The sequence below is a fragment of the Polyangium sorediatum genome, from assembly GCF_029946465.1.
GTDB classification, from domain to species: domain Bacteria; phylum Myxococcota_A; class Polyangia; order Polyangiales; family Polyangiaceae; genus Polyangium; species Polyangium fumosum.
Window position 1 is genome coordinate 56,366 of record NZ_JARZHI010000026.1, and the last position, 83,537, is coordinate 139,902.

The following is an 83,537-nucleotide window of genomic DNA, read 5'->3' on the forward strand; positions in this document are numbered from 1 at the left end:
GATGAAGGCGTTCTTCATCGCGATCATCCGCAAGATCGTTGGTGGTGAAACCTTCTTCGTGAACCACTTCTCTGGCCCGCAAGGCGGCTGGGTGTGGCTCGCGCCCTCGCTCTCGGGCGGCATCAAGCCGATCCAGCTCGCCGGCAACTCCATGATCTTCAGCGCCGGCGCGTTCCTCGCGAGCGCGGGCGACATCGACCTGAAGATGCGCTGGGGCGGCCTGCGCGCGTTGCTCGCGAAGGAAGGCGCGTTCTTCATCGAGGCCTCCGGCAACGGCCAGGTCTTCGTGACGAGTTACGGGGCGATCGACGAGATCGACTGCAACGGCAGCTACATCGTCGACAACGGCCACATCGTGGGCTTCGACTCGTCGTTGAACTTCAAGATCCGCAGCGGCGGCGGCGGCCTCCTCGGCTTCATGGCCTCGGGCGAGGGCATCGTTTGCGAGTTCCAGGGCCAGGGCAAAATCCTCATCCAGTCGCGCAACACGAGCGCGCTCGTCGACTGGCTCACGCCGATGCTGCCGCCGTGAGGCGAGGGGCTTCCGGAGATAAGGACGAACAGCGATGCAAGTGAACCTTCTTTACCGCCCGTCGCAGTCGCTCGCGCAGTGCTGGCTGCAGAACGGCGAGTCCGTCGTCGCCGAGAGCGGCGCGATGGTCGGCATGTCGACCAACGTCCAGATGCAGACGCAGTCCGGCGGCTTCATGAAGGGCCTCAAGCGGCTCTTCGGCGGCGAGTCGTTCTTCCGCAACACCTTCACCGCGCAAGGCGGCCAGGGCGAGGTCCTCTTCGCCACGCCGCTCTGCGGGGACATGGCGGTGCTCGAAGCCGGCCACAAGCAGTGGTGCATCCAGAACAGCGCCTACGTTGCTTCGAGCCCCTCGGTCGACGTGAAGACGAGGACCGGCGGCTTCAAGGGCATGTTCTCGGGCGCGGGCCTCTTCCTGCTCGAAACGTCGGGGATGGGCCAGGTCGTCATCGGCACGTTCGGCGCGCTCGAACAGGTGCAGGTCGACGGGAGCATGGTGATCGACACGGGGCACCTCGCCGCGTGGGAGTCGACGCTCACGTACAAGGTCGGCAAGAGCGGATCCGGCTGGATCGCCTCGTTCCTCTCGGGCGAGGGCCTCGTTTGCCACTTCGAGGGGCAGGGCACCGTGTACCTGCAGTCCCGCAACGCCGCCGAGTACGGTGCGACGATCGGCGCTCTCTTGCCAGCGCGCGAGCAGTGAAGAGGTCTTAACCGTGCGACACGAGATCCGTCACAACCCCGACTTCGGCCTGGTCCAGGTCCACTTCGACCAACCCGGCGAGCAGATCATCACCGAGAGCGGCGCGATGGTCGCGCGCGACACGGGCATCGAGATGAAGACGAGCTTGCAGGGCGGCATCGGCGGCGCCCTCAAGCGCAAGCTGCTCGGCGGCGAGAGCCTCTTCCAGAACACGTTCACGGCGACGGCGCCGGGGCAGAGCATGTGGTTCGCGCCCGCGCCCGAAGGCGCGATCGTGTGCATCACGATGCAGCCGGGCATGGAGCTCTTCCTGCAGTCCGGCGCCTACCTCGCTTCCACGCCGGGCGTCACGCTCGACACGAAGTGGCAGGGCGCGAAGGGCTTCTTCTCGGGCGGCCTCTTCCTCATCCGCGCGTACGGCCAGGGTTACCTCTGGTTCAATTGCTACGGCGGCGCGCACGTGCTCGACATCGGCCAGCAGTACTACGGCTACATCTGCGACAACACGCACATGGTCGCGTTCACACAGGGCCTCCAGTACAACATCAGCAAGGTCGGCGGCTTGAAGAGCCTCTTCCTCGGCGGGGAAGGCCTCGTGTGCAACTTCCAGGGTCAGGGCCGCCTCTGGCTCCAGACGAGGAACCCGAGCTCGCTCGCGTCCTTCCTCCACCCGTTCCGCCCGGTCAAAGCCAAATCTTCGGGTTGAACGTGAGCGCGACGAGGCCCGAAGGTACGTTGGTCTCGTCGCGCACCTCGCAGCAGTTCCCCGCACCCCCGTCCACAAACGAGCATTGCGTTCGGCGGGGATCCATCGGTAAAGTACCTCTATCCGTCGAGCCACGCCTCGCGGCAACCCGTCTATGTGGAAGCTAACGATCGAGGACGACGAGGGGAAACAGACCGTACTCCCTCTCGCCCACGACGAGTACGGGCTCGGACGCGGCGAAGGTAACTCGATTCGCCTGACCGACCGCAACGTCTCGCGTAAACACGCGCAGCTCAAGCGGAACGGCCAGGGATGGTCGATCTCCGATCCGTCGAGCTACAACGGGACCTTCGTCAACGGCGTCCGTGTCGTCGGGGATCAGGCGATCAACGGCGGCGACGTCATCCAGCTCGGCGACTACCGCATCGAGCTGGTCGACGAGTCGAAGGTGGTGCCCGCACCGGACGCGACAGCGCAACAAGGCGCGCTCGCGCAGGTGCCGGTCCATCAAAGGCCGAACCGCCTCGTCGTGGTCGTCGGGCCAAACCCCGGCGCCGAGTATCCGCTCGATCGTGAGCACTTCACGATCGGCCGCGCCGAAGAGGCGACGATCTCGATCAACCACAGCTCCGTCAGCCGCCTGCACGCCGAGCTCATCGCGCTCGGCAACGGCCGCTACGAGATCATCGACAAGGGCAGCGCGAACGGCATCCGCATCAACGGCGTGGAGCTGAAGCGCGGCATCCTCGAAGCGGGCGACGCGCTCGAGCTCGGCGACGTGCGCCTGCGGTTCGTCGGCGCAGGCAAGATCTTCCGCGCGGGCATGGGCCTCGGCGTCGACGGCCAGGCCATGCGGCCGATGGGCTCGTTCGACAACGTCGCGACGAGCGTGGGTACGCCCGCGCCGCCGCCGCGCGGCCCGAGCCTCGGCAAGCTCATCGGCATCGGCGCGGTGGTGGGCCTCGTGGTGATCGGCGTGATCGTCGGGATGACCCGGACCCCGACGACGACCACGACAAACACCGTCGAAACGCCGGAGATGAGCGCCTTCGAGGCGCAGGTCCTGAAAGAAGCCCAGGAGCTCGTCGACGCGAAGGACTTCGATCGCGCGCACACGAAGCTCCAGGCCATCAACGACAACTCGCCCGTTCGCGAGAGCCAGCCCTTCAAGGACATCGAGTCGAAGTGGGCCGACTGGATGTTCAGCAAGGCCGATCAGCTCGAAGACGTGGCCGAGAAGAAGCGCATCTTCCAGCAGATCGCCTCCACGCCGAGCGTGAGCGCAGACCAGCGCAAGAAGGCCGCCGATCTGCTCCACGCCCTCGCCGGGCCGGAGCCGACGGCGCCCACGCCGAACAACGGCGGCGGCACGTACGTCCCGCCAAACCCGGGCGGCGGGAGCTTCAACAACGGGAGCACGAGCGGCGCCACGGGCGCCACGCCGGCCAAGTCGACGGAGCCGACCGCGGCGACGACGCCGACGGCGCCGCCGCCCCCCGGACAGTTCGACGAGGCCGCGATTCGCAAGGGCCTCGAGCCGAGGGTCTGGTCCGGCAAGGCGAGCGAGGCAGACATCAAGATGCTGATCGCGATCTGCAGGCACCAGCGCGACACGGCCTGCAAGGACCGCGCAGTCGCGATGCTCAAGCAAAAGCAGGGCGGCTGAGCGCGCGCCGATGACCGGTCGTCGTCGGCGCCGCGCGGCGGCCGCCTCCCCGCGCGCACAAGCCCAGAAATCCCCCACGAAGGCCCAAGCTCCCGAAGCAGCGCCCAAGGCGGCCCCCGCGCCGCAGGAAGCGCCGCAGACGGCGTCGCAGGCCAAGGACGCGCCGCAGGCCAAGGACGCGCCCCGCGTCGCGCCTGCGCCCACGGAGGCGGCAGCGCGGCCCGCAGCGACGCCGGACGGCCCCGAGGCGCCGCGCGTGAACGGACTGCGCTCGCAAGCCGTGATCGCGCTCGTCACGCTCGCCGCGCTCGTCGCCGTGCCCTACCTCGCCCCGTCGCTCGCGCGCCTGCGCCTGCTCACGCCGCTGCCCGAAGGCGAAGGCCTCGTCGCGGTAGCGCCCACGCCCGAGCCCGCGGCCTCCGTCGGCGAGACGGCGCTCGCGATGGAGACGACGGAGCAGGCCGAGCTGCGCCAGCCGGAGGAGGTCGCGCTCCCGCCCGCCGCAGCCGAGATCGTGCCCGCGGCGAGCACCACCGAGACGGGAAAACCCCCGCGATCGATCGAGGATCCCTCGGGTCACGCGCTCGACGCGTTTTACGGCCGCCTCGCCGCCGTCGAACGCAAGGAGCCAAAGGCGATCGCGCGCGTCACTTACTTCGGCGACTCGATCGTGGCGAGCGACTTCGTCACGGCGACGCTGCGCCGCAAGCTCCAGCGCCGCTTCGGCGACGCGGGCCATGGCTTCATGCTCATGGCGAACGCCTGGCCCGGCTACTTCCACAACGACGTCGTGCGCTTCGCGGCGCCGGGCTGGCAGGTCAGCCGCGTCGTCGGCCCCTACGCGAAGGACGGCTTCTACGGCCTCGGCGGCGTCTCGTTCCGCGCGCAAGGCAAGGGCGCGTTCTCGCGCTTCGCGACCACGAAGACCGGCACCTTCGGCCGCGCCGTCTCGCGCTTCGCCGTGAGCTACCTCGAACATGCCGACGGAGCTCCGATGAGCGTGAGCATCGACGGCGCCCCGCGGGAGACCATCGATACGCGCGCCGACGCCTCGGCCTCACGGCAGCGCGTCTACGAGGTCCCCGACGGCCCGCACGAGCTCGAAGTGCGCGCCGAGGGCCCGGGCGTGCGCGCGTTCGGCGTGACCATGGAGCGCGACGTGCCCGGCGTCGTGCTCGACGCGATCGGCATCCAGGGCTGCCGCATCCGCTTCCTCGACAAGAGCGACGACGCGCATTTCGCCGAGCAGCTCAAGACGCGAGATCCCGCGCTCACCGTCTTCCAGTACGGCATGAACGAGAGCGAGGACGGCGAGCTCTTCCCGCTCGATCAGTACGCGTCCACGATGAAGGCCGTGCTCGTGCAGGCGCGCGCGGCGCTGCCCCAGGGTTCGTGTTTGCTCATCGGGCCGATGGATCGCGCCGACAAGAAGGGCACGGGCTACACGAGCCGCCCTGTCGTGCCGAAGCTCGCGGCGATCCAGCGCAAGGTCGCGGCCGAGGTCGGCTGCGGGTACTGGGACACGCTGAACGCGATGGGCGGGCTCGGATCGATGGGCGTGTGGGTGCAGCGCGGCCTCGGCGGGGCCGATCTCGCGCACCCGTCGAGCGCCGGCGCCGAGGTGCTCGGCGGCTGGATCTACCTCGCGTTGATGGAGGGCTACGAGGCCTTCCTCGCGCGGGGCGGCGGGCGCGCCGCGCCTCGCTGATCGAGCTACCGCGCGCTGCTCGGTCCGGACGCCGGGAACGCGCCGGATCCGCCGCGCGGCGGATCGAGCCACTTGATGCAGACGACGCGCAAGCCGCGGCCCGGCGCGTTCTCCATCTCGACGTGGCTCATCATGCGCGCCACGGCGCCGAGCCCGACACCGAGCCCCTGCCCGCTGCGCCGCTGCGTGCCCGGCTCGAGCCTTCGCCCCTCGGAAAAACCGTCCTCGAACACGCTTGCGGGGTTGTCGATGCCGGGGCCCGCGTCCTCGACGACGATGCGCATGCCGAGGCGCGGCTCGGTCACCGTCGAGAGCGCGAGCGTGCCCCGCCCGGCGAATTTCGCGACGTTCGAGACGAGCTCGGCGATGCAGATCGCGACCTCGCCCTGGGCCTTGGCGTCGAAGCCGATCACGGAGGCGTAGCGGCGGCCCTCTGCGGCGCACCAGAAGCGGTCGTGCTCGTTGCCGATGTCGAACGAGAGCGGCTCGGGCACGAGCGAGGGCAGCTTCGACATCAGCGGTCCAGGTAACGCACGACCACACATGTCGCGTCGTCGTGCGACTTTCGATAACCCTCGAGGACCGAGCGGGCGATCATCGTGGCGCTCTGGTGCTTGACCTGCTCGATGTCGAAGCTGCCAGAAATGCCGTCCGTGTAGAGCGCGAACATGTCGCCGTGCACGAGGCCGTAGCGGAAGATCCGCACGTGGCGGATGCCGCGGCCGAGCACGCCGCGCGCGGGCAGCGGCTGGATCTTCTCTTTGCTCCACGAGCGGAGCGCGACGTTGCCGACGCCTGCGACGTCGAGCGTCGCGGTCTGCGCATCGACGCGCGCGAGCATCACGGCGGCGCCGCGCGTGCTGGCGACGGCCCTGTCGGCGCCGCGCAGGAGCATCTCGAGCGGCTCTTCGACGTGCTCTTCGACGTACTTGCAGAGCGTCGAGGCGGCGAGCGCCGCGTGGGGGCCGTGGCCGAGGCCGTCGGCGACGAGGATGAGCGTGCGGGGCTTGCGCTCCAGGATGAGGTGTGCGTCGCCGCAGACGGTTTCCCCATCTGCGGGGCGCTCTGCCGTGCCAATGTCCACAGGCTACTCGGCGTACTTTCGGATGCGAACCGTGGTGCCGAGGCCGGGGTGCGTGTCGAGCTCGAACTCGTCGACGAGCCGCTTGGTGCCGCGGAGACCGGCGCCCATACCCCACTTCGAGCGGTAAGCGCCGCTCAGGATCAGCGCCGGGTCGGAGATGCCCGGGCCTTGATCACGAGCGACGACCTCGATCCCGCGCCGTTTTCCTTCAATCCGTCGGATCCGAATTTCGCCGGTCCCGGCGTACTGGAAGATGTTGCGCGCGAGCTCGGAGACGGCCGTCGCGACCTTCGTCTGGACGACCTCGGAGAAGCCGAGCTGCTTGGCCATGTCCTTGCCGAGCGTGCGGGCGCGAACGACGTCGTGCTCGGCGCGGATCGGGACGCTGATGCCATCGGGACGCGACTCGGCCTGCTGCTGCGGGGGCTCCATGGGGATCGATGGAGCGTTCTCCACGGCCACGAGCGCGAGCAGGCTCTTGCAGTTCGCGAGCTTCTCCGGCTCCTGCAAGAAGATGTTCAAGCCCGGACCGAGCTGCTGGACGAGCTGCGGGATCTCGGGGCGCGTGAGCACCTCGAGCCTCACGCTCGCCCGCCTCGCAGCGGACGTGAGGAGCGAGCGACTCGTCGGCTCCGAGAGGTACCGCCGCAAGATGGCGAGGATTTCCCCCGCGATCTCGTTCATCGATCGCGCCTCCTCCTCCACCACGTCGTCCGAGAGACGATGGTCACGCCTCGCCCTCCCACTCGTCCCCTTCGCCGGCGAGGTCGTGCGGCAGCCCCTCGGGCTGGAGTGTATCGAGCAGCGCGAGGGCGCGATCGAGGTTCAACGCCGTGCGCACGCCGGGCAGCTCCATGCCCATCTCGACGAGCGTCATCGCGACGGCGGGCCGGAGGCCGCAAACCACGGTTTCCACGCCCATGAGCCGCGCCATGACCGCGAGGTCGCGGATGCTACGCGTGATGTAGCTGTCGAGCACGTCGACACCGGAGAGGTCGACCACGAGTCCGCGTGCGTCTCCCTTCTCGCAAGCGGCCGCGACGTCCTGCTGCAGCCGATCCACCACGGTGTCCGAAAGCGCGGTCTGGATCGATACGATCAGCTTTCCAGACAGGCGTACGATCGGGATCCGCTGCGTTTCCATCATCATGACCATCGGGCCCTCCTGGCCTCGCCCTCGCTCACCGTGTTTTGCCTGGCATCCTCGGCATCGAGCCAACGCAGACAGTAGCGAAGCCCGTGCTTCAAGTTTCGTAGTGTCTCGAGCTGGCCGAAGTTGACGTCGAGATCGACCAGCGTTTGCGCAACCGCGGGCCGGATGCCCGTCAGCACGCAGCGCGCGCCGATCAAATTGACGGCCTTGACCAGCTTCATGAAGTGATCGGCGGTCGAGGTGTCGATCACCTCGACGCCCGTGAGATCGATGATGACGAACCTCGACTGACTACGCACGATCTCGTCGAGCAGTCGCTCCATCATCTCCGCGCTGCGCCGGGAATCGACCACGCCGATCACAGGCAGCGCGAGCACGTCCTCCCATAATGTCAGGATCGGGGTCGAGAGCTCCTGCACGGCCATCCTGAGCCGCGCGATGAGCTCCGACTTTTCCGACTCGCTGGCGACGAGCTCTTTGTTCCGCAGCGCGACTTCTTCCTCGAAGTTCTTGCGCGACTCGCTGCTGATGAACACCGAGACCGCGCCCGTCTGCGTCCCCGAAGTGTCGCGCAGCGGCGCCGCGTGCACCTCGTGCCACGCCCCCTCGGGCAGGTTCTCGTTGCGGAGGAAGACCTCGGCCGTCCGAACGGACTCGCCGCGGAGCGCGCGGGCATGCGGCAGCTCCTCCAGCAGATAAGGCGTGCTCTTGTCGCCGTGCAAGTACACGGTCGACTCTCCCCATTCCTCCACGGGCGGAGCCTTGGGCGAAGGCTCGGTGCCCTCGGCGACCCCGAGGAGCCGCTGGGACTCGGCGTTCGCCATGAGCACGTTGCCCACGAGATCGGTCGCCCACACCCCGACCGGGAGCTGATCGAAGAGGGAACGCAGGCGCGCGTTCTCCGCGCGCAGCGAGGCTTCGGAGCGCTCACGCTCCTCGAGCTTCTGCTGAAGGGCGGCCAATTCGGCCTTCAGCCGCTCGATCTCCGAACCTCGACTACCCTCTTCCAAACTCGCCTCCAGCGGAGCCGACGACGCACGCGCAGACGCTCAGGATATACACGAAGCGCAATCGGAAGACGACTGCTGCCGGCACGGTCACGCGAAAACGATCCTCGCCCATGGCGACGGCCTGTGTGAAACCGCACCCGAACACAAGTTCGCCCCAAACAAGGGAACGAATCGAGGAAACGATCTGCGGATGAAGGCGAAGAAGCGTCAACGCTTCGCCGCCTCGTCCACGTCGTCCATCTTCGATCGCGCGTCCCGATGGGCGCGGACCGCCGGAAAACTGCTACGATGCTCCGATCGTGCTCTCCGCGTTCGTGGCTAAAAGCCGCGCTTGCGGAGCTCGGCCACCACGTCGGCGTAGAAGACCTTGTGCTTCCAACCGTTGCCGATGCCGGCCGAATCGCCGAAGAGCTGCCCCACCTCGTCGAGGTGATCCACGGGCAAGCAGCCCCAGAACTCGCCGCGCTTCGAATCGACGACGCGCACGAGCCCGTCGTTCGGGTACGGGTCGCCGAACCCGCCGTCGAGGATCGACTCGAAGAGCGAAAGCAGCGGATCCACCGTGTCGAGCTTGCCCTTCCACTCGGCGATGAAGGGCAGCGAGACGTCGGCGTCGCAGCTATCACCGCCGATGTGGAGGTCCGTGCGTCCCGCGATCGAGGCGTAAAATACGCCCGGCTCGTCGGGATGCGCCTTGTTGAAGGCGGCGATGCCGGGCTGGCTGAAGAGCTCGAGGGGCTTCCAGACGTTCGTCTGCTCGCCGAACTCGTCGTAGAGCGGCGCGCCGATGAGCGCGAGCAGATCACTCACCACGTCCTGCGCGGCGGGATCACTCACGAGCTCGATCGCGATGTCCGCGACGCGGGATCCACCGTGCGGCGTGGCCACCGTGACCACGCTGGCCACGAGATCGGGCCTCAGGTTCGCCGCGACGCGCGCGTCGAGCCCGCCCTGCGAGTGGCCGATGATGTTGACCTTCGCGTGCCCTGTGATCGCGAGGATCTGCTCGATGTGCTCGACGAGCTGGGCGCCGCGAAAGTCCGAGGAGTTGAACGGATCGACCGCCGGCGTGAACACGTCGAGCTCGCCCTGCGACGCGAGGTGGTCTTTGACCCCGTAAAAGTAGGTCACGAACCCGGCCCCGGCGAAATCTTCGAACCCAAAGAATCCGTGCGAGAGCACGATCGGATAAGGCGGCCCGAGCTTCACCTCGACCCCGCCTTCGCCGCCCTCGCCGCTCGAGCTCGAAGACGACGCGGACGACGCGCCGCCCTGCCCGCCCCCGCCCACGCCCGTGAGGACGCCGCCGTTGCCCCCGTTGCCGCCCGCGGGGATCCCGCTCGACGCGGTCTCTCCGGCCGAACCACACGCAGCGGCGAGGCCCATCAAAACGAGCGCACACGTAGGCCACACATGCGCGGCGAGCATCCGTTCGAAGAACCGCATTTCCATCCCTCCGAAGGCGTGAGAAGGCAGCATGACGAGCGTCGAACGACGCCCCCGTCGCGTCAAGAATGCGCGCCCGTGGAAAGACGAGTTCCCGCCCAAGGGTACGCCCCGACTTTGCACCCCGACGCGCAGGACGTTCGGATAGCTTGGAGCGCATGCACGTGGCCTTTCCCGAACCCTCGCGCCGCGGCGGCGCGTGGTGTTCCGTCCTCGGCGCCGCCGCGATCACGCTCGTCCTCTCCGGCTGCGGCGGATCGGCGGAGCCCGCGAACGACGCGTCCCAAGCGAAGCCCGCGCCCAAGGTCGACGCCGCCCCAAGCCCGGAGCCGCCGAAGGAGGAGCCCATCGCGTTCCCGACGGCGTGCGCGAACGAGGGCTCGGAGCTCTGCGTCCCCCCGAACGCCTTCGTGCGCCACCTCTGCGCCGCAGGAATGCCCGAGATGGCGCTCGCCTTGTTCGCGAAGGGCACGCCGTGGGTGCGCGGATATCTGGCCCGCGCGACCGAGGCGTGGGACGCGTCGGGTGGCCCGTCTTCGAGCAACAAGCTCGCGTTCGAGGAGGAAGTGCTGATCCTCGAGAAGCGAACGCCGAACACCGGCGGCATGGTCGTGAGCGGCGCGAGCGGCAGCTATGACGTGCTGCGCTGGAACGGGAGCTGCGCCTCGCTCCAGGCCGAGGAGATCCGGATGCGCGTGCCGCCCGAGCCGCTCCACGCCGAGATCCCGTGGCGCAAGCTCGACGACGACGTGCAAGAAGCACTGCTCAAGGACGAGAAGATCGCGACACGCGCGGCCGAGCAGAAGAAAGAGTGCAAAGGCGTGTCATCGGGCCAGACGAACGCGAAGTGCGAGAAGGCGCAGAAGGCGCTGGGGAAGGCGATCGTGGCGTTCGTGCGCCGCGGCGGCGCGCTCCCGCCGCCGCCCGCGCTGCCGTGAAGGAAGAAGGGGAGGCTTCATGCCGAGACTCGCGAAAAGCTTGGGGATCGCGGTGATGACGCTCCTCGCCGCAGCCTCGATCGGCTGCCGCCAGGACGACGATCCAGACGGCGCGGACGAGCTCTGGACGCGAATCCAGGACGCGAAGTATCGCACGTGGGCGCGCGCGCCCGGCTACGAGACGCGGAAGGGTTCGAGCGCGCGTCATGGGACTTCGGTGGAAATCTTCATGAACGACGTGATCGCGGGCGCCCTCGAAGGGCCGAAGATCACGGCCTGGCCCGACGGATCGCTCCTCGTGAAGGACGGCTTCGACGACGACGGGAGCCCCCACATCGTGGCCGCGATGGAGAAGCGCGGCGGCGCGTGGTTCTTCGTGGAGTGGAGCCCCGAGGGCGCGTCGCTCTACTCGGGCGCGCCGTCGATCTGCACCGATTGCCACGCCGTCGGCGCGGACATGGTACGCGCGTTCGACCTCCCGCCCTGACCCGTTCGACCCGCACGAATTTGTTCTGACGGCGAAACAGTTTGTCCGATAGTGGGGCGCCGGACGGACCGGCCACAGGTTCGGGGTTTGTCCCATGAAACGAACACGCTGGATGTCGATGGTGACGCTCACGACGGCGACCTTGCTCGTCGCGTGCGGAGGCGAGGAGCCCGGGGGCTCGGGCACGACGACGAGCTCGAGCAGCAGCGGCTCAGGATCCGGCGGGACCGGCGGCGAGGGCGGCCTCGGCGGCGCGGGCGGGACCGGCGGCATCGGCGGGACTGGTGGATCCGGCGGGATCGGAGGTTCAGGCGGCGAAGGCGGGACCGGCGGCGCGGGCGGCATCGGCGGTGCAGGTGGCGCGGGGGGATCCGGCGGCATCGGCGGCGCGGGGGGGGAAGGCGGCGCAGGAGGATCCGGCGGCGCGAGCGCGGTCTGCGGCGATGGAGCCGTCGAGGGCGCGGAAGGCTGCGACGATGGCAACACCGTCGCGTCCGATGGGTGCGACGATCAGTGCGCCGTCGAGCTTGGCTGGAGCTGCGACGGCTCACCGAGCACGTGCAGCGCGCTCTGCGGCGACGGCATCCTCGCGGGCGCCGAGGCCTGCGACGACGGCAACATGGCCCCGAATGACGGCTGCGACAGCACATGCGCCGTCGAGCTCGGGTGGGCTTGCAACGGCACACCGAGCGCCTGCGCGACGAGCTGCGGCGACGGCATCTCCGCAGGCAACGAGGCCTGCGACGACGGCAACACCTCGGCGAACGACGGCTGCAGCGACGCATGCGCCGTCGAGTTCGGGTGGGCTTGCAACGGCATCCCGAGCGCCTGCGCGACGAGCTGCGGCGACGGCATCTCCGCGGGCAACGAGGCCTGCGACGACGGCAACACCGCGGCGAACGACGGTTGCAGCGACGCATGCGCCGTCGAGGCTGGGTGGACCTGTGCGGGCGCGCCGAGCGCATGCGCCAGCGTCTGCGGCGATGGGCAGACGGTCGGCGCGGAGGGCTGCGACGACGGCAACACCGCGGCGAACGACGGCTGCAGCGACGCCTGCGCCGTCGAGGCTGGATGGACCTGCACGGGCGCGCCGAGCGCATGCGCGACGACCTGCGGCGACGGCATCCCCGCGGGCAACGAGGTCTGCGACGACGGCAACACCGCGACCGACGACGGCTGCCTGCCCTCCTGCCAGGCGCCCTCCGGCGACTCCTGCGTGGAGCCCCTCACGCAGAGCAACGCGCTCGTCATCGGCGACGTGCATCGATGGAACCTCGCCGAAGCAAGCGTCACGACGATCGACGGCGCGTTCGCCTGCGACCCCAACGGCACGGGCCCGGACGCCGTCATCAAGTACGTGAAGACCTCGCCGGACCTCGCGAACGGCGGCAAGCTCCTGCACGTCGAGGCCCGCACCTCACAGACCGCCGCGAGCGCTCTGCTCAACGTCGAGGTCATGAGCGGCACGTGCGACCCCACGCTCGCCGTCTCGGAGAAATGCCTCTGGTACAAGCAGATGTGGGGCGCGAACGTCGACGGCCCGCCCGGGACCTATTTCGTTTGGGTTGCAAAGAATGCGCCCGGCACACCCTTCCCGCCCGTCACCGTGACGATCGAGGAGATCGATCCCGCGGCCGTGGAGGGCGAGGGCTGCTTCGCGCCGTACACGACGGCCAGCGCGAATTACACGGCGCCCGCGCAGCCTGACGACGCGCACGTGTGGGCGCTCCCGGACTCGCTGAACGCGTTCGACATGGCCGCGACCTGGGGCGAGCCGGGCTCGATCTCCTGCGACAACCACGCCACCTACGGCGACATCCACGGCGTGGACGCGGTCATCGAGTACGACAAGGCCTCGCCCACGAGCGTCCTGCACGTCGAGGTGCAGAACCTCGATCCGGTCCTCACGCAAAGCGCGCTCAACGTCGAGATCCTGAACGAGTGTGATCCCGAGTCACCCACGAAGGTCTCGTACAACTGCCGCGCGAACGCCGACACGCACAGCATCACCACGCCCGCGCCCCAGGGTCCGCTCTACGTCTGGGTGAGCACCGAGGCGACGAGCCAGGACTTCAACGGCGCGACCGTGAAGATCCACGAGATCAACCCCGGCCTCGGCGAGAGCTGGGAAACGGCGGAGCCCATCGCCGCGGGCACGGTCCCCATCACCCCCACGTCGACGACGCGCTTCGACGTACCGAGCTGCTTCCCCGCCGGCGTGAACGTGCACTGGTACGTCTACACCGTGCAGAACGGCGGCCTGGCGCTGCAATCGACCCCGCCCACGGGCACGCTCGCGCTCTTCAGCGAAGGCAACCAGCAGCTCTTCTGCGGCCCGGGGAGCCCCCTCGCGAGCCTCGGCGGCGCCTACCCGCCGGGCACGAAGTTCTACGTCGCGGTGCCCGTGGGCGGCACCATCACGTCGCTCGCGGTCTCGGACATCGTCTACAACGGCGTGAAGACGCTCGTCCCGCTCGGCGTCACGTTCCCCTCGACGGCCTCGTCGACGTACGGCATGGCCGTGAGCGGCACGGAGCTCTTCCTCGGCGGCGCGAGCAAGGTCTTCCAGTTCCCGATCGCGGGCGGCACGCAAGCCGTCGAGCGAGGCACGGCCGACGGCCTGACGACGACGCACCTCGGCTACGATCTCACGTTCGCAAACGGCCAGCTCTTCAGCGTCGACAGCACCACGACGACGAGCGCGAGCCGCCTCTTCCGCATCCTGAACGGCACGACCTGGGGCCCGACGACCTGGGATCTCACGCCCGCCTACCCCACGAGCTCGGGCTCGTACACCGTCGCGTTCGACGGGACGAACGTCTTGCTCGCGACACGAAACACCGCGGGCAAGGTCGATTTCTACGCGTTCTCGACGACGGCGCCGAGCGCGGCGGTGCACCTCGGCACGAACACGAGCGTGGACTCCGTGGTGGGCCTCGCGGCCGACACGCAATTCCTCTACGTCGCGGGGCGCGAGGTGAGCACGGCGAGCGAAGGCGTCCTCCGCATCCCGCGCGCTGCCATCACGAGTGCAGCGACGAGGCTCGCGACGGTCGACACGGCCAGCGCGGGCCCGACGAACGTGGAGCTCGACGACCTCGTCGCCCCGCAGCACCTCTACGTGCGCTCGTATGGCGGGTTCATCCACGCGGTCGTGGATCCGGCGGGCGCCGCGTTCACGCACATCCCGAGCATCTCGACGCTCGGCGACACGACGGACTACGCGATGACGTTCGACCGCGCGACGAAGACGCTCTACTTCGTGGAGACGGCGACGGTCACGAACGGCGCGGTCTGGAAGGTCCAGTGATCCGCGCCGTCCGCCCGCCTGGCTACTTGCTTTCCTCGGGCTTGAAGTCGGGCGGGAGCGCGGCGCCCTCGCCGAAGAAGTACTTCTCGCACTCGGTCATCCAGATGCGCTGACCGTGCTCGCTCATGAGGTCGAGGCGGAACTCGTTGATGAGCATCTTCGAGTGCTCGAGCCACATCTTCCACGCCTGCTTGGAGACGCCATCGAACACGCGCTGGCCGAGGGGCCCCTTGAAGGGCGGCTTCTCCAGCCCTTCCGCCTCCTGACCGAGCTTCACGCACTGCACCATCCTCGCCATGTCGACCTCGCTGGGAAGAGCCATCACCCGGCCGAGGGCGCCCATCCGGCGCCGCCCTGGGGGGTCCCTCTCCGTCTAGTCGAGCCTCGAAAGGTCGTCGAGGGGCGCGCCGACCACGCGCAGACGTTGACGGCCCCAAGCCCAAGCTCCAAGCAGCACGGAAGCCTCGGCCAAGGAGCTCAGGGTGCGGAGCAGGGGCGTGAGCCGAGCTCGCACGATCGCAACGTCCGGAGCGCCCGAAGGAGGGGTTGACGCCCAAGGCTGGTGTCCTATGCTTTCGTGGCTCGGGCCTGACGAAGGTCCGAGGTCACCACGAGGGGGCGATCGGCTTCGACGTGGGGACCGAAGGTTCATCTGCGTGCTGGCGGCTCCTGCTCCGCCTATCAAGCGGGACGTTATACGTGCGAACGACAACGCATACGCTCTCGCGGCCTAAGAACCGACGATAGCCATCCGACGGAGAGATCGTCCTGGTATCCGAAGGGTGTCAACCACTAGGGCTGGACCAAGCGAGGATGCCCTCGATAGCGCGGTCAAGATCAGCGAGGGATAGGTCGCGGCCGAATCCGCGGACCCAGTCGCAGGGGATACGGCGACTACGCACGTGAACGAAGGTGAACTGTAGGCCTTGCGGACCCGGGTTCGATTCCCGGCGCCTCCACTAAAATCTGCCGCGTTACTTCGCCGTTCTTACCCGATGGTGCCCGGACCGATCCTCTCGGACCGGGCCATCGAGCAGGAGCAAGGCGTCCTGTCCGGCCTCCGGCAAGAGGTGGGCGTAGCGCATGGTCATGTCGATCAGCGGGAGCCCTGCGCGCCGGCGGGCCCGCCAGACGGGATGCTTGCCAGATCGATCGCCGAGCCCGGATGGTCCGGAGGTCGAGCAGAATCATCGGGTGGAAATCCGGCTCCGTGGCGTCGACGAGGCGCGTGGCCTCCTCGAAATCGAGGAAATCGAATTCCGGCTCCGTCGTGGGGAGAAAACCAATGCGAGGAACGGTCGCAACCTTGCGCCATTCCTTCGCCACGTTGAACCGCTCGTGTTCTGCCTCCCTTGGAAGCGGACGACGGGGAAGCGCTGCGGATCATGCTCGAGCGCACCGGCTTCCCAATCGAGACGGTCTCGTTCCGGGAAAGGCATATCCGCCGCGAGCGCCGCAGCACTCTACATCCAGAAGCTCAACAATCGCTTCAGAACCTTCGATGGTTTGAATTTGATCTGGTGGACGACCTTTATCGGCCCCAAAGCGTCAGGCGTGATTGCTTTGTCGAGATTGGATCTCGTCCTGCCTTTGACTTTGATAACCTTGCACCGCTTCATGCGCTCCCCCTTCACGGCGCAAGCATACTCACCGCGAAGTGAGATTCGATGGCGTGCAAGCCTCACTTCCTCGTCCGGCCAGCCCCTTAGCTTGTTGGCAGCGCATCGGCCGGCGACGTATCGTCCTCGGCGGTCCGCCGGCGCTCGATCCGGCTCCGTCGTTTGAATCCATGCGCCGGACGTGCGCGACAGCTTCGCCCGGCACGGTGGTTCATTGGGAGCGCGCTCCCATGCCCGGACGTTCGGCGCCCACCAGCGCAACCAGCTTGCCAGCGTGTGCAGACGACGCCTGGATCGCTTGCGCCCGGGGGATTTCATCGAATGGGAAGACCTGAGACACCACCGGACAGACTCTCCCATCGGCCACGAGCTGGTTGGCGCGGGAAGCGTCCCATGAATTTGCGAAATGGGATCCAATGATGGTTTTTTGACGCATCCAGAGGTAACGTACGTCGAAGCCCAGATCGTAGCCGGTGGTCGCGCCACAAATGACCACGCGACCGAACTTGCTGCACACATACACGCTGGTGGCGAAGGTCTTCTGTCCGACGTGCTCGAAGACGAGATCCGGATCGCGGCCCCCTGTGACGTTCCGGATGGCAGCGCCAAAGCTCCGCTTCCCTTCCGGACTCGCGAGGTCATGATGCCGGCGATCCACGAACAAGGTCGCCCCGAGCGAGCGGCAGACCTCGGCCTTCTCGGGCGAGGAGACCACGCAGACGGGGATGGCGCCGACCAGCAGCGAAAGCTGGATCGCGAAGACACCGAGCCCGCCCGAAGCGCCCCAGACGAGCACGATCTCCCCCGGCTGGAGCTGGCCTCTCGTGAACAGCATACGGTACGCGGTGAACAGGCAGAGTCCGTACGAGGCCGATGCCTCCCATGTGAGGCGTGGGGGCTTGGGCAGGAGTTGTTGGGCCTGAACGATGGTGTAGGGGGCGAAGGAGCCGTAGTTGACCTCGTAGCCCCATATCCTTTGCTGATCGCAGGCCAGGGGATCCCAACCGTTACAGGCCGCGCATTGACCGCAGCTCACGTTGCAGTGGAGCACGACCTCGTCGCCAGGCTTCCATCGTTTCACCCCCCGACCGACTTCGACGACCACCCCGGACGCGTCACTGCCAGTGATATGGAAGTCATAACCGGTCTTCAATTTGGACAGACCGACCGGCTCCCCGCGGCAGACCCACACGCCATTGTAGTTGATGCCCGCGGCCATGACGGCCACGACCACCTCGCCGTCGCTGGGCCTGGGCACCGCGACGGTCTCGAGCCGCATCGCCCGCTCTGGGTCGCCGTGGCGATCCTCGCGGATGACCCAGGCATTCATCGATTGCGGCACGCTGAATTTTTCTCGTTCTTGCATCGTGTCATCCGGACCCGAAGAAGCAGGTCTCTGCGGATGCGGGGCGGTAGGAAACGACCGCAATGGCGCAAGAAACTGCTCGACGCCTGCGCCATTGCGGGCAATCCTCTGGGGGTATGCCTGCGGAGCTCCGTGGACGGGACTCTAGCGGAAGAACCCAAACACGTTCTTCATCACACGAACGCGACGGCGGACCGTCTTTCCGCTCACCGACTTCGCCATGAGGCTCGGGACCTTGCTCGACTTGCTGAGCGTCTTGCCGAAGCCCGCAGCCGAGTTCTTGAGGATGTCCCGGATCATGCCGTCACGGCGCTTCTTGGACGACTTGTCGGCGCGCTTCGTGTAGGTCTTGAGCCCAGCCGCGATGGCCTTCACCATGCGGTTGCCACCCTTGGTGGAGCGATGCAGACTCTGCTGAAGACCCTTCAGCGAACGAGAATACTTCCGCTTCTTGCCGCTGCCCTTGACGCGCACGACGATGGGCTTGCGGCGTCCCTTGAGGCTCAGACCCGTCTCGGCCTCGGCAATCTCGACACTGGGCGTCTCCGGCGCTGCGTTCGGTGCTGCTACGTCTGCCATGGGTTGACTCCTTTCACCGTGAATCCGACGACGATGTTCATGGGTCCGCCTAGAAGATGCGGAGCCCCTTGCGACGCTTGTCCTTCTGCCGGTACAAGATTACCACAGGGACGAGTTCTTTCCTCGCGCCTTCGGCGCCGAGCCCGATGCGGACCTCGTCGAGCGTCTGCTCGACTTCGTCCATCAGGCGACCACGGCCGCGCTTGAGGTCCTTGATCGCGCTCCGCTTCCTCTTTCCGACCTTGAGGACAATGGGAGTGATCTGCTCTACTTCCACATTCGACGCTTCATCCGACATGTTGCATTCTCCTTCTCGTCTTCTTGTCGACGCGAGAACCAGACGGGCAGACCGACCGTCCTCGTCCTACCCGAGGATTCCGCCGAGCCCCTTGCTCCGCTTCTGCTTCTTCCGATAGACGATGACGATGGGGACGATCTCCTTGTTCGCGGCCTCCTGACCGAGGCCCTCGCGGATCTCGTCGATCGTCTGCTCCACCTCGTCCACGAGCCTGCCACGCCCGCGCTTGAGGCTCTTGAGCGCGCTCCGCTTCTTCTTTCCGAGGTCGACGATGATGGGAACCGTGGTCTCTACCATGGCATTCTACTCCTGCGATTGCCGCCAAACCGGCTGGGTTGATGGAGCCACTATGGATCCATCGTCAATTCTTGTGATGCAAGAGGTCATTCGACCTCCATGTCGCCGAGGCGGAGCATGATGCGCCGCACGGTGATGAGCGAGATGAGCCCCGCCACGGCAAGGAATGCCTTGTGTTTGGCGACCTGCATCAGGGTCGCCATGAGCTCGAGGTCCATTCCGTGGAGCTTTCGGTAGACGAGGACGCCGCCCAACGCCGTGAACAGGGCGAAGGACAGGAGCACGACCAGCCGGATGATCTCCATGACGGTGAAGACCGATTTCTCCAGCATGTAGGAGAAGCTGAATATCGGCCGATCGACGAGGCGCCGCATGGTCCTCATGCCGCGGCTCAGGATGTTGAAGAGATCATTGATCGTTCTGATGTCCGATCCGGAGATCAGGCCGCGCGAGAGCCGCTTTCGCAGCGCCACGCCGGCCGCGCTCTTGCTGTTCTCGTCGAAGTGCTCGAGGAACTTCTTCGAGACGCGGAACGTGTCGAGCTCGGGGTAGATGCGCAGCGCGAGCGTGTCGTAGAGCATGTTCGCGCGGAGCGCGCGCACGGTGTCCATGTTGAGCGGGATATTGAACTGCTTGGTCAAGTTGAAGAGCGCAAACCAGTTCGGAGCGGTGCTCTTCTCGTGCCACTCGGCGCGCTTGCTCCAGAGCTTCTGCAGGTTCTGCCCGATCTTGATCTCGAGCTCCTTCGTGAACTGCGCCATATCGATCGGCGGGAGCGGCTCCATGAAGGCGATCATGGCCTGCACGAAGCCAGCGACGTCCTTCCGATGGAAGTAGTAGAGCTGGTCCATGGCCGCTTCCTTCTTGATGCGGTCCATCGATCCGCAGGCGCCGAAATCGACAAAGACGATCTTGCCGTTCTCCTGGACGATGATGTTCGCCGGGTGCGGATCGGCGTGGAAGATCACGCTGACGTACTGGCTCCACATCTGCACGAACATGAGGCGCTCGGCGAGCGTCTTGGGGTCGATGAAGAGCTCGCGCATACGCTGGAGCGCGACCGGGTCCTTGTTCTCGACGGCCGCGAGGATCTCCCACATCCACATCCCGTCCACGAACTCCTCGACCATCACCTCGTTGTTCGACAGCTCGTAAATAGCCTCCGGCGCGCTGCAGATCTGCTTGCCCTTGATCTTGAATTTCCGGGCCTCGCGCATGAAGACCGACTGGTGGTACGCCTCCATCTTGAAGTCGAGCTCCTCCATGATGGTCTCCTCGAACTCCTTGATGAAGTTCTGGAGATACCCTGGTCGGATGATCGACAAGGACTCGAGGGCGTTGATGATCCAGCGCATCGCCTTGAGGTCCGTGGCGAAGACCCGGCCAATGCCTGGGCGCCGGACCTTGATGGCCACCTTCCGGCCATCCCGGAGGACCGCCTGATAGACGCAAGCAATCGACGCCGAACCAATGGGCTTCGGATCGAAGATGAGGAACGTCTCGTCGAGGGGCTTCTTCGTGGCCTGCTCGATGATCTGGATCGCCGTCTTGGTGGGGAACGGCTTCACGTTGTCGAGGAGCTTGGAAAACTCTCGGCAATACTCGTAAGGCAGCATGTCGACGCGCATCGAGAGCTGCTGCCCGATCTTGATGGCGGTGCCGCCAAGCCGCCGGACGATGGCCAAGGTCCGCTTCGCGCGGGACTCCACGGTGTCCTTCCCGCGGAGCTTGGCCATGAGGATGCCGAGCAACAACACGAAGGAGATGTTGAGCCACACGAAGCAGCGCAGGACCGTGGCCCATGTGCTCGCCTCGAATTTCTCGGCCTTCGGTTGCGGTATTTCGGGGGGAGGACCCGGCTCTATCCTGGAGACCTTGCGACGAGGGATCGGCCGGAGGACGCCTGCGTCCGCGCCCTCGGCGAACGAGCTGAAGAGGTCGACCTTCTCCTTGTATCCCTTGAGCGATCTCGAGACGAGCCGCTCGATGTCTCGCTCGCGCGCGATCTGATCGGGCAGCGCGCGCCTCGTGCGCGGGACGGCGCCGCTGACCGACCGCCTCCGCGGCAACTTGTTCTCATCCCCCTTGACGAGCCGGAGGTGGGAAACCGCCGTGGGCCGCGGACCGCTCTCGGGACCTCTGCTATTCCCGGGCTCCAGCGCTTGATCGCCTTTCATCCTCATGACCATGTTAAATGTCTTTCGCCGGCGGTGAAAGCGGTACGACACATCATCGTTCTACGAGACATCCAGATCACCGAGACGGAGTGTGATTCGTCGCACGCTCACGAGCGAGATGAGTCCTGCCACAACGAGGAATACCGTATGGGTCGCGACGCTCCGAGCGATGTCGACCATGTCGAGGGGCAAACCTTGGACCTTGCGGACGACCATGGCGACGAGGGAGCCCATGAAGAGCGTCGCGGAGAGAAGGATGGCCAACCTCATGACCTCGACGACGGTGAAAATCGATTTCTCGACCATGTACGAGAACGAGAGCATCGGCTGATCCATCAAGCGGCGCGCTGATTTCATCGCGCGACTGACGACGCTCACGGTCTCGTCGATCGCCCTGCTTTCGGCGCCCGTGAGCAATCCGCCCGTGAGGCGCTTCTGCAACGCTTTCTTCGCATCCCGCTTGGCGTTCTCGTCGAATTGCTTCAGGAATTTCCGCCAGACGTTCAGCGGTTCGAGCCTGGGATAGACGCGGAGCGCGAGCGTGTCATAGAGCATGTTGGCCCGGAACGCCCGAACGGTATCTAGGTTCATGGGGAGCTGATACTTCTGGGTCGTGCTCATCATGGTGAACCAGCCCGACGCGGTCGTCTTCTCGTACCATTCCGCGCGCTTGCTCATGAGTCTTTGCAGGTTCTGCGCGATCTTCACCTCGACGTCCTTCGCGAACTTGTCGACATCGATGGGCGGGAGAGGCTGCATGACCGCGAGCATGCACTGGATCATGCTGGAGAGATCGTTCTGCAGCATGAAATGCAGCTGATCGAGCGCGGCCTCCTTCTTGACGCGATCCATCGCGCCGCAGGCGCCGAAGTCGATAAAGACGATCTCGTTGTCCTCCCGGACGAGGATGTTCGCCGGATGGGGGTCGGCGTGAAAGATGCTGCTGATGTACTGGCTCCACATCTGGATGTAGAGGAGGCGCTCGGAGATGACCCTGGGCTCGATGTGCATCTCGTTCATGCGCGCGAGCGTTTCGGGAATCTTGTGCTCGACACCAGAGATGATCTCCGACATCCAGATCCCGGAGACGAACTCCTGAATGAGGACCTCCGTGCTCGAAATGTCGAGGTAGCACTCCGCCGCGGAGCAGATCTGCTTGCCCTTCACCTTGAACTTCTTCGCCTCGCGGCTGAAAAGAGCCTGGTGATAGGCCTCCAGCCTGAAGTCGAGCTCCTCCATCACGGTGTCCTCGAACTCCCGGACGAAGTTCTGCATGTATCCGGGGCGAACGATCGCGGAGAGCTCCATGGCATTGATGAGCCAGCGCATCGCCCTCACGTCCCTCGCGAAGACCTCGCCAATCCCCGGGCGGCGCACCTTGACAGCCACCTTTTGGCCATTCTTGAGCACGGCTTGGTAGACGCACGCGATGGAGGCGGAGCCAATGGGCTCGGGGTCGAAGATGAGGAACGTCTCGTCGAGAGGCTTCCCGGTCGCGCGCTCGATCGCCTCGACCGCCTGCTCGACGGGAAAAGGCTTCATCGCGTCGAGCAGCTTCGCGAGCTCCCGGCAATACTCGTAAGGCAGCACGTCCACGCGGATGGCGAGCTGCTGGCCAATCTTCACGAGCGAGCCGCCAATGCGCTGGAAGCTCTGGAGCAACCTCTTCGCGCGGGACTCCACGCTATCCTTGCCACGAACCCTGTCCCAGAGGACGGCGAGCATGTAGAAGATGTAGACGCGGTACCACGACAGGAATCGCACGAGCGTGGACCACGTGCTCGCCTTGAACCGCTCGACCTTTGCCATGGGGATCTCGGGAGGAGGACCCGGCTTGGCCCCCGAGATCTTGCGGCGCGGCATGTCCCGCACGACGCCGGCATCCGCCCCCTCGTTGAACGCGCTGAGCATGTCCTCCTGCGCCTTGTAGTCCTTGAGGGAGGAAGCGACGCGCCTCTGAATGTCGCGCTCACGCACCGACCGGTCGGATCGACCGCGTCTGTGGCGCCGCACGGAGCCGCTGATCGTCGTCTGGACCTCCGCCTGCTCGACGACCTCGGCCTCCAGGATCAGAGGTTGCGATACCGGGAGCGTGAGCAGTCGTCGCTCGGGAGCGCTGCTTTCCTCCTCGATTCGCGGATTTTTGACGTGATCGCTGGATGTTGCCATGAGGTGGACTGTCAGGTAGGCGGGACCGGGGCACCGACGCGCGTTCGAGCGCTCAGGAACAAGAAGAGAAGCTTTCTCGTCGTACCCTGAAAAAACGTCTCGAACAAGCGCAAGCCATGGGGGTCACGGATCAACCTCGAGCAGGCACCGCCCCAGCTCGTCCGCGAGGGTGCGAGCGTGAGGGCCGATGACCATCGAGAAGTGGTCTCCAGGTACGTCGCGAACTTCAACGGGCTGCGCGGTGTGCTTCGCCCACAGGAGGCTCGGATCCGTGAGAAACTGCGATTCCCTGCCGAGTACGGGGGGGACCTGCTGCGTGGGACGCAGGTAGACGATGCGGCCAGGGTAATGGCGGGGCCGGTAATCGAACATGGCCGATGCGTGTTTCTTCACGGCCAACGCCAGGCGGTTCATGTCGAGCCCCGGGGAGATGGCGCGCGCCTGCGCCAGGAGTTCCTTCACCCGGCCGAGGCGCGCCTCCGGATCGAGGCCAAAGAGCTCGGTGTCCGAGAAGGACACGCCGAGGCCCCTTGCCATCGCGGCGACGAGAAACACGTCCGCCTCCGCCGTGTCGAATACCACGAACGGAGCCTCGGCGTCGGGACACACGGAATCGAGCAGGACGAGCAGGTCCACCGCCTGCCCCGCGGCAAGAAGCTGTTGGGCCATCTCGAATGCGATGGTCCCGCCGAGCGACCAGCCGCCCAGGAGATAGGGGCCCTTCGGCTGAACCTCGCGCAGCGCCTCGACGTACTGCGCGGCCATGTCCTCGATCCGGGTGAGAGGCTCCAGGCCGTCGTCGAAGCCCTGGGCCTGGAGCGCGTAGAACGGGCGCGTATTGCCCAAGTGGCGCGCCAGATCGGCGTAGCAGAGGACCATGCCTCCGAGGGGGTGCACGAAGAAGATCGGGCGCCCACGGCCAGACGGCTGGAGGGTGACGAGCGGCGACCATCGTTTTGATGCATGATGGTCGCGGAGCTTGAGCGCCATGGCCTCGATGGTCGGCCCCTCGAGCAGCGCCGCGAGCGGCAGGGTGCGGCCGAGCTCCTCCTTGATGCGCGTCATCAGGCGAACGGCCAGCAGAGAATGCCCTCCGAGGGCGAAGAAGTCGTCGTGTACGCCGATCGGGTGGACGGAGAGGATTTCCTCCCAGATCCTGACGAGCGCGAGCTCCGTGGTGTCCCGCGGGGCGAGCATATCGGCGTCGCGCTCGGGTCGCGTCAGCTCCGGGGCCGGAAGCGCCCGCCTGTCGACCTTGCCGTTCGGGCTGAGCGGCATGGCCGGGAGCCGTACGAATGCAGCGGGAATCATGTAGTCCGGCAGCTTGGTCTGGAGGTGAGCGCGCAGCTCCGCGGCGGTGGGCGAAGCGCCCTCGCGCTCCACGATGTACGCGGTGAGGCGCTTGTCCTGAGGCGAATCCCCGTGCACGACGACGACGACCTCGTCGATGTCCGGGTGCTGGCCCAGCACCACCTCGATTTCCCCGAGCTCGATCCGGAAGCCACGAATCTTGATCTGGTTGTCAGCACGCCCCAAAAACTCGATGGTCCCATCGGCGCGATATCGCGCGCGATCCCCTGTCTTGTATAGGCGCGTACCAGGCTCGCCGCTGCGAGGATCGGCGACGAATTTTTGCTGCGTGAGCTCGGGACGCCTCCAGTAGCCCCGGGCCAGACACACGCCGCCGATGTAAAGCTCGCCGGGGATCCCCACGGGCACAGGCTCCATGCGCGCGTCGAGGATGAAGATTTGCGCGTTGTCGATGGGCCGCCCGATCGGCGCCGGGCCGGGCTCCAATGCTTCGGGGAGGGTGAACGCCGTGACCACGTGCGCCTCCGTAGGACCGTAATGGTTCTGGAGGACGCATCCCGGGAGGGCGCGTACGAGGTGGATGATCGGGCGCGTGATCACGAGCTGTTCGCCCGCAGTGATGATCTCGCCGAGCGCCCTCGGGAGGATCTCTTCGCGTGGTGCCGCCTCGGCGATCTGCTGGAGCACGACGGGGGGCAAGAATGCCCTTTGGATGCGCGCCTCGTCGAGCTTGCGGAGCAGCGCCAGCGGATCGCGCCGTTCTTCGTCACGGAGCAGGACGAGCGTGCCGCCCGCGCTCCAGGTGGAGAAGATCTCCTGGAACGAGACATCGAAGTTCATCGACGCGAATTGCAGCGTGCGCGTCGCGGCGGGGCTCCCAAAGCTGCGGAGCTGCCAGGTGAGCAGGTTGACGAGCGCGCGGTGCGGCATCGCCACGCCCTTGGGCTCGCCGGTCGAACCGGACGTGTAAATGATATAGGCCAGGCTGTCCGGCGTCCCGGTCGGGGCCGGATCATGCGCCGGCTCGCGGCCAAGGACCTCCTCGTCCGCGTCGAGGCAGATAAGCCTGGCTCCGCCCGCCGGGAGGCGCGGGGCAAGGCTCGCCTGCGTCAGGAGCACGGGCGCCGCCGCGTCCTCGATCATCGACACGATGCGCTTCATCGGGGAGAGCGGGTCGATGGGCACATAGGCCCCGCCTGCCTTGAGAATGCCGAGCAGGCCTACCACCATCGCGATGGAACGCTCGACGCAGATCCCGACATTCACGTCCGGTCCCACGCCCAGCGATCGCAGGTGATGCGCGACCTGGTTGGCCTTTCGGTTCACCTCGCGATACGAAAGCTCCTGCTCTTCGAACTCCACTGCCACCGCGTCGGGCGTCCTCCGCGCCTGCGCCTCGAACAGCTCGTGCACGCGATCCGCGACAATGGCGTCGGTCCGGGTGTCGTTGAATCCGAAGAGCAGCTCGTGCCGCTCGGCCTGCGAGAGCAGCGGCAACTCCGCGACCCGCCGCGACGGCGCCGCCGCGAGGCCCTCCATCAAGATCGCGAAATGGCCGACCATCCGCGCAACACTCGCGGGATCGAACCTGTCCGCGGCATACTCGATCCGGAGCAGCAGCTCGGGACCGGGCACGACGAGCACCGTGAGGAGGTAGTTGGTCTGCTCCATGGTGCAGACCTCCTTGATGGCGAGCCCGTGCAATCCCTGCCGCAGCGACGCATCGACAGGATAGTTCTCCACGACGAGCAAGCTCTCGAACAGGGCTCGGCCGCGCGGGACGTCGCTCCATCCCTGCACGCGGGACAGCGCGCTGTGCGCGTGGGGGAGCATCTCGGCCTGCTGCTCCTGGAGCTGCTTCAGCCAGGATAGGACGGCAGCGTCCGGCGGCACGCGCACCCGGACGGGCAGCGTGTTGACGAACATGCCGACCATGGACTCGATTCCGTCGAGCCCACCGGAGCGGCCCGACATCGTGGCGCCAAAGACCACGTCGCTCTGGCCGCTGTAATGCGAAAGGAGGAGCGCCCACGCGCCCTGCGCCAATGTGCTCAGCGTCAGCCCCTCCGTGCGCGCGAGCCGATCCAGTGCGGCGGTCGCATCGGCTGACAGCCGGCGATCCTCCATGGGCGCCAGGTTCGCGGGGGCCGCCACAGAACCTTTCGGACGCTCGACGAAAAGCGGTGTCGGTTCGGAGAAGCCCTCGAGCGCACGCCTCCAGTACGTTTCGTCGCGTACCGGATCTTGCTGCCCGAGCCAGGCGATGTAGTCGCGATAAGGACGCGGCGAAGGCAGCCGCGCCGCGCTCCGCAGGTGCGCCGCCTCATAGCCGTCGAAGACCTCCTTGAGGACGCGCGCCATCGACCAGCCGTCCAGGAGGAGGTGGTTATGACTCCAAATGAGCTCCACCTCATCCTCCGAAAGCCGGTGCAATGCGCAGCGAAGCATCGGGGCGCGCCCCGGATCGAAGCCGCGGGCGCGGTCCTCCGCGAGGAAGGTCGCGCGGAAAGCCTCCTTCTCGCCTGCCGTAAGACTGCGGAGATCATGCTCCACCCACGGCAGCTCGACGCCGGAATGGACCACCTGCAAGGGCTCCTCCACGCCCTCCCAGACGAAGCTCGTCCGCAGGATCGGGTGTCGATCGAGGGCGCGTTGCCAGGCCGCGCGGAACGCCTCGACGTCGAGCCGGCCGGCGATCCGGAAGGTCATGTGATTGAAGTACACACCCGACGAGGGCTCGCGCAGGATGTGATAGAGGATGCCCTGCTGCACGGGCGTCAGCGGATAGAGGTCCTCCACCTCGCGGCCCCGGCCGACAAGCTGGTCGACCGCCGCCTGCGTGAGATGCGAAAGCGAATAGTCCGACGGCGTACGGCCACCGGCCTCTGGGGAGAGGCAATGCGCCAAGAGCGCGCGTAGCTCCGTCATGAACCGCCGGGCCAACGCCTCGATGGTCTCCCGCCGGTGGATGTTTTCGCTGTATGCCCAGACGACAGAGAGGCGCCCCTCGGCGACCCAGCCATTGATCTCGATCCAATGGCCACGGCGCACGTTCGGGCCGTGCAGCGGGCCCGTGGGCCCGTTGGTCCAGCGAAAGAGCTCCGAGGAGGTCATGCTCGCGTCCATCTGTCCCAGGTAGTTGAAGCTGACCTCAGGAGACCGATGCTCGACGCCCTGCGAAAGGAGCCTCGATTCAGGGGAGAGATAACGGAGCAGGCCATACCCCACGCCCCGCTCCGGAATGCGCCGGAGCTGCTCCTTGACGCTCTTCAACGCCTCTCCCGGCGACGAGCCTGGGAGCTCGATCGATACCGGGAACAGAGCAGTGAACCATCCGACCGTGCGCGAGACGTCGAGATCGGAGAACAGTTCCTCCCTGCCGTGCCCCTCGAGATCGAAGCGCAGCGAGCGCTCGCCGGTCCATGCCTCGAACGCCCGGACGAGCGCGGTCAAGAGTACGTCATTGATTTGCGTGCGGTAGACCGACGGCACGTCCTGGAGCAGCGCGCGGGTTTCCTCCGCGTCGAGCGCGACCTCCACGCGACGTTCGGAAGCCACGGTGTTTGCGCCGCCCACCGCGTCCACCGGCAGCGGAGTGGCGGCGGGCAGCGCCTGCCAGAACGCGAGCTCCCTGAGGACCGCGTCCGTACGCGCATGGGCCGACAGACGCTCCGACCACACCTTGAACGACGTCGTCTTGGCGGGTAGCTCCGGCAGCTCTCCGCTCCGCAGTCGGCGATACGTGGTCTCGAGGTCCTCGAGCAGAATCCTCCACGATACGCTGTCGACCGCGAGGTGATGAATGATGAAGAGCAGCCTGCCCGGCCGTTCCGGTCCGAGATCCAGCAGCGCGACCCGGAGGAGCGGCCCTTCATCGAGCCGCAGGCTCGCCTGCAGCTCCGCAGCGCGCGCCTCGATGGCCGCCACCTGCTGCTCCTCGGCTATCGCCGAAAGGTCGATCTCCACGACCTCCACCTTCTCGTCGAGCCCGGCATTGATCTGGCGGACCGACGAGCCCTCGCGGAGGAACCGGAGTCGCAGCGCGTCGTGATGGCGTACGAGCTCCGCGACGGCTCGCTCGAGGAGGCGCGGATCCATGCGCTCGCGCGTCTCGAGCAGGACGGCTTGATTGAAATGGTGCGGCTCGGGGCGATCCTCGTCGAAGAACCAGCGCTGAATGGGGGAGAGCTCCACGGGACCGGTGACGGGCCCCTGATCGGCCTCCTGCCTGGCCGCAGTGGTGGCCACTCCGGCGAGCCCCGCAATGGTCTGGTGCACGAACATCTGGCGCACGGAAAGGGCGAGGCCTGCCTGCTGCGCCTTGCTCATGACCCGAATGGCGAGGATGGAGTCGCCTCCCAGCATGAAGAAGTTATCGTGCACGCCGACGCGCTCGACGCGCAAGACGTCCCCCCAGATCGCGGTCAGCAGCTCCTCCTTGGCGGAGCGCGGTGCCACGTAATCGCCCTGCGCCTCGGATCGGGACCGCGAGGGGGCTGGGAGCGCCTTGCGGTCCACCTTGCCGTTCGGCGTCAACGGCAGCACGTCCAGCTCGACGTACGCGGACGGGGCCATGTACTCGGGCAGCTTGCGCTTCACGAGCTCGCGGAGCGACGGGACGAGCAGCTCCGCCTGCCGCGACCGGAGCGGATTGTTGATGGCGCCTTGCGCCGTGCTCCGCGAAGCCGCCGGCTCCGGGCGCCATGCCTTCGGCCTCGCCGCGATTGCGTCTCGCTCGAGGAGCGCGTCGAAATGAGAGTGCCCCGACGCAGCCGACCAGGTGAGGCGAACCGTGTACCCGAGACTCTCCCCGAGCTCCCCTAGCGACTCGGGCGAAACGGCTCCTTCCGCAGCGGAGGCGGCGAGGGCGGCGATTTCGCCCGCGGTCCCCTCGTCCTTCGAGAGCAGCTCCATGGCGTGACAATCGGCGTACACGCGCGCGCTCGGGATCCCCGTGATCACGGCCGTGCGCGGCTGGGCCTCTCGCAACCATTGCGAGAGCGAGGTGAGGTCGTCGCTTCGCTCCCACTGCCGCGACGCATCGATGCTCACCGCCTCCAGCTCCTCTTCGACGAAGAGCACGACGTCGTAGCGGTAGCGAGTCATTTCATCGTCGCCGCGACCGCGCTTGAGCCAGATCTCGGCATGCGTGAGCCTCGGGATTTCGTCGCAGAGCGATCGAAAGAAATCAGGGGCGACGAGCAATTCGCCCTCGGACTCGACGGCGTGGCTCCACCGCTCGCGCAGCGTCGCGACCGGCGTGTCCGGCGCGGCCCGATAGAGCTCGACGGAGGCATGGAACGCCTCGAGCAGGGCCTGATTGCGAATGTCGCCCAGGAACACCCTGCCGCCGCGCCCGACCGCCCGCACGGCGCCCTCGATCACCTCCCGCAGATACGCCGAGCTCGGGAAGTACTGGACGATCGAGTTGAGGATGATGGTGTCATACGTCCCGGCGTCCTCCCCGGTGAATGCGTTTGCCTCCCGGCGCTCCAGGCGCACGTGGGAGAGCCCGCGCATCACGAGCTCCGGGCGGAGCTTCTGCAGGACGGGCTCGGAGAAGTCGGTGCCCAGATAGGCGTCACAGCCCGGAGCGAGCTGCAAGAGGAGCAGCCCCGTGCCGCAGCCGATCTCCCAGACGCGGCGCGGCTCGAGGGCGCGAATGCGCGCCACGGTGCAGTCCCGCCAAACGCGCATGAGCTCCCCGGCGTAGGGCTGTCGCGTATAGCTGCTCTCCCAGCCGATGGTATTGAGCGTAGCGTCGTCTCCCAGCGCCGGCTTTTGGTAGAGATCGTCGTAGAGCGCCGACCACTCCTGGATCTGCTGGCTCGCGAGGTCCGCGCCCTTCTCCGACTGCGCGGTGCGGCTCCGGTCGGCGACCACATAGGCGACGAGCCTCCGGTCGCCGGGCGTGTCCTCCCGCGCCACGACCACCGCGTCCTTCACACCCGCGTATTGCAGGAGCACGCTCTCGATCTCCCCGAGCTCGATGCGGAAGCCGCGGATCTTCACCTGTTGATCGGCGCGCCTCAGGTACACGAGCGCGCCGTCCGGCGACCTTCGGCAGACGTCACCCGTCTTGTACAGCCGCGCGCCGGGCTCATTCGAGAAAGGATCCTCCACGAACCTCGCGGCGGTGAGCTCGGGCTGATTCAGGTATCCGCGCGCCACGCCCGGACCGCCGATGTAGAGCTCCCCCGGCACGCCGATCGGTACGGGTCGCATGTGCGCGTCCAGCACATAGAGCCGGGTGTTCGCGATAGGCCGCCCAATGGGCACGGTCACTGCGTCCCCCGGTACATTCTCGACGAGGTGCCAGGAAGCGAACGTCGTGGTCTCTGTCGGACCATAGACGTGGAGCAGCCGCGCCGGAGCGCCGTGCGAAAGCACCTCGCGGACGCAGCCCGGATCGACCATTTCCCCCCCGAACAGGACGGCGCGCGCCGTCGCGAAGGCCTGTGGGGCGTCACGCGCGATCTGATTGAAGAGCGCCGTGGTGAGGAAGATCGTGGTGATCCCCGTCTCCCGTAGCTTCCGCGCGAGCTCCTGCGGGTTCAGGGTGACGTCGCGGGACAGGCCGACGATGGAGGCGCCGTTCAAGAGGGGGCCCCATATCTCGAACGTGGCCGCGTCGAACGCGCAATTGGCCGCTTGGGCGACACGATCGGTCGGGTCGATCCGAACGTAATCGGTATCGAGCACCAGGCGCGTGATAGACCGGTGCTCGATGGAGGCGCCTTTGGGCTGGCCCGTCGAGCCCGACGTGTAGATCACATACGCCAGGCTCCTCGACGTCGTACCCGACGCCGGATTCGACGTGGGTAGGTCCGAGAGGAGCGTGTCGCCTTCTTCCAGGTAGACGACGTGGCCGTCGTGCTGGGGCAGCCGGTCCTGGAATCGCACCTGGGTGATGACCACCGGCGCGCGCGTGTCCCGGAGCATGAAGGCGAGTCGCTCCTTGGGATAGGTCGGGTCGAGCGGAACGTACGCCCCTCCCGCCTTGAGGATCCCGAGCAGCCCCACCACCATTTCCACCGACCGCTCGATGCAAATGCCGACGAGCACCTCGGGCCCCACCCCGAGCGACCGCAGGTGATGGGCGAGCCGATTGGCGCGCCGGTCGAGCTCTCCATACGAGATGCGCTGCTCGCCATACACCGCCGCCACGGCGTCCGGCGTCCTCGCCGCCTGCGCCTCGAAGAGCTCGTGGACGCAGCGATCCTTCGGGTATGCGGTGTCGGTCTCGTTCCACGCCGAGATCACCTGCTGCCGCTCGGCCTCCGTGAGCAGCGGCAGCTCCGAGACCCGGCGCTCCGGCGTCTCCACGATGCCCTCGAGCAACACCACGAACTGGCCCGCGATCCGCTCGATCGTCGCGGCATCGAACAGGTCCGCGTTGTACTGGAGCCAGGCGAAGAACGTGCCCTTCGCCTCGGCCATCATCATCGTGATATCGAACATCGCCTCCCGCTCGGGCAAGGAGAAGGACTCCATCTCCAGGTCCCCGAGCATGAGCCGCGCGTTCGGGTCGCCGAGCGCGAGCGCTGCCATCTCATCGAAGATATGGGATCGCTGCAGGACGAACATGACGTCGATCATGGGCGTGCGCGAGGGATCCCGGTACGGCAGAAGCTGCTCCACGAGGAGCAGGAACGGGTAATCCTGATGCTCGATCGCGCCGAGCACGGTCTGGGTGATCCGGTGCAGCGCGGCGCGGAAGGTGGGGTCGTCCTCGAAGTTGGAGCGCAGGACGACCGGGCTGACGAAATAGCCGACGACCGATTGGAAGAGATCGCTGCTGCGCCCGGCCACCGCGGAGCCCACGAGGAGGTCACCCTGCCCGGTGATCCGGTGGAGCAGCACCTTGAAGGCAGCGAGGAGGAGCGTGTAGAGCGTCGTGCCCTCGGTGCGCGCGAACGACTTGATCCTCTTGGCGAGCTCCGGAGGCAGGCTGAAGATGTGCAGGCCGCCACGATAGGTTTGCACCGGCGGTCTGGCCCTGTCCGTTGGCAAATGGAGCACGGGCAGCTCGCCGCGGAGCTCCTTCTTCCAGTATTCGAGGTGCCGCTGTCCCTCCGCGCCAGCCAGCATGTCGACCTGCCAGCGCGCGAAGTCGACGTACGTGGCGGGGAGCGCGGGCAGCTCGGCACGTGCGCCCCGAACTTCGGCCGCGTAGAGCGCCGATAGCTCCTTCATGATCACGCCGAGGGACCAGAGATCGACGGCGACGTGGTGCACGACGATCAAGAGCACGTGATCCTCGGGCGAGCGCGAGAAGAGCTCTACCTTCAGGATCTGGCCCCGCTCCAGGTTCAAGCGCTGATGCGCGGCGTCGGCGACGCGCTGGGGGAGCTCCTGATCGCTCCACCCGGAGGTATCCACGATATCGAACGGTACCTCCACGCTCGGCTCGACGCGCTGAAGGACCTCCTCTCCGCGCAGCGCATAGGTCGTGCGCAGCGAGGGGTGGCGACGTGCGAGCTGCTGGAATGCCCGCCGCAAGCTCGCGACGTCCAGGCGAGCCCGGATGCGGAGCGCGGGGATGACGTTGTATGCGGTGCTCTCCGGGACCGATTCGTACAGGAACCAGAGGGCGCGCTGACCATACGAGAGCGGCGCCCAGCCCCCCTGCTCGGATGCCGGCGCCGTCTCGGGCGCGTGGGCAACCGGGAGGGGTGAGGCCTCGGCCTCGCTGGCATCGAGCGCGAGCTGCGCGAGCAGGGACTGGCCCAAGGACGCGACGTCGATATGGGTGAGGAGCAGGGTCGCCGGGAGCTTGAGCCCGAGGCTCGTCGCCAGTCGATTGCGGAGCTCCAGGCTCATGAGCGAGTCGACGCCCAGGCTGCCGAACGCGGCGCGGCGATCGATGTTCGCGGCGGGGAGGCGCAGGATCCTGCCGAGCTCCTCGATGATGTGCCTCTCGAGGAGCGCCGGACGCTCCTCGGGTGCGGCATTCATGAGCGCGTCGCGGACGCGAGCTGCCTGCCCTGCATTCTGCTTCGCCGAGTCACCCTCGCGCGAGAGCACCGACCACAACGGCCTCCCCGCCGCGGCGGGATAAAATTCGAGCCATTTTTGCAGATTCAGATCGAGCACGCCGGCTTGGCAGAGCCCCGCGCGAAGCAGACGCTCGAGCACGTGCGCGCCCTCCTCGGGCGAGATGCTCTTGATCCCGCGATACGATAACCTTTCCCCGCGGTTTTGCTGCGCCGCCGCGAGCCCCACCTCGGAGAACGGTCCCCAGTTGATGGACAGCCCCGGGAGCCCGAGCGCCCGGCGGTGGTGCGCGAGCGCATCCAGGAACGTATTCGATGCCGCGTAGTTCCCCTGGCCGGGCGAGCCCACCAGCGAAGCAGCCGAGGAATACAGCACGAAGAAGTCCAGCCCCGAGCGCAAGCTCCGGGTGTGCAGGTTCCAGGCGCCCAGGATCTTCGGGCCCATCACCTTCTCGAAGGACTCCCAGGTGAGCTCCAGCGCCATGCGGTCATCGATCACCGCCGCCGCGTGGAGGACGCCCCGGAGCGGCGGCGCGTGCCGCTCGATGTCCTCGAACATTCGCTCGACGTCGGCGGACCGCGAGACATCCGCTGCGACGACCCGGATCTCGGCGCCCCGCTCCTTCATGGCGACAATGGCCGCCTGCGCCGCGTCGGTCGGTTTGCTGCGACCGACCAGGACCACATGGCGCGCGCCCTTCTCGACCATCCATTGCGCGATCGATAGCCCCAGCCCGCCGAGACCACCGGTGATCAAATAGGAACCGTCCGAGCGAATCGTGGGGCCCTCGATTCCGTTCGCATTCGTGGTCCGCGCGCTGGTTCGGACGAGGCGGGTCACGTAGCGCCCGTCCTCGCGCAGGGCGACCTGATCCTCCCCATCCATCGAGGCAAGCTCGCCGAGCAGCGCCGACGCCTCGTCCTCACCTCGCTTCGGGCTCAGATCGACCTGCGTGCAGCGGAGCTCGGGGTGCTCCAGCAAAAGGGTCCGGCCGATGCCCCATACCGGGGCCTGCGCGGGCGCCGTCACCGCGGACCCTGCCGGTTGCGCTCCACGTGTCACGAGAAGCAGCCGGGGAAGCCCTTGCCATCCGGCTCCGAGCAATGCCTGCGCGAGATGGAGCGCGCTCACGGTCCCCTGTCGCTGATCCGCGTGCAGCGTCTCCGGCGTCGTCTGCTCGATCGGCGTGGCGTCGAGGCTCCCCATGTGGATCACGCCGCGGCAGGGTCGCTCCGCGCCGAAGGCATCCCTGAGCACGGCCCGATAGCCTTCAGGATCCCGCCCGTCGACCTCGTACAGCCCCTCGCGGATGCGCGCATATCGCTCCGCCGGGAGGACCTGCACGCAGGCTTCGCCCCGAGCCTCGAGGAGCGCCGAAACCGCGGCGCCCGCCCCACCCCGGTCCATGCACAGCAGGAAGGCGCCAGTGGACAGCTTCGCGCCCGTTTCGGGAGCTTCCACAGCGCGATCCTTGCGATGCCATGCGAGCTCATACAGCCATCGATCGGAGGGCTCCTCCTCGTCCGACGCGCTCTTTGCGTGCGATTCGGCAGTGAGCCCGGTGGCCTCGTCGCGCAGCGGCAGGCGGCGCGCGGCGGCGGCGTCCATGGGCGGGGGCGCCTCGACCCAGTATCGCTGCCGCTGGAATGGATAGGTCGGCAGCGCGATGCATTGGCCGCCCGACGGGTAGAGGCGCTTCCAATCCACGGCAAAACCGTGGGCGTAGAGCGCCCCGAACGACAAAAGGAGCTCGCGCCGCTCGTCCTGCTCCCGCCGGAAAGAAGGCAGCGCGACGCCGGTGCGCTCGCCGTGCCGCAATGCCTCCTCGATCGCCGGCACCAGGATCGGATGCGGGCTCATCTCCACGAACAGCGTGTGGTCTTCCTGCAGGAGGCGCTGCACGCTCTGGGAAAACAGCACCGGGGCCCGCAGGTTGCGACCCCAGTACTCGGCGGTGAGCTCCGGGCCCGAGGTCACCACGCCCGTGACGGTGGAGTACATCGGGATGCGGGCAGCACGCGGCGACAGCGCCGCGAGCGAATCCACGATGTCCCGGAGCAGCGGATCCATCTGAGGGCTGTGCGAGGCGACGTCGACCTTGATCATCCGGCAAAACACGCCCTCTTGCGTGAGCCGGGCGGCCACCTCGTCGAGCGCACGGGGATCCCCGGAGAGGACCGTGGACCGCGGACTGTTGCTGACGGCCACCGACAATCGATCCTCGAAGCCCCGAATCGCCGCCTCCGCCTCCGGGAGCGAAAGCTCCACGAGCGCCATCGCGCCCTGGCCGCTCACGCGACGCAAGAGCTTGCTGCGACCGCAGATGATCCGCGCAGCGTCCTCGAGGCTGAGCGCACCGGAGACGTGCGCGGCGGCGACCTCCCCCATGCTGTGGCCGACCACGGCGTCCGGCTCCACGCCCCACGATCGCCACAATGCCGTGAGGGCCACCTCAATCGCAAAAAGCGCCGGCTGGACGACGTCGATCTGCGCGAGCTTGGACCTTTCGGCGTCGGCGTGGAGCTCCTCGATCACGGAGAAGCCCGATTCGCGCGCGATCGCCTGGTCACACGCATCGAGGGCGGCGCGGAAGGCCGGCTCCTCCTCCCGCAGCCGGCGCCCCATCCCTACCCATTGCGATCCTTGACCGGGATACACGAACACCACCTTCGGACGCGCGCCGGGCGTAGCATCGCCATGCACCACCCCCGCGCCAGCCTCGCCTCGCGTGAATGCCTCCAGCGATGCAGCGATCTCGTCCCGCGTCCGGCCCACCACCGCGAGCCGATGCGCGTGGTGGCTGCGCCGGACACTCGCGGTATATGCGATATCGCGTAGGCTCGCCGCCGCGCCGTCGGCCCATGACCTACGATACGCCTCGGCCAGGGCGGCGAGTGCCTCGCGGCTCTTCGCCGAGAGCGGCAAGACGACCCACGCATCGGCGGCGGCGGACTCGCCGGCAGCACGCGGCGCTTCTTCCAGGACCACATGCGCGTTGGTCCCGCTGATCCCGAACGAGCTCACCCCCGCGAGGCGCGCCTTGCCGCTCGCTCCCCATGCGAGTTTCTCCGTCGGAATGACGAACGGCATGCCATCGAGGTTGATCCGCGGATTGAGCTTCTTGAAATGTAGGTTCCCTGGAATCGCTTGGTGCTGCATGGACAGCACCACCTTGATCACCGACGCGACCCCCGCCGCTGCCTCGAGGTGGCCTACGTTGGTCTTCAGCGCCCCGAGCGCGCAGACCGAGCCGTCCAGGCGCGGCGCGCCGAGCACCGCGCCGAGCGCCTCGAGCTCGATAGGATCTCCGAGCGAGGTCCCCGTCCCGTGCGTCTCGATGTAACCGATGTCTGCGGCCGAGACCCGGGCGCTCTCCAGCGCGCTCCGCAAGAGTGCCTGCTGCGAGAGCACGTTGGGCGCAGTGAGCCCCGTGGAGCGGCCATCCTGGTTCATCGCCGAGCCCCGGATCACCGCGAGGACACGATCGCCAGCGGCCATGGCATCCGAGAGGCGCTTGAGAACGAGGACCCCGCACCCCTCGCCGCGCACGAATCCATTGGCCCGCGCGTCGAAGGTCTTGCAACGTCCGTCAGGCGAGAGGGCACCCGTGGTCGAAATGAGGTCCGTCATCGTCGGGGAGAGCATCAGGTTGACGCCGCCCGCGAGGGCCAGCGCGCTCTCTCCATTCCGCAAACTCTGGCAGGCGAGGTGGATCGCCACGAGCGACGAGGAACAGGCGGTATCCACCGCGAGGCTCGGTCCACGGAAATCGAGGACATAGGACAGACGTCCGGGAGGAAAGCAATGACCATTGCCGGTCACGTCGTACACGTCGCGCTTGGCGCTGCCGACGGTGGCCTTGAGAAGGGAAAAGTCATTGCTCGACATGCCCACGAACACCCCTGTCCGGCTCCCCACGAGGCTCTCGGGGACCTGACCGGCGTGCTCCAAGGCCTCCCAGGTGACCTCGAGGAGCAATCGTTGCTGTGGGTCGAGGCTCATCGCCTCCCTCGGGGAGATCCCGAAGAACTGCGCGTCGAAGAGATCCACGTCCTTGAGGAAGGCTCCCCAGCGGACGGCGCGCGCTTCGGCGGACACGTCGTCGCCATCTACCACGCCCGAGAGGCTCCAGCGCTCGGCGGGGACCTCCGTGATGGCGTCGCCGCCGCGCTCGAGCAGCTTCCAGAAGGAATTCGGCCCCGTGATGCCGCCAGGAAATCGGCAACCCATGCCGATGATGGCAATCGGCTGCGTCCGCTCGCGCTCCATGGCCTCGAGCTTCGACTCCATTTGCTTGAGGACCAGCATCGCCTCACGCAGGCGATTGGCATACTCTTGAACAGAAGCGGTCATCGCAGCTTTTCCGTCTTGATACGATTCAACGATGCGTCGAACGCGGCCAGCAGCGCGTCGTCCGGGAGCTCTTCCGCACCGGCGCCCGCGTCGACCCCCCCGAGGGGCTCGACCACAGGTCCGATAACGTCTGCTGGCTCGGATGCTTTTGCCTCTGCGCGGAACTCCATCTTGTCCAAGAGGTGATCCACGAGGGACGTGATGTTGGGATACGTGAAGAGGAGGGCCGCGGAGAGCTTGATGCCCAGGCTGACCTCCAGTCGATTGCGGAGCTCGAGGCTCATCAAGGAGTCCACACCCAGGGTGCTGAACGCGGCCAGGGGATCGATCTTCGCGGCAGGCAATCGCAGCACCCTGCCGATTTCCTCGGCGAGGAGGCGGCCGAGCAGCGCCGGACGCTCGGCCGGCGGGGATGTCGCCAGCGTCTGCCGGAACTTGAGCGCCTCGCCCGCGCCTGGTTGCGCGCGCGTCCCTTCACGCTGGAGCTCGGACCAGAGCGGCATTCCCGCCGCGCTCGGGTAGAACTCGAGCCACTGGCGCAGGTCGAGATCGAACACCCCTATCTGGGCATGCTCCCCCGCGAGCAGGCGCTCCAGCACCTCGAGCCCGAGCGCCGGCGAGAGGCTCTTGATGCCTCGATTCACGAGCCGCTGCTCGCGATTCTGCTGCGCCGCCGCGAGGCCCACTTCGGAGAAAGGTCCCCAGTTGATCGACAACGCCGGCAGCCCCAGCGTCCGCCGATGATGGGAGAACGCGTCCAGGAATGCATTGGCCGCCGCATAGTTCGCCTGGCCCGGCGCGCCTACCAGCGAGGCTGCCGAGGAGTAGAGGACGAAGAAGTCGAGCGGCCTGTGCGACGTCCGGGTGTGCAGGTTCCAAACGCCCTGCATCTTGGGACCCATGACGTTCCGGACGTGCTCCCGGGAGAGCTCCACGATGGTATGATCCTCGAGGATTCCCGCCGCGTGCACGACACCGCGGAGCGGCGGCATGTGCTGCTCGATCTCCGCGAGCGAACGGTCCACATCCGCGCAAAGGGCGACGTCCGCCTGGAGGACGCGCACCTCTGCGCCCGCTTCCGCCATTGCGGAGATAGCGGCCCGCGCCGCCTCGGAGGGGCCATTGCGACCGAGCAGCGCGAGATGACGTGCGCCCGCGCGGACCATCCACGCGGCCACGGACAAGCCGAGGCCGCCGAGACCGCCGGTGATCAGATAGCTGCCGTCCGCACGAATGCCCGATCGCGCCGCGCCCATGGATGTCGCGATCCGGGCCTCCGGATCACGCATGTCGACCACGATCTTGCCGACGTGTTGCCCCCGCGCCATCAAGCGGAACGCTTCCTCGACCCTCGACGCGGGGAATCGCTGGCAAGGAAGGGTCGCGAGCCTCCCCGCCTCGATTTCTGCCATCACCTCGCGGAGGAGAGCGCTGACGAGCGCCGGTTTTCTGTTGAGCAGGCCGCCAAGATCGATGGCGGAGTAGCTGAGGGCCTTGCGGAAATGGGAAAGGCCCATCGGGCGGTCCGCATAGATGTCGCGCTTGCCGATCTCCAGGAAGCGCCCGTCGTGCGCGAGGACCGACATGCTTTTCGTGATGGCCTCTCCCGCGAGCGAGTTCAGCACCACGTCCACGCCCTCGCCACGCGTCACCTCCAGCACCTCCTCCGCGAAGGAGAGCGTGCGGGAGTCCATGACGTGGCGGATTCCCATGCCGCGCAGCATCTCGCGCTTCTCGGGAGACCCCGCGGTGGCGAAGATCTCCGCGCCGAGCAGCTTCGCAATCTGGATGGCGGCGAGGCCCGTGCCCCCCGCGGCAGAATGGATGAGCACCCGCTCGCCCGCGGAGAGGCGACCCACGTGGCGGAGGGCATACCATGCCGTCAAGTAAACGACCGGGATCGCGCTCGCCTCGTCGATACCGATCGAGGAGGGCCTCGGCACAACGAAACGAGCATCCGTGGTCACGTGGGAGCTCGCGCCCTCCAAGGCGAGCGCGAGGACGTCCTGCCCGACCATCGCATCGGCGACGCCTTCACCGACACGAACGACGCGGCCGGCGCACTCGCTCCCGAGCGCAACGGCGCCGTCGCCCTGCCCAGGGTAGATGCCCATGGCCTTCATGACATCGATGAAGTTCAGGCTCGCGACGTCCACCTCGATCTCGACCTGCCCAGGGCCGGGCGGGCGGCGCTCGATCCCCTGCAGCGTGAGGCGCTCCAGCACGCCCGGCTCCGAGATTTCGAGGCGGAATGGCCGGCCCTTCGCGGGCTCGAGCCGGCGGGGGGCGCTCGCGGCTCGATCGGATTGGAAGGAGTTCCGGACGAGGCGGGCCACCCAGCGCCCCTCCTCCCGCAGCGCGACCTGATCCTCGCCATCGCTCGACAAGAGTTCCGCGAGCAGCGCCGAGGCCTCATCCGCTCCGGGCTGCGGGCTCAAATCCAGGCGCGTGCATTCCATCTCCGGATGCTCGAGCGCCAGCGTACGGCCGAATCCCCACACCGGCGCCTGCGCAATCGCCACCTCGGCCTCCGCCCCGACCGCCTGAGCTCCGCGCGTCACCAACAAGAGCCGCGGCAGATCGCGCCACGCAGCGCGCAGGACCGCCTGCGCGAGGTGCAGCGCGCTCACGATCCCGAGGCGCTGGTCCTTCTCGAGCGTCTCGGCGCTCGTCGCGCCGACCTCTGCTGCGTCCAGGCTCCACAGATGAATGACCCCACGGCAAGGCTGCTCCTTGCTGAACGCGTCGCGCAGCACGAACCGATACCCCTCGGGGTCCGAGGGGTCGACCTCGTAGAGCCCCTCGCGTACGCGGGCGCATCGCTCCCCCGCGATCACCTGAATGCAACGCTCGCCCAGGTCCGCGAGAAGCGCGGACAACGCCGCACCGGTTCCGCGTCGGTCCATCCACAGCAGGTAGGCCCCGGGCAATGGCTCGGTGCGCGGCGAGGGGGGGGCGACACCGTGGTCTTTTCTTTGCCACGCAAGCGCGTACAGCCATTTCTCTTGAGGAGCCTTGCGCCCGAGCGCGCTCGGCGAGAGCGGCTGGACACGAAGCCCGCTGGCCTCTCCGAAGACCTGCCCGTCGTCGTCGAAGAGGACGATGTCGCCGCTGAAAACGCCCTCGGGGCCGCCTTCACCGTCGCGGCGGCGCGCGTGCACCCACATCTCGCGCCCAGGCCGGCGCGCGAGGCTCGCTCGCGCGAGCCCTATCGGCACATACGGCGCCGCTTCGCCCGTCGTGCCGTCCCGGACCGGAGACAGCCCGCTCACCACCTGAAAGCAGGCGTCGAGCAATGCAGGGTGAATCCGGTACGAGGCGGCCTCCCGCGTGGACGCGTCCGGCAGGCGCACGCGGCCGAGCACCTCGTCCGGCCCGATCCAGAGCTGTTCGACGCCCTGGAATTCGGGGCCATAACCAATCCTGTGCCCAGCCATCCGCTGGTAATGGTCCGCCGCGGAGACGAGCGCCGGGCAGCGGGCCTGGATCGCGCTGGGGAGTTCGTGCACCGAGGCCTTGTCTGGCACGCGCTCGCCCACGCGGAGGCTCGCCGTCGCATGCCGCACCCACGCCGTGTCCGACGCGTCACGGCTCGACACCTGGAACGAAGCACGGCCAGGCCCCTGCTCCGTGAGCACCGCTTGCACCGTCCGGGCGCTCCCCTGGGGCAAGGTCAGCATCCGCTCGAAAGAAATTTCCTCTACGGCGTGCGCGCCCTCGCCATGAACCTCGGCTGCTGCGGCGAGCGCCATTTCCACGTAAGCCGCGCCCGGCAGTACCACCTCGTCCTCCACCCGATGATCGGTGAGGTACGAGCTCGATTCGATGCCGAGCGTCCGCTCCCAGAAGCGCGCGCCGGGCTGGGTGACGACCGTGAAGGACGTGCCGAGCAGCGGATGGCCCGCGCCGGCGCGTGATGCACGCGGCGCGGCGACCGCCGCCTCCTCCAGCCAGTAGCGCTCTCGCTGGAATGGATACGTCGGCAGGGGGATGCACTGCCCCGCCGAGGGGTAAAACCGCTCCCACTCCACGGCGTGGCCGTTTGCGTGGAGCGCGCCCAGCGACAGGAGCAGTTCCCGCTTCTCGTCCTGCTCCCTGCGCAGGGACGGCAGCGCCACCCCTCCGCGTTCGCCGCGACGCATGGTCTCCTCGATCGCGGGCGTGAGGATCGGATGTGGGCTCATCTCGACGAACAGCGCATGACCGTCCGCGAGCAGGCGCTCCACGGCCTGCGCGAAGAGCACCGGTTCGCGAAGGTTACGCAGCCAGTAATCGACGCCGTACATCGCGCCGTCGTTTACATCGCCGGTGACCGTCGAATAGATCGGAACCGCGCCGGCCTGGGCCTCGACCCCACGGAGGACGTCACGGAGCTCCGGCAGAAGGAAATCCACCCGGGGGCCATGCGAAGGGACAGTGCCCTTCACCATCCGGCAGAAAACCTCTTGGCCGCGCAAGCGCTCCATCAGCTCTTCGAGCGCGGCGATTTCACCCGAGAGCACGGTGGCCCGCGCGCTGTTGCTGCCGCCGATCGAGATCCGGCCGTCATACGGCGAGATTGCCTGCGCGGCCTCGGAAACGGTCATCTCCACGAGCGCCATGGCCCCGCGGCCGATGAGCTTCTTGAGGAGCCGACTCCGGCGGCACACGACGCTCGCCGCGCTCTCCAGGGACATCGCACCCGCGACGTGCGCCGCAGCGATCTCGCCCATGCTATGGCCCACGACCGCGTCGGGCTCGACCCCCCACGCGCGCCATAGTGCCGACAGCGCGACCGACATCGAGAACAGGACCGGCTGGACGACGTCGATTTCCGCGAGCCGAGAGCGATCTGCGGCCGCGTGCAGCTCTTCGATGACCGAGACGCCTGACTCTTGCGCGATGGCGCGATCACACGCCTCCACAGCGGCGCGGAAGACTGGCTCTTCCCTGAAGAGCTCGCGTCCCATGCCGAGCCATTGCGCGCCTTGGCCGGGATACACGAAGACGAGCTTCGGTCGTGCGCCCGACCGCGCCTCGCCCCGTACGAGCCCAGCGGCGCGCTCCCCACGCGCAAAAGCTTCCAATGCTGTACGGAGATCGTCCCGCCCCCGGCCCACCACCGCGAGCCGGTGCGTGTGGTGGGCTCGGCGGACGCTCGCCGTGTAGGCGATATCGTCGAGACCCGCCGTCAGCTCTCCAGACAGGAAGCTCGCACATGCGCCGGCCTGGGCGGCCAGCGCCTCCGAGGTCTTCGCCGAGAGCAGCAGGACGCTCGGCCCCTCGGAGGGGGCAGATACGATCGTCCGCGGCGCGGGCGCCTCCGCCACCACCACGTGCGCATTGGTCCCGCTGAGCCCGAACGAGCTCACCCCTGCAATGCGTGACGCGCCGTTCCTGGGCCACGGCAGGGATTCGCTGGCCACCTTCACCGGGAGCTCGGCCCACGGAATGTGGGGGTTCGGCCCCGTGTAATGCAGCGACCGCGGGATACGATCGTGGCGGAGCGCGAGCACCGCCTTGATGAGCCCCGCCACCCCCGCGGCGGCCTCGGCGTGGCCGAAGTTCGACTTCACGGAGCCGATCACGACGGGTTGATCCGCCGGCCTCCCCTCACCCAGCACCGCGCCGAGCGCCTGCACCTCGATCGGGTCGCCCAGCGGCGTGCCCGTCCCGTGCGCCTCCACGTACCCGACCGCCGCAGGCGCCACGCCCGCCTGCTGCAACGCGCGACGAATCACCGCCTCCTGCGAGGGGCCATTGGGGGCCGTCAAGCCATTGCTTCGCCCGTCCTGATTGACGGCCGTACCTCGGAGCACCGCCAGGATCGGATCGCCGTCCCGCTCCGCGTCCGAGAGCCTCTTCAGCACGACGATGCCGCACCCCTCGCCGCGCACATAACCATCCGCGTCCGCCGAGAAGGTATGGCAACGCCCCGTGGGCGACACCGCCCGTACCTTGCTGAAGTACACCGTGGCGACGGGCGAGAGCATGAGGTTGACGCCACCAGCGAGCGCCATCGAGCACTCACCAGCGCGGAGCGCCTGACACGCCAGGTGCACTGCCACGAGCGACGACGAGCACGCCGTGTCCACCGGCACGTTCGGCCCTTTGAGCCCAAGCCAGTACGACAGGCGACCTACCGTCGTGCTATGCGCCGTCCCCAGCAGCGAATACGCATCTATCGTCTCGGGCTGCGATAGCGCCATCGTCTGGTATTCGTTGCTGCATATACCCATGTACACGCCCGTGTCGCTTCCCAGCAGCCGCGACGGCGTTTGCCCTGCTCGCTCCAGCGCCTCCCAGCTCACCTCCAGCAGCAGCCTCTGCTGCGGATCTATGCTCGCTGCTTCCCGCGGCGAGATCTCGAAGAACCCCGGGTCGAAGCCATCCACTCCGTCGAGAAACCCGCCCCACCGCGTCGTCATCTTCCCCGGCGCGTCAGGATCGGGATCGTAATACGCTTCGATGTCCCAACGCTCTTTAGGCACCTCGCCGATCGCATCCACGCCCTCGTCCAGCAAGCGCCAGAAGCTATCGAGATCCTTCACACCTCCTGGATATCGGCATCCGATACCCACGATCGCGATCGGCTCCTCCGTCGACACCGCCACTGCTGCGGGCGCCGCTGCGCTTTTGCTCTCCGCCGGCTGGAGCTGCCCCAGCAGATACCGCGCCAGTGCCTCCACCGTCGGGTGATCGAATACCAGCGTCGCCGGCAGCGTCCTGCCCACACGCGCGGCGAGCGCGTTGCGCAGCTCCACCGCCATCATCGAGTCGAGCCCCAGCTCCCTCAATGGGCGCTCCGAGGGCACGTCACTGGCCGCTCCCAGCGCCAGCACCTTCGCGATTTCGGCACGGACAGACGCTGCCATCTCGTCCAGCCGCGCCTCCGGCGCCAGCCCGAGGAGCGACGCGGCCCACCCCTTCGCCGCGGGCGCTCGCCCTGACCGCTGCCCGACCAGACCGCGCCACACCGGCGGCACCACGCCTGCAAACGATTGCCGCAGCACCCGCAGATCCACCGGCAATACGCACAGCTGCGCCTCGGGACGCGACAACGCTTGCTCCAGCAGCCGGAGGCCCTCCTTGGGCAATATCGTACCCATTCCCTGCCGCGCGAGCCGGCTACGCTGCACCTCGTCCAGCGCCTCCGCCATGCCTCCCTCGGCCCACGCTCCCCAGTTCACGCTGAGCCCCGGCTGCCCAGAGGCACGCCGCTGCGCCGCAAGCCCGTCCAGGAACGCATTCGCTGCCGCGTAGTTGCTCTGTCCCGCTGAGCCCAGCACCGACGTCGCCGACGAAAAGAGCACGAAGAAATCAAGCGGGAGCGTCCGCGTCTCGACGTGGAGGTTCCACGCGCCACGCACCTTCGGAGCGAGCACTCGCTCGAAGCGCTCCGGGCTCTGCTGCGTCAAAATGCCATCGTCCAGAGCACCCGCCGCGTGGATCACCCCGCGCAGCGGAACCTCGGGCGGCACCGCGTCGAGCAGCGCACGGACCGCCGAGGCATCGGACACGTCCGCTTGTGCGACCGTGATCCGCGCACCCGCCGCACGCAGCGCCTCCACCGCGGCCAGGCGCTCTCCCTCCGGCGCACGCCGGCCCACGAGCAACAGATGCCCGACGCGGTGCTCCTCCCAGAGCCACCTCGCAACGTGCAGCCCCAATGCGCCAAGCCCACCTGTGATCAGCACCGTCCCTTCCGCAACGATGGGCGACGCCACGGCCTCGCCGACAGGGAGCAGGGCGATTTTGCCGATATGCCGGGCCTGGGCCATGAGCCGGAATGCGGCCTCGGCGTCGGTGATCGCGAACGAGCGCACCGGGAGCGGGCGCAGGTGGCCGGCGGCAAAGCCCTCCAGGATCGTCCCGAAGAGCTCCTGGATCCGCGCTGGAGCGGCCTCGAGCAAGTCGAACGCTCGATAGAGGATGCCCGGATGGACCGCCGCCACCGCCGATGGCGAGCGGAGATCGGTCTTGCCCATTTCGAGGAACCGTCCCCCGGACGCGAGCAGCTCCATCCCGGCGTCCACCAGCTCACCCGTCAGGGCATTGAGCACGATGTCCACGCCGGCGCCCCCGGTCACCGCCCGGAACGCCTCGGCAAACGAGCGCGTTCGGGAGCTCTGGACGTGCCGCACGCCCATCGCCCGGACGACGTCCCATTTCGACGGGCTCGCCGTGGCCAGCACCTCGGCGCCCGCCCACGCGGCGACCTGCACGGCCGCCATGCCCACGCCCCCCGCGGCGGCGTGGATCAGCACCCGCTCGCCGGCCCGCAGCCCCCCCAGGTCGTGCAACGCATACAGGGCCGTCAGGAAAGCAATGGGCACCGTCGCGGCCTGCTCGGCCGAGAGACCCTGCGGCTGCCGGGCCACGAGGCGCGCGTCCACCGTCACGAACCGGCTGAAGGCCCGCGGTGCCAGCGCCATCACGGCGTCGCCTGCTGCGAGATGCGAGACGCCTTCCCCCACGGCCGTGACGATTCCTGCGCACTCGCCGCCGAGGTGCCCGGCCTCGCCCGGATACATCCCCAGCGCATTCATCACGTCGCGGAAATTGAGCCCCGAGGCCGTCACCCGGATCTCGACCTCACCCGCGCCAGGGGCTTGCCGCTCCGCCGCGACCAGGCAGAGCTTGTCGAGGAGGCCTCGCGCCGCCGTCTCGAGGCGATAGGATGTCGCGTCGGGGACCCCAAGGCCCGCACGCGTCGGCGTCTTGATCAGTCGCGCCGCGTGACGTTTGCCTCCGCGATAGGCTACCTGGGACTCTCCGTCCGCAGCACCGAGTTCCCGCCGCAGGGAGCCAAGGGCATCCGGCGCCCCAGGTTCCAGGTCAATCAGCGTGCACCCGAGCTCCGGGTGCTCCAGCATCACCGCACGGCCAAGTCCCCAGAGCGGCGCCTCGGCCACCGCCACCGCCTCGCTCGCGTGCACGGCCTGCGCGCCCTCGGTCACCCAAAAGAGCCGCGGCGCGCTCGCTGCCCTGCGCGTCCCGAGCGCCTGCACCAGCGTCAGCGCCGCCGCCGTGAGCGCGGAGACCCGGTCCGCTGTCGCGTCCGCGAGCGTCCGCTCTGCGCCAAAGAGGCACACGACACCTTGCAATGCAGAGCCTGACGCGTCGAGCGCAGGACCAAGCGCCTCCGCCGCGCTCGTCGTGATGTCTGCGCCCAAGGAGACGGCGACGCAATGCGCGCCCGTCGCCCGGAGGCTCGCCGTCAGCGCGTCTCCCAGGGCAGAGCCCGCCGTCAGCACGAGCCACGTGCCCGCCGACAGTCCCGTATCGTCGGGCGCCTTCACCTCTTGCCAGGCCAGCGAATACAACCAACCCGACGGCGCGCCGCCCTCCGCGTGGCGCAGCGCTGCGGCCTCGGCGCGCTTCAGCCGCACGCCGGTCACCTCCGCCAGCACCTCGCCGCGCTCGTCCAACACCACGACGTCACCCGACAGGAACTCGGCACCGGCGCTCCGCCCGGGGGTCGGCCGCGCGTACACCCACGCCGCGGTCGCTCCGGGTCGCCAGACGGTGGATCCCCCGATCTCGAACGGCAGGTACACCAACCCATCGGCCAGGGCGCCCATCGCTGCGCCCAGGGTTTGCAGCGCCGCATCGAGGAGCGCCGGGTGGATTCCATAGGCGTCCGCGTCGTCGCCGGCCTCCGCGGGCAACACGAGCCGGGAGATGGCCTCGCCCTCGCCGCACCAGAGATCCACGATCCCCTGGAAAGCGGGACCATAAGCGAGCCCCGCCTCCCGCCATTTCGCGTAAAGCTGCTCCGTGGCCTGCTTCTCACGGCACCGCGCGCGCGCCGCCGCGAGATCGATCGCCGGAGGCTCCGCCTCCTCGAGGCACGGCTGTACCCGCCCCGTCACGTGCTCGGTCCACGGATCGCCTGCAAGCGCGGCCCCGGGCTGGCTGTAGATCGCCACCCCCAGGCCCTCCGGCCCGTCCGACAGCACCACCTGCACCCGCCGCTCCCCCGCCTCCGGGAGCACCATCGGCGTTTGCAGCACCATCTCCTTCACCCGGTGCTGCCCCGGGCCCCCATGCGCTGCCGCCGCTGCGTGCGCAAGCTCCAGGAACGCCGTCCCCGGCACCACCGCTTGCTCGAAGATACGGTGATCCGAGAGATACGGCGTCGCCTGGACACCCAGCGAGCTATCGAATACCGCTCCCGCGCCGGCGACGGGCAAACGCTCCCCGAGCAGCGGGTGTCCCGACGCTTCCGCGCGCCGCGTCCCACGCCCGCCGTCGATCCAATATCGCTGCCTCTGCCACGGATACGTTGGCAGCAGCACGCATTGCCCGCCCGCGGGATAATGCCGCTGCCATTCCACGGGATACCCTCCCGCGTACAGCGCTCCCAGCGACAGCAGCATCGTCCGCTGCTCGTCACGCTCTCGCCGCAGCGACCCCACGACCCGGCCGCTCTCCCCGCTCGCCGCGAGGCATTGCTCCAGGTTGCTCGACAGGACCGGGTGCGGACCGACCTCCACGAAGACGCGGTCCCCATCTCGTACGGCAGAGCGGATCGCCTGCGCAAACTGGACCGGCTCCCGCAGGTTTTTCCCCCAATAACCGGCGCCGAGGTCCTCACCCTTGATCTGCTCGCCCGTGACGGTGCTGTACATCCTCCGGGCCGCGCGCCCCACCGCCACGCGCCCAAGCTCCTGCACCAACGCACCCTCGAACGGCGCCATCAGCGGGCTGTGAAATGCGTAATTCACCCGCAGCTTCCGGCAATCTACGCCCTGGCCCTGCAAACGCTCCAAAACCTCGGAGAGCGCTGACTCCTCTCCGGCGAGCACCACAGAACCCGGGTCGTTGATCGCTGCAATCGCGAGCCGGCTCGCCATCCCCTCCAAGGCCGCACGCGCAGCTTCCTCGGGGAGCGCCACCGAAGCCATCTTCCCCAGCCCCGTCGCACCCTGCATCACACGTCCACGGATGCACACCAAACGCACCGCTTCTTCGAGGCTCAGCGCCCCGGCCGCGTGCGCCGCCGCTACCTCCCCCACGCTATGGCCAAGCACCGCGTCCGGCTCCACGCCCCACGACCCCCACAGCGCCGTCAATCCAACCTGGAGCGCGAACAACACCGGCTGCACCACCTCGGTCTCGTGCAGCCGCGAGCTCTCTTCCGGCGCCTCCAGCGCCGCCAGCACAGAGAAGCCACCATGCTTATTGACCAGCGGCTCGCACCGCTCGAGCGCCGCACGGAACACGGGCTCCGCCTCCAGCAGCCGGCGGCCCATCCCCACCCATTGCGACCCCTGACCGGAATAGACGAACACCACCTTCGGCCGCGCGTCGGGCTTCGCCTCCCCACGCGCCGCCCACGGGCTCGCCTCGCCGCGCGCCACCGCAGCCAGCGACGTGAGCAGCTCCTCCCGCGAGCCTCCCACCACCGCAAGACGGTGCTCGAAATGGGTGCGCCGGACACTCGCCGTGTACGCGATATCGTGAAGAGACGAAGTCCCCCCTTCCACCAAGCTCCCGAATGCTTCGGCCAGGGAGGCGAGCGCCTCGGGGCTCTTCGCCGACAGGGGTAAAAGGGTGAGCGATTCGACCGCGGTCCGCTCGACCGTCGGCGCGGGCGCCTCCGCGAGCACCACATGGGCATTGGTGCCGCTGAAGCCGAACGAGCTCACGCCCGCGATTCGCGGCGCGCCGTTCCTCTGCCACGGTGTCGCCTCCGCGGCCACCTTCACCGGCAGGGATCCCCAGGGAATATGGGGATTCGGCGCCGAGAAGTGCAGCGATCGGGGGATCTTGCCGTGCTGGAGCGCGAGCACCGCCTTGATGAGCCCCGCGACGCCCGCGGCCCCCTCCGTGTGACCGAGGTTCGTCTTCACCGAACCAATGAGGACGGGACGATCCACAGGGCGCTCTTCGCCGAGCGCCGCCGCGAGCGCCTGCACCTCGATCGGATCGCCGAGGGGGGTCCCCGTCCCATGCGTCTCCACATAACCCACGTCCGACGGCGATACGCCCGCATGGGCGAGCGCCCGGCGGACCACCGCCTCCTGGGAGGGACCGTTGGGCGCCGTCAAGCCATTGCTGCGCCCGTCCTGGTTGATGGCCGACCCTCGAATCACGGCCAGGATGGAGTCGCCGTCCCGCTGCGCGTCCGCGAGCCGCTTCAGCACCAGGACGCCACAACCCTCGCTGCGCACGAAGCCGTCAGCGTCGGCGGAGAAGGTGTGGCAACGCCCCGTCGGCGACAGCGCCCGCATTCCGCTGAGGCACACGGTGAACTCGGGCGACAGGATCAGGTTCACCCCACCGGCGAGCGCCATCGAGCACTCGCCAGCGCGGAGCGCCTGACACGCCAGGTGCACTGCCACGAGCGACGACGAGCACGCCGTGTCCACCGGCATGTTCGGCCCCTTGAGCCCGAGCCAATACGACAGGCGACCCACGCTCGTGCTGTGCGCAGTCCCCAGCAGCGAATGGCTGTCCAGGCCCGCACGGCGGGTGAGCGCCATCATCTGGTACTCGTTGCTGCAGATCCCCATGTACACGCCGGTATCGCTGCCGAGGAGCCGCTCCGGCGTCTGGCCGGCCCGCTCCAGCGCCTCCCAGCTCACCTCCAGGAGCAGCCTCTGCTGGGGATCGATCCCGACCGCTTCCCGCGGCGAGATCTCGAAGAAGCCCGGATCGAATCGATCCACCTCGTCCAGAAAGCCGCCCCACCGGGTCATCATCTTCCCTGGCGCGTCCGGATTGGGATCGTAATAGGCATCGACGTTCCAGCGATCTGCGGGCACCTCCCGGACCGCATCCACGCCCTCGTCGAGGAGCCGCCAGAAGCCCTCTGGATCGCGCACGCCCCCGGGATACCGGCAGCCGATGCCCACGATCGCGATGGGCTCGTCCTGCGCAGGCGCGGACATGGTCACCCCTGCATTCGAAGCCGCAGCGAGCTTCATCTGCTCGAGCAGGTGACGGGCGAGTGCTGCCACGGTCGGGTAATCGAACGCCAACGTCGCCGGCAGCACGCTGCCCATTTGCGCCGCGAGTGCATTGCGCAACTCCACCGCCATTACGGAGTCGAGCCCGAACTCCTTGAAGGGGCGGTGGATGCTCAGCTCGCCCGGAGATCGAAGGGACAGCACCTTCGCGACCTCGAGCCGCACGACCCGCTCCATTTCCTCCACGCGCGCCGCCGGTGCGAGCGCGGCGAGGCGTGCGATCCAGCCGGCCGAGACCGGCATGAGGGGGCGCGCGGCCCGCGACGGCAGGAGCGCTCGCCAGAGCGGCGGCACGGTGGCCCCGAGCGTCTGCCGCAGGGACCGCAGATCCAGCCGCAGGGCGCCAAGATGCGCCTCCGGTCGCGAGAGAGCCTGCCCGAGGAGCGCGGTCCCCTCGACCGGAAGGATCGCGCCGGCGCCCTGCCGCGTCAGGCGCGCGCGCTGGGCTTGGTTGAGCTTCTCGAACATGCCGCCTTCGGCCCACATGCCCCAGCTCAAGCTCAGCGCAGGCAGCCCCTCGGCCCGCCGCTCGGCGGCGAGCGCGTCGAGGAACGCGTTGGCCGACGCATAGGCTCCGTGCCCCGCGGGCCCCAGCAGCGAGGACATCGAGGAAAACATCACGAAGAAATCGAGCGGCAGCGCGCGCGTCTCCACGTGCAGGTTCCACGCGCCCCGCACCTTCGGCGACAGCACCGTCGCGAAGCGGGCCGCGGTCTGCTCCCGCAGCACACCGTCGTCCAGGGCTGCCGCCGCATGGATCACGCCGCGGAGGGGTAGTTCGGGCGGCATTGCGCCGAGCAGCGCCCGCACCGCAGATGCGTCGCATACGTCCACCTGCGCCACCGATACACGCGCGCCAGCGGCCCGCAGCGCCTCCACCGCGGCCAGGCGCTCTCCCTCCGGCGCACTCCGGCCCACGAGCAGGATATGCCCGACGTGGTGCTCCTCCCAAAGCCACCTCGCCACGTGCAGCCCCAGGGCCCCAAGCCCGCCCGTGATCAGCGCCGTCCCGTCTCTTGTTAGGGAAAGGGCCTCCGCGCGCGTGCGCTCCGCGGAAGCATGGACGAGCCGCGCCGCATGGCGCCTGCCCGCGCGCCACGCGACCTGGCTCTCCCCATCGGTCGCCTGGATCTCCTGCCACAACGAATCGAGCGCATCCGCCGCGCCGGGCTCCACATCCATCAGCGTGCACCCGAGCTCCGGGTGCTCCTGCATCACCACCCGCCCGAGCCCCCAGAGCGGCGCCTCGGCGATCGCAACCGGCTCTCCCGCGCGCACGGCCTGTGCGCCCTCGGTCACCCAAAGCAGACGAGGCGCATCCGGCGCCCTACGCGAAAGAAGCGCTTGAACGAGCGCGAGCCCCGCCCCAGCGAGCGCCTCGACCCGATCCGCAGGTGCGCCCACGGGCTCCGCTGCGCGCCCCGTCCCCCACAGGCCGATGACCCCTTCCAGCGGAGCGCCCGCCGCATCGATAGCGGTGAGCGCGGCGCCGAGATCCCCGGGAGCCATGGTGACGCAGCGCGCTCCCGCCGCCTCGAGCCGCGCCGAGAGCCCCGCCGAAAGCGCAGAGCCCATCGTGAGCACGAGCCACGCTCCCGCTGGCGCCTTCCCGGGGCTCGCCGGTGTCACGTCCTGCCACGTGAGCTCGACCAGCGAGGCCTTCGACGCCGCCTCCTCCGTGCGCCTCGATGCGTTGACGTCCGCGCGCTTGAGCCTCACCCCGTTGAGCTCCGCGAGCACCTCGCCGCGCTCGTCCATCACCGTGACGTCGCCCGACAAAAGGTCCGCGTCCACGCCCGCCGCGCTCGTTCTCCGCGCGTGCACCCAGGCCGCCGCCGCCCCCTCCTGCCATAGAATGAATTCGCCCACCTCGAAGGGCATGAAGACGTCGGCGCCAGCCCCAGCGCCGAGGCCCAGCGCCGCGCTCAGGGTTTGGAGTGCCGCATCGAGCAGCGCCGGGTGCATGCCATGCGCTTCTGCCTCGGCGCTCACCTCCGCCGGCACGACGGCCCGCGATACAGCCTCGCCGTCGCCCCGCCCGAGCTCTGTGATCCCCTGGAAGACCGGCCCGCACACGAGCCCCGCGTCGCGCCACGCCGCATACAGCTCGGCCACCGGGACTGGATTGCAGCATCGCGCACGCACCGAGGAGAGATCCACCGCCGCGCGTGCAGCCCCGCCGGACAGCCGCCGAACGAGCCCCGACGCATGTGCTGTCCACCCCTCGTCCGGCGACGCGCCACTCGGCTGGCTGTAGACCTTCGCCGTCATGCCCTCCGCGCTCGCCTCCGAGAGCACCACTTGCACGCGACGCGCATCGGTTTCCGGCAGCAGGAGCGGTGTGTGCAGTACGAGCGCCTCGATCCGGGAGGGCTCCGCCCCTGCGTGCGCCGCCGCGTACACGAGCTCCAGCACAGCCGCCGCCGGCACCACCACGCGGCCAAGCACGCGATGATCCGCGAGGTAGGGCGTCGTCACGATGCCCAGCACCGCCTCGAAGACCGCGCCAGCCCCCGCCATCGGCACGCGAGCTCCCAGCAGCGGATGGCCTGTCGCTGTCGCTCCCCGTAGCGCACGCCCAGCCGCGACCCAGTACCGGTTTCGCTGCCAGGGGTATGTCGGAAGCGGCAAGCATTGCCCACCCGCCGGATGGAGCCGCTCCCAGCTCACCGGATAACCATGGGCATGGAGCGCCCCGAGCGACGATAGCAGGGCGCCTCGCTCCTCCTGCTCGCGCCGGAGCGACGCGCGCGCGACACCGCCGCGCCCCCCTTCCTGCAATCCGTCTTCGATGGCTGGCAGCAGGACCGGGTGAGGGCTCACCTCGACGAACAGCGTGTGACCCTCGCCGATCAAGCGCTGCGTGACCTGCGAGAACAGCACCGGCGCGCGCAGGTTGTCGACCCAGTACGCCGGCCCGAGCTCCGCCCCGTCCACCATTCCGGCCGTTACGGTCGAGCACATCGGCACCACGGCGGCGCGCGGCGTGAGGTCCGAGAGCGCCGTGAGCAGCTCTTCCCGCAGCGGGTCCATTTGCGGGCTGTGCGAGGCGACGTCCACCTTCACCCTCCGGCAGAACACGTTGCGCTCCGTGAGCCGGCCGATGACCTCCTCCAGCGCCGCCGGATCGCCGGACAGGACCGTCGACCTCGGGCTGTTGCTCACGGCCACGGACAGCCTGTCCTCGAAGCCGCGGAGCTCTTCCTCGGCCTCGCGGATCGACAGCTCCACCTGCGCCATCGCCCCGTGGCCGCTCACCCGGCGGAGAAGTCGGCTGCGGCGGCAGATGATCTGCGCTGCGTCCGCGAGGCAGAGCACCCCGGCGACGTGCGCGGCGGCCACCTCGCCCATGCTGTGCCCCACCACCACGTCCGGCTCCACGCCCCACGATCGCCAGAGCGCCGAGAGGGCCACTCCAACGGCGAACAGCGTCGGCTGCACGACGTCGATTTGCGCGAGCCGCGAGAGGGCCGCCTCGGCGTGGAGCTCTTCGATGATCGAGAACCCGGATTCCCGTGCAATCGCGTGGTCGCACGCCTCCAGTGCGGCGCGGAAGACCGGCTCTTGCTTGAAGAGCTCGCGCCCCATGCCGAGCCATTGTGATCCCTGACCGGGATAAACGAACACGAGCTTTGGCCGATCCCCGGGCTTCACCTCGCCCCGCACCACGCCCGCGCCGGCCTCGCCGCGCGCAAAGCCCTCGAGCGACGCACGGAACTCCTCCCGGGTCCGGCACACCACCGCGAGCCGATGCGCATGGTGGGCACGCCGGACGCTTGCCGTGTAGGCGATATCGTCGAGGCGGGCTGCCGTGCCTGCTCCGTCCAGGAAATGCACGTAATCGTCGGCCAGCGCCGCGAGCGCCTCGGGGCTCTTCGCCGAGAGGGGGACGACCGTGGACGCGGCGGGCTCGGGCGCCGGCGTGGCACCACGAGGGGCCTCCTCCAGCACCACATGGGCGTTGGTCCCGCTGATGCCGAACGAGCTCACCGCCGCGATCCTCGGCGCCCCGTTCCTGGGCCATGGCATCGCCTCGACGGCGACCCTGAGCGGCAGGTGCTCCCAGGCGACGTGCGGGTTCGGCGCTGCGAAATGGAGCGACCTCGGGATGCATTGCTGCCCGAGCGCGAGCACCGCCTTGATGAGCCCCGCCACCCCCGCGGCGGCTTCCGTGTGGCCGATATTCGACTTCACGGAGCCGATCACGAGGGGCTGATCCGCTGGCCTCCCCTCACCCAGCACCACGCCGAGCGCCTGCACCTCGATCGGGTCGCCCAGCGGCGTGCCCGTCCCGTGCGCCTCCACGTACCCGACCGCCGCGGGCGCCACGCCCGCCTGCTGGAGCGCGCGGCGGATCACCGCCTCCTGCGAGGGGCCATTGGGCGCCGTCAAGCCATTGCTTCGCCCGTCCTGATTGACGGCCGTGCCTCGGAGCACCGCCAGGATCGGATCGCCGTCCCGCTCCGCGTCCGAGAGCCTCTTCAGCACGACGACGCCGCACCCCTCGCCGCGCACATAACCATCCGCGTCCGCCGAGAAGGTGCGACAGCGACCCGTGGGCGACATCGCCCGCACTCTGCTGAAATAGACCGTGGTCTCGGGGGACAGGGTCAGGTTGACGCCGCCGGCGAGCGCCATCGAGCACTCACCCGCGCGGAGCGCCTGACACGCCAGGTGCACTGCCACCAGCGACGACGAGCACGCCGTGTCCACCGGCACGTTCGGCCCTTTGAGCCCAAGCCAGTACGACAGGCGACCTACCGTCGTGCTATGCGCCGTCCCCAGCAGCGAATACGCATCTATCGTCTCGGGCTGCGATAGCGCCATCGTCTGGTATTCGTTGCTGCATATACCCATGTACACGCCCGTGTCGCTTCCCAGCAGCCGCGACGGCGTTTGCCCTGCTCGCTCCAGCGCCTCCCAGCTCACCTCCAGCAGCAGCCTCTGCTGCGGATCTATGCTCGCTGCTTCCCGCGGCGAGATCTCGAAGAACCCCGGGTCGAAGCCATCCACTCCGTCGAGAAACCCGCCCCACCGCGTCGTCATCTTCCCCGGCGCGTCAGGATCTGGATCGTAGTACGCCTCAATGTCCCAACGCTCTTTGGGCACCTCGCCGATCGCATCCACGCCCTCTTCCAGCAACCGCCAGAAGCTATCGAGATCCTTCACGCCTCCTGGATATCGGCATCCGATACCCACGATCGCTATCGGCTCCTCCGCCGGCACCGCCACCGCTGCGGGCACCGCTGCGCTTTTGCTCTCCGCCGGCTGGAGCTGCCCAAGCAGATACCGCGCAAGTGCCTCCACCGTCGGGTGATCGAACACCAGCGTCGCCGGCAGCGTCCTGCCCACACGCGCGGCGAGCGCGTTGCGCAGCTCCACCGCCATCATCGAGTCGAGCCCCAGCTCCCTCAGCGGGCGCTCCGAAGGCACGTCACTCGGCGCTCCCAGCGCCAGTACCTTCGCAATCTCGGCACGGACCGATGCTGCCATCTCCCCGAGCCGCGCCTCCGGCGCAAGCCCGAGGAGGGACGCGGCCCACCCCTTCGCCGAGGGCGCTCGCCCTGCCCGCTGCCCGACCAGACCGCGCCACACCGGCGGCACCGCGCCTGCAAACGATTGCCGCAGCACCCGCAGATCCACCGGCAATACGCACAGCTGCGCCTCGGGACGCGACAACGCTTGCTCCAGCAGCCGGAGGCCCTCCTTGGGCAATATCGTACCCATTCCCTGCCGCGCGAGCCGGCTACGCTGCACCTCGTCCAGCGCCTCCGCCATGCCTCCCTCGGCCCACGCTCCCCAGTTCACGCTGAGCCCCGGCTGCCCCGAGGCACGCCGCTGCGCCGCAAGCGCGTCCAGGAACGCATTGGCTGCCGCGTAGTTGCTCTGTCCCGCTGAGCCCAGCACCGACGTCGCAGACGAAAAGAGCACGAAAAATTCGACCGGCTGCGTCCGTGTCTCGACGTGGAGGTTCCACGCGCCACGCACCTTCGGAGCGAGCACTCGCTCGAAGCGCTCCGGGCTCTGCTGCATCAAAATGCCATCGTCCAGAGCACCCGCCGCGTGGATCACCCCGCGAAGCGGAACCTCGGGCGGCACCGCATCGAGCAGCGCCCGCACCGCCGATGCATCGGACACGTCCGCTTGTGCGACCGTGACACGCGCACCCGCCGCACGCAGCGCCTCCACCGCGGCCAGGCGCTCTCCCTCCGGCGCACGCCGGCCCACGAGCAACAGATGCCCGACGCGGTGCTCCTCCCAGAGCCACCTCGCAACGTGCAGCCCCAATGCGCCAAGCCCACCTGTGATCAGCACCGTCCCTGCGTCCGTCATGGGACGCGCCACCTCGTGCCCGCGATCCGCCGCCGCCTTGATCAGCCGCGCCACGTGGCGCTTCCCTGCGCGCCATGCGACCTGGTTCTCCCCGTCGGTCGCCTTGATCTCCTGCCACAGCGAATCGAGCGCATGCGCCGCGCCGGGCTCCACGTCAATCAGCGAGCACCCGAGCTCCGGGTGCTCCTGCATCACCACCCGCCCGAGCCCCCAAAGCGGCGCCTCGGAAATGGCCACCGACTCGCCCGCGCGTACGGCCTGCGCGCCCTCGGTCACCCACAGGAGGCGCGGTGCACGCGCCGCCTCGCGCGCCACGAGCGCCTGCGCCACGAGGAGCCCGGCCGTCGCGAGCGCCTCCGCCGAGCCTGCGGTCGCCCCTTTCTCCGCCCGATGCGCCCCCCACAGGCACACCACGCCCTCCAATGGATCGCCCGCGGCTTTGATCTCCGCCAGTGCAACCCCTAGCCCCTCCGCCGTAGGCCGGACGCCTTCCCCCAGAGCCACCGTGACACACCGCGCCCCGGCCGATTGGAGCTGCGCCGATAGCCCCGATTCCAGCGACGAGCCCGCGCTCAGCACGAGCCACGTGCCCGACGGCGCCTGCGTGACGCTCGCCGACGTGACCTCCTGCCAGGACAGCCGATAGAGCCAGCCCGACGGCGCCTTCCCATGCGCCCGGTGCAGCGTCGCAATCTCGGCGCGCTTCATGCGCACGCCGGTCATCTCGGCGAGCACGCCGCCGCGCTCGTCCAGCACCGTGATGTCGCCCGAGACGATCTCCCCGTGCGCGCCCGGCACGGTCTCCGTGCGGGCATTCACCCACGCGGCCGTCGCCCCCGGATGCCACACGGTGAAGCCCTCGACCTCGAAGGGCATGTAGACATATTCGGCCGACTCCAGACGCAGCGCCACGCCGAGCGTTTGCAGCGCCGCATCGAGGAGCGCCGGGTGCACGCCGTACGCCTCGCCGTCGTCGCCGGCCTCCGCGGGCAGTGAAACCCGGGAGACGGCTTCGTTCTCGCCGCACCAGAGATCCACCATCCCCTGGAAAGCGGGGCCGTAATCATGCCGCACCGCGCGCCACTGCGCGTAAAGCTCCGCCACCGCCACCGCCGTGCGACAACGCCTCCGCGCCGCCGCGAGATCGATCGCCGGAGGCTCCGCCTCCTCGAGGCACGGCTGTACCCGCCCGATTGCGTGCTCGGTCCACGGATCGCCTGCAAGCGCGGCCCCGGGCTGGCTGTATATCGCCACCCCCAGGCCCTCCGGTCCCTCCGACAGCACCACCTGCACCCGCCGCTCCCCCGCCTCCGGCAGCACCATCGGCGTTTGCAGCACCATCTCCTTCACCCGGTGCTGCCCCGGGCCCCCATGCGCTGCCGCCGCTGCGTGCGCAAGCTCCAGGAACGCTGTCCCCGGCATTACCGCTTGCTCGAAGATCTGGTGATCCGCGAGATACGGCGTCGCTTGGACACCCAGCGAGCTATCGAATACCGCTCCCGCACCGGCGACGGGCAAACGCTCCCCGAGCAGCGGGTGTCCCGACGCCTCCGCGCGCCGCGTACCACGCCCAGCATCCATCCAGTATCGCTGCCTCTGCCACGGATACGTCGGCAGCAACACGCATTGCCCTCCCTCGGGATAATGCCGCTGCCATTCCACGGGATACCCTCCCGCGTACAGCGCTCCCAGCGATAGCAGCATCGTCCGCTGCTCGTCACGCTCTCGCCGCAGCGACCCCACGACCTGGCCGCTCTCCCCGCTCGCCGCGAGGCATTGCTCCAGGTTGCTCGACAGGACCGGGTGCGGGCCGACCTCCACGAAGACGCGGTCCCCATCTCGTACGGCAGAGCGGATCGCCTGCGCGAACTGGACAGGCTCCCGCAGGTTTTTCCCCCAATAACCGGCGCCGAGGTCCTCACCCTTGATCTGCTCGCCCGTGACGGTGCTGTACATCCTCCGGGCCGCGCGCCCCACCGCCACGCGCCCAAGCTCCTGCACCAGCGCACCCTCGAACGGCGCCATCACCGGGCTGTGAAATGCGTAATTCACCCGCAGCATCCGGCAATCTACGCCCTGGCCTTGCAGGCGCTCCAAAACCTCGGAGAGCGCTGACGCCTCTCCCGCGAGCACCACAGAACCCGGGTCGTTCACCGCTGCAATCGCGAGCCGGCTCGCCATCCCCTCCAAGGCCGCACGCGCAGCTTCCTCGGGGAGCGCCACCGAAGCCATCTTCCCCAGCCCCGTCGCACCCTGCATCACACGTCCACGGATGCACACCAAACGCACCGCTTCGTCGAGGCTCAGCGCCCCGGCCGCGTGCGCCGCCGCTACCTCGCCGACGCTATGGCCAAGCACCGCGTCCGGCTCCACGCCCCACGACCCCCACAGCGCCGTCAGTCCAACCTGGAGCGCGAACAGCACCGGCTGCACCACCTCGGTCTCGTGCAGCCGCGAGCTCTCTTCCGGCGCCTCCAGCGCCGCCAGCACAGAGAAGCCCCCGTGCTTTTTGACCAGCGGCTCGCACTGCTCGAGCGCCGCACGGAACACGGGCTCCGCCTCCAGCAGCCGGCGGCCCATCCCCACCCATTGCGACCCCTGACCGGAATAGACGAACACCACCTTCGGCCGCGCGTCGGGCTTCGCCTCGCCACGCGCCGCCCACGGGCTCGCCTCGCCACGCGCCACCGCAGCCAGCGACGTGAGCAGCTCCTCCCGTGAGCCTCCCACCACCGCAAGACGGTGCTCGAAATGCCTGCGCCGCACACTCGCCGTATACGCAATGTCTTGAAGGGACGCCGCGCACTCTCCGGACAGGTAGCCTCGGTAGGCGTCGACGAGCGCGGCGAGCGCTTCGGGGCTGCGCGCGGACAGCGGCAACACCCGGCTCGACACCTCCACAGGAGCCGCCGCCACGGCGCCCATCGGTGCCTCCTCCACCACCACGTGCGCGTTGGTGCCTCCGATGCCGAACGAGCTCACGCCCGCGCGGCGAGGGGTCGCGCCACGCTTCCACTCCTTGAGCGCAGCATTGACGTAGAAGGGGCTGTTCGCGAAATCGATCGCCGGATTGGGCGTCTCGAAGTTCAGGCTAGGCGGCAGCTCCCCGTGGCGAAGGGCCAGGACCGTCTTGATCAGGCCCGCGACACCGGCTGCCGACTCCAGGTGCCCGAAGTTGCTCTTGATCGATCCGATGGCGCAAAACTGCTTCGCCGAAGTGCCAGCGCGAAACACCCGACTGAGCGCCGCGATCTCGATGGGATCCCCGAGCGGCGTCCCCGTCCCGTGCGCCTCGACGTACTGGATGCTCCGGGCCTCGACCCCCGCGAGCCCGAGCGCCTCGGCGATCACCTGCGCCTGGCCCACTTCGCTCGGCGCGGTGTAACCGACCTTGAGCGAGCCGTCGTTGTTGATCGCGGATCCACGAATGACGGCGTGGATCATGTCGCCGTCGGCAATCGCGTCGTCCAGCCGCTTGAGGAGGACGATACCGGCGCCGTTGCCCGCGATCGTGCCCCGCGCCTTCGCGTCGAACGTCCGGCAATGGCCGTCGGGGGCGAGGATGAACCCCTCCTCGTATCGATATCCGGCGTGCTGCGGGAGCCGAACGGTGATCCCGCCCGCCAGGGCCATATCGCATTCGCGATCCAGCAAGCTCTGGCATGCCAGATGGACCGCCACCAGGGACGTCGAGCACGCGGTCTGGACGCTGATGCTCGGACCCCGGAGGTTCAATCGATAGGAGGTCAGGGTCGCCAGGTAGTCCTTGTCATTGCCGATCATCTCCTGGAAGCCGACAGCACCCTTCGCAATGAATCCGCTGGTCGTCAGGAAATGCGAGAGCAAATAGGTACTCACGCTGGCGCCGGCATACACCCCGATGGCGCCTTCGTACGCGAAAGGATCGTAGCCGGCACCCTCGAGCGCTTCCCATGCGCACTCCATGAAGATGCGATGCTGCGGATCCATCGTCGCCGCTTCGCGCGCGCTGACCCCGAAAAAGGATGCATCGTATCGATCGACATCCTGCAGGATCGCGCCGGCCCGCACATAACTTGGATCCTGCATCAACGTGCGATCGACCCCCGACGCCTGAAGCTGCTCCTCCGAGAAGAAGGAGATGGACTCCACGCCGTTCCGGAGATTCCTCCAGAGCTCGTCGACGTTCCTCGCGCCCGGGAACCTCCCGGCCATGCCGATGATGGCAATCGCGTCGGACAGCTCCTCCGGCTCACGCTCACTCATACGCACGTTCCTCTATCGAACACGGATTCCGCATGCACCCATCGACCGGCACGCTCGTTATCGACGCCCTCGGGCTTTCCTTCGGGCCTCTGCACGGGAGAGCGCCTTGTCGAGGGGCACCTCCTCGCTCCCGCCCTTCTGCAGGCGGGCCGCGAGGGCACTAATCGTCGCGTAGCGGAACAGCTCGACGACCGCGAAGTCCTTGGTGATGCTGTCCTTGATGCGACTCGCTATCCGGACCATCAGGATCGAGTTGATCCCCAGCTCGAAAAAGCTCTGGTGGATCCCGACTTTCTGGAGCCCGCTCACGTCCATCACGATGGCCGCGAGGCTCGCCTCCATCGCGTCCCGCGGCGCCACGAGCTCCGCCTCGGAAGAGACCGGCATGGCAATGAGCTGCAGCGCTTTTCGATCGACCTTGCCGTTGGCCGTCAAGGGCAGCGCGTCGAGCAGCATGAAACCCGCCGGGATCATGTATGCCGGCAATTTCGCGCGCAGAAAATCACGAAGCGCCGCGTCGAAGCTCCCCCTGCGCGCGGCGTCGGCGTCGCTCGGCACGACATAGCCTATCAGTTGCTTGCCGCCGCCGTGCGCCCCCTTTGCCACCACCGCAGCGGCGGTGACGCCCGGGTGCTGGACCAGCGCGGCCTCGATCTCGCCGAGCTCGATCCGGTGTCCACCGACCTTCACCTGGTCGTCGTCTCGCCCCAGGAATTCGATGTTACCATCCCGCAGGTATCGGCCCATATCACCGGTCCGATAGAGCTGCTCTCCCGTCCGTGGATGGCGAAGGAAGCTCTCTCTCGTCTTCTGCTCGTCCCGCCAGTAGCCCTTGGCCAGCCCGATTCCGCCGATGTAGAGATGGCCCGGGACCCATACGGGACACGCATCGAGCGCCTCGTCCAGCACGTGGAAGGTCTGATTCACCATCGGCCGGCCATAGGGAATGCTCTTCCACGTGGGATCGACGTGGTCGATCGGGTACAGGATCGACCAGATCGACGCCTCGGTGGCGCCGCCGAGGCTCATGACCTGAACCTTTCGCGCCTCCCGCGCGTCGTCGCCGACCAGCGCCGCGATGCGGCCCGGCAGCGTGACGGGAATCCAATCGCCGCTCATGAGGACCAGACGCAGCCGATCCGGCGTGGCCTCCGGCCGGCCGGTCGCGTGCTCCACCAGCATCTCCATCAGCGTCGGCACGGAGTTCCAGAGGGTGACGCCCTCGCGGACGACGAGCTCCGCCCAATGCTCTGGATCCAGCCTGCGCTCCTGGTCCGGGAGCACGATCGTCCCGCCCGCCGCGAGCAGACCGAAGATATCGTACACCGACAGATCGAAGCTCAACGAGGACACCGCGAGCACGCGATCTTCGTGGCCGACGCCGAAACGACGATTGATGTCGAGGATCGTGTTGACCGCGCCGCGATGATCGATGACGACGCCTTTCGGCGAGCCGGTCGATCCGGACGTGTAGATCACATAGGCCAGATCCTCGGGTACCTGCACCGGCGAAAGGGGACCGTCCTCGAAGCCGGACCACGTCGTCTCGTCGTCGACGCAGAGCCGCGTGACCGCGTCGGGCCATTGCAGCCCGTCGTTCACCTTGGATTGGGTGAGGACCAGCTCGACCTGACCGTGTGCGATCAGATAATTCCGTCGCTCCTCTGGGAGCGCCGCGTCGATGGGTAGATACGCGGCGCCGGACGCGACGATGCCGAGCACCGCGGCCACCTGCTCCCAGCCTTTCTCCATCACCACGCCGACCAGCTTCCCCGGGGCTGCCCCCTCCTTTCGCAGGCGGCGCCCAATGCGACAGACCAGGCGGTCGAGCTCACCGTACGTCATTCGCCTCTCCGGCGAAACGATGGCGAGATGCGTCGGGCGGGCCTCTGCCTGCGAGGTGAACAGGGTGTGGAGCAGCTCGGTCGAGGTCGGCTCCTGTGTGAGGTTGGCCCGGCGGCGGGGCTCGAGGTGCTCCTCGCGCAGAAGCAGGGGCGCCGTCACGGGCTCCTGCCACGCGGCGTCGTCCGAGGCCAGCCGTTCCAGGAGGCGGGCGTAGGCGTCGAACATATCGGCGACCATTCCCTCGGGGAACATCGCATCGATCGCGTCCCAGTGGAAACACAGCTCGCCGTCATGCTCGTAGGTCTGGTGATCCAGCCAAACTTGCGGCGTCTGGGTGACCGCGTAAACGCTCTTTCCGAGCCAGCCCATTCGCCAGTTCTCGGCGCAGGGCAGCCCGAGGAGGCTCGTGAACACGATGGGCATCAGGTCGAGATCCATCCGCCCGCGGGCCCGCGTGACCTCCCGCATGACCCGCACGCCACCGACGTGGGAGTGATTCATGTCCTCCAGCAGCCGCGCCTGGAGGTGCTGTGCGCGCGCCGCAAACCCGCCCGGAGGGGCGTCACACGTGAGCAGGAGTGTCGACGTGAAGTCTCCAATGAGATCGTTGACCTCCGCATGGAGGGGCAACCTGCGGAACATCGTCAGGGTGATGCTGAAGCGTTGGCGCCGGCTCCAGATCCGGAGCACCTCCGAAAAGGCGGCGGCGAGCATCCCTGTCGGCGTCATTCCCAGCTCCGCGGCCCGGCCCTTCAGGCGTCGCCAGGCGTCCGCAGCGAGCGTGCCCGCGTGGCGGAGGACCTCGGGCTGTCCAGCGGCCGGCACCGGTCCGAGTGGCAATTCGGGGGCCGTCGGGAAGTCGACCACACGACGGAACCAGTAGGACTCCGCCGCCCGTACCTGATCCGAGCCCTGGAGCCCCGCCTCGGCGACCACATAATCCCGAAACGAAAGCCCCGGCCTGACCCAGGGCGTGGAGGAATCGCGGTAAAGGTGTCGCCACTCCTCGATGAGCCGGAGGAGGCTCGCGGCGTCCACGAGGAAGAGATCGATGCTGAAATAGATCCTCGTGTGGCGCTCGTCGAGGCGAATCGCCCGGATGTCGAACAGCGGCCACACCTCGAGATTGTAGACCCGGTGGGACATCGACCGGCGTGTCTCTTCGAGCATGGCAAGGACCGCTTCCGGAGGCTGCCCTCGCAGATCGAGCGTCTCGATCCCGTAGGTGGGCACCGCCTCGAGGAAATGCTGCCTGCCATCGGGGAGCACGACCGTCCGGAGCACGTCATGGCGGTCGATGAGCTGCCGCCAGGCGGCCGCCAGGCAATCGATATCGAGATCGGCGGCGTCGACCTCCGAATAGAAATGACACCCGACGTTCCCGCCCGCGGTGGGTACGAGCCGGCCCAGCAGATAGGCCTGCTGAATCTCGGTGAGCGGGAAAGGGAGGTGTCGCTCGGCCGGAGCCGGCACGAGCTGGGACGCGGAGCCGTGCTCGGATCGGCGCAAAAGCGCCAGGATCTCCTGCTTGTGCTCCACGATTCGATCGCGGAGCGTGGCGTCCAGTGTCCCTCGCGGGGCTCGAATTTGAAGCTGCTCTGCCTCGACCGAGAGCTTGACGCCGAGCCGCGCAAGATCGGTCAGTAGCTGGACCGCGCTCATACCGTGACGATCTCCCACTCCTCACCCGTGCTTGATTCCCCGACCGTGTCGCGCACCGCGCTCACCAGGCTCTCCGATGTCAACTGCTCCAGGAGATAGGAGCTGATCCGGCGGACATCCCCCTTCTGGAGGACGAGCATGGTCGGCACCGCAATCCCCAGGGTGGCTTCGATGCGGTTCCTCATGATCATGGCCATTAGCGAGTCGAGCCCCAGCTTCCCGAGCGGCAGGAGGGGATCGATGTGCGCCGACTCGAGCTGCAGGACCTCCGCGAGCTGCGCCGAGAGAAACTCCTCGAGCAGCCGCCGGCGATCACCGGGAGCGGCTGCATGGAAGGTTTGTCGCAGGGAGGACGCGCTGCGCTGCGGCTTGTCCCTGCGCTCGTGCTCATTGCCGACATACGCATCGCTCGAGGGCTCTCCGGCGCCGTCCCTCCAAGCAGCCGCCGTGATCCAGTACGATCGGCGCTGCCACGGGTAGGCTGGGAGCGCCACGCACTTCGCGCTGTCGGGATAAAGCGGCGCGAGATCCACCGCGGCTCCCCTCGTGTACAGCGCCCCCATGACCCGGAGGAGGTGGCGCCGCGCCTCCTGCCCGCGCCGGATCGAAAACAGCACCTGTCCCTGCACCCGCTCCGCCGCGAGGCACCGCTCCAGGTGGGCGGCGAGCACCGGATGCGGGCCCACCTCCAGGAAAAGCCGATGTCCGTCACGGATGGCCGTTCGCATTGCGTCCGCGAGCTTGACCGGCTCCCGGATATTCCTCCCCCAGTACGCCGCGTCCAGGGCATCGCCCGGGACGCGCTCACCCGTCACCGTGCTGTACATCGTGCCGGCCGTCGATTGCACGGAGACCGCGCGCAGCGCGTGCACGAACTCCTCCCGCAGGGGATCCATCTGCGGGCTGTGGAACGCATAATCGACCCGGAGCTCCTGGCAGCGTAGCCCCTCGCCCGAGAGCCGGGCGAGCGCCTTCGAGAGCGCGGCGGTCTCCCCCGAGAGCACCACCGAGCCCGGGTCATTGACAGCGCCGATCGCGAGCCGCCCCTCGTACCTGGAAAGCATTTCGGCCGCCGCACCGGCCGTCATCTCCACGGCCGCCATTTTCCCGCGACCCGTGGCATGCTGCATCACCCGGCCGCGGCAACACACGAGGCGCACCGCCTCCGCGAGCTCGAGGGCGCCCGCGACGTGGGCTGCGGCCACCTCGCCGACGCTATGCCCGATCACCGCGTCGGGCCGCACGCCCCACGACGCGAACAGGGCGGCGAGCGCCACCTCTATCGCGAAAAGTGCCGGCTGCGCCACGGCCGTCTCCCCGAGCCGCGAAGCCGCCTCGGGCGCCAGGATCTCCTCGATCACCGAGAACCCCGCGTGCGGCCGCATGAGGGCGTCGCACTCCTCCATCACCCGCCGGAAAACCGACTCCTCGGCGAGCAGCGCCCTCCCCATCCCCGCCCATTGCGATCCCTGCCCCGGAAAGACGAACACCACCCCGGGCATGCCCCCGGGCTCGACCTTGCCCCGAACGACGCCGGCGTGCCATTCGCCGCGCGCCGCCGCCGAAAGCGTGGCGTGCATCTCCTCTCGCGTCCCGCCGATCACGGCCAGGCGGTGTTCGTGGTGGGTGCGGCGAAGGCCGGCCGTGCAACAGAGATCGGATATCGCGAGATCGGGCCGCTCGACGAGCCAGGATGAAAGGTCGCCCGCGCGTGCGCTCAGCGCGGCCTCGGACCGGGCGGAGAGCACGAGCAACTCCGCGCGCGGCTCGTCGGCCGCTGCCGCGCATGCAACATCGCCCTGGCCCTCTCCCGCGCGAAGCGCAGGGACTCCCTCGAGCACGACGTGGCAGTTGGTGCCTCCGAATCCGAAGGAACTCACGCCGGCCAGCGCCGGTGCATCGCCAACCGCCGGCCATGCCTCGACGGCGTCTTGCACCTTGAGGCGCAGCTCTCCGAAGGGGATATCTGGACTCGGCTCCCGGAAATGGAGGTTCGGCGGGATGAAGCGGTGCTTCAAGGCCAGCGCCGCTTTGATGAGGCCTGCGACCCCGGCTGCGGATTCGAGGTGACCGATGTTGGTCTTGGCCGAGCCTATCCGGAGCGGGCGCTCGGCCGGGCGACCCGCGCCGAATACGGCGCCGAGCGCGCTTGCCTCGATACGATCACCGAGAGCCGTCCCGGTGCCGTGGGCCTCGACGTAGCACACATCGGCAGGATTCACCCCTGCCCGCGCGTAGGCCTCCCGGAGCAGCGCCTCCTGAGCCTCGACGCTCGGCGCGAGCAGCCCGTCGCCGAATCCGTTGTTGTTCACCGCGCTGCCACGAATGACGCAATAGATCGGGTCGCCGTCCGCGAGCGCGAGGGAGAGCGGCTTGAGCACCACCACCCCGCCGCCTTCGCCGCGCACATAGCCGTCGGCGCGCGCATCGAACGCCTTCGAGCGGCCGTCGCGGGCCATGGTTCCGAGCTTGGACATGGCGATCGTGCTCTCGGGAGCGAGGATCAGATTCACGCCCCCGGCGAGGGCGAGCGTGGATTCGCCGCTGCTCAAGCTCTGGCACGCCATGTGGACGGCGACGAGGGACGACGAACTGGCGGTGCTGACCGCGATGCTGGGCCCCCGAAGGCCGAGCGAATACGAGATCCGGGCCGGGATGATGCTCAGGTCCTGCCCCGTGGCCGTATGCTGGAGGATGGCGTCGGGCCTCCCGCCCGCGATCCTGGCATAATCGCTCCACATCGCCCCGAAGAAAACGCCCGTCTGGGTCGCCGTGAGGGCATCCACCGGTACCCCTGCATCCTCCAGGGCCTCCCAGGAGAGCTCGAGCATGAGCCGCTGCTGGGGGTCCATCTCCGACGCCTCGCGCGGGGAGATCCCGAAGAACAGGGGATCGAACTGGTCCACCTGCTCGAGAAAGCCCCCCCAGCGCGTGTTCATCTTGCCGGGAGCGTGAACGTCGGCGTGATAGAATGCGTCGGCACTCCATCGTGCGCTCGGCGTCTCCGTGATCGCGTCCTCGCCCCTGCACAGCGTCTGCCAGAATGCGTCGGCACTCGGGCCCTTTGGGAGGCGACAGGCGAGACCGATGATCGCGATCGGCAGACTCCTCGACGGCACGCCGGGATCCCGTCGCTCACGTATCCATCGCATGTCTCGTTTCACCTCGACGAATTGACGCTTTGCTCGAATGCGATCATTTCGACCCCCGAGACGGACAGCTTGATCTCTTTGAATCCGCTCACGTCCACGAGGTCCTTCATCGCGTGGCTCAGGTAGATGTGCCCTGGAGTGCCCTTGTCCTGGGCCATCTTCGAGGCGATGTTCACCGGCTGGCCCGCGATATCCTTGCCACCCGTCGCCAGGTCGAAGATCATGAGGGTGCCCGCATCGATGCCGATGCGGCAAGAGACGTCCTGCCTCGTCAGATCCGCGCCGAATTCTCGCGCAAAGGCAAGGGCGGCGGAACCGGTATCGAAGACGTAGATGCCCAGCGGCCCGACCACCTTGATCTCGGTGCCATTGTGCTGCGAGAGGTGCCGCATGCCCACGTCCTTCATGAAGGCGGAGAGGGCCATGTTGCCGAGGAGATCGACCTCGTAAGACTCGTCGGGCTTGCTTTCCCGCTCGATGAGCACGACGACCTTGCTTTGCGTGTACCTCTGCAGTATCCGTGCGCCGAACGCGGCGTCGTGGAGCGCGGCGTCGTAGGTGATGAGCTCGCCGTAGAATTGCTCCGAGTAGGGGATCGGATATCTCTCCTTCGTGGGTACGACGCCGGAGAGGCGCGGCCCGTCCACGATACGGTACAGGCTGCCAACCACCATCGGCTCGTCCTCCCGCTTGACGGAGGTGAACGCGTGCGTCGGCGGTAGGAGGTCGAGAAAGGCCTGGGTGATGACGATTTCCCCGCCTGCGGTGTCATTTTCGGCGATCTCTTCAATGGCATCCGCCTCGGTGCCGTACAGGCCGCCGCTGATCGAATAGAATTCGCCGTAATGTGCGCCGAGGCCGATCTTGATCTGGCACCTCTCGTTGATCTCGTCCTGTATCGTCAGCAGCGCCGAGAGCAGGGTCTCCGCCGAGACGGCGGGAGGGTAGAACATCTGGGTGTTGTCCGCGGCCCAGATGCCGACCCCCTGCCCGCCGATCGCCGCACCGTAGCCGTATACGATTTCCTTCGGCTGGTTGAGGATCGCCAGAATCTCGATGAGGCTTTTTTGCCCCGAGAGCTTGGTCAGACCAGACGAGTCGGAGGAGACGCTATAACCCTTGACCTTGAAAGGCTCGAGCAGATTCTGGGCATCCTGTGGTCCCTGTTCACTGCTCAACCATCGCTCGACGAGTTTCACCGGCAAAGTGCCGGTGATGTCCTGCGCGACGTCGAAGAGGCTAGGCGAGTACTGCTCCCTTGTGGCTTTGAACCCCATGTTTTACCCTACACTTTGCTGCCCAACTGCTACTGGCCGCGGACTCACAGGTCAACACAAAACCGCCCGTCCTGGGCGAACATTTTGTTAAGTTGAAACCAGACACAACCAACGTGGATCTGCGCGATGAGGTGGATGACATTGCCGCGAGCCAATACGACCGCGTTTCCTAGTCCTCCGGTCACTTGGCCGATTTTCTCCAGGACCCGTTGCGTGTTGCCAGCATCAGTTGCGTACTGGAGGCATCAGAAAAAGAGTCGCCGTGGGTCCCGTTTGGGCTGGATTCCATGGATTGTGCTGCTCCTGCGACGGCGACTAGCAACATCTATGCCAGAAAACCAACGCGCTGCGTAGACCTCACCTTGGTGCGCAGTTCGATGGTGTTCACAGGATTTTCGGGTTTCCTTACGCGACTCGTCTGAGGTCGTCAGGCGCCGGAGCATCAATGCGATCATTGCGTGGACGGCGAGGAGCATCCTCATGATGTCGCCAAGCAGATGACGCTTCCGCCCGTTCATCTTTTCCCCGCGTCGAAGCCCGTTGGTTTTTTGACGCTTTGGCTATCGACGATGGCCGCGGTCGGCTCTGGCTCACGGCCGGCTTTCACGCGGATCATACGTCGGAGCCGGTCGTGGATACGTTCGTCCACCGCCGGCACCATTGATAGATAGAAAGCGGTGGGAAATCATGCGGGAGTTGTCTCTGCGAACAGCCGGTCCGCGTACAGTAACGAACGGCGTTCATGATCTCCCGCGGGTGGAACTTCGGTTCCTGGAGATGTAGGATCCAGATCGGAGGCGGAAGCAGCTCGGCGATGAGATACCCTTCGGCATCAGCCAGATCGGAAGGATAACCCTGGCGGGAAGGTCGCTCGTCGATGCCCATGGACACCGGGTTTGGCACGACAGTCTGGTCGGGCCGAACTTCGTGATGAACACCCTCTGAGAGAGCCCTCCGGCAATCCACTTGGAGGCATGTCCCTGGCTGGCGAGCCTTCGCACCTCGGCCTCGCGCTCCGTCAGTGCTCTGCGGTATCGCAGGGACCGAACATCAAGGACAAAAAGGTAGCGCCGGCCGTGGGCATCGAACTGATCCATGACGGCCAGTCCACCCGCCGTGAGGCGCTACCATCGTGCAATGGTCTCGGAATCGTCCAGGGCCTGCTTCCAGGACCGAGCCTTTTCGACGGCCATGGCTGCCGCTCGAAGCGGCTCGACGAGTGCGTCGCGCGCGGCCGTACCCTCTACTCTCGTTACTGTCCGCTCCCCTGTGTCCCTTGTTCGCTCGCAGTCGACGCAGGAGTCGCTTGAGATGCGGATGTAGCGGTTTCCTGATTCTTTTTCCCATCTGCGGAGCTGGAAACCTCGCTCGGCGCTGCTGCCAGAGCGCCCGTGGCTCCATCGACGTTCAACAGCATCTGCGCTCCCGGCCCCCCGCCTAGCACGACCACCTTCGTGTTTTGCGATCTCGCGAGCTCCAACTGCGACTTCGCGAGCTCCAGCGACGCCTCGATCGTACGCCATTTGAGCATGTCCGGAGAAACTTTACTCGCGATGAGGTTGTAGTCGCGGATCCCAGCCGCCTCCGTTCGCCTCCGCTCGGCCTCCTTCTCTTCCTTCTCCAGCCGGAAGCGATACTCGAGCATGAGCTGCTCTTGCTTGTACTTGTCCGCGATCGCGCTCTGGACGATCTCGGGCAGCTCGATATCAATGAGCTTGAGCTCGTAGAGCTGCACGTAGGGACGCGCATTGCCGCTTTCATCGAGGCGCCCAAGCGCCGATACCTTGCCGACCTCCTGCAGGAGGTCACGCACGCTCGTGTAGATCTCGTGCGCCGTCCGGTTGCCGAAGGTGCGCCGGACGTGGGACTCGACCTCGGGCCGAATCAACCGCTCGAAGTAATCGACACCGATGTCCTGGTGTAGGTAACCGAGCATGTCCCTGTTCGGCTGGTATCGTACGGAGACCTCCAGCGGGAGGTTGAGCCCCTCCTCGCTGAGCACGTCGAATTTCAGCTTTTGCTGCTGCATCCGCGTCTCGTAGACGGTGAGCTCGTCCCAGGGCGGGACCACGTTGAGTCCCTCGCCCCAGATACGATCCGTCACCGTCCCACCGAGGAAAAAACGATACATGACGGCGCTGCTCCCCGCCGGCACGCGGATGAAGATCCGCGGCCAGAGGAAGACGACCAAGAACAGGAGGACGACCAGCGTCGTATAGAGGGTAAATCGTGCCTTCCGGAGCCACTTCACGAGCCGCTCCCGGAAGGGTGGCTTCTTCACCTCGCCACTCGAAGATCCCTTTTGCATCTCTTCATCCGCTTCCGGCTTGCTCATGGGCGGCTCTCATCATGCGCTGGTCAGGACGGCTTGGTCGCCTTGGAGTCCTCTTTGGACTTCTGCACGTCCGCGACGTACTCCTTCGCGTTCTCGAATTCCTGCTTGAAGTGGCTGCGCACTTTGTGAGGATCAAAATCGAGCAGCGTGCCGCCTGTCTCGAAATGCATGACAAATACCTTTCCTAGCGCCCGGGTGAACGCGCCCGAGATGACGGGGACCGTGACGATGCCGAACGCGGTGCCCACGAACGGAATGAGCTTCCCCAGGCTGGCACCGATCACAGCGCCGGCGCCGACGCCGAGGACTCCCGAGAGGAGCGAGCCGATGAGCTTCTTGGCGATGTCCTCCCGGAAACTCAGCTCATAAAGCTCAGAGAGTTCGGCGAGCATCTTCACCTGAACGCCCGTGACCGCGATGATATCAGCGACAGGCACGGGAACGAGCCCGACGCCGAGCGCCCACAGCACGTTGCGCCGAATGATGGCATCCGCGCGGCCCACGCGTGAAACGGGCTCAGGGGACTTCGGCGCGGTGCTGCTCGGGGACTTTCCCTCGGCCTTCGGCTCGACCTTGGCTTCGGCCTTCGGCTCGACCTTGGCTTCGGCCCTCGGCTCGACCTTGGCTTCGGCCTTCGGCTCGACCTCGGATGTGCTCGTCGCCTCCTCGGTCACCTCGATTTTCGGCGCGTCCGTCTTCTTCTCTGTCGACTGTTTAGATTGCGTGGTTTCGTTCGCCATGATTCCTCTCCGGTTGCAGGTCGAGAAAATGAGCAGGTATCAGTGTCTCCCCGTCGCGTCCCGCCAGGCGCGCGTGAGTTCTGCTACAAACTTACCGTCCAGGCGCGGTGCCTCTACGAACGTCGTGTCGAGCTCCACGCCATAACGTCGAAATTTGAGAAATGGATTCTCGGTGTCCTCGATGTTCCGGAGCTTCAATTCGGTGTTCACCGGTCGGAACCCCCGTTTGACGGCCAGCTTCTGCATCTCCATGCTGCGAAGGAAGCCGATCCACTTCTCGGCAGCCGTGCGTTGCTCGGCGGTGATCTGGCCGTCGTCGAAGATGACGACAGGATGCTCGTTCACGATCGTCGGCTGCGGATACACGACGCGCACTTCCGTCATGACGTCGGCATGCATGTCGATCTGCTGGAAGACACCGAAAATGAGATGCTCCTGCGTCACCACGGCGTCATATCGGCTCGCGCCGAGGCTGAACATGGCATCGGTCAAAACATCCGCCGACGCTGTGGGCGGCGGTGCTCCTGCCTCGCATCGCTCGAGCCAGCGCTGGAAAGGTTCACGTCGCTCCTGAAACGAGCGCGCGAAGTCCGCCTCGGCGAGATCACCTCGCACGATCCCCCCCTCTTTCGCGGGTTGCTCGAACGCCTCCTTGATGCGCTCTTGGAGCGCGGCCGGCCTGTCGCTCGGCGGCAATGCGTACTCGTACGCCATCAGGTATAGCGCTTCGAGCCCCTCCGCCGAGCGCGTCGGCGATGGGTGCGTGATTTTCACCTGTCCCCACCGCTTGATTTCGTCGACCGTCGGAAACGGCGCGATATAGGCGCGCTTGGTCCTCTTGTCGACCCGCCGAGCCGCCGGCGCCGGTGGTTGCGGGAGCGCGGCCGGGACGACCGAGTCGTACCAATCGCTCCACGTCCCTGGCACCTTGTGTTCGAGGGCCATCTCATCGAGATTCTGCGGATCCCTCGGCACCCCCGGGCACAACGAGTTCACCCACTGCCCTTCGCCATTCTTGTTTTTCTCGAAGATCGCTCCGAGGACCTCGAGCCGGTCTTCCCATATCAAGACCATGAGCGGGGATCGGACGAGCGAGACCTGCTTCGTGATGTCGAATGGCGATCGATCATGATCCTCCCTCCAGCGAGCATCGAAATAGCGGAGGACGAGATCATCCGCGGGGGACCAGATCGTCGGCTTCACTTCGCCTTTCAGGATGGCGTCGGCTCCCTCGACACTGCTCGCCGAAGTCGCTTTGATCTGGATCGTCGGACATATTTTCGCAAACCGAGTTGCTGCCTCGTCGATCCAGGCCCGCTTGTCGCCGCTGTACAGCATCTCGACAATGACGGTGTGGCCGTCCTGCGGCGCCGGCCCGCACGTCTCGCTCGAGACGCCGTTCGTGACGTTCACGTCCGCGAGCCGTGATGGCTTGGGAAGGTCGATCACGAACCTGCCACCTCGCGCGAAAAACGCAGCAAAAAGAGCGAGCAGCCCCGAGGAGATGACAATGTCGCGAATGGTGAGCCCGAGCGTCGTTTTTCTCGAGCGATGTTCGTCGTGTTTCCGAATCGGGGCCACGAGATCCTCCATCAATCGACGTATCCATCCGGTCGAAACGCTGCATCCACGACCTCCTCCCAAAGCGTCGGCAATTTTGGGATATCGGCGGCTGCGACGCGTGCCATGAGCTCGTCGCGGGAGGAGACGTCGAACTTCCGGACATAGGCGAGCAGGCATTCCGGACGCGAGAACAAGAACATCAGATCGGTGAGCTGCATCGAGCGAATCACCAGCATCGGATGCGGCGCCTCGAGGGGGCGGTAGTCAGGGTTGTGCAAGCCGGGCTCGAGGCAGCCGGGGTAGAATTGGCCAATCATCAAGCCCTGCGCGGTGATCTCGGGCTTCAGCGCCTGGTGCACGGGGTCGATCAGCATGGGCCCGCCGACGTTGGGCAGGTCCGGAAACAGGGTCAGGATGGCGCGAAACTCGCGGCCGACCTCGGTGGCGGGTGGCAGCGTCGGAAAGCGCGCCGCCAGCGCGCGCATCACCGGCTCCACGGCGGCGCGGTGGAGTTCGCCCTGGTACACGTGAAAGCGAATGGACCGAAAGCGGGCCAGGGCAGGCCCGACGAAGGGGCAGACGTGGCCCTTGCGACCGAGCTGCGGATTCGGCTTGGCGATGTAGGTCTGGAGCCAGGTCAGCACCTCGAGCAGCTGCGCGCGGGCATGTGCAGGCAGATCGACGCTCTGCTCGACGAGCTGGTTGGCGCTGAGCAATTCAGGCTCACTGGCCATTTCATCGATTCTCGAGTTCATGCGCGTTCCACAGACCGAATTCGGCCATACTCCATGGTGATCACACGATCCGCACAGTGGAAAAATCGGTCGTCGTGGGTGACTGCAATGACCGTCTTCCCTCGCTGCTTCAGCGCCGGCAAAAGCTCTTCATAGAAATACGCGCGGAACTCGGGGTCCTGATCAGCGGCCCATTCGTCGAACACACAGATGGGCCGATTCTCGAGGAGCGCCACGATCATGGCCAGGCGCTTGCGCTGTCCGGTGGAGAGATTGCGGTTCGTGAAGCCCTTGTTCTCGAACGACGTCTTCTGCTGCAGATCCATCTGCGCGAGCAGCCGATGCACGACCGCCGGGTCGACGTCGAGCAGCCCATAGAGCTTGGCGAACAGGTGGAAGTCCGAGTAGATGGCCGAGATCTTCTCCCGATACGCGGCGACATTGCTGGAATCGACGCGTATCCCGCCGACCATAAGCTCACCGCCCGTCGGCGGATACAGCCCCGTGAGCACCTTGAGGGCCGTCGACTTGCCGCTCCCGTTTCCGCCGACGATGAACACGATCTCGCCTTCCGCGATGTCGACGTCGAGGGGGCCGATGCGAAACGCGCCGTCGCCGTCCTCGGAAACGTATTCGAATTCGATACCGCGTCCTGCGATGGCGCTGAATCCACCTCGCCATGCGTCCTCGGCGTCCAGCGCGATTTGTGTCTCCAGGATGGCCTTGTCGAGCTTTTCCTCCAGCGTCCGCGCCCTGTCCAGCGCCACATTCGAGCGAATATATGCCGGCGCCCCCGTGATCAGCACGGTCATCGGTCCCCAGAGGAACAGGATGGCCGCGACGATCCCGACCAGCACAGAGGAGTCCACGTCAATGTGCTGTGGGATGACGAGAACGATGACGCCGAGCAGCGCATAGAGGTTACAACTCGCGAAGATGACATTGTCTCCATTCATCTCGCCCGACTTCAGGTTGAAGCCCTGCAACACCTCCGACGACCGCTCGATGTTGGTGCAGATGTCGCGGCCGCGCCGACGGCTGAGCTTGACCTCCTTGAAACCCTTCAGCAGGTCCGTGAGCTGATCGAAGAACACGATACGAGCGTCCCCGAGGCGCTGCAGATAGCGCTCGAGTTCCTTGGCCCTGTCTCGATACGTCGAATAACCGATAGCGAGCAGAAATGTAATGGCGATGAAGGTTGGCAACGAGATCCAGGCGATGTACAGCACCGCGAACGCCAGGATGAGGGCCGCTTGCAAAAATGCTGCTATCAGCGGCCCATAGTTAGACACGACGCTCAGGTTTTCCGTGATCCCGTCGTAAATCGCCGCGGTGCCGATGCGCTCGACCCCCTGGATGTCCGCCTTTTCGAGCTTGTCGACGATCCTGATCTTGATCTGGTGCAGCGCCGACTCCACGACCGTGGCCGTCCGGTAGTACATGTACTTGGCGCTGATATAATGGCCGGCGACGACGAGCGCGAAGAGGCTTGCCGCCAGCAGCCCCGAACGCTCCGGCGCGCTGGCGACCACATTCGCCCCGATGAGCACGAACATGCTCGTGGCGCCCGCCACGCACGCCGCCATGAGGATGCGACGGCGCTCGCCTCCCGCCTCCTGGGTGATGAGATCGACGATCGTCAAGGCGCATCCATTCGGGTGGTCGCCTGGACCTTCCCGTAGCTCAACTTGATGACGCGGTCCGCGCAATGAAAGTAGCGATCATCGTGGGTGACGGCGATGACCGTCTTGCCCCGGCCCTTCAACGCGGGCACGAGCTCCTCGTAGAAGTACCTGCGGAATTCAGGGTCCTGATCGGCGGCCCACTCGTCGAATACGTAAACGGGGCGATCCTCGAGGAGCGTCATGATCGTGGCCAGACGCCTGCGCTGGCCGGTCGACAGCGTGCGCCGGGTAAATTGCTGCTCCTCGAAAGAGGTCTTCCCCTTTAGGCCCATCTGCGCGATCAGCGCGCGCACCGCCTCCGGCTCCGCGTCGAGCATGCCATAGAGCTTGGAGAAGAGGTGGAAGTCCGAATAGATCGCCGAAATCATCTCGCGGTACGCGGCCACGTTCTCCGGCTGGACGAGGACGCCGCCGACGCGCAGTTCTCCACCGCTCCGCGGGTAGAGCCCCGTGAGCACCTTGAGCAGCGTCGATTTGCCGCTCCCATTCCCACCGACGAGAAAGACGACCTCGCCCGGCTCGATGTCGAGGCTCAGGGGGCCGACACGGAAACACCTGTCTCCGTTGTCGGAGGGATACTCGTACACGATATCGCGTGTCGAGAGCGTGCCCATGCGACCGTTCCACGGATCCTCCGGCTTCTGGACTGCCGCTCGCTGAACTGCCTCATCGAGCTTCCCCTCCAGCGCCCGGATCTGTTCGAATGCGACGCTGGAGCGGAACACCGCATTGAGCCCGCCGGCCACGCTGGTGAAGGGGCCCCATACGAACGCGGTGCACGTGACCAGGCTGGCCATGGTCGGAACATCCACGCCGCTGTACCTGGGCAGGGTGAAAATGACCGCCCCCAGCAGGATGTACAGGACGCAGTTGGGCATGACCAAGACGCCGCTGAGCCCCTCGGCCGTCCTCACGGCGCCGGTGCGGAGGGACTCGGCCATCGTCACGATATCGTCGTGGATCTCACGCCCACGTCGGCGGCTGAATTTGGCTTCTTTGAAGCCCTTCAGCAGATCCATAACCCTATCAAAGAGCTCGAGCCGTAGCTGCCCCATCTGGCGCAGCACAGGGACGACCTCGTCGAATCTGTATTGAACGATGAAGAAACCGAACACCAACATGAGCGCGATCAGCGCAAAGGCTGGCAACGAGATCCACGCAATGTAAACGAGCCCGAACACGAGGACGAAGAGCGCCTGCAGGAAGCTCCCGAGCACCCACCCTTGCTCCGACACGACGGACATGTTCTCCGTGACGCGATCGAAAATCTCTGCGGTCCCGACGCGCTCGAGCCCCTCGAGCTCCGTTCGCTCGATCTTCTCGGCGATCCTCGTTCTTATGCGGTGGAGCAGAGCTTCGACGAGGGACGTCGTCCGGTGGTACGTTGCTCGAGCACCGAGCACGTAGGTGGCCATCGTCAACCCGAACAGGAAAAGCGCCCGCATGTCCGCCCACTCCGGGGCCCCGGCGAGGACATTGGCGCCAACGAGGAGGAGCGCGTTCGCGATCCCCCCCATCGTCGCGACGGCCAGGAGGGAAGCCCGCTGCCCTTTCGCCTCTTCGAGGAGAAGGTCTAGGACGTACATGGCTGCCTCGCAATCGAGCGAGCTTCCACATGCGTGGAGGCCCCCTCCTCGCGTGCGGTCGAGGAACTCGAAGGCGTCTCCCCGAATGCGTCGCGCGAGGTGCAGTGTGCGATGAGGCGTCGCAGCGACGAGAGGACCCTTTCCGCAATCCTCTCCACCGTCGATGTTTCGTACATCGCGGGGCTGTAGCCCCACGTGAGCCGCAGGCGCCCGTGCATCACGATGCAACTCAATGCGAGCTCGTGAAACAACGCCATGTTCGGGCTCGTGCTCGTGTGCTCCGTCCCCGCGAAGTCCCAGGTCGAGCCTGCCTCATGTTGCCCGACATAATTGAACAGCACCGGCATTGGCACGGTGAGCGACGCGCGTACGGCCTCATCCGGGTGCGCATACCGCAGCCATCCATATCCCACGCCCCGCCCCGGCACCGACCGGAGCTGTTCCTTCACGCCATTCAGCAGCTCAGCAGGATCCTCCCCCGGAGGCACGTCCAGCGAGAGCGGGAACAGCGACGAGAACCACCCCACGGTGCGGGATACGTCGACGTCCTCCACCACGGGCTCGCGACCATGATGCTGCAGTGCCACGCAGACCGTATCCGTCCCAGAGAACGCGCTCAATCCCTCTGCGAGCGCCGATAGCAGGACCGCATGGATTTCCGTTCCACCAACCGATCCCACGTCGTGGAGGAGCGCACGGGTCTCTGCCGGAGGCAACTCCACCTCCAGGGTACGGCTCTCGCCGAATGTGCCCGCCGCGCCGTCGCGACTCCGCGCGCTCGGCGTCACGCCGCCGGCGCATTGCGCCTGCCAGTACCCGAGCTGCTCCGACAGGCCGCCGTCCCCGACAAACGCATGCAATCGCTCGGACCACTGGCGAAGGGATGTCGTCTTGGGTCCGAGATCCGGAATTCGCCCAGCGATCAGCATATCGCAGGTGCGCTCCACGTCCTCGCACACGATGCGCCATGACACGATGTCCGTGATGAGGTGGTGCATGGCGAGGAGCAGCCGCGTCCCGCCTTCGCCGATATCCAGCCACGCTGCGCGGAAGATCGGGCCGCTGGACAGGTTCATGCCCCGTTGCAGGACCTCCGCTGCCTTCTTCACGGCGGCATCACGGGCGGAGGGCTCTATCGATGACAGGTCCACCCGCTCGAGTACCGGGGTCGCCGCCGCCTCGTGCTCCTGCACCCAGCCGGTGTCGGTGCGACGATAACGGAGCCGCAATGCGTCGTGCTGCTTCGCGAGGATCCGCAGCGCCTCTGCGGCAATCTCCTGCGACAGCGCGGGAGGCGGCGTCCATGACATCGCCGGACTGAAATGATGAGCGTCCACGGGATCTCTATCCAGGAACCAATGCTGGATCGGCGTCAGCGGGACCGTCCCGGCCACGGCGCCCTGCTCCGCGAGGACCGCGCTTTCTCTACGCACAGCCTGCGCGAGCTGCGCCACCGTCTGGTGCGTGAACAGGTCGCGCACGGTCAAGTGGAGGCCGGCTCGTTTGGCGCGACCTATCACCTGAATCGCGAGGATCGAGTCCCCTCCGAGCGTGAAGAAGTTATCGTGGATCCCGACGGGCGAGAATTGCAACACCTGCGACCACAGCTCGGCGAGCGCGCGCTCCGTCTCGGTCCGCGGCGCCACGTACGAGGTCTCCACCGCGCTACGCGTCATCTCTGGTGCCGGCAGCGCCTTGCGGTCCACCTTGCCGCTGGGATTCAGCGGCAGCGCCGGCAGCCGCACGAATACAGAAGGGACCATGTACGCGGGCAGCGACGCCTGAAGGTGCTCGCGCAGCGTGCCCTCGGTACATTCGCCTTCGCCGGCCACCACATACGCGACCAGCCGCTTGTCGCCGGGCGTGTACTCCCATGCGACCACAGCGCACGCTCGCACCGCCGGGTGGGACGACAGCACCGCCTCGATTTCGCCAAGCTCGATGCGGAAGCCTCGGATCTTCACCTGGTGATCGATGCGCCCGAGGAACTCCAGCTCTCCATTCGCGTCCCATCGGGCGAGATCACCCGTGCGGTACATCCGCGCCCCGGGCACGTTCGAGAACGGGTCGGGGACGAAGCGCTCCGCTGTCAGTCCGGGGCGCCCCCGATAGCCGCGTGCGAGCCCGTCTCCCGCGATGTACAGCTCCCCAGGAATGCCCACCGGGACCTGCATCAGGTTTCGATCGACCACGTGGAGCTGCGTGTTTGCGATACCTCGGCCGATCCGGACATTGCTCTGCTCAGCGTCGACGCGATATTGCGCAGACCAGATCGTCGTCTCCGTCGGCCCATAGACATTCTTGACCGTGGATGCCCGGCGTGCGAGTTTGGCCGCGAGATCCGGCGTCATTGCTTCTCCCCCGCACAGCACCTGCAGGGGCCTTCCCCCCTCCCAGCCTGCGTCGAGGACCATGCGCCATGTCGCAGGCGTCGCCTGCATCATCGTCGCGCGCTCCAGGGCTCTCACCAGCGCCTCCCCATGGCTCGCGTCTTCCTGCGACGCGAGGTGGACCGAGGCTCCCCGGAGCAAGGGCATGAACAGCTCCAGCCCGGCGATATCGAAGGACAGCGACGTGACGGCCAGCATTGCGTCCTGGGACCCAGCCCCCATCGTTTCGGCGAAATCGTGCAGCAGGTTCGTCAGCGCGCCGTGCAGAACCTGGACGCCTTTGGGCCTCCCCGTCGAGCCCGACGTGTAGATGACGTAAACCGCGTTGTCCGGCCCTACCTGGGCGCCGGGACACGTGAGCGGTTGCTCCTGCCAAGGCGACGCGCTCGCATCGAGATGCACGGTCACGGCCTCGTGCGCAGGCAACCTGTCCTGCAAGCGCTCCTGGGTGAGCAGCACCGCGGGCCGCGCGTCCGTCAGCATGTAGGCCAGCCGCTCTCGCGGATAACCGGGGTCGAGCGGCACGTACGCGCCGCCCGCCTTGAGAATGCCGAGCAGCCCCACCACCATCTCCAGCGAACGCTCGATGCATAGCCCCACCAGCACCTCCGGGCCCACGCCCAGCGCGCGCAAATAGTGGGCCAGCTGATTCGAGCGCTGGTCGAGCTCGCGGTAGGTGAGCTCTCGCTCAGCGAATACCAATGCCACCGCGTCAGGTGTTCGTGCGGCCTGCTCCTCGAAGAGGTCGTGGATGCACTTGCCCTTGGGATACGTGGCCGCCGTATCGTTCCAGGCAGCGAGTTGCCCGTGCTCCGCCTCGGTCAGGAAGGAGAGTTCGGACAGGGGTTTGTCAGGGTGCGCCACCGCGTCGAGGAGCAAGGCACCAAGGTGCTCGCCCAGCCGCCTCGCCGCGGCATCGTCCACGCGTGTCGTGTCATAGGCCAGGTGGATGCTGGTCCCTTCCGCGTCACGTACCACGGCGAACACCAGCGCGTTTTTCGCGGTTGTCACACCGGGTGACACTACATCGAGAAATGGCGACCACCCCGCCGCGACCCCGGTGTGCGGCGCCGACACTTCGAAGAGGAGCACGTCATACAGTGGATTTTCATCGCCGTGCCTGGACAATCCCTGGTCCTGCACCACCACGTCGAATGGCAATGCCTGATGCTCGTGGACGTCCACGGACGTGCGCCTCGCCATCGAAAGCAGCTCGCCAAACGTCGGGTTCTCCGAGAGGTCGGTCCGCAGCACGACCGTGTTCGTGAAGAAGCCCAGGAGGTCGGCCGTGCCAGGCACCTCGCGGTTCGCAATCACCGCGCCCAGCCCGAAGTCCTTCTGGCCGCTGTAGCGCGACAGCACCGCAGTCAGGACCGCATACCACGCCATGAACGCCGTACATCCGTGGTCACGCGCCAGCGCATGCAGCGCGCTGCTCGCATGCGCTGGAATGCGGACCTTCACGCTCGCTTCGGGGCCGGGGCCGCCCTCCGAGGCGGGCCGAAGAGTCGGCAACTGGAGCCGCGGCACGCCCGCAAGTTTGCCCTTCCAGTACGCACGCGAGGCCCCGAACCCACCTCCCGTCAGCGCATCCTGCTCCGCCCGGGCGTAATCGGCGAATTGGTACGCCAGCGCCGGCAGACTCGCCGCATCGCCGCGGCAGCACGCCTCGTACAGGCGCGAGAGCTCGGAGAGCAGCACGCCGCTCGACCATTCGTCCGTGATGATGTGGTGCTGCAGGACCAGCACGACATGCTGCGTGGACGACACGCTCACCACGACCACCCGCATCAGCGGTCCTGCTCCGAGATCGAAACGCACCCCGATCTCGGTTTCCAGGAGAGCGCGCAGGGCGGCTTCCCGCGCAGCTTCGGGCAGCGCCGAGACGTCCTCCACGCGCACCGGAATCGATATCCTTTGCGCCACCACCCGCCTCGGCACGCCGTCCACCTCGGGATACGTCGTACGCAAGATCTCCTGCCGCTCCGCGAGCAACACAACGCTCTCGCGCAACGACCGCTCCGAGAGCGCACCTCGAATGACGAACATCTGCGGGACCTGGTACGACAGCGCCTCGGGCGATAGTTTGTCGAGGAACCACATGCGCCGCTCGGTCCCCGAGAGGCCGGCGTACGCAGGATCGGCCGCGCCGCGCGGGGCGGGGGAGAGGGTCGCCACGGGCGCCGCGCGCTTCGCCATTTCGTCCAGCGACGCCGCCAGGGCCGTCAACGTCGATTGCTGAAACAGCGTCGCCACGGTCAGCCCAAGCCCGAGCCGCGCTTTCACCGCGGACACGAGGCGCACCGCCAAAAGCGAGTGGCCGCCGAGCAGGAAGAAGTCGTCATGCGCGCCGATGGGCCGCACTTCGAGCAGCTCTTCCCATAGGGCCACGAGCGCGCGCTCCGTCTCGGTCCGCGGCGCCACGTAGGAGGGCTCCGCCTCGCCGCGCGTCGCCTCGGGCGATGGCAGCGCTTTGCGGTCCACCTTGCCGTTCGGCGAAAGCGGCAGCGCGTCGAGGAAGACGAATGCCGATGGAATCATGTACTCGGGCAGCCTGCTTCGCAGGTGCTCACGCAGAGCATCCGCCGTTGGCGCGCCTTCCCTCCCCACCACGTAGGCGACCAGCCGCTTGTCTCCCGGCGCGTCTTCACGCGCCACGACGACGCACGATCCCACCGCGGTGTGCGAGGAAAGCGCAGCTTCGATTTCGCCGACCTCTACGCGGAACCCTCGAATCTTCACCTGGTGATCGGCGCGACCCAAGAACTCAAGCTCCCCGTCCTCGTTCCATCGCGCGAGGTCCCCGGTGCAATACATCCGGGCGCCAGGCTCCTTCGAGAAGGGATCCGGGACAAACCGCTCCGCCGTCATGCCGGGGCGATTCAGATAACCACGCGCGAGGCCCACCCCCGCGAGGTGGATCTCCCCGGCCATTCCGATCGGCACGGGCCGCTTCGCCCCATCGAGCACGTGGATCTGCACCCCGTGAATCGGTCGGCCGATCGAAAAATTCTCCGGACGTTCTGCATCAAAATACGCTTGCGCCCCGAAGATGCTAAACTCGGTAGGGCCATAGGAGTTCAGCACCCTCCGGCCCGTCGCCCACTGCGCCACGAGCGCGGGCG

The 83,537-nt window shown here is 67.3% G+C and carries 37 protein-coding genes, 1 other RNA gene and 1 pseudogene (1 of these 39 cut by a window edge); 11 read left to right on the forward strand and 28 right to left on the reverse strand.

The annotated features are described in order from the left end of the window. The 3 genes in view from QHF89_RS26610 to QHF89_RS26620 are tightly spaced (at most 34 nt apart) and all read left to right on the forward strand, a layout consistent with a single transcriptional unit that may run on beyond the window. Nucleotides 1-532 carry the 3' portion of a TIGR00266 family protein gene (locus QHF89_RS26610; protein ID WP_136932495.1) on the forward strand. 164 nt of this gene lie to the left of the window's left edge, so 532 of the gene's 696 nt are visible here — the last part of the coding sequence; its start codon lies off the left edge, out of view; its stop codon occupies nucleotides 530-532. 34 nt (nucleotides 533-566) lie between these two features. Then, complete coding sequence (locus tag QHF89_RS26615) at nucleotides 567-1,235, forward strand: TIGR00266 family protein (RefSeq protein WP_136967735.1); 669 nt, start codon at nucleotides 567-569, stop codon at nucleotides 1,233-1,235. 13 nt (nucleotides 1,236-1,248) lie between these two features. Continuing rightward, nucleotides 1,249-1,941, forward strand: coding sequence for a TIGR00266 family protein (locus QHF89_RS26620; RefSeq protein ID WP_136967734.1), 693 nt, complete (start codon nucleotides 1,249-1,251; stop codon nucleotides 1,939-1,941). Here the strand turns inward: QHF89_RS26620 and QHF89_RS26625 are convergent. Further along, nucleotides 1,919-2,047, reverse strand: coding sequence for a hypothetical protein (locus QHF89_RS26625; RefSeq protein ID WP_284720961.1), 129 nt, complete (start codon nucleotides 2,045-2,047; stop codon nucleotides 1,919-1,921). The two genes, QHF89_RS26620 and QHF89_RS26625, sit on opposite strands and share 23 nt — an antisense overlap. Before the next feature lie 48 nt (nucleotides 2,048-2,095). Here QHF89_RS26625 and QHF89_RS26630 point away from each other — a divergent pair, with 48 nt between their 5' ends. Both QHF89_RS26630 and QHF89_RS26635 read left to right on the forward strand, forming a co-directional pair. Next, nucleotides 2,096-3,607 (forward strand): FHA domain-containing protein, encoded by a 1,512-nt coding sequence (locus QHF89_RS26630; RefSeq protein WP_136932498.1) that lies wholly within the window; start codon nucleotides 2,096-2,098, stop codon nucleotides 3,605-3,607. Between the two features lie 10 nt (nucleotides 3,608-3,617). After that, the gene (locus tag QHF89_RS26635; RefSeq protein WP_136967733.1) at nucleotides 3,618-5,315 is read left to right on the forward strand and encodes a hypothetical protein; all 1,698 of its coding nucleotides are present in this window, start codon (nucleotides 3,618-3,620) and stop codon (nucleotides 5,313-5,315) included. A gap of 5 nt (nucleotides 5,316-5,320) precedes the next feature. On the opposite strand, the gene QHF89_RS26640 is transcribed toward QHF89_RS26635, so the two are convergent. The 6 genes from QHF89_RS26640 to QHF89_RS26665 form a co-directional block, all read right to left on the reverse strand. Then, on the reverse strand, nucleotides 5,321-5,830 hold the full coding sequence (locus QHF89_RS26640; protein WP_170229475.1) for an ATP-binding protein: 510 nt from the start codon (nucleotides 5,828-5,830) through the stop codon (nucleotides 5,321-5,323). Continuing rightward, entirely contained in the window at nucleotides 5,830-6,399 is a 570-nt protein-coding gene (locus QHF89_RS26645; RefSeq protein ID WP_136932501.1) for a SpoIIE family protein phosphatase, read from the reverse strand. The genes QHF89_RS26640 and QHF89_RS26645 overlap by 1 nt, the downstream gene beginning before the upstream one ends. A gap of 3 nt (nucleotides 6,400-6,402) precedes the next feature. Next, nucleotides 6,403-7,083: an anti-sigma regulatory factor gene (locus QHF89_RS26650; RefSeq protein WP_284720962.1), complete on the reverse strand. Its 681-nt coding sequence runs from the start codon at nucleotides 7,081-7,083 to the stop codon at nucleotides 6,403-6,405. Nucleotides 7,084-7,126: 43 nt separating this feature from the next. Further along, complete coding sequence (locus QHF89_RS26655) at nucleotides 7,127-7,555, reverse strand: STAS domain-containing protein (protein ID WP_232379803.1); 429 nt, start codon at nucleotides 7,553-7,555, stop codon at nucleotides 7,127-7,129. Then, nucleotides 7,546-8,562, reverse strand: coding sequence for an STAS domain-containing protein (locus QHF89_RS26660; RefSeq protein ID WP_136967732.1), 1,017 nt, complete (start codon nucleotides 8,560-8,562; stop codon nucleotides 7,546-7,548). Before QHF89_RS26660 ends, QHF89_RS26655 begins: the two co-directional genes overlap by 10 nt. Nucleotides 8,563-8,880: 318 nt before the next feature. Continuing rightward, complete coding sequence (locus QHF89_RS26665; protein WP_284720963.1) at nucleotides 8,881-10,008, reverse strand: lipase family alpha/beta hydrolase; 1,128 nt, start codon at nucleotides 10,006-10,008, stop codon at nucleotides 8,881-8,883. 158 nt (nucleotides 10,009-10,166) lie between these two features. On the opposite strand from QHF89_RS26665, the gene QHF89_RS26670 reads away from it, so the two are divergent. The 3 genes from QHF89_RS26670 to QHF89_RS26680 all read left to right on the forward strand — a co-directional run bounded on the left by QHF89_RS26670 (nucleotide 10,167) and on the right by QHF89_RS26680 (nucleotide 14,743). Next, nucleotides 10,167-10,946, forward strand: coding sequence for a hypothetical protein (locus QHF89_RS26670; RefSeq protein WP_136967731.1), 780 nt, complete (start codon nucleotides 10,167-10,169; stop codon nucleotides 10,944-10,946). Between the two features lie 19 nt (nucleotides 10,947-10,965). Continuing rightward, a complete protein-coding gene (locus tag QHF89_RS26675; RefSeq protein WP_136967730.1) occupies nucleotides 10,966-11,433 on the forward strand; it encodes a hypothetical protein in 468 nt (155 codons plus the stop codon). Nucleotides 11,434-11,527: 94 nt separating this feature from the next. After that, nucleotides 11,528-14,743, forward strand: a complete 3,216-nt coding sequence (locus QHF89_RS26680; protein ID WP_136967729.1) for a DUF4215 domain-containing protein — start codon at nucleotides 11,528-11,530, stop codon at nucleotides 14,741-14,743. A 22-nt stretch (nucleotides 14,744-14,765) separates the two neighbouring features. On the opposite strand, the gene QHF89_RS26685 is transcribed toward QHF89_RS26680, so the two are convergent. Next, nucleotides 14,766-15,065 carry an oxidative damage protection protein gene (locus QHF89_RS26685; RefSeq protein WP_284720964.1) on the reverse strand — a complete coding sequence of 100 codons (300 nt, stop codon included), beginning with the start codon at nucleotides 15,063-15,065 and terminating at the stop codon, nucleotides 14,766-14,768. Between the two features lie 292 nt (nucleotides 15,066-15,357). Between QHF89_RS26685 and ssrA the strand changes: the two genes are divergently transcribed. Beyond that, nucleotides 15,358-15,705, forward strand: a transfer-messenger RNA (tmRNA) gene (ssrA, locus tag QHF89_RS26690). Between the two features lie 423 nt (nucleotides 15,706-16,128). Further along, the gene (locus QHF89_RS26695) at nucleotides 16,129-16,404 is read left to right on the forward strand and encodes a hypothetical protein (RefSeq protein ID WP_284720965.1); all 276 of its coding nucleotides are present in this window, start codon (nucleotides 16,129-16,131) and stop codon (nucleotides 16,402-16,404) included. Nucleotides 16,405-16,573: 169 nt separating this feature from the next. Here the strand turns inward: QHF89_RS26695 and ccrA are convergent, their stop codons facing one another. The 19 genes from ccrA to QHF89_RS26785 form a co-directional block, all read right to left on the reverse strand. After that, nucleotides 16,574-17,728, reverse strand: a complete 1,155-nt coding sequence (ccrA, locus tag QHF89_RS26700; RefSeq protein WP_136934957.1) for a crotonyl-CoA carboxylase/reductase — start codon at nucleotides 17,726-17,728, stop codon at nucleotides 16,574-16,576. 144 nt (nucleotides 17,729-17,872) lie between these two features. After that, on the reverse strand, nucleotides 17,873-18,307 hold the full coding sequence (locus tag QHF89_RS26705; protein WP_136934958.1) for a DUF6312 domain-containing protein: 435 nt from the start codon (nucleotides 18,305-18,307) through the stop codon (nucleotides 17,873-17,875). Nucleotides 18,308-18,356: 49 nt separating this feature from the next. After that, a complete protein-coding gene (locus tag QHF89_RS26710) occupies nucleotides 18,357-18,605 on the reverse strand; it encodes a DUF6200 domain-containing protein (RefSeq protein WP_136934959.1) in 249 nt (82 codons plus the stop codon). Between the two features lie 66 nt (nucleotides 18,606-18,671). Then, complete coding sequence (locus tag QHF89_RS26715; RefSeq protein ID WP_136934960.1) at nucleotides 18,672-18,902, reverse strand: DUF6200 domain-containing protein; 231 nt, start codon at nucleotides 18,900-18,902, stop codon at nucleotides 18,672-18,674. 86 nt (nucleotides 18,903-18,988) lie between these two features. Then, nucleotides 18,989-21,079: an ABC1 kinase family protein gene (locus QHF89_RS26720; RefSeq protein ID WP_284720966.1), complete on the reverse strand. Its 2,091-nt coding sequence runs from the start codon at nucleotides 21,077-21,079 to the stop codon at nucleotides 18,989-18,991. Between the two features lie 60 nt (nucleotides 21,080-21,139). Beyond that, nucleotides 21,140-23,248: an ABC1 kinase family protein gene (locus QHF89_RS26725; protein ID WP_136967726.1), complete on the reverse strand. Its 2,109-nt coding sequence runs from the start codon at nucleotides 23,246-23,248 to the stop codon at nucleotides 21,140-21,142. Between the two features lie 123 nt (nucleotides 23,249-23,371). Continuing rightward, nucleotides 23,372-37,909 (reverse strand): non-ribosomal peptide synthetase/type I polyketide synthase, encoded by a 14,538-nt coding sequence (locus QHF89_RS26730; protein ID WP_136967725.1) that lies wholly within the window; start codon nucleotides 37,907-37,909, stop codon nucleotides 23,372-23,374. Continuing rightward, a complete protein-coding gene (locus QHF89_RS26735; RefSeq protein ID WP_136967724.1) occupies nucleotides 37,906-61,443 on the reverse strand; it encodes a type I polyketide synthase in 23,538 nt (7,845 codons plus the stop codon). Before QHF89_RS26735 ends, QHF89_RS26730 begins: the two co-directional genes overlap by 4 nt. 57 nt (nucleotides 61,444-61,500) lie before the next feature. After that, a complete protein-coding gene (locus QHF89_RS26740; RefSeq protein ID WP_136967723.1) occupies nucleotides 61,501-64,950 on the reverse strand; it encodes a non-ribosomal peptide synthetase in 3,450 nt (1,149 codons plus the stop codon). Beyond that, a complete protein-coding gene (locus tag QHF89_RS26745) occupies nucleotides 64,947-68,102 on the reverse strand; it encodes a type I polyketide synthase (protein WP_284720967.1) in 3,156 nt (1,051 codons plus the stop codon). Before QHF89_RS26745 ends, QHF89_RS26740 begins: the two co-directional genes overlap by 4 nt. Nucleotides 68,103-68,110: 8 nt before the next feature. Further along, nucleotides 68,111-69,379 carry a nucleotidyl cyclase domain-containing protein gene (locus tag QHF89_RS26750; protein WP_136967722.1) on the reverse strand — a complete coding sequence of 423 codons (1,269 nt, stop codon included), beginning with the start codon at nucleotides 69,377-69,379 and terminating at the stop codon, nucleotides 68,111-68,113. Nucleotides 69,380-69,991: 612 nt separating this feature from the next. Next, nucleotides 69,992-70,264 (reverse strand): transposase, encoded by a 273-nt coding sequence (locus QHF89_RS50225; RefSeq protein ID WP_136967721.1) that lies wholly within the window; start codon nucleotides 70,262-70,264, stop codon nucleotides 69,992-69,994. A 367-nt stretch (nucleotides 70,265-70,631) separates the two neighbouring features. Continuing rightward, on the reverse strand, nucleotides 70,632-71,714 hold the full coding sequence (locus QHF89_RS26755) for a prohibitin family protein (protein ID WP_136967720.1): 1,083 nt from the start codon (nucleotides 71,712-71,714) through the stop codon (nucleotides 70,632-70,634). A 23-nt stretch (nucleotides 71,715-71,737) separates the two neighbouring features. Beyond that, nucleotides 71,738-72,454, reverse strand: coding sequence for a YcjF family protein (locus QHF89_RS26760; RefSeq protein ID WP_136967719.1), 717 nt, complete (start codon nucleotides 72,452-72,454; stop codon nucleotides 71,738-71,740). A gap of 39 nt (nucleotides 72,455-72,493) precedes the next feature. Next, nucleotides 72,494-73,903, reverse strand: coding sequence for a substrate-binding domain-containing protein (locus QHF89_RS26765; RefSeq protein ID WP_284720968.1), 1,410 nt, complete (start codon nucleotides 73,901-73,903; stop codon nucleotides 72,494-72,496). A 143-nt stretch (nucleotides 73,904-74,046) separates the two neighbouring features. After that, the gene (locus QHF89_RS26770) at nucleotides 74,047-74,772 is read right to left on the reverse strand and encodes a DUF6875 domain-containing protein (RefSeq protein WP_284720969.1); all 726 of its coding nucleotides are present in this window, start codon (nucleotides 74,770-74,772) and stop codon (nucleotides 74,047-74,049) included. Next, nucleotides 74,769-76,394 (reverse strand): cyclic peptide export ABC transporter, encoded by a 1,626-nt coding sequence (locus tag QHF89_RS26775; RefSeq protein ID WP_136967717.1) that lies wholly within the window; start codon nucleotides 76,392-76,394, stop codon nucleotides 74,769-74,771. The genes QHF89_RS26770 and QHF89_RS26775 overlap by 4 nt, the downstream gene beginning before the upstream one ends. Continuing rightward, nucleotides 76,391-78,022 (reverse strand): cyclic peptide export ABC transporter, encoded by a 1,632-nt coding sequence (locus QHF89_RS26780; RefSeq protein ID WP_136967716.1) that lies wholly within the window; start codon nucleotides 78,020-78,022, stop codon nucleotides 76,391-76,393. The genes QHF89_RS26775 and QHF89_RS26780 overlap by 4 nt, the downstream gene beginning before the upstream one ends. Next, nucleotides 78,010-82,515 carry a non-ribosomal peptide synthetase gene (locus QHF89_RS26785; RefSeq protein ID WP_284720970.1) on the reverse strand — a complete coding sequence of 1,502 codons (4,506 nt, stop codon included), beginning with the start codon at nucleotides 82,513-82,515 and terminating at the stop codon, nucleotides 78,010-78,012. The genes QHF89_RS26780 and QHF89_RS26785 overlap by 13 nt, the downstream gene beginning before the upstream one ends. Here QHF89_RS26785 and QHF89_RS26790 point away from each other — a divergent pair. Next, entirely contained in the window at nucleotides 82,514-82,654 is a 141-nt protein-coding gene (locus QHF89_RS26790; protein WP_284720971.1) for a hypothetical protein, read from the forward strand. The two genes, QHF89_RS26785 and QHF89_RS26790, sit on opposite strands and share 2 nt — an antisense overlap. Nucleotides 82,655-82,683: 29 nt before the next feature. On the opposite strand, the pseudogene QHF89_RS50230 reads toward QHF89_RS26790, so the two are convergent. Beyond that, nucleotides 82,684-83,526: pseudogene (locus QHF89_RS50230) on the reverse strand (non-ribosomal peptide synthetase); the annotation flags it as partial. Nucleotides 83,527-83,537 lie beyond the last annotated feature (11 nt).

Bases quoted from the DNA above. Each gene is read 5' to 3' on its own strand.
- QHF89_RS26725 (WP_136967726.1), bottom strand. From the start codon at position 23,248: ATGGCAACATCCAGCGATCACGTCAAAAATCCGCGAATCGAGGAGGAA.
- QHF89_RS26750 (WP_136967722.1), bottom strand. From the start codon at position 69,379: ATGGGGTTCAAAGCCACAAGGGAGCAGTACTCGCCTAGCCTCTTCGAC.
- QHF89_RS50225 (WP_136967721.1), bottom strand. From the start codon at position 70,264: ATGGGCATCGACGAGCGACCTTCCCGCCAGGGTTATCCTTCCGATCTG.
- QHF89_RS26720 (WP_284720966.1), bottom strand. From the start codon at position 21,079: ATGAAAGGCGATCAAGCGCTGGAGCCCGGGAATAGCAGAGGTCCCGAG.
- QHF89_RS26670 (WP_136967731.1), top strand. From the start codon at position 10,167: ATGCACGTGGCCTTTCCCGAACCCTCGCGCCGCGGCGGCGCGTGGTGT.
- QHF89_RS26770 (WP_284720969.1), bottom strand. From the start codon at position 74,772: ATGAACTCGAGAATCGATGAAATGGCCAGTGAGCCTGAATTGCTCAGC.
- QHF89_RS26735 (WP_136967724.1), bottom strand. From the start codon at position 61,443: ATGAGTGAGCGTGAGCCGGAGGAGCTGTCCGACGCGATTGCCATCATC.
- QHF89_RS26675 (WP_136967730.1), top strand. From the start codon at position 10,966: ATGCCGAGACTCGCGAAAAGCTTGGGGATCGCGGTGATGACGCTCCTC.
- QHF89_RS26655 (WP_232379803.1), bottom strand. From the start codon at position 7,555: ATGGTCATGATGATGGAAACGCAGCGGATCCCGATCGTACGCCTGTCT.
- QHF89_RS26640 (WP_170229475.1), bottom strand. From the start codon at position 5,830: ATGTCGAAGCTGCCCTCGCTCGTGCCCGAGCCGCTCTCGTTCGACATC.
- QHF89_RS26755 (WP_136967720.1), bottom strand. From the start codon at position 71,714: ATGAGCAAGCCGGAAGCGGATGAAGAGATGCAAAAGGGATCTTCGAGT.
- QHF89_RS26635 (WP_136967733.1), top strand. From the start codon at position 3,618: ATGACCGGTCGTCGTCGGCGCCGCGCGGCGGCCGCCTCCCCGCGCGCA.
- QHF89_RS26680 (WP_136967729.1), top strand. From the start codon at position 11,528: ATGAAACGAACACGCTGGATGTCGATGGTGACGCTCACGACGGCGACC.
- ccrA (WP_136934957.1), bottom strand. From the start codon at position 17,728: ATGCAAGAACGAGAAAAATTCAGCGTGCCGCAATCGATGAATGCCTGG.
- QHF89_RS26715 (WP_136934960.1), bottom strand. From the start codon at position 18,902: ATGGTAGAGACCACGGTTCCCATCATCGTCGACCTCGGAAAGAAGAAG.
- QHF89_RS26710 (WP_136934959.1), bottom strand. From the start codon at position 18,605: ATGTCGGATGAAGCGTCGAATGTGGAAGTAGAGCAGATCACTCCCATT.
- QHF89_RS26790 (WP_284720971.1), top strand. From the start codon at position 82,514: ATGCGCCGCTCGGTCCCCGAGAGGCCGGCGTACGCAGGATCGGCCGCG.
- QHF89_RS26625 (WP_284720961.1), bottom strand. From the start codon at position 2,047: ATGGATCCCCGCCGAACGCAATGCTCGTTTGTGGACGGGGGTGCGGGG.
- QHF89_RS26705 (WP_136934958.1), bottom strand. From the start codon at position 18,307: ATGGCAGACGTAGCAGCACCGAACGCAGCGCCGGAGACGCCCAGTGTC.
- QHF89_RS26785 (WP_284720970.1), bottom strand. From the start codon at position 82,515: ATGTGGTTCCTCGACAAACTATCGCCCGAGGCGCTGTCGTACCAGGTC.
- QHF89_RS26615 (WP_136967735.1), top strand. From the start codon at position 567: ATGCAAGTGAACCTTCTTTACCGCCCGTCGCAGTCGCTCGCGCAGTGC.
- QHF89_RS26665 (WP_284720963.1), bottom strand. From the start codon at position 10,008: ATGCGGTTCTTCGAACGGATGCTCGCCGCGCATGTGTGGCCTACGTGT.
- QHF89_RS26780 (WP_136967716.1), bottom strand. From the start codon at position 78,022: ATGTACGTCCTAGACCTTCTCCTCGAAGAGGCGAAAGGGCAGCGGGCT.
- QHF89_RS26685 (WP_284720964.1), bottom strand. From the start codon at position 15,065: ATGGCTCTTCCCAGCGAGGTCGACATGGCGAGGATGGTGCAGTGCGTG.
- QHF89_RS26630 (WP_136932498.1), top strand. From the start codon at position 2,096: ATGTGGAAGCTAACGATCGAGGACGACGAGGGGAAACAGACCGTACTC.
- QHF89_RS26650 (WP_284720962.1), bottom strand. From the start codon at position 7,083: ATGAACGAGATCGCGGGGGAAATCCTCGCCATCTTGCGGCGGTACCTC.
- QHF89_RS26730 (WP_136967725.1), bottom strand. From the start codon at position 37,909: ATGACCGCTTCTGTTCAAGAGTATGCCAATCGCCTGCGTGAGGCGATG.
- QHF89_RS26760 (WP_136967719.1), bottom strand. From the start codon at position 72,454: ATGGCGAACGAAACCACGCAATCTAAACAGTCGACAGAGAAGAAGACG.
- QHF89_RS26695 (WP_284720965.1), top strand. From the start codon at position 16,129: ATGCTCGAGCGCACCGGCTTCCCAATCGAGACGGTCTCGTTCCGGGAA.
- QHF89_RS26745 (WP_284720967.1), bottom strand. From the start codon at position 68,102: ATGCGATGGATACGTGAGCGACGGGATCCCGGCGTGCCGTCGAGGAGT.
- QHF89_RS26740 (WP_136967723.1), bottom strand. From the start codon at position 64,950: ATGAGCGCGGTCCAGCTACTGACCGATCTTGCGCGGCTCGGCGTCAAG.